This is a genomic window from Clostridium intestinale DSM 6191, assembly GCF_900130055.1.
Taxonomy (GTDB): domain Bacteria; phylum Bacillota; class Clostridia; order Clostridiales; family Clostridiaceae; genus Clostridium_T; species Clostridium_T intestinale.
Map to the genome: position 1 here is coordinate 1 of NZ_FQXU01000008.1, position 115,343 is coordinate 115,343.

108 protein-coding genes, 1 pseudogene, 2 riboswitches and 1 other annotated feature (1 of these 112 running past the window's edge) are annotated in these 115,343 nt (G+C 31.0%); of the genes and pseudogenes, 93 read left to right on the forward strand and 16 right to left on the reverse strand.

From position 1 onward, the window contains the following. Positions 1–391, forward strand: a 391-nt coding sequence (locus BUA92_RS12790; protein ID WP_139259342.1) for a PTS transporter subunit EIIC, incomplete at its 5' end; no start/stop codon positions are given. A 159-nt stretch (positions 392–550) separates the two neighbouring features. Continuing rightward, positions 551–1,447, forward strand: a complete 897-nt coding sequence (locus BUA92_RS12795; protein WP_073020071.1) for an ROK family protein — start codon at positions 551–553, stop codon at positions 1,445–1,447. 88 nt (positions 1,448–1,535) lie between these two features. Here the strand turns inward: BUA92_RS12795 and BUA92_RS12800 are convergent, their stop codons facing one another. Next, the gene (locus tag BUA92_RS12800) at positions 1,536–2,978 is read right to left on the reverse strand and encodes a glycoside hydrolase family 1 protein (RefSeq protein ID WP_073020072.1); all 1,443 of its coding nucleotides are present in this window, start codon (positions 2,976–2,978) and stop codon (positions 1,536–1,538) included. A 131-nt stretch (positions 2,979–3,109) separates the two neighbouring features. Between BUA92_RS12800 and BUA92_RS12805 the strand changes: the two genes are divergently transcribed. Together BUA92_RS12805 and BUA92_RS12810 are read left to right on the forward strand one after the other, a co-directional pair. Further along, on the forward strand, positions 3,110–3,976 hold the full coding sequence (locus BUA92_RS12805; protein WP_073020073.1) for a GNAT family N-acetyltransferase: 867 nt from the start codon (positions 3,110–3,112) through the stop codon (positions 3,974–3,976). 85 nt (positions 3,977–4,061) lie between these two features. Beyond that, positions 4,062–5,297, forward strand: coding sequence for an FprA family A-type flavoprotein (locus BUA92_RS12810; protein WP_073020074.1), 1,236 nt, complete (start codon positions 4,062–4,064; stop codon positions 5,295–5,297). A gap of 47 nt (positions 5,298–5,344) precedes the next feature. Here the strand turns inward: BUA92_RS12810 and BUA92_RS12815 are convergent, their stop codons facing one another. Further along, positions 5,345–6,253 (reverse strand): SDR family oxidoreductase, encoded by a 909-nt coding sequence (locus BUA92_RS12815; RefSeq protein ID WP_423236811.1) that lies wholly within the window; start codon positions 6,251–6,253, stop codon positions 5,345–5,347. A 448-nt stretch (positions 6,254–6,701) separates the two neighbouring features. Between BUA92_RS12815 and BUA92_RS12820 the strand changes: the two genes are divergently transcribed. From BUA92_RS12820 to BUA92_RS12850, 6 genes are all read left to right on the forward strand, one after another. Further along, positions 6,702–8,876 carry a methyl-accepting chemotaxis protein gene (locus BUA92_RS12820; RefSeq protein WP_073020075.1) on the forward strand — a complete coding sequence of 725 codons (2,175 nt, stop codon included), beginning with the start codon at positions 6,702–6,704 and terminating at the stop codon, positions 8,874–8,876. Between the two features lie 36 nt (positions 8,877–8,912). Beyond that, entirely contained in the window at positions 8,913–9,317 is a 405-nt protein-coding gene (locus BUA92_RS12825) for a hypothetical protein (RefSeq protein WP_073020076.1), read from the forward strand. 6 nt (positions 9,318–9,323) lie between these two features. Continuing rightward, entirely contained in the window at positions 9,324–10,538 is a 1,215-nt protein-coding gene (locus BUA92_RS12830) for a methyltransferase domain-containing protein (protein WP_073020077.1), read from the forward strand. Between the two features lie 117 nt (positions 10,539–10,655). Beyond that, positions 10,656–11,924 (forward strand): MFS transporter, encoded by a 1,269-nt coding sequence (locus BUA92_RS12835; RefSeq protein ID WP_073020078.1) that lies wholly within the window; start codon positions 10,656–10,658, stop codon positions 11,922–11,924. A gap of 55 nt (positions 11,925–11,979) precedes the next feature. Continuing rightward, a complete protein-coding gene (locus BUA92_RS12840; protein WP_021804160.1) occupies positions 11,980–12,186 on the forward strand; it encodes a heavy-metal-associated domain-containing protein in 207 nt (68 codons plus the stop codon). Positions 12,187–12,460: 274 nt separating this feature from the next. Next, positions 12,461–14,098, forward strand: coding sequence for an ATP-binding protein (locus tag BUA92_RS12850; protein ID WP_175550906.1), 1,638 nt, complete (start codon positions 12,461–12,463; stop codon positions 14,096–14,098). A 93-nt stretch (positions 14,099–14,191) separates the two neighbouring features. Here the strand turns inward: BUA92_RS12850 and BUA92_RS12855 are convergent, their stop codons facing one another. From BUA92_RS12855 to gloA2, 3 genes are all read right to left on the reverse strand, one after another. Continuing rightward, positions 14,192–14,512, reverse strand: coding sequence for an ACT domain-containing protein (locus BUA92_RS12855; RefSeq protein ID WP_073020079.1), 321 nt, complete (start codon positions 14,510–14,512; stop codon positions 14,192–14,194). After that, positions 14,502–16,178, reverse strand: a complete 1,677-nt coding sequence (gene ilvB, locus BUA92_RS12860) for a biosynthetic-type acetolactate synthase large subunit (protein ID WP_073020080.1) — start codon at positions 16,176–16,178, stop codon at positions 14,502–14,504. The genes BUA92_RS12855 and ilvB overlap by 11 nt, the downstream gene beginning before the upstream one ends. A 53-nt stretch (positions 16,179–16,231) precedes the next feature. Beyond that, positions 16,232–16,488: a binding site (T-box leader), on the reverse strand. Positions 16,489–16,550: 62 nt separating this feature from the next. After that, positions 16,551–16,934: an SMU1112c/YaeR family gloxylase I-like metalloprotein gene (gene gloA2, locus BUA92_RS12870; RefSeq protein WP_073020082.1), complete on the reverse strand. Its 384-nt coding sequence runs from the start codon at positions 16,932–16,934 to the stop codon at positions 16,551–16,553. Positions 16,935–17,067: 133 nt separating this feature from the next. On the opposite strand from gloA2, the gene BUA92_RS12875 reads away from it, so the two are divergent. Next, positions 17,068–18,114, forward strand: a complete 1,047-nt coding sequence (locus BUA92_RS12875; RefSeq protein WP_083553516.1) for an FAD:protein FMN transferase — start codon at positions 17,068–17,070, stop codon at positions 18,112–18,114. Positions 18,115–18,368: 254 nt separating this feature from the next. On the opposite strand, the gene ltrA is transcribed toward BUA92_RS12875, so the two are convergent. After that, positions 18,369–19,637 (reverse strand): group II intron reverse transcriptase/maturase, encoded by a 1,269-nt coding sequence (ltrA, locus tag BUA92_RS12880; RefSeq protein ID WP_073020083.1) that lies wholly within the window; start codon positions 19,635–19,637, stop codon positions 18,369–18,371. Between the two features lie 983 nt (positions 19,638–20,620). On the opposite strand from ltrA, the gene rpsD reads away from it, so the two are divergent. From rpsD to BUA92_RS12915, 7 genes are all read left to right on the forward strand, one after another. Further along, on the forward strand, positions 20,621–21,214 hold the full coding sequence (gene rpsD, locus BUA92_RS12885) for a 30S ribosomal protein S4 (protein ID WP_073020084.1): 594 nt from the start codon (positions 20,621–20,623) through the stop codon (positions 21,212–21,214). A gap of 193 nt (positions 21,215–21,407) precedes the next feature. After that, positions 21,408–22,118: a tetratricopeptide repeat protein gene (locus BUA92_RS12890; protein ID WP_073020085.1), complete on the forward strand. Its 711-nt coding sequence runs from the start codon at positions 21,408–21,410 to the stop codon at positions 22,116–22,118. A gap of 397 nt (positions 22,119–22,515) precedes the next feature. Then, a complete protein-coding gene (locus BUA92_RS12895) occupies positions 22,516–23,595 on the forward strand; it encodes a BMP family lipoprotein (protein ID WP_073020086.1) in 1,080 nt (359 codons plus the stop codon). 84 nt (positions 23,596–23,679) lie between these two features. Next, positions 23,680–25,221 (forward strand): ABC transporter ATP-binding protein, encoded by a 1,542-nt coding sequence (locus BUA92_RS12900; protein ID WP_073020087.1) that lies wholly within the window; start codon positions 23,680–23,682, stop codon positions 25,219–25,221. Further along, complete coding sequence (locus tag BUA92_RS12905) at positions 25,214–26,311, forward strand: ABC transporter permease (protein WP_073020088.1); 1,098 nt, start codon at positions 25,214–25,216, stop codon at positions 26,309–26,311. Before BUA92_RS12900 ends, BUA92_RS12905 begins: the two co-directional genes overlap by 8 nt. Continuing rightward, positions 26,304–27,236 carry an ABC transporter permease gene (locus BUA92_RS12910; RefSeq protein WP_073020089.1) on the forward strand — a complete coding sequence of 311 codons (933 nt, stop codon included), beginning with the start codon at positions 26,304–26,306 and terminating at the stop codon, positions 27,234–27,236. Before BUA92_RS12905 ends, BUA92_RS12910 begins: the two co-directional genes overlap by 8 nt. A 273-nt stretch (positions 27,237–27,509) precedes the next feature. Next, the gene (locus BUA92_RS12915; RefSeq protein ID WP_073020090.1) at positions 27,510–29,351 is read left to right on the forward strand and encodes an APC family permease; all 1,842 of its coding nucleotides are present in this window, start codon (positions 27,510–27,512) and stop codon (positions 29,349–29,351) included. Between the two features lie 39 nt (positions 29,352–29,390). On the opposite strand, the gene BUA92_RS12920 is transcribed toward BUA92_RS12915, so the two are convergent. After that, complete coding sequence (locus BUA92_RS12920; RefSeq protein ID WP_073020091.1) at positions 29,391–31,139, reverse strand: GGDEF domain-containing protein; 1,749 nt, start codon at positions 31,137–31,139, stop codon at positions 29,391–29,393. Between the two features lie 180 nt (positions 31,140–31,319). Between BUA92_RS12920 and BUA92_RS12925 the strand changes: the two genes are divergently transcribed. From BUA92_RS12925 to BUA92_RS13005, 17 genes are all read left to right on the forward strand, one after another. Further along, complete coding sequence (locus BUA92_RS12925) at positions 31,320–32,087, forward strand: formate/nitrite transporter family protein (protein WP_073020092.1); 768 nt, start codon at positions 31,320–31,322, stop codon at positions 32,085–32,087. Between the two features lie 59 nt (positions 32,088–32,146). Beyond that, positions 32,147–32,836: a Crp/Fnr family transcriptional regulator gene (locus BUA92_RS12930; RefSeq protein WP_139259343.1), complete on the forward strand. Its 690-nt coding sequence runs from the start codon at positions 32,147–32,149 to the stop codon at positions 32,834–32,836. A 63-nt stretch (positions 32,837–32,899) separates the two neighbouring features. After that, entirely contained in the window at positions 32,900–33,664 is a 765-nt protein-coding gene (locus tag BUA92_RS12935; RefSeq protein WP_073020093.1) for a formate/nitrite transporter family protein, read from the forward strand. A 21-nt stretch (positions 33,665–33,685) separates the two neighbouring features. Continuing rightward, the gene (gene asrA / locus BUA92_RS12940; protein WP_073020094.1) at positions 33,686–34,693 is read left to right on the forward strand and encodes an anaerobic sulfite reductase subunit AsrA; all 1,008 of its coding nucleotides are present in this window, start codon (positions 33,686–33,688) and stop codon (positions 34,691–34,693) included. Further along, positions 34,694–35,488, forward strand: coding sequence for an anaerobic sulfite reductase subunit AsrB (gene asrB, locus BUA92_RS12945; RefSeq protein WP_073020095.1), 795 nt, complete (start codon positions 34,694–34,696; stop codon positions 35,486–35,488). Positions 35,489–35,503: 15 nt separating this feature from the next. Further along, on the forward strand, positions 35,504–36,466 hold the full coding sequence (asrC, locus tag BUA92_RS12950; RefSeq protein WP_073020543.1) for a sulfite reductase subunit C: 963 nt from the start codon (positions 35,504–35,506) through the stop codon (positions 36,464–36,466). 328 nt (positions 36,467–36,794) lie between these two features. Further along, positions 36,795–37,274 (forward strand): PTS sugar transporter subunit IIA, encoded by a 480-nt coding sequence (locus BUA92_RS12955; RefSeq protein ID WP_073020096.1) that lies wholly within the window; start codon positions 36,795–36,797, stop codon positions 37,272–37,274. 14 nt (positions 37,275–37,288) lie between these two features. Further along, positions 37,289–38,122 carry a PRD domain-containing protein gene (locus tag BUA92_RS12960; RefSeq protein ID WP_073020097.1) on the forward strand — a complete coding sequence of 278 codons (834 nt, stop codon included), beginning with the start codon at positions 37,289–37,291 and terminating at the stop codon, positions 38,120–38,122. 124 nt (positions 38,123–38,246) lie between these two features. Next, positions 38,247–39,626, forward strand: coding sequence for a PTS transporter subunit EIIC (locus BUA92_RS12965; RefSeq protein ID WP_073020098.1), 1,380 nt, complete (start codon positions 38,247–38,249; stop codon positions 39,624–39,626). A gap of 19 nt (positions 39,627–39,645) precedes the next feature. Next, positions 39,646–41,091, forward strand: a complete 1,446-nt coding sequence (locus BUA92_RS12970) for a glycoside hydrolase family 1 protein (RefSeq protein WP_175550907.1) — start codon at positions 39,646–39,648, stop codon at positions 41,089–41,091. Between the two features lie 487 nt (positions 41,092–41,578). Continuing rightward, complete coding sequence (gene hemA / locus BUA92_RS12975; protein WP_073020100.1) at positions 41,579–42,775, forward strand: glutamyl-tRNA reductase; 1,197 nt, start codon at positions 41,579–41,581, stop codon at positions 42,773–42,775. Continuing rightward, positions 42,739–43,395: an NAD(P)-dependent oxidoreductase gene (locus BUA92_RS12980; RefSeq protein ID WP_073020102.1), complete on the forward strand. Its 657-nt coding sequence runs from the start codon at positions 42,739–42,741 to the stop codon at positions 43,393–43,395. The genes hemA and BUA92_RS12980 overlap by 37 nt, the downstream gene beginning before the upstream one ends. 12 nt (positions 43,396–43,407) lie before the next feature. Continuing rightward, entirely contained in the window at positions 43,408–44,280 is an 873-nt protein-coding gene (gene hemC / locus BUA92_RS12985) for a hydroxymethylbilane synthase (RefSeq protein ID WP_073020103.1), read from the forward strand. Positions 44,281–44,290: 10 nt separating this feature from the next. After that, positions 44,291–45,763 (forward strand): uroporphyrinogen-III C-methyltransferase, encoded by a 1,473-nt coding sequence (cobA, locus tag BUA92_RS12990; protein ID WP_073020104.1) that lies wholly within the window; start codon positions 44,291–44,293, stop codon positions 45,761–45,763. Continuing rightward, on the forward strand, positions 45,760–46,728 hold the full coding sequence (gene hemB / locus BUA92_RS12995) for a porphobilinogen synthase (protein WP_073020105.1): 969 nt from the start codon (positions 45,760–45,762) through the stop codon (positions 46,726–46,728). The genes cobA and hemB overlap by 4 nt, the downstream gene beginning before the upstream one ends. A gap of 24 nt (positions 46,729–46,752) precedes the next feature. Next, positions 46,753–48,027 carry a glutamate-1-semialdehyde 2,1-aminomutase gene (hemL, locus tag BUA92_RS13000; protein ID WP_073020106.1) on the forward strand — a complete coding sequence of 425 codons (1,275 nt, stop codon included), beginning with the start codon at positions 46,753–46,755 and terminating at the stop codon, positions 48,025–48,027. A 4-nt stretch (positions 48,028–48,031) separates the two neighbouring features. Further along, positions 48,032–48,772 carry a sirohydrochlorin cobaltochelatase gene (locus tag BUA92_RS13005; protein ID WP_073020108.1) on the forward strand — a complete coding sequence of 247 codons (741 nt, stop codon included), beginning with the start codon at positions 48,032–48,034 and terminating at the stop codon, positions 48,770–48,772. Positions 48,773–48,801: 29 nt separating this feature from the next. Here BUA92_RS13005 and BUA92_RS13010 read toward each other — a convergent pair whose 3' ends face one another. Beyond that, complete coding sequence (locus BUA92_RS13010; protein ID WP_073020110.1) at positions 48,802–49,983, reverse strand: M20 metallopeptidase family protein; 1,182 nt, start codon at positions 49,981–49,983, stop codon at positions 48,802–48,804. A 144-nt stretch (positions 49,984–50,127) separates the two neighbouring features. Here BUA92_RS13010 and BUA92_RS13015 point away from each other — a divergent pair, with 144 nt between their 5' ends. Both BUA92_RS13015 and BUA92_RS13020 read left to right on the forward strand, forming a co-directional pair. Further along, positions 50,128–51,036, forward strand: coding sequence for a M15 family metallopeptidase (locus tag BUA92_RS13015; RefSeq protein WP_073020112.1), 909 nt, complete (start codon positions 50,128–50,130; stop codon positions 51,034–51,036). A 25-nt stretch (positions 51,037–51,061) separates the two neighbouring features. Continuing rightward, complete coding sequence (locus BUA92_RS13020) at positions 51,062–52,171, forward strand: amidase domain-containing protein (protein WP_083553518.1); 1,110 nt, start codon at positions 51,062–51,064, stop codon at positions 52,169–52,171. Between the two features lie 99 nt (positions 52,172–52,270). On the opposite strand, the gene BUA92_RS13025 is transcribed toward BUA92_RS13020, so the two are convergent. Beyond that, positions 52,271–53,455, reverse strand: coding sequence for an L-lactate MFS transporter (locus tag BUA92_RS13025; RefSeq protein WP_073020114.1), 1,185 nt, complete (start codon positions 53,453–53,455; stop codon positions 52,271–52,273). A gap of 157 nt (positions 53,456–53,612) precedes the next feature. Here BUA92_RS13025 and BUA92_RS13030 point away from each other — a divergent pair, with 157 nt between their 5' ends. The 4 genes from BUA92_RS13030 (at position 53,613) to BUA92_RS13045 (ending at position 56,625) form a co-directional block, all read left to right on the forward strand. Next, complete coding sequence (locus tag BUA92_RS13030) at positions 53,613–54,224, forward strand: PH domain-containing protein (RefSeq protein ID WP_073020117.1); 612 nt, start codon at positions 53,613–53,615, stop codon at positions 54,222–54,224. After that, the gene (locus tag BUA92_RS13035) at positions 54,217–55,653 is read left to right on the forward strand and encodes a PH domain-containing protein (protein ID WP_073020119.1); all 1,437 of its coding nucleotides are present in this window, start codon (positions 54,217–54,219) and stop codon (positions 55,651–55,653) included. The genes BUA92_RS13030 and BUA92_RS13035 overlap by 8 nt, the downstream gene beginning before the upstream one ends. Positions 55,654–55,735: 82 nt before the next feature. Then, on the forward strand, positions 55,736–56,047 hold the full coding sequence (locus BUA92_RS13040) for a PadR family transcriptional regulator (protein ID WP_073020121.1): 312 nt from the start codon (positions 55,736–55,738) through the stop codon (positions 56,045–56,047). Positions 56,048–56,118: 71 nt separating this feature from the next. After that, positions 56,119–56,625, forward strand: coding sequence for a hypothetical protein (locus BUA92_RS13045; RefSeq protein WP_139259344.1), 507 nt, complete (start codon positions 56,119–56,121; stop codon positions 56,623–56,625). A gap of 102 nt (positions 56,626–56,727) precedes the next feature. Here the strand turns inward: BUA92_RS13045 and BUA92_RS13050 are convergent, their stop codons facing one another. Together BUA92_RS13050 and BUA92_RS13055 are read right to left on the reverse strand one after the other, a co-directional pair. Continuing rightward, on the reverse strand, positions 56,728–57,714 hold the full coding sequence (locus tag BUA92_RS13050) for an oxidoreductase (protein WP_073020125.1): 987 nt from the start codon (positions 57,712–57,714) through the stop codon (positions 56,728–56,730). A gap of 12 nt (positions 57,715–57,726) precedes the next feature. Next, positions 57,727–58,788 (reverse strand): lactonase family protein, encoded by a 1,062-nt coding sequence (locus BUA92_RS13055; protein WP_073020127.1) that lies wholly within the window; start codon positions 58,786–58,788, stop codon positions 57,727–57,729. Positions 58,789–58,852: 64 nt separating this feature from the next. Between BUA92_RS13055 and BUA92_RS13060 the strand changes: the two genes are divergently transcribed. From BUA92_RS13060 to BUA92_RS23315, 11 genes are all read left to right on the forward strand, one after another. Further along, a complete protein-coding gene (locus BUA92_RS13060; RefSeq protein WP_073020129.1) occupies positions 58,853–59,563 on the forward strand; it encodes a Crp/Fnr family transcriptional regulator in 711 nt (236 codons plus the stop codon). Positions 59,564–59,581: 18 nt separating this feature from the next. Then, on the forward strand, positions 59,582–59,998 hold the full coding sequence (locus BUA92_RS13065) for a hypothetical protein (protein WP_073020130.1): 417 nt from the start codon (positions 59,582–59,584) through the stop codon (positions 59,996–59,998). A gap of 336 nt (positions 59,999–60,334) precedes the next feature. Further along, the gene (gene ric, locus BUA92_RS13070) at positions 60,335–61,033 is read left to right on the forward strand and encodes an iron-sulfur cluster repair di-iron protein (protein ID WP_021804203.1); all 699 of its coding nucleotides are present in this window, start codon (positions 60,335–60,337) and stop codon (positions 61,031–61,033) included. A 16-nt stretch (positions 61,034–61,049) separates the two neighbouring features. Further along, complete coding sequence (locus BUA92_RS13075) at positions 61,050–61,805, forward strand: DUF438 domain-containing protein (protein ID WP_073020131.1); 756 nt, start codon at positions 61,050–61,052, stop codon at positions 61,803–61,805. A 48-nt stretch (positions 61,806–61,853) separates the two neighbouring features. Further along, positions 61,854–61,971, forward strand: a riboswitch (FMN riboswitch). A 188-nt stretch (positions 61,972–62,159) separates the two neighbouring features. Next, positions 62,160–63,248, forward strand: a complete 1,089-nt coding sequence (gene ribD / locus BUA92_RS13080) for a bifunctional diaminohydroxyphosphoribosylaminopyrimidine deaminase/5-amino-6-(5-phosphoribosylamino)uracil reductase RibD (RefSeq protein WP_073020132.1) — start codon at positions 62,160–62,162, stop codon at positions 63,246–63,248. Positions 63,249–63,252: 4 nt separating this feature from the next. Then, complete coding sequence (gene ribE / locus BUA92_RS13085; RefSeq protein WP_073020133.1) at positions 63,253–63,900, forward strand: riboflavin synthase; 648 nt, start codon at positions 63,253–63,255, stop codon at positions 63,898–63,900. Positions 63,901–63,913: 13 nt separating this feature from the next. After that, a complete protein-coding gene (locus BUA92_RS13090; RefSeq protein ID WP_073020134.1) occupies positions 63,914–65,113 on the forward strand; it encodes a bifunctional 3,4-dihydroxy-2-butanone-4-phosphate synthase/GTP cyclohydrolase II in 1,200 nt (399 codons plus the stop codon). A 19-nt stretch (positions 65,114–65,132) separates the two neighbouring features. Next, positions 65,133–65,597, forward strand: a complete 465-nt coding sequence (gene ribH, locus BUA92_RS13095) for a 6,7-dimethyl-8-ribityllumazine synthase (protein WP_073020135.1) — start codon at positions 65,133–65,135, stop codon at positions 65,595–65,597. A gap of 189 nt (positions 65,598–65,786) precedes the next feature. Continuing rightward, complete coding sequence (locus BUA92_RS13100; protein ID WP_139259345.1) at positions 65,787–66,491, forward strand: ABC transporter ATP-binding protein; 705 nt, start codon at positions 65,787–65,789, stop codon at positions 66,489–66,491. Positions 66,492–66,493: 2 nt separating this feature from the next. Then, on the forward strand, positions 66,494–68,929 hold the full coding sequence (locus tag BUA92_RS13105) for an ABC transporter permease (RefSeq protein ID WP_073020548.1): 2,436 nt from the start codon (positions 66,494–66,496) through the stop codon (positions 68,927–68,929). A gap of 103 nt (positions 68,930–69,032) precedes the next feature. Next, complete coding sequence (locus BUA92_RS23315) at positions 69,033–69,188, forward strand: hypothetical protein (RefSeq protein ID WP_175550908.1); 156 nt, start codon at positions 69,033–69,035, stop codon at positions 69,186–69,188. A 47-nt stretch (positions 69,189–69,235) separates the two neighbouring features. Here BUA92_RS23315 and BUA92_RS22860 read toward each other — a convergent pair whose 3' ends face one another. Next, complete coding sequence (locus BUA92_RS22860) at positions 69,236–69,697, reverse strand: hypothetical protein (RefSeq protein ID WP_083553521.1); 462 nt, start codon at positions 69,695–69,697, stop codon at positions 69,236–69,238. A 201-nt stretch (positions 69,698–69,898) separates the two neighbouring features. Here BUA92_RS22860 and BUA92_RS23875 point away from each other — a divergent pair, with 201 nt between their 5' ends. From BUA92_RS23875 to BUA92_RS13225, 23 genes are all read left to right on the forward strand, one after another. Further along, on the forward strand, positions 69,899–69,994 hold the full coding sequence (locus tag BUA92_RS23875; protein ID WP_073020137.1) for a potassium-transporting ATPase subunit F: 96 nt from the start codon (positions 69,899–69,901) through the stop codon (positions 69,992–69,994). Further along, the gene (kdpA, locus tag BUA92_RS13120; RefSeq protein WP_073020138.1) at positions 69,991–71,679 is read left to right on the forward strand and encodes a potassium-transporting ATPase subunit KdpA; all 1,689 of its coding nucleotides are present in this window, start codon (positions 69,991–69,993) and stop codon (positions 71,677–71,679) included. Before BUA92_RS23875 ends, kdpA begins: the two co-directional genes overlap by 4 nt. An 11-nt stretch (positions 71,680–71,690) precedes the next feature. Beyond that, positions 71,691–73,748, forward strand: coding sequence for a potassium-transporting ATPase subunit KdpB (kdpB, locus tag BUA92_RS13125; protein WP_073020139.1), 2,058 nt, complete (start codon positions 71,691–71,693; stop codon positions 73,746–73,748). Positions 73,749–73,758: 10 nt separating this feature from the next. Continuing rightward, positions 73,759–74,319 carry a K(+)-transporting ATPase subunit C gene (kdpC, locus tag BUA92_RS13130; protein WP_073020142.1) on the forward strand — a complete coding sequence of 187 codons (561 nt, stop codon included), beginning with the start codon at positions 73,759–73,761 and terminating at the stop codon, positions 74,317–74,319. A 28-nt stretch (positions 74,320–74,347) separates the two neighbouring features. Beyond that, complete coding sequence (locus BUA92_RS13135; protein ID WP_083553522.1) at positions 74,348–77,032, forward strand: sensor histidine kinase; 2,685 nt, start codon at positions 74,348–74,350, stop codon at positions 77,030–77,032. Between the two features lie 9 nt (positions 77,033–77,041). Beyond that, positions 77,042–77,746 carry a response regulator gene (locus BUA92_RS13140; protein WP_073020144.1) on the forward strand — a complete coding sequence of 235 codons (705 nt, stop codon included), beginning with the start codon at positions 77,042–77,044 and terminating at the stop codon, positions 77,744–77,746. Positions 77,747–77,836: 90 nt separating this feature from the next. Beyond that, complete coding sequence (locus BUA92_RS13145; protein WP_073020146.1) at positions 77,837–78,154, forward strand: tetratricopeptide repeat protein; 318 nt, start codon at positions 77,837–77,839, stop codon at positions 78,152–78,154. An 11-nt stretch (positions 78,155–78,165) separates the two neighbouring features. Continuing rightward, the gene (locus BUA92_RS13150) at positions 78,166–78,813 is read left to right on the forward strand and encodes an HAD family hydrolase (RefSeq protein ID WP_341412794.1); all 648 of its coding nucleotides are present in this window, start codon (positions 78,166–78,168) and stop codon (positions 78,811–78,813) included. A 118-nt stretch (positions 78,814–78,931) separates the two neighbouring features. Next, on the forward strand, positions 78,932–80,032 hold the full coding sequence (locus BUA92_RS13155) for a GerMN domain-containing protein (RefSeq protein WP_073020148.1): 1,101 nt from the start codon (positions 78,932–78,934) through the stop codon (positions 80,030–80,032). 197 nt (positions 80,033–80,229) lie between these two features. Further along, positions 80,230–81,648, forward strand: coding sequence for a glycosyltransferase family 39 protein (locus BUA92_RS13160; RefSeq protein WP_073020150.1), 1,419 nt, complete (start codon positions 80,230–80,232; stop codon positions 81,646–81,648). A 13-nt stretch (positions 81,649–81,661) separates the two neighbouring features. Further along, positions 81,662–82,576: a Gfo/Idh/MocA family protein gene (locus BUA92_RS13165; protein WP_073020153.1), complete on the forward strand. Its 915-nt coding sequence runs from the start codon at positions 81,662–81,664 to the stop codon at positions 82,574–82,576. 98 nt (positions 82,577–82,674) lie between these two features. Beyond that, entirely contained in the window at positions 82,675–84,225 is a 1,551-nt protein-coding gene (locus BUA92_RS13170; protein ID WP_073020155.1) for a nitrite/sulfite reductase, read from the forward strand. 48 nt (positions 84,226–84,273) lie between these two features. Beyond that, a riboswitch (cobalamin riboswitch) is annotated at positions 84,274–84,458 on the forward strand. A 117-nt stretch (positions 84,459–84,575) separates the two neighbouring features. Then, on the forward strand, positions 84,576–85,406 hold the full coding sequence (locus BUA92_RS13175) for a sirohydrochlorin cobaltochelatase (protein ID WP_073020557.1): 831 nt from the start codon (positions 84,576–84,578) through the stop codon (positions 85,404–85,406). Between the two features lie 15 nt (positions 85,407–85,421). After that, positions 85,422–86,753, forward strand: coding sequence for a cobyrinic acid a,c-diamide synthase CobB (locus tag BUA92_RS13180; RefSeq protein ID WP_073020157.1), 1,332 nt, complete (start codon positions 85,422–85,424; stop codon positions 86,751–86,753). Between the two features lie 7 nt (positions 86,754–86,760). Next, on the forward strand, positions 86,761–87,366 hold the full coding sequence (locus BUA92_RS13185; RefSeq protein WP_242950168.1) for a precorrin-8X methylmutase: 606 nt from the start codon (positions 86,761–86,763) through the stop codon (positions 87,364–87,366). Continuing rightward, entirely contained in the window at positions 87,366–88,457 is a 1,092-nt protein-coding gene (gene cbiD / locus BUA92_RS13190; protein WP_073020161.1) for a cobalt-precorrin-5B (C(1))-methyltransferase CbiD, read from the forward strand. The genes BUA92_RS13185 and cbiD overlap by 1 nt, the downstream gene beginning before the upstream one ends. Then, entirely contained in the window at positions 88,454–89,056 is a 603-nt protein-coding gene (gene cbiE / locus BUA92_RS13195) for a precorrin-6y C5,15-methyltransferase (decarboxylating) subunit CbiE (protein ID WP_073020164.1), read from the forward strand. The genes cbiD and cbiE overlap by 4 nt, the downstream gene beginning before the upstream one ends. Further along, entirely contained in the window at positions 89,053–89,625 is a 573-nt protein-coding gene (gene cbiT / locus BUA92_RS13200; RefSeq protein ID WP_021804224.1) for a precorrin-6Y C5,15-methyltransferase (decarboxylating) subunit CbiT, read from the forward strand. The genes cbiE and cbiT overlap by 4 nt, the downstream gene beginning before the upstream one ends. After that, positions 89,618–90,280: a cobalt-factor II C(20)-methyltransferase gene (locus BUA92_RS13205; RefSeq protein WP_073020166.1), complete on the forward strand. Its 663-nt coding sequence runs from the start codon at positions 89,618–89,620 to the stop codon at positions 90,278–90,280. Before cbiT ends, BUA92_RS13205 begins: the two co-directional genes overlap by 8 nt. An 11-nt stretch (positions 90,281–90,291) precedes the next feature. Then, positions 90,292–91,047, forward strand: a complete 756-nt coding sequence (gene cobM, locus BUA92_RS13210) for a precorrin-4 C(11)-methyltransferase (RefSeq protein WP_021804226.1) — start codon at positions 90,292–90,294, stop codon at positions 91,045–91,047. After that, positions 91,048–92,019 carry a cobalt-precorrin 5A hydrolase gene (gene cbiG, locus BUA92_RS13215; protein WP_073020168.1) on the forward strand — a complete coding sequence of 324 codons (972 nt, stop codon included), beginning with the start codon at positions 91,048–91,050 and terminating at the stop codon, positions 92,017–92,019. Between the two features lie 3 nt (positions 92,020–92,022). Then, positions 92,023–92,754, forward strand: coding sequence for a precorrin-3B C(17)-methyltransferase (cobJ, locus tag BUA92_RS13220; protein ID WP_073020170.1), 732 nt, complete (start codon positions 92,023–92,025; stop codon positions 92,752–92,754). Further along, positions 92,751–93,521, forward strand: a complete 771-nt coding sequence (locus BUA92_RS13225; RefSeq protein ID WP_073020172.1) for a cobalt-precorrin-6A reductase — start codon at positions 92,751–92,753, stop codon at positions 93,519–93,521. Before cobJ ends, BUA92_RS13225 begins: the two co-directional genes overlap by 4 nt. Before the next feature lie 142 nt (positions 93,522–93,663). On the opposite strand, the gene proC is transcribed toward BUA92_RS13225, so the two are convergent. Genes proC through BUA92_RS23615 form a run of 3 tightly spaced genes read right to left on the reverse strand, consistent with a single transcriptional unit; the run spans position 93,664 to position 95,317 of the window. Then, a complete protein-coding gene (proC, locus tag BUA92_RS13230; RefSeq protein WP_073020175.1) occupies positions 93,664–94,485 on the reverse strand; it encodes a pyrroline-5-carboxylate reductase in 822 nt (273 codons plus the stop codon). Between the two features lie 51 nt (positions 94,486–94,536). Next, complete coding sequence (locus tag BUA92_RS13235) at positions 94,537–95,133, reverse strand: DODA-type extradiol aromatic ring-opening family dioxygenase (RefSeq protein WP_242950161.1); 597 nt, start codon at positions 95,131–95,133, stop codon at positions 94,537–94,539. Continuing rightward, positions 95,123–95,317, reverse strand: a complete 195-nt coding sequence (locus BUA92_RS23615; RefSeq protein ID WP_242950163.1) for a class III extradiol ring-cleavage dioxygenase family protein — start codon at positions 95,315–95,317, stop codon at positions 95,123–95,125. Before BUA92_RS23615 ends, BUA92_RS13235 begins: the two co-directional genes overlap by 11 nt. A gap of 245 nt (positions 95,318–95,562) precedes the next feature. Here BUA92_RS23615 and BUA92_RS13240 point away from each other — a divergent pair, with 245 nt between their 5' ends. The 13 genes and pseudogenes from BUA92_RS13240 to BUA92_RS13305 all read left to right on the forward strand — a co-directional run bounded on the left by BUA92_RS13240 (position 95,563) and on the right by BUA92_RS13305 (position 110,147). Then, entirely contained in the window at positions 95,563–97,329 is a 1,767-nt protein-coding gene (locus BUA92_RS13240; protein WP_073020177.1) for a methyl-accepting chemotaxis protein, read from the forward strand. 109 nt (positions 97,330–97,438) lie between these two features. Further along, complete coding sequence (locus tag BUA92_RS13245) at positions 97,439–98,110, forward strand: response regulator transcription factor (RefSeq protein WP_073020179.1); 672 nt, start codon at positions 97,439–97,441, stop codon at positions 98,108–98,110. Then, on the forward strand, positions 98,110–99,180 hold the full coding sequence (locus BUA92_RS13250) for a sensor histidine kinase (protein WP_073020182.1): 1,071 nt from the start codon (positions 98,110–98,112) through the stop codon (positions 99,178–99,180). Before BUA92_RS13245 ends, BUA92_RS13250 begins: the two co-directional genes overlap by 1 nt. 362 nt (positions 99,181–99,542) lie before the next feature. Next, positions 99,543–100,013, forward strand: coding sequence for a MarR family winged helix-turn-helix transcriptional regulator (locus BUA92_RS13255; protein ID WP_083553534.1), 471 nt, complete (start codon positions 99,543–99,545; stop codon positions 100,011–100,013). A gap of 30 nt (positions 100,014–100,043) precedes the next feature. Next, on the forward strand, positions 100,044–101,771 hold the full coding sequence (locus BUA92_RS13260; RefSeq protein ID WP_073020185.1) for an ABC transporter ATP-binding protein: 1,728 nt from the start codon (positions 100,044–100,046) through the stop codon (positions 101,769–101,771). After that, a complete protein-coding gene (locus tag BUA92_RS13265) occupies positions 101,768–103,948 on the forward strand; it encodes an ABC transporter ATP-binding protein (protein ID WP_073020188.1) in 2,181 nt (726 codons plus the stop codon). The genes BUA92_RS13260 and BUA92_RS13265 overlap by 4 nt, the downstream gene beginning before the upstream one ends. Before the next feature lie 97 nt (positions 103,949–104,045). Continuing rightward, complete coding sequence (locus BUA92_RS13270) at positions 104,046–104,771, forward strand: lysophospholipid acyltransferase family protein (RefSeq protein WP_073020190.1); 726 nt, start codon at positions 104,046–104,048, stop codon at positions 104,769–104,771. A 196-nt stretch (positions 104,772–104,967) separates the two neighbouring features. Beyond that, positions 104,968–106,935 carry a BglG family transcription antiterminator gene (locus BUA92_RS13275; RefSeq protein ID WP_073020192.1) on the forward strand — a complete coding sequence of 656 codons (1,968 nt, stop codon included), beginning with the start codon at positions 104,968–104,970 and terminating at the stop codon, positions 106,933–106,935. Beyond that, on the forward strand, positions 106,935–107,378 hold the full coding sequence (locus BUA92_RS13280) for a transcriptional regulator GutM (RefSeq protein WP_073020194.1): 444 nt from the start codon (positions 106,935–106,937) through the stop codon (positions 107,376–107,378). The genes BUA92_RS13275 and BUA92_RS13280 overlap by 1 nt, the downstream gene beginning before the upstream one ends. Before the next feature lie 25 nt (positions 107,379–107,403). Continuing rightward, on the forward strand, positions 107,404–107,952 hold the full coding sequence (gene srlA, locus BUA92_RS13285) for a PTS glucitol/sorbitol transporter subunit IIC (protein WP_073020196.1): 549 nt from the start codon (positions 107,404–107,406) through the stop codon (positions 107,950–107,952). 25 nt (positions 107,953–107,977) lie between these two features. Beyond that, positions 107,978–108,931 (forward strand): annotated as a pseudogene (gene srlE, locus BUA92_RS23620) (PTS glucitol/sorbitol transporter subunit IIB). 27 nt (positions 108,932–108,958) lie between these two features. Next, a complete protein-coding gene (locus BUA92_RS13300; RefSeq protein ID WP_021804242.1) occupies positions 108,959–109,324 on the forward strand; it encodes a PTS glucitol/sorbitol transporter subunit IIA in 366 nt (121 codons plus the stop codon). A 16-nt stretch (positions 109,325–109,340) separates the two neighbouring features. Beyond that, on the forward strand, positions 109,341–110,147 hold the full coding sequence (locus BUA92_RS13305) for an SDR family oxidoreductase (protein ID WP_073020202.1): 807 nt from the start codon (positions 109,341–109,343) through the stop codon (positions 110,145–110,147). Between the two features lie 205 nt (positions 110,148–110,352). On the opposite strand, the gene BUA92_RS13310 is transcribed toward BUA92_RS13305, so the two are convergent. Next, positions 110,353–111,939, reverse strand: a complete 1,587-nt coding sequence (locus BUA92_RS13310; protein WP_073020204.1) for an ABC-F family ATP-binding cassette domain-containing protein — start codon at positions 111,937–111,939, stop codon at positions 110,353–110,355. A gap of 179 nt (positions 111,940–112,118) precedes the next feature. Between BUA92_RS13310 and yidA the strand changes: the two genes are divergently transcribed. The 5 genes from yidA to BUA92_RS13335 form a co-directional block, all read left to right on the forward strand. Continuing rightward, positions 112,119–112,928, forward strand: coding sequence for a sugar-phosphatase (gene yidA, locus BUA92_RS13315; protein WP_073020208.1), 810 nt, complete (start codon positions 112,119–112,121; stop codon positions 112,926–112,928). Between the two features lie 89 nt (positions 112,929–113,017). Next, positions 113,018–113,335 carry a DUF1622 domain-containing protein gene (locus BUA92_RS13320; RefSeq protein ID WP_021804246.1) on the forward strand — a complete coding sequence of 106 codons (318 nt, stop codon included), beginning with the start codon at positions 113,018–113,020 and terminating at the stop codon, positions 113,333–113,335. A gap of 247 nt (positions 113,336–113,582) precedes the next feature. Beyond that, complete coding sequence (locus tag BUA92_RS13325) at positions 113,583–113,906, forward strand: PTS sugar transporter subunit IIA (RefSeq protein WP_021804247.1); 324 nt, start codon at positions 113,583–113,585, stop codon at positions 113,904–113,906. 62 nt (positions 113,907–113,968) lie between these two features. Continuing rightward, the gene (locus tag BUA92_RS13330) at positions 113,969–114,280 is read left to right on the forward strand and encodes a PTS sugar transporter subunit IIB (protein ID WP_073020210.1); all 312 of its coding nucleotides are present in this window, start codon (positions 113,969–113,971) and stop codon (positions 114,278–114,280) included. 63 nt (positions 114,281–114,343) lie between these two features. Next, positions 114,344–115,343: the 5' portion of a PTS sugar transporter subunit IIC gene (locus tag BUA92_RS13335; protein ID WP_073020212.1), read on the forward strand. The gene runs 353 nt beyond the window's last position; the window shows 1,000 of its 1,353 coding nt (coding positions 1–1,000); its start codon is at positions 114,344–114,346; the stop codon falls past the right edge of the window.

Genomic DNA, 115,343 nt, shown 5'->3' on the forward strand with positions numbered 1-115,343 from the left:
TGCAATACTAATGATTTGGTTCTCTAAATCTGACCAAAACAAAGCATTAGGTGGATTATCTATAGGGCCTGGAATATTCAACATAAATGAACCGATAATATTTGGTTTCCCAATGGTTATGAACCCATTAATGTTCTTACCATTCGTATTAGCACCAACAATTTCAGCAGTAGTAGCATATTTTGCTATGAGAATAGGATTAGTTCCACTATTTACAGGTGTAACTGTTCCTTGGACTACACCACCAGTAATCGGAGGATTAATAATGGGTGGATGGAGAATGGCTTTACTTCAAGTAGTATGTATAACTATATCTGTATTAGTATACTTCCCATTCTTCAAGAAAGTAGATGCTATGAACCTTAAGAGTGAACAAGAAGCTCAAGCTTAATATAGAATTTAATAAAAATAACAATAAAGACTCAACGGCTGTTGAGTCTTTATTAATTTGCATATAAATGAAGCTGAGTATTTCTAGAATTAATAGAAGTAAGGATAAGGAAATGATATAATAAATAAGAAAATATTAATGTTGAAGGGATGGGTAAAAATGAGCAAATATCAACTAGGAATAGACATAGGAGGAACTTTTATAAAGTATGCTTTAGTAGACGAAGACTATCATATAGTTGAAAAATGGAAAGTGCCAGCCATTAAATTTGATACTAAAGATGAATTTTATGATTACCTATGTTCTAATTGCAAAGAATTACAAAACATTGACTTTATAGGAATAAGTGCACCAGGTCTAATTGATGCTTACTCCAATGTAAAATCCTATGCTGCTCCTAATGTAAGAATTATGTACGGAACAAATGTTAATAATGAAGTTGCTACAAGAACTAATAAAAGAGTTGCGACAATTAATGATGCCAAATCAGCAGGGCTTTGTGAACTTAAAATAGGTAATGCTAAAGGAAGTAAAAGTTCGGCATTTCTTATAATAGGAACAGGTACTGGCGGATGTATATGTAACTCAGAGGATGTTATTTATGGAAAAGATGGATTTGCAGCAGAGTTTCATCATATGCCATTTATAAATTTTAAAACAAATAAAATAGATAGGCAGGGAGATTATTGTTCTATGACTGCTTTAATTAAAATTTATAACGATAAGGTAGAAGAAATAGAAAGCCTGAAGTATGGACATGAAGTTACTGAAAGATACTTAAAGGGAGATAGTATTGCAAAAGAGTCAGTAGATGAATGGATTAATAATATGAGTACTCAACTTGTGACTATAACAACCTTTTATAACCCAGAGGTAATTTGTGTTGGTGGGGGAATATCAGAAGAGGAATGGTTCCTTGAATTGATACAAAAAAACTTTAGAAGAGTACTAGAAGAATTCGGAACTCCATTTTTAACAACAGAAATAAAGAGATGTAAATATAATAATGACGCAAACATATTGGGAGCTATTATTAATGCAAAAATGCATAGCTAATATTTTATAAGAATAATGAGTTTTATAAAGAGTATTAGATGGAAAATAAAGAGAGAGCATTTAGTAGAAATGCTCTCTTAATTTAGAATTACTTTAATTCGTCTTCAAAGGATTTGTATTCAAAGCCGCCTCTATCAATAACTTTTTTAATCCATTCACCTGATTTTTTTACTCTTCTACTTCTATTATTACTTAAATCTATCTCAACAAAACCATATCTATTTCTAAAAGCATTCATAGGAGATACATTATCCGTAAAGTTCCACATATGATAGGCGGTGCAATTAGCATTTTCATCTTTTATAGCTTTAAATAGCCATCTAAGATGGTCAGAAATGTAGTCTATTCTGTAATCATCTTGTATCTGTCCTTTTAAATCTTTATGTTTATATTCATCGTGGACTCCCATTCCGTTCTCCATTATCATCCACTCAATATTTCTATAGTTATTTTTTATATTTATAGCTATATCATAGAAAGCTTTAGCATATATTTCCCATCCTCTAGATTGATTCATAGTAGCTCCAGGCATAGACCAGCTATCAAAATAATATGAAGGATTAAATGGATTTTCATCATTCCATTTTGTAGCTTTTGCTTTAGCTCTATTTGGTCCATAAAAATTTACTCCAAGTATATCCACAGTGTTGTTTTTTATTATTTCTAAGTCTTCATCTGTATAACTAGGTAAACAATTATGTTTTTCTAAAGTTTCAAATAAAAGGGATGGAAACTCCCCCTTTATACAAGGATCTAAGTATGTTTTATCTGCAAACAACTCAGCCATATGTGCAGCTTTAATATCTTCTTCGCTATTACTTCTAGGATAAACTTGAGCAACATTTTGTATTATACCAATTTTACCCCCATCTTTGTTATATCCCTTTTCTTTAAAGAGTTTAACAGTTAGTGCTGTAGCTAATACTTTGTGATAATTCCACTGAACAGATTCTTTAAAGTTAACTTTATAAGGATACCATATGGCTTCAGCTACACCTAGGTTAGGCACTACACCAGGTTCATTGAAAGTAAACCATATCTTTACTCTATCAGAAAAGGCTTCAAAGGCTTTTTCAGCATATCTTAAATAGAGATCAACTACCTTTCTACTTCCCCAACCACCATATTTTTGTATTAAGTAATCAGGAAGTTCCCAATGTTCTAAACAAATAATAGGCTGAACATTGTTTGCGATAAGTTCATTAATCATATCATTATAATAGTTTAAGGCATCTTCACTTACTATTACATTATCATAATCTTCAATAAATCTGGACCAATCTATAGAAGTACGATAACTTTGGAGATTTAAACTATTCATTAATTTAATGTCCTCTTTATACCTGCTATAGAAATCTGTAGCAATGGTTGGTCCATAACTTTCGTACCATTTGCTAGGAGCACTTTTATAAAAAGCATCTGCCCAACTAACTTGATTTTCTTTTTTTCCTTTCCATCCTTCCGATTGCCAAGCAGAAGAGGAGGCTCCTATTTTGAAACCTTCAGGAATTTCATAAAAAATTTTCTTCATAGCTTACCCTCTTTTCATCAATAATTTTTATTTTACCCAACTTTATTATATACTAATAATAAAGTTTAAATAAGTATAATTCGGATAATGGATTAAAAGAATTGTATTGGGGTATTAGGAGCATAAGCGTTATGATAGAAAGAAAATCAGGAATATTAGAAAAAAAACTGATCAAAGAGATAAGAAAAATAGAGAAAGTATGTAAGAAAAATGACAATATAATAAGAGATATAAATCTAGATAGTTCATTGAACTTTAATCAGGAAATGAACCATACTTTTTTATATTACAGTGATGATAAAACACTCATTGGTTTCTTATATATGTTTGTACCAACTTCAGAGGAAGCAGAAATTCAAGGATTTATACTACCTAAATATAGGGGAAAAGGTTACTTTAAGGAACTGCTTAGAGAGGCTGAAAATGAACTTAGACAATATGATGTAGACGAAATATTATTTGTATTAGAGTTTAATCCAGAATCCGCTAAGGATAGTTTGGCTGGAATAGATGCTGAATATGAATTCACAGAGTACAGTATGGAGTATGTAGGAAATTTAAATGAGCTAGAGTCTACAGAACATAGCGATATAAAAATTTTAGAGGCAATAGATGAAGATTTAGAAGAATTAGTTGAAATCAGCAAAAGGTCCTTTGGGGAAAGTGAAGAGGAAGCCAAGGGGTATATAATGAAGTCTTTAAAAGCTGATAATAGAATCCAATACAAGGTTACATATAAAAAAGAATGTATAGGACTAGCTGGAGTATATATTGAAGAAACAGAAGCCACTATATTTGGATTTGGAATATTACCTGAATATAGGGGAAGTGGACTTGGGAAACAAGTTTTAAAACTAATATTAATAGAATTAAGACATAAGAATGTAGATGAAATACTAATAGATGTTGATAGTAATAATGAGGTGGCATTTGAACTTTATAAGAAAATGGGTTTTAATATTGAAGTAGCTTTTGATTATTATAGAAGAAAAATTTAAAATTTGATTTGAATCATATTTTTAAAACCTCCAAGGCTATAAGATTAGTTCATAAGATAAGTAAATGAATATGGAGGAATTAAATATGAATAATAATATTAAACTTAATGAAAATACTTACTGGATAGGAAAAGTAGATGATAGAGATGTTCCATTTCATAGATTAGTATTAACAAAAGGAACAACTTATAATAGTTACTTACTTAAGACTAAAAAACCTACAGTAATAGATACAGTAGATATAAGTTTTGGAAGAGAGTATGTGGAAAACTTAAAGACTTTGATTGATCCTATGGAAATAGAATATATAGTAATAAATCATTCAGAGCCAGATCATTCAGGGGGATTAGGTAGCCTTGCGGCTCAAGCTAAAAATGCAACTATAGTTTGTACAGAGCCAGCAGAATATGAGTTAAAAGAGATGTATAAGCTTCATAAAAGAAATTTCTTGATAGTTAAAGATGGAGATAAACTTGATATAGGTGGAAAAACTCTAAGATTTTTTGAAACACCATATCTTCATACTGAAGAGACTATGATAACTTACTGTGAAGAGGATAAGATATTATATCCATGTGATATATTTAGTACTCACATAGCTAATTATGAGTATTTTAATGATCTAGCAAAAGAAGATATAGATGAAGATTTTTCAGTATATTATTCATTAATAATGCATCCACATAGAACCTATGTACAAAAAATGATAAATAAGATAAAAGATATTGATATAGATATTATAGCTCCTTCACATGGTTATATATTAAGAAAAGATGCTAAAAAGTATATACAAATGTACGATGTTTTAAGTAGAAACACAGACCTAGGCAAAAAAGCCTTAGTGTTATATTCAACAATGACTTCAAATACCAAAAAATTTGCTGGTAAGATTAAAGAATATCTTGAAAATTTAGATATAGCTACTGATATTATGGATACAAGTAAAGTTTCTAAAGAAGAGGCTATAGAAGCTATTAAAGATGCAGATGCAATCTTTCTTGGGTCATCTACAAGATATGGAGATATGATAGGAAATATAGAAGAGGTTCTTAAAGAGCTAAAGAATATAGATTTAGATGGTAAAGTAGGAGTTGCATTTGGCTCTTATGGATGGAGCGGTGAATCTATAGAAATAATTCAAGATTACTTAAAAGCCACTAATATGAAGGTATTAAGTACATCAGATTTAATAAAATCAACAGGAAGAATAGATATTGAGTTTCCTATAAGAGTAAGATTTTCACTAAACAATGAACAAGAAGAAAAAAGAGTAGAAAGATCTATAGAGTATGTAAGTAGTATACTTTTAAAAAATAAATAAATATAAAAAATAAATGCTGAATTAATTTTCAGCATTTATTTTTTTACTTATGTTGCAACAAAACCGCCACCATTTACATGAATTATTTCTCCAGTAACGTAAGTAGAATCTTCAGAAGCAAGATAAACATAGGCAGGTGCTAATTCTACCGGTTGAGCAGCTCTATGCATAGGACTATCCTTACCGAATTTTTCAACTTCCTCAGCTGGATAACTTGAAGGAATAAGTGGAGTCCAAACAGGACCTGGAGCAACCCCGTTTACTCTTATACCTTGGGAAACTAAGTTTATAGCTAAGGCTCTAGTAAAAGATACAATGGCTCCTTTTGTAGAAGAGTAATCTATTAAGTCCTTATTACCTCTATAAGCAGTTACTGAGGCTGTGTTTATTATGGAACTTCCTGGTTTTAAATAAGGTAATGCAGCTTGAGTTACGAAGAAGAGAGGGAAGACATTTGTTCTAAATGTATCTTCAAGCTGTTTTGCTGTAATATCTAATAAATTTGGCTTATAGAATTGAATTGCAGCATTATTTACTAGAATGTCTAGTTTACCAAAGGTTTTAATGGTATCATCAACTATTTTTTTACAGAAGTCTTCCTTTTTTAAATCCCCAGCAATTAAAAGGCAACGCCTTCCCAGAGCTTCTACTAAATTTTTTGTCTCTTCAGCATCTTCATGCTCATAGAGGTAGACTATAACTATATCAGATCCTTCCTTTGCAAATGCTAAAGAAACGGCTCTACCTATACCACTATCTCCTCCAGTTATAATAGCTATCTTATCCTTTAACTTACCACTTCCTTTATAGTTAGGATTATCAAATATAGGTCTTGGGGTCATTAAAGCCTCTATGCCAGGTTGAATGGGTTGATGTTGGGGTGGAAAAGAACTTGGAAAAGAAGTTCCATAAGCACTAGTATCTTGACGCACTTGATATGGATTAGAAAAATTCAAAGCAAATCCTCCCGAAATAAATATAACTATATAAAATTATATGCACATTGAAATAAAGTGTTAAATCATTACACATTGAAATAAAGTGTTAAATCATTACACCTTATTATAAAGTGTTTCAACGGGCTAAAAGTTATAAGGAATTGATGAGACTTGGGAAGAAGTCTCTACAGGGCAGAAGTTAAAAGGAATTGATGGAGCTGAGAAGCGCTCCTACAGTATAAAAGTGCATACTTAATTATCTAATTAGGTAAGGAGGTAATTAGGTAAGTAAGTAATTAGATAATTAGATAAACAAATAATTATCTATGTATTTATGTTTATTTGACGTAAGAAAATAGAGGATTTATAATTAGGTATAAAGTCGAACGGTAAAAAATATTGGGGAGAAAATGTACATATAATAACGAAATTTAATTCGACTTACTTGGGGAATGGGGGCAAAAATATGAAGTTACAATTAGCTTATTTACTAAACAGAAGACTTAAAAATCATTCGGAAAATGTATTTGAGGGAATTTCAAAGGGGAGAAAAAAGGCTTTAGAAAATTGGTTTAAGGACAAATGGGTTCAGCTAGAAATGACAAAAGATCTTGTAAGCACATTTAGAGAAGATGATGGAGCAATATTAGCTACACTTATGGATAAACTATCTCAGGTACAGGATTTTTGTGAAATATTTATTCTAGACGAATATGGAAAGGTAAATATTTCGACCTTTACTAATCATAAGGGAGTGGATATGGGGTACTTACCTAATTATGAATTAGGGCTAGAGGGAAAACCTCTCATGTATGGACCATATATAGATGCTAAAACATTGGAGTTAGATTTATCTAAAAAGAAGTTTGCGGATGAAGTTACCTTGATGTTTTCAGTTCCATATAAAAATTTTATGGGAAACAAGAGAGTGCTTTGTGCAAGAGTACTTAATGATGATATGAGTACAGTTATTCAAGATGAGGATACTCATATTTATAAAGATTCAGGAGATAATTATTTATTTATGATTGAATCAAATAGAGGAATTAAGGCAGGAACTGCTATTTCTAGAAGCAGATTTGAAGATAATACATTTACTTTAGGCGAGAATTTAAAAGATGGTGTTAAAACGGCTAAATGGGGAGCCGTTAAGATAAAAAGTCATACAGAATTTGAGATAATATTTAATGATCCAGCTACAGGAAGGTTACATGATGGTGTTAGAAAAACCATTGAGAATAAAGAAAACTTAGATTGTTGGCCAGGATATCCAGACTATAGACATATAATGGTTGGAGGTAAAGGAACAATAATAAAGCCTCCAAATTGTGAAGAGGTTTGGGGAATGATGTGTGAAGGAGATATAGCTGAGATATATAATTTTAAAAGTATAGGGCTTAAACTTCCACTAATAGTGGCTTTTTCATCAGGGGTACTAATAATATTAGGACATGTAATTTCATTAATGGGGAGTAAACTTGGAATTATAGGTGACTTATTAACATGGATATTTATAACTCTAGTTTCATTAATATTAGTAAGAAAGTTAGTAGTTAGACCATTAGATAATACTATAAAACTTCTTCAAGATATAGCAGAAGGTGAAGGGGATCTTACTAAGAGAGTAAAGAAATTGTCTTCTGATGAAGTAGGAGAATTATCAAGATGGTTCAATAAATTTATAAATAATCAGATGGTAATGGTTAAAAGGATGGGTATGGCATCAGAAGATGCTAAAGAGTCAACAGGAGTAGTATCATCATTAACAAAAAAACTTAAAAAAAGCATGAATGTAATTGAAAATACAGTAGGAACTTTATTGAATAATTCACAACGTCAAAATGAAGTTTTTCAAATGTCAAAAGATCGTTTTACGGTTATATCATCATCAATTCAAGAGATGGATAGCCTGTTAAGTGAAGTAGCAGAAAAGACGGCTAACACAAACAACCACTCATTAGAGGCAAATAAAAATTCACAAGAAGTATTAAAATCTATGAATGAGTTAGAAGAAACTATGAAAAAAACAGTTGATAGTATCAATTTGCTTCAGAATAGTTCTGTGGAAATAAATGAAGTTATAAATGTTATAAGCTCAATAAGCAAACAAACTAGACTTCTTGCTTTAAATGCTACAATAGAGGCAGCAAGAGCAGGAGAAGTAGGCAAAGGGTTTGCAGTAGTAGCAGATGAGATATCAAAGTTAGCGGCAGAAACAGGTGAAGCTACAAGCTCAATTGCTAATTTAATAACTTCTGTTCAAACTGAGACAAAGACTGCCTTCGACAATGTTAATATAATAAACGATAAAGTAAGTAGTTCTACAGAAGGGGTAAGGGAATCTATAGCCACTTTTGATAAAATTCAAAAAGATATAACTTACGTAAATGGAAAAATGAAATCAATAGCAGAAATAACTAACAATCAAAGTATTAGCATAAATGAAGTATTAATAAGTACTAGTGAAATTGCTGACAAGCTAGAGATGGATACTAAAAATAGTGAAAGTAGCAGTGAAAAATCTTTAGAGTTAGTTCAAGAAATACTAAAAGAAATAAAACAATTGGAACAAGCAACAGGAGTATTAGAATATTCTTCAGAAAATTTAAGTGACATGGTTAATGCATTTAAATTGGTTTAAATAATACTTAGGTAATAAATAAAGGGGTGAGAGTTAGTGACAGAAATAATTAAGATACTAATGGAAATGGTAAATAATTTACATGATTTTTTAGAAGTAATAACTGATAAACTAAAATGGGGGTTTAATGATAAACAGTTACATTTTATAATTATAGGAGTGATAGGTATAATTATATTTGCAATAACCCATTCTTTATTTAAATGGATAGCGAAATATAGTATAACAGTTATATCATTTATATATACATTTACAGTATTACTTGTTATAGTATTTGGGATTGAGATAGGACAAAAGATTACTAAAAGAGGTAATATGGAATTTGCAGATGTTGTTGCAGGTGTTTTGGGATTTATATATATTTTTATAATATATATAATAATAAGGCTTATAATATATATGGTTAAGCAAATAATAAAAAATAAAAAATTAGAGAAGTGATTTAGGATGAAAATAGGGAAATTTTCAGAGATAAATAAGTTAAGTATAGATACTATTAGACATTACATGAACTTAGACTTGATATTGCCTAGCAAAAATGGAACTCAATATGAGTTTGATGAAGCCTGTCAAAAGGATTTAGAAGATATACTTATATTTAAGTCTATGGGTTTTGAGCTAAAAGAAATTAAGTCTATATTCTACTATAAGAGGCTTGCAAGTTTAACTCAATATGAAGAAAATGAATATTATAAAGAAATATTTGAGAGTAAATATGAAGAAATTGATTCTGAAATAGAGCTACTTTTGAAAAATAAAGGTATGCTGGAAGAAAAAATATCTGAGATATCTAGCAAAAGCACTATGGCTAAAAGAAAGATAGGTATTGATATAAAAGTGCTATCTAATCTATGCTGTGCAAAGTGTAGGGGAGATCTTTCATTAGTTGATGGAAACATAGAAAATAACCAAGTCATCAATGGAAAGCTTAAATGTGATTGTGGAGAAGAATATGTAATTGACGACGGAATATTAATAGTAGATACAATTCAACAAGAATTTGAAGAGATTAAGCAAACAAGAATTATTGACTATATAAATAACACAAACTCTAATTATTTAGATAATATGTATAAAGGTCATGAAATATTATATAAAAATATAAACCTTGAGACATATGAAAATAGAACAATGTTAGAATTAGGTTCAGGTTTAGGATTTTTTTTAAGAAGAATGTATGAACATATTCCTTCTACATCTATTTATATAGCTGTAGATCATGATATAAATAGACATAGATTTTTAAAATCAGCTTTAGAAAAGGCAGATGAAAAGAAAAATATTGTTTTTATATGTTCAGATTTCTTAAATTTACCTATTAAAGAGAATCAAATAGATGTACTATTTGATATTTCTGGAAGTAGCAACTATGGTTTTGAACATGAGAATTTTTTGCTTAATTCTTTAGAGAGATATATCAAAGAGAAATCTGAACTAATAGGTTCTTATATAGTATTTAAAAATTTTAATAAAAACAGTGATGTTAAGGAGTGCTATAGAAAAAACTTTAGTAAAAGTTTCATTAAAGATAGTATTAACAGCCTTGGATATAAAAAGAGGAATGAATTTGTATCTGACTTAGTTGATGAAGGTGGAATATATGAACCTTACTTCCAAGAAGGAGAAAAAGTTTACTTCTATATATTTCATGGAAAAAGATAGTGTAGACCCAATGGTTTGCACTTTTTTTGTTTATAAACTTAAAAAATACCCTATTGATATGGTGTTAAGGCTACATTATATAATAAAAACATCAAAACAAAGGGGGAAATAATTAAGATGAAAAACAATAAACTTATTAAAATTTATATTGTTAATAGAGTTTTCCATTGGCTCATAATGGGATTAACTATACCAGTAATTACAATGATTCTTTTAGATAAAGGTCTGGATTTTTTAGAAGTAGGACTATTAATCTCTATTCAATCTGCTATGGTAATCATAATGGAACTGCCTTCGGGAGCTATGTCAGATGCCATAGGCAGGAAACGTGTGTATATGATAGCAATGACAGCTTCACTAATATGTAGTTTTCTATTTATGTTTGTAAGCGGATTTACGTTGTTAGCTTTAGTTGCCGCAATTAATGGAGTTGTTCAGGCATTGTCTTCAGGGACAATAGATGCTTGGTTTGTAGATGAATTTAAAGAAAAATATCCTGATGAAAATCTACAAAAGGCATTATCTATAGTTCAAATCTTCACCTTTATATTTTTAGCTCTAAGTTCTATCGTTGGAGGAATATTACCTATGACTTTAGGTAGTATAGTCAATACAAAATGGGGGTTAAGTATATACTCAGGGAATTTTATTGTTCAAATATTACTACTACTAATCCATATACTACTCACAATAGTATTAATAAAAGAAAATGAATATGAAAATAGAAAACAAGATATTTTAAAAAGCTTTAAAACATTTCCTATTATATTAAAAAACTCAGTAAAGGAGGGCGTGAAAAATAAATATATATTTTTACTATTACTAACCGCCATTGCCTGGGGAATAGGTTTTTCAGGACTAGAAGCTTTTTGGCAACCGAAGGTAAAAACTATTGTAGGTTTAGAGAGTGGTGACTTAATATTAGGGGTTTTAAGTAGCGGATATTTTCTAGCGGGAGCTTTAGGAAGCTATGCATCCAGTCATATATGTAAACTTGTAGATAACAATCTAGCAAAGCTTCTTATAATACTAAGAAGTATTTTAGGAATATTATTTATAATTTTGGCATTTCAAAATAATATTATAGGATTTGCCATAGGTTATTTGGTTCTTTATTCAGTGAATGGAATGTCAGAATCTCCTTATTATACGCTTTTTAATAATGAAGTTAAAAGTGATAATAGAGCAACGCTACTATCTTTAGAATCATTATTTATGAAGTTTGGAGGAATGGTAGGTTCTATAGGTATAGGATATATTTCAAGACAATATTCAATATCAATTGGATGGACATTAAGTGGAGTAGTATTATTTATATCAAGTTTAGCATTTTTAAAATTATATAAACTAGAAAAAGAAAAAGTTAACAATAATATACTAGGATAAAAGAAGTTTTTTCTATAATACTATAGATATCAGTATTATAGAAAGGAGAATAGTTATGAAAAAAGTTCACTATGATGTTTCGGGACTTGTAAACTCTGAAAGCAGAACTAAACTTCGCAATTCTTTAGATAAAATAACTGGAGTTCAAGAAGTTGAAGTAGATATTAATAGAGGTACAGTAGAAGTAGAGTTTAATGAACCTGCAACTAGACAACAAATAAAAATATGTATAGAAAATACTGGATATGACATTAAAGGTTAAAACTATTATAATAAACTGTTTTAAAATAGATATAAGAGCTATTTTAAAGCAGTTTTTATATTTCTTAAATTAATTTAAGGATGTAATTAAATTAATATGATAATTATGGTAATATTAGAATAGTTGATTTATTTAATACAATTTTTTACTAAATAGCTGTTATTGGTTTTTGATAAAATCAAATTTGTTTTAATTAAGGATAAAGCATTTTTATCTTAAGCAAGTTGAGTGAAAAACATATATAGAACAATTTATGAGATAGGAGATGTTTATTTTGAATGGTATTTTAAGGGCTAGCAATACAAATTCTCCATATTTGATTACTTACCATAATAATATAATCGGAGGTAATGGTTCTTTCGAAAAATTAACTGGCTATAATATGGATGAATTAATTGGAAACAATATAGAGAGAGTAGCTGAAGTATTAGAGATTTATGAAGAGTATGGTTGCAATGAGGTCAAATTAAAAACTAAAAATAACGAGTTAAAACAAATTGAAATTAGTAAAATTGAATTGCCTAAGGAAGAAATTATTTATTTTTTTAAGGAAATAAATAATTTTGAAGATAAGGCTGATAAAGATAAATTAAATAGATTAACAGGTATCATTAAAGATGTTTCGCAAGGGTTAGTTTTTTTAGATAGCAATAATAATATTACTTTTTTAAATAAGAAAGCAAAAGAGTTTTATAATAATTTTAAATCAATAAGCGAATCAGGAGAGTATTCAGATAGTATATATTACGAAGAGAAATTAAAACAACAAAGAGATAATTTCCTGAATTTGATTGATAATCTTCAGTTACCTATATGGAGAATATCTTATCCATACTATGAGGTAATAGGATATAATAAAACAGCATCAGAGTATTTAGTTAAGACTGGAATAACTCCAGAGGAGATACTAAAAGAACATTTGCTATTAATAGATGATATGAAAGACACAGGAAAAGCAGTGTTTATTAAAAATAGTGAAATTGTTAAGGGAAATAAAACTTACTATGAGAATATTATATATAATCCTATACTTAATGAAGAGGGTGAAATAGAAGAGATAATATTGGTATTAGTAGACGTTACTCCAGAGATAGCTAAGAAAAAGGAGTTAGAGAAGATATTAATTATGCAGAAGGATTTCTTTTCTTTTATATCCCATGAGTTTAGAACTCCACTTACGGTAATAACCTCAGCAATTCAGTTGATAAAAGCTATATGTAAAAATGAGTTAACACCCACTTCTATTAAATATATAAATAAGATAAATAAGTCAGCTTTGCAGCAACTAAGATTAGTTAATAACCTTTTAGATATAACTAAAGCTGATTCGGGCTATCTTAAACTCAATAGAACAAATCTAGATATCGTTTCAGTTACTAAAGTTATTTCTGAGTCTGTAAATTTATTTGCGGAGAAAAAGGGGATAAAACTATCCTTTTCATCAGATTTTAATGAAAAAATAATAGCTCTCGATGACGAAAAATATGAAAGAATACTTCTAAATTTATTATCGAATGCCATTAAGTTTACTGAATCTGGTAAACAAATATATATAAATATATATCAAAAAAAAGATAAGATTGTTTTAGAGGTTAGAGATGAAGGAGTAGGCATAGCGAAGGACAAACAAAAGATAATTTTTGATAGGTTTGGTCAAGCAGATAATAAGTTAACTAGAAGTTCTGAAGGGACAGGAATAGGATTGTGCCTCGTTAAGTTATTGGTTAATGCATTAGGTGGGGATATAAATGTAATAAGTAAAGAAGGTGAAGGCAGTAGATTTATTGTTTCACTTCCTGATATACAAACGGAAGAACAAAATGTAGACGTTGGAAATTTAATGGAGAATAGATTGGTAGAGACGATGAATGTTGAGTTTTCTAACATATACTTTGAGGAAAGTGCAGGTTAAAAAATGGGGAAAATTATGCTTGTATACTAAGCATAAAAAGGTGAACAATTTAGATATTTCTAAATGATTGTTCACCTTTTTATATTTTAATGGTTATTCAATATTTAAAAATCTTTCAGGATTTCTAAAAATACTCTCATCATAATCCTCGTAAACCTCAATATCCAATACATCATGAAGTTTTCTTACCTGCTTAATTATTTGTTCTAAAAATGCATCATTTTTCACTAATAGATACATTTTGCTCTTAGAACCATCGCCAATAGAACCACACAATATCCCTTCTAGGTTAAATGCCCGTCTTGAAAATAAGCCAGTTATATGAGACATCACTCCAGGATGATTATTAACTAGTAATTCTATAGCTATATGGTTATTATTGTGTAAGGATTTAATATCATTATTATTGTGCATAGCTTTCACCTCCAACCATTTTGTCAATTGATTCTCCTGGTGGAACCATAGGATATACATTTGATGTAGGGTCAATTGGGATGTTTATTAAATATGGGCCTGTTTTTAACAATACTTCTTTAAGCTTATCCATAGGATTATCTTCTTTACTTAAATCACAGGAATCTATTCCAAACCCCTTAGCTATTAAAGTAAAATCAGGATTGGATATAAATTTAGAGGCAATATAATGTTCTTTATAAAAAAGTTGTTGCTGTTGTTTTACTAAACCTAATCTTCCATTATTAAGGATTATTATTTTAATATTTAGATTTAAGTCCTTTAAAGTAGCTAACTCTTGAATATTCATAAGTATTGAGCCGTCTCCAGAGAAGCAGATAACTTCATTGTCATCATTAGCTAAAGCAGCACCTATAGCAGCTGGTAACCCAAACCCCATGGTACCTAACCCACCAGAAGTAAGTAAGGTATTTGGTTTGTTAAAAGGATAAGTTTGAGCTACCCACATCTGATGTTGACCTACATCAGTGGATATTATAGCCTCTTTAGTTACTATTGATGAAACATATTTTATTATATTCATGGGATGAAATATATCTTCTTTTTTTGGTAAGGCTAGTGGAAACTTAAGCTTAAAATCCTCAATGGTATTTAACCACTCTTCTCTTGAGTTATTAGGTATAACAGCGGTTAAAGCCCTTATGAAAGAATTTATATCTCCTACTAAAGATAAATCAGCTTGTTTCAATTTATTTATTTCTGATTCATCAATATCGATGTGAATTATTTTAGCATTAGGACAGAATTTAGTTACATTACCAACAGCTCTATCATCAAATCTTACACCTAAGGCTATTATTAAGTCGGCTTGATTTAACAACATATTAGTGTATCTAGCTCCGTGCATTCCAAGCATTCCAAGATAAAGAGGATCATCACAAGGAAAACACCCTAAGGCCATAAGCGTTGAGGTAACAGGTATTGAGTTCTTTTTTGAAAGCTCATATATTTCAGAGCAAGAATTTGAATTAACAATACCACCTCCTATATATAAAATAGGTTTTTTAGAGGCTTGAATTAAATCAACTGCTTCTGAAACACCATGGGTAGTAGCTTTGTCATCTGTTATTTCAACTTCTAAATCAGGAAAACAGTCAATTTCTATTACCTGAGTTTGAATATTTTTAGGTATATCAATAACTATAGGTCCTGGTCTTCCATCCTTAGCAAGTCTGAAGGCCTCTGGTATTATAGAAAATAGTTCATAAATAGATCTTATAAGAAAATTGTGTTTTGTTATAGGAATAGTTAAACCATAGGTATCAACCTCTTGAAATGAATCTGTTCCTATAGCAGAATAGGGAACTTGACCTGTTATTGCAATTATTGGTACAGAATCCAGTTTTGCATCTGCTATAGCAGTTAATAAATTAGTAGCCCCTGGTCCAGAAGTAGCAAAACATACAGCAACTTCTCCTGTAGATCGTGTCATACCTTGAGCTATAAATGCAGCTCCTTGCTCATGTCTTGCAAGTATATGCGTAATATTACTGTCATATAAAGCATCATATAGAGGAAGATTTGCTCCTCCAGGAATTCCTGCTATGGTTTTTATACCATGCAACTCTAAAAGTTTGATAGTTATTTGTGCCCCATTTAATTTCATATCAAAATCTCCTTTATTATAAAATAAAAAATCCCTCGTCCTAATTATTTAATAATAAGGACGAAGGATATATCTCCGCGGTACCACCTTGATTTGTATATAAAAATACACTCTTAATATAGTACAGGTTAATAAAGCTATTACCGATACTACTTCCCTTTTAACAGTGGGACTCCGTTTAATTCTACTCTTTACATTTCCATTAACAACTCCGAGGCTACCTTCTATATATCCTTCATGGGAAATTTTCATCAACATTCCCTTTCTTTGTTTCCAGAGTATATATACTCCTCCTCATCACAGTCTTTAATTATTTTTTATTTATTCTATTGTATAGTTTATAAAAGAAGAAGTCAAGAATATTCAGACAATTTATTTTTCATATAATTCAATAGGAAGTTTATCAGGATCACTAAAGAAGGTAAACCTCTTTCCTGTAAACTCATCAATACGTATAGACTCTACATCTATGTTATGGAATTTAAGTTCAGAAACAACCTCATCAATATTATCAACTTCAAATGCTAAATGTCTTAAACCCAAGGCTTCAGGATAACTTGGTCTATCAGGAGAGGTTGGAAAAGAAAATAGTTCTACTTGACTATCACCAATTGATAAATCTAGTTTATAAGAATCACGAGCCTCTCTATAAACTTCTCGAATAATTTTAAGTCCTAATATTTCAGTATAAAACTTTTTAGACACTTTATAATTTGAACATATTATAGCAATATGATGAATTTTTGTTAAATGCATAATAAATACTCCTCCTGCTAAATTTAATATATTGTAACATATTAATTATAGATAACCAATTCTAAATTTGAATTGGTTGTGTTAAAATAACAAAAGATAAGTAACTAAAGTTATTATTATACGGAGGAATAAAATGATTAAGAATAGAAAAACAAAGTCCTTTTTTATACTTGGATTAAGTTTAATTATGAGCTTGGGTTTAATATCTTGTGGTAATAAAAAAGCAGATTTTCAACCAATATCTAAAAGTGATATATTATTAGATACACCATGTAAGGTAACAATATATGATGATGTTCCAGAAACGGTACTAGATAAAGCCTTTGATGTATTAAAAGAAGTTGATAGCAGGATGAATGCTAGTAGCGAAACAAGTGAGATATCTGAGGTAAATAGAAATTCAGGAAAAGGGTATGTTAAGGTATCAGATGATACTTTTTATGTAATACAAAAAGGTAAGTCTTATGGTGAACTTACGAAAGGCGTATTTGATATAAGCATAGGACCATTAGTAAAGCTTTGGGGAATCAATACAGATCATGCAAGGGTACCTGCAAAGTTAGAGATTGATGGTAAGCGTCCGCTAGTAAATTATGAAAATGTATTATTAAAAGAAGATACAAAAGAAGTTATGCTTAAAAATCCTGGAATGGAATTAGATCTTGGAGGAATAGCTAAAGGTTATGCTGCAGATGCTGTTGCAGATGCTTTAAGAGCAAATGGAGTAGAACATGCAATAATAGATTTAGGTGGAAATATATTAACACTTGGATCAAAGGTGAATGGTGATGACTGGAAGATAGGAATACAAAATCCTAACACCGAAAGAGGCCAATACTTAGCAACCATAGAAGTTGTTAACAAAACAATAGTTACATCTGGTATTTATGAAAGATATTACACTGCACCAGATGGGAAAAGATATCATCATATTTTAGATACTTCAACAGGATATCCAGTGGATAATAATTTAGCTAGTGTTACAATAGTTACAGATAAGTCGATAGATGGAGATGCTTTGGCAAAATCCTTCTGTATGGGAATAGATAAAGGTAAGGAATTTGTTAAGTCACAAGGAGCAGAAGCTATTTTCGTAACTAAAGACTCAAAGGTATACTTAACAGATGGATTAAAAGGTAATTTTAAACTTAATGATAAGAGTTTTACATTAGAAGATTAAATATTAATTAAGTTATCGAGAAAAGATTTAAATAATCTTTTTCTCGATAACTTTTTTTCGGAGAAAAACTTCTAAATATGTTATTTCTAAGACTTTTTCTCAAGCTCATTAGAGTCATTAAAATACTATGTTTAATAAGAAGTTAAGCACTTCTAAATCGAGTAGGTGAACCTCAGGAAAAAAATCCTGAGGTCTTTCCTCTCACAGAACCGTGCATGCGGACCACGCACACGGCTCTTGGCAAATCTCCATCTTTATTCATAATAAAGATGCAAAACTTTGGTTTCTACTTTAGATATGTCAAATAGTTTGATTTCATCAAACCAAGCGTTTGGAAGTGCCTTACTAATTAGCTGACTAGCTGAATTTCTCCATCTTGTCATCCTTATCTTTTTAAGATCATTATTATACCCAGCTCTTCTAAGAATTTTATGAAGAGATTTATAGCTTTTCCACTCTTTCATTTGTTTCATTCTTAGTCTTCTTCTAATCCATCCTGCTAACGCTTTAAATATCCCTGCACAGTTAGCTATCCTGAAATGATTACACCATCCTCTAAGTACTGGATTCAATCTCTTTATGTATGTTTCAAGATTAATTCCACTATTTCTTGGAGTGAGTTCTCTAATTCTATCTTTGAATTTTTTGACTCTATCGGGATGTATACTTAGAGTATTTCTTTTAATTATGAACCCTAGATATGGCACTCCATCATCAACATTGGTTATATGTGTTTTCTTAGAATTAACAGTAAGATGTAGTTCTTCTTGCAATATTCTAGTTGCAGTTTCTCTATATCTTCCAGCTTCCCTTTTAGATTTTGCAAACACCAATATATCATCAGCATATCTTACTATTCGAATGCCTCTCTCCATCATCTTTTTATCAAATTTGTCTAAGTATATGTTCATTAGTAGCGGTGATATCACGCCCCCTTGCGGGCTTCCGATAGGAGTTTCCATAAATGCTCCATCTTCTAATATTCCAGCTTCAAGAAAACTTCTAATTATTTTTAACACTTTTCCATCACTGATTCTCTCATTTACTCCTTTGATTATAAGTTCATGATTAAGGGTATCGAAGCATTTAGACAAATCCATATCCACAACATACTTAAGACCCCATTTATTTAGAAATCTTTCTGCTTTAGCAACTGCTTTTTGGCAGGAGCGATTAGGTCTATAGCCATAACTAGATGGATGAAAGAATGGTTCAAATATAGGCTCTATAATATTTCTTATAGCTTGTTGTACAACTCTATCTTTGACTGTTGGAATTCCTAACGGCCTTTTCGTTCCATCAGCCTTGTCTATGTAAGTTCTTCTTACTGGACTTGGTTTGTAGTTACCTTCTTTGAGTTCACAATGAATTTTATCTATTTTATCCGTTAGTGTTAATTCAAAGCATTCAATAGTTTCTCCATCTATTCCTGGAGCTCCTTTATTTTTCTTTACTAACTTGAACGCCTTTAGTATGTTATTCTTGTCATATATCTTATCTATTAGACTATAATATTTCTTCATTGTGTCCTCCTTTCTTAGTTTTGCTTAGTTTCCTTAAATATAATTCGCATGTAGATAGACCTTTATTTCACTATTTGAAGCGGCTTCTCTAGCTTATAGCAATATACCTGCTTCATTATATAAAATAGTTAGTGTTCACGGCACGGACGTACTATGCAGATGATTTCTTTTACCCCGCATGAGCCGTTCCTTCCAGTATTTCAACTTTCTTTATCTTTGCCTTATCTACATTAAATTTGTATCAAGTATAACTAACTTCGATTTACCTTCATCCCTTCGCAACTAATAGTAACTTTTGATTACAATTAGCCTATTGTAACGATATGTACAATATCTTCTGAGTTTTCTCCTCCAGTATGTTACCATCTTTCATTGGCTCAGAATTAATAACTACTACGGAATCGTCTGCCACCCTACACCACATAGACTATTCTTGTCTCTCGACTTGTTTAGATTTACTCTTCAATGAGATGGTATAGGGCTTCCCCAGTTAAGTTTATCTGCCTCACATGAATCCATCCATCATAACTAATAGAGTTCAACCGAATTTAGGATTTCCCCATACAGAGCAAGGTCATCCACTCTATTAGCCAACATTGGTTTACTTTCGTTATGTTCCATGTGTCCCCTAAAGCTTCCTTCATACACTACCGTTACCCGTAGTGCACTTGCTGTTGGGTTGTCTTCCTATCGGGTCGGCGACACAGACTTCTTTCAGTCTGTCGGCTCGACAAACATGCTGGGCGAACTCTGTAGGAGCCGTTTCTCAGGCTCCATTAAATTCCTTTTGGAAATAAAACTTATCAATGGTTTTATATCAGTACTTTATTAATAAAAGTAATGTAGATAAGAAAACTAAAGGAATCTGAAGATAATGAAAGCTAATTTAACAAACAGAAGCAAAAAGATATTGATATTCATTATCAATATGTGAATTAGTGTGATAAAATAGCTACATATCAAATATATTCTTGGAGGTAACTATGGCAAAAATGATGGGACCTCGTTTTAAAACTTGTAGGAGACTAGGCTTAAACGTAATCGGTCATCCTAAAGCAATGAAGCGAGCAACAAAAGGTACAGGAAGAGCTGACAAAAAGCTCTCAGACTATGGAGTTCAATTACTTGAGAAACAAAGATTAAGAGCCTATTATGGAGTAATGGAAAAACAATTTGCTAGATATGTTGATGAAGCATTCTCTAGTAAAGGAGTTCCAGGTGAAACACTTTTATTTATTCTTGAATCAAGATTAGATAATATGGTTTATAGAATGGGATTTGCCAACTCCATAAGACAAGCAAGACAAATGGTTAATCATGGTCATTTTCTTGTGAATGGCAACAAAGTTGATATACCATCTTACAGATTAAGCCCTGGAGATGAAGTTATATTAAGAGAAAAATCTAGAAAAACAGAAATGTTCACAGATATATTTAGTAGTAATATATTAAATTCATATCCATACATTTCTAAGGAAGAAGAAAACTTCAAAGGAGTTTTTCTAAGACTTCCAAGCAGAACTGAACTTCCAATAGTTATCAACGAACAACTTATAGTTGAATTCTATTCTAAGTAATATATTTTTATTGGCAACTAAGAATATATTATTTAGATAACAGTATATCTTGCTAGTTAAAAAACCTCCAAACCTATATTTAGTATACTACACTCAAAGACTTGGTTATGCAGAAACCGAGTCTCTTCTTTTTTTATAAGGTAAATGATAAAATAATTATGTGAATAAATTATAGATAGATTTTGGAGGAAGTATGTTTAGAATAAATCTGCCGGGAAATAAAAAGGTAAAAATGGTAATATTACTTGTTTTAATACTGATAGCTGTAGGAGTATTAGTTAGTCAAAGCATTGAAAATAAAAAGTTAATAAAAGAACAACAAGAAATCAAAGAACAGGTTGAAAAAGAAGAAAAGGAAAAGCAAGAAAAAATTCAAAAAGAAGAAGAGGAAAAGCTTGCAAAAGAAAAGGAACAAGAACAGAAGTTAGAAGAAAAAGTTCAAAAAGCTAAGGATGAATTTTTTTCTAAAAATTATAAGAATGCTATAGATATAGCTACTGAAGTTATAAATGAAAATCCAAGTATGTATTCGGCCTACAATATAAGGGGAATAACAAAAGCATACAATGGAAGCTTTGATGATGGTATGAAAGATATAGATAAAGCTTTAGAGATAAAACCTGACTTTGGATATGCTAGATTTAATAAGGCTCTAAATTATGAGTTGTATGAGCGTTTTGAAGAAGCATTAGTGTGGTATGATAAAGCACTTGAAGTTGAACAAGGGGCTTGGACTTACTACGGTATAGCTAGTATTTATGGAAGAAGAGGGGATGTAGAAAATACTGTTTTATACCTAAGTAAAGCTATAGAAGTGGATAAGTCTGTTATCGAATATGCTAAGACAGAACACGATTTTAATCCAGTAAGAAATTCTGAAAAATTTAATGAAATAATAAAGTAAAATAGTTGTGAAATATTTAATAAATTTGGAATAAATAATTATTAAATTTTAGGGTATAAATATTAATGGATAAATGAAATTTATATAAAAAAATCTAGAAATTTTTTTGAAAAAATATAGTTTTTTAAAGAATTATTAAAATAATAAAAAGACGTACGTAAATAGCCTATTATATTAATAATAATTGCTTTATGTTAAGATTTAATTAATTTTCATATGAAAATATATGTGAAAACCTAGGTATTTTATTGAAAAATACGAACATTAGGATTAAAGTGTACAATTTTTTTAAATAAAAATTAAAATTAATGGTAATTTACAATAAATTATCATTGACTACAACCAATTACTGTAATATATTTAAGGCGTAAGCGATAACACATTGGAGGTATGGAATATGAATAAAAAACTAATTTCTTCCATTTCAGCGTTAGTTGTAGCGACTACATTATTTGCAGGCTGCGCTAAAACAGATAATGGAGCTGCTAAAGGTGGAGACACTAAAACTATTAAAGTAGGTTTAACAACAGATGAAGGTGGTTTAAACGATAAATCCTTCAACCAATCAGCTGATACAGGTATAAAGAAAGCTGTTGATGAATTTAAGGTTGGATATAAACCAATAGAAGCTAAATCAAAAGATGACTATGAATCAAATCTTGATGCTCTAGTAGCAGATGGATCAGACATAGTGTTTGCAATTGGATATCAAATGGAGCAAGCAATGACAGCTGTTGCAGATAAATATCCAGATACAAAATTTGCTATAATTGATACAGTTGTTGATAAGAAAAACGTTGTTTCTTATAACTTTAAGGAACAAGAAGGATCTTTCTTAATGGGAGTAATCGCAGGAAAGATGACTAAAACAAATAAAATTGGATTTATAGGCGGAAAAGACCAAGTTCTTATAAATAGATTTGAAGTTGGTTTTGCAGCTGGAGTTGAATCTGTTAATCCAGCAGCTGCTGCTGAATTAAAGAGCAGAGGAACTGTAGTTTATGCTGAAAGTTTTGGAGATACTACATTAGGTAAAGAAGCTGCTAAAAACCTTATGAACAAAGGTTGCGATGTTATATATCATGCAGCAGGTGGTGTTGGAGTAGGAATGTTCCAAGCAATCCAAGAAGCTAAAAATGCAGGTAAAGAAGTTTGGGGAATCGGAGTTGACATGGATCAAGCTAAGACTCTTCCAGAGTATGCAAACATAATACTTTCTTCAATGATTAAGAGAGTTGATACAGCAACTTATGAAGGTACTAAGAGTGTTGTAGATGGTAATTTCAAAGGTGGCACTAGTGTTAACTTAGGAATTAAAGAAGGAGCTATTGATATAGCTGAAACTTCAAGCAAAAACACTCCTAAAGATGTTTTAGATTTAGTTGAAAAATATAAAACAGCTATAAAAGATGGAAAAATAACTGTTCCTTCTACATTAGAGGAATTAAAGAGTTTCAAACCAGTAGAAGTTAAATAATTGGTTTATTTTGTAAGAGCTAGATAAGCGGTTGTCTAGCTCTTATGAGCCTCAAAAAGTTTTTATGAATGGGAGAGATTTAAATTGGCAAAAGTGGTAGAGATGAAAAACATTACTAAGATATTCCCAGGTACCGTTGCAAATGATAGTGTTAATTTTGATTTAAATAAGGGCGAAACTCATGTGTTATTGGGAGAGAATGGTGCAGGAAAAACCACTTTAATGAACATTTTATATGGCCTTTATCAACAAGAAAAAGGTGATATTTATGTTAATGGGAATGCTGTAAAAATAAACAACCCTAATGATGCAATAAGCTTAGGTATAGGTATGGTACATCAGCATTTCATGCTTGTTAATAATTTTACAGTTGCAGAAAATATAGTTTTAGGAACTGAACCTAAAAAAGGCTTAAAAATAGATATGAATAAAGCCATAGAAGACGTTAAGGAAGTTTCTAAAAAATATGGATTTAAGATAAATCCTAATGATGTTATAGAAGATATAACTGTTGGTCAACAGCAAAAAGTTGAAATAATAAAAGCTCTTTATAGAGGAGCTGAAATACTAATATTAGATGAGCCTACAGCAGTGCTAACTCCACAGGAAATAGAGGAGTTAGGTGTTATTATAGATAATTTAAAGAAGCAAGGGAAATCGGTAATACTTATAACTCATAAACTTAAAGAAGTTATGAGCATGAGTGATAGGGTAACTATAATAAGAAGAGGAAAAGTTACTGGTACTGTTAATACAAAAGAAACTAATATAGATGAACTTGCAGAATTAATGGTTGGAAGAAAAGTAAATTTGGTAGTTGAAAAGAAAAAAGCAGAAGCAGGAAAAGAAATTTTTAACGTAAAAGATTTAAAAGTTAACGATCATAGAGGAGTACCTGCAGTTAAAAGTTTAAATTTAAGCGTACGTGCAGGGGAAATTGTTGGTGTAGCTGGAGTTGACGGGAATGGACAGTCTGAATTTATAGAAGCTGTTACAGGGTTAAGAAAGGCAACATCAGGTAGTGTTTTAGTTAATGGAAAAGATGTATTTAATAAAAATGCTAAAGCAATTATGGAATCAGGCGTAGGTCATGTTCCAGAAGATAGACATAAAAGAGGACTAATACTAAAGTATTCATTATTTGAGAATTCAATATTAGGACTTCATACAAAAGCACCTTTTTCTAAGGGTATTGTTATGAATTATCCAGAAGTTAAAAAACATTCTAGAAAATTAATTGAGGAATTTGATGTTAGAACACCTAATGAAGAAGTTACAGCTGCATCATTATCTGGTGGAAATCAACAAAAATTAATAGTTGCTAGAGAAATATCTAAGGAACCAGATCTACTAATTGTATGTCAACCTACAAGAGGTCTAGATGTTGGCGCAATAGAATACATACACAAGAGAATAATTCAAGAAAGAGATAACGGAAAAGCTGTTCTTTTAGTTTCTTTAGAGTTAGATGAAATATTATCACTTTCAGATAGAATAGCTGTAATGTACGATGGACATATAGTAGATGTGTTAGATAGAGAAGATGCCACAGAACAGAAGCTAGGAGTACTTATGGCAGGTGGTAGTTTAAAGGATAATAAGAAAGAGGTGGAAACTCTTGAGTAATAAATCAGATAATCAAAATAAAATATTTCAATTTATAAAACCTGTACTTTTCCCTCTTTTTGCTATAGTAGTATCTATGTTTGTGGCTACTCTGTTTGTAATGTGGGCAAAGGGATATTCTATATTAAACTATTTTCAAGCATTTACTGATCTATTCGGAACTGTATGGAAAGGTAGTTTCGGAAGTCAGATGAATACATTAAATACAATATTTTATCTTACTCCTTTAGTTTTTACAGGGGTAGCAAATGCAGTTGCATTTAAAACAGGACTATTTAATATAGGGGTAGAAGGACAATTCTTAGTAGGGATGCTAGCAGCAGCTTTAGTAGGAGTAATTCCAGGATTGCCTGCAATCATACATGTACCTTTAGTAATATTAGCTGGTATTTTAGGTGGAGCCATATGGGGGTCTGTGCCTGGATTCTTAAAAGCTAAAATTGGAACTAATGAAGTAATTAATTCAATTATGATGAACTATATAGGTCTTTATCTTGTTAACTTTGTTATACTTAGAACTCCTTTTGGTGTTCCAGGAAAAAACTCATCACCACTAATTCAAGATAGTGCAAAAATAGCTAGATTTGTTGACAAATATCAAGCTAATTTCGGTATAATAATTGGTATTGTAGTGGCTATATTTATAACTTGGTTTTTATGGAAAACAACTACTGGATATGAGTTAAGAGCCGTTGGTTTAAATCCATCAGGTGCTGAATATGGCGGAATAAGTATATCTAAGAACATGGTGTTAGCTATGGTCATTTCAGGAGCTATAGCTGGACTTGGAGGAGCTACTCATTTGGCTGGTGGAAAGTATTATATGGATGACTTTAGTGTGCTTCCTGGATATGGATTCACAGGAATGGCAGTAGCACTACTTGCAAAGAGTAATCCTATAGGATGTATATTTGCAGCAGTTTTATTTGGAGCTCTTGATGCTAGTTCAAAGACACTTCAATTGAATGGTATTCCAAAAGAAATTGTTTATTTAATACAAGCAATAGTAATAATATTTGTTGCTACAGATTATATAGTTAAATATTATGCAGAAAAGAAAAAGAAGAAGGAGGCAATGACAAATGGCTAGTGTTAATGTTGTTTTAGAACTTTTAGCCTCCACTTTAGCGTTAGGAACTCCACTTATATTTGCTGGACTCGGAGGAGTTTTTTCAGAAAAATCTGGAGTTGTTAACATAGGACTTGAAGGTATGATGATAATAGGAGCTTTTTTTGGTGTATATGGTTCCCATATTACTGGAAGTGCACTTATAGGTGTTGTAATTGCTGTTATAGCAGGTGGCATTGTTGCTCTGATTCATGCGTTTTTAAGTATAACTTTAAAAGCAGATCAGGTTATTTCAGGTACAGCTATAAATTTATTTTCTCAGGCATTAGCAGCATTTTTAATATTTAAGTTGTTTGGCAAAGGTGGTCAAACAGAGTCTGTTAATGGACTAATATACCAAGTCTCTTCCACAGTTAGAGACATACCTATAATAGGAAAGTTTATATCTGAGCTAAACTGGTTTGTTTATTTAGCTATAATTGCAGTTATAGCAACTCATTTTATAATGTATAAAACTCCATGGGGATTAAGAATAAGATCTGTTGGAGAACATCCACAAGCAGCCGATACTTTAGGTATAAATGTATTTAAAGTTAGATATATATGTGTAATGATATCTGGTATGTTAGCAGGTTTAGGAGGAGCAGCTTTATCCTTAGGAAGTACTCCTTTATATAGAGATGGAATGGTTGCAGGAAGAGGGTTTATAGCATTAGCAGCTTTAATCTTTGGTAACTGGAAACCTGTTGGAACTCTATGGGCATGTTTACTATTCAGCTTTGCAAATGCATTACAACTAAAATCACAACTATTAGGATTAAATCTTCCTACTGAACTATACTCTGCTTTCCCATATGTATTAACAATGATAGCTTTAGCAGGATTTGTTGGTAAAACAAGAGCACCAGAAGCAAGTGGTGTTCCATATGAAAAAGGAAAGAGATAATATTTTGTAATTTAATCTGTGAAATAAGGTGTTTATATACCTTGTTTCACAGATTTTTTAATTTATAAAAATATTTGATATATAGATGGTGATTTTAAGGGCTTTTTAGGTTAGTAGGGTGAGGCTAAGGTATTTATAGTTAAAATGCTCAATGATGTATTGATTTTCGTGGGTTTAGATTGATCAGATGATTTTGAAGGAATAAACAATAGGTGCTAAAATTTGATGATCTCATAAATTTAAATATTAACTACTAACGGGGGTTATATTAATATGTTCAAACTAAAAAGATATCTTATCGGTGAACCACTTAAATCATCGCAGCTCCATCATGAAAAGTTCACAGTTTTTAAAGGGTTACCGATATTATCATCTGACGCAATATCATCTGTATCTTATGCCTGTGAAGAAATATTGTGGGTAATGGTTCCTATACTAGGGCTTGCATCCTTTCAATATTTAACTTATGTAGCTTTTGCAATAATAGCTTTGCTTAGCATATTAGTTTTTTCATATAGACAGACTATAGATAGTTATCCTAAAGGTGGAGGATCTTACATTGTTTCAAAAGAAAATCTAGGAGAGATTCCAAGCTTAATAGCGGGAGCGTCCTTAACAATAGATTACATATTGACAGTTGCAGTAAGTGCTACCGCTGGTGTTGCAGCAATTACATCTGCAATTCCAAGTCTACTTCCTATTAAAATTGAACTTACTATAATTATAATAATATTAATGACTGTAGGTAATTTAAGAGGAATAAGAGAATCAGCTAAGATATTTAGTCTACCAGCATACTTATTTATAGGAATGACATTTCTTATGATAGCTGTAGGACTTTTCAAATACTTTATATTACATATAGAACCTAAAAATGTAGATGTTGTAGCATCTCAAATGGGTGATTTAACTTTAATATTATTTTTAAAAGCCTTTTCAGCAGGGTGTACAGCTTTAACAGGTATAGAGGCTGTTAGTGATGGAGTTCCAAACTTTAAAGAGCCTGCAACTAAAAATGCTAAGAAAGTATTATATCTATTATTTATAATAGTTGTACTTATATTTGGTGGAATGTCTTATTTATCAAGTATATATCATGCGGTTCCAAACTTTGATAGGACTGTAATATCTCAGATAGCAGCTCAAGTTTTTGGACAAAATACATTTTTATTTTTTGTTATGCAATTTGCAACAACTTTAATTCTTATTATGGCCGCTAATACTGCTTTTTCAGATTTTCCGCTATTACTTTCTTTTATTGCAAAAGATGGGTATGCACCTAGACAATTTGCTAAAAGAGGAGATAGATTAAGTTATTCTAATGGGATAATACTTCTTGCAGTATCTGCAGCAATATTAGTTATAATATTTAAAGGAGAGAACCATTTATTATTACCATTATATGCGGTAGGTGTATTTGTATCATTTACTTTGTCACAAAGTGGGATGGTTATGAGGTGGTTTAGAACAAAATCAAATGGATGGAGGCATAAAGCTTTTATTAATGGGTTTGGTGCTGCAATAACTTTTATAACTGCTGTCGTAATTTCAGTTAATAAATTCGTCCATGGAGCTTGGCTTATATTTATATTGGTACCGACATTTATACTCTTAATGAAGAGAATAAAGAGGCATTATAGAAAGGTTGCTAAACAGTTAAGTTTAGATAATAATTATTTCCCTGAATTTAATGAAAAAGTTGCAAAAAGATTTATAGTTCCAGTAGGTGCTTTGAATGAAAGTGTTGTAAAGACTGTAAATTTTGCTAAATGTTTATCTAGTGATATAACAGGATTCCATATATCTGTAGATGATTTAGAGACAGAAAAATTAAAAACTAAATGGGAAAAATATTATAAAGATATTCCTTTGGTTATTAAAAAACATGAGTATAGAGAAGTTGTTGAGCCATTAGTTGGCTTTATAGAATCGGATGAATTCTGTACAACAGATAAGGATATAGTAACAGTAGTAATTCCTCAATTTACTTCACAAAATTGGTGGGGAGAAATATTGCATAACCAAACTGCGGTATTTTTAAAGCAAACTCTTCTAAAGAGACCCAATATAGCAGTTATAACTGTTCCATTTATAATAAAAGCAGAGAAGAAATAAAATTAAAGCTATTAATGCTGTAAATAGTATTAATAGCTTTTACATTTGATTTATTATATAAGAACTTCCTTCTATTTTTTTTGCCTCCTTTTTCATCGATGACATAAACATAGCTAGTTCTTCTGTGTTATTGAAATTATTTATATTTCCAAAGAAGCCACCTATAGATATTGATGTAAGAGGAAAGATATCTTTATTACCAGCTCTATTGTAGCATTCTATATATTTATTTTTGGAGTCTTTTTCGTTAAAAAAATTCACTACCCCTAAATCAAATTCTGATATTATATTTTCACATAAAAGGTTACACTCTTCTAAGGAGCTTTCAAACATACAGATAAAATCATCACCGCCAATATGTCCAACAAAGGCTTTATCAGAAAACGATTTATGACTTTCTCTTTCAATCAATTTAGCTGTATATTTTATTATTTTATCTCCATTTTCAAATCCATAACAATCATTATATACTTTGAAATTGTCTAAATCTAGATAAAGAACACAACAAAATAAATTCGACCTCAGTGAATCAGATAATATTTTTTCAATTAAGGCATTACCTGGTAGCTCTGTTAGTGGACTTAAATGTCTAGCATAGTTATATTCTAGCTGAGTAGTAAAATCAAGCAAGGATTGAATTGTAACTACTCCATAATATTTATCATTTTTAGTTATAATTATGTAATCATAGATATTATCACTTTTACGAGTCATAGAGATTCTAGAAACATCATATACAGAGGTGAAATAATCTATGATTAAAGGATTTGTATCCATAATTAAGCGAACAGGTCTTTTTGAAAATACTGCAACACCAAATTGAGTAGCTAATACTGAGTCTAGAGAATATTTCATAACCAAACCTTTGGGTATATTATCTTCAACTATTACAACACCTGATAATAAATTGTTATCACAATAATCCTTAATTGATTTACAGGAACAATTCATAGGAAAAGCTTTATCTATTCTAGCTATTTCCCCTATACAATGTGAATAGATTTTTGTTATATCGATATTTTTATTGTTGTTACAATTAATAATAAAATCTTTCAAGGTTTTAGGAAGAATGGCTAGTTTATTAGAGGGTTTACCTAAATAATAACCTTGCCCAGCAAAAACACCTAAAGAGATTAAGGTTTCTAATTCCTCTTTAGTTTCAATTCCTTCAGCAATGACCTTTATATTAGTTGAGTTAGCGAACTTAACAAAACTTTCAATAAGCTTTTGTTTAAAAGAATCAGTATCAATATTCCGTATAAAGTACATATCAATCTTTATATAGTTTGGTTTTATTTCTGTTAAGGTCTTTAAGCCAGAGTTACCTGTTCCCAGGTCATCAAGAGCTATCTTATATCCGTGATCAATATAATCATTTAATGAAGCATTAAATTCATCATAGTTTGTTATATTTGTATTTTCGTTTATTTCAAAAACTATATTGGATGGCTGTATTTTTTTAGATCTTAAAAAATCATTTAATATATATTGTTTGAATGCTGTATCTTCAAAAACAAGAGGATCAACATTTATAAATAAGAGAGTAGATGAGCCTATATCTTTTAAATTATGACTAGTATTCTTTTTACAAAGAAGTTCTAATTCAGCGGTTTTATTATAATCTTTAGCTACTTCAAAAAGGCTACTTGGAGCATGGAGAGGGGAGTTTACAGGACCTCTACTAAGAATTTCATATCCAACAACATCTCCATCTAAAAGAGAAACTATTGGTTGGTAAAGTGTAAAAATACTATTAGTATTTAATATTGAAGTTAATTCATTTAACATTAAACAGCCTCCAAGATATATATTAAGTAAAATATATCATAAAGGTGTAAAAAGTAATGATATTTAAATTAAATTGAGGTTAAATGTTTCACTAACATATGATACAATATATATGCTTAAATGAAAATGATTATCAAAAATTCCCATTATTAAGAATTAATACTTAGGAGGTAAAGTGATATGTACGGGGAAGAAGTCAACAAGGTAGCAGAGACGTCAATAAAAAAAGCTGAGTTTTTAAAAAAGGGGAAGTTTGGATATCTGCTATTAGCTATGCTTGCAGGCTTATATGTTGGATTAGGAATTATGCTTATATATACTATTGGAGGATATTTAAGTGCTGCAAACTCACCAGCAACTAAAATAGTTATGGGAGTAAGTTTTGGCGTAGCATTAAGTTTAGTGATTATGGCTGGGTCAGAATTATTTACAGGAAACAGCTTTGTTATGATGATAGGGTACTTAAAAAAGAGTACAAGCATCAAAGACGGATTAAAGATATTATTATTTAGTTATTTAGGAAATCTTATGGGATCTATAATTGGAGCTTTTGCTTTTTACTCAGCTGGACTAGCTAAAGGATCTATAGGGGAGTTTATTGTACATACATCAGAAGTTAAGATGTCTCTACCAGTGCATGAATTATTCGTTAGGGGAGTCTTATGTAATATATTAGTTTGCTTAGCTACTTGGTTTACATACAAATTAAAAGAAGAAACTGCAAAATTAATTATGATATTTTGGTGTTTATTTACTTTTATAACAGCAGGATTTGAACATAGTATAGCAAATATGACTTTATTTTCAATAGCTTTATTTATTCCTCACGGAGACATAGTAAGTTTAGGTGGAGCTATATATAATCTTGGATTTGTAACCTTGGGAAATTTTATAGGTGGAGCTATAATATTAGCAGTGCCTTATTACATTGTATCAAAAGAAAAGTAACAACCATAAGATTTAATATGATATAATAAATCTTATTAAATTTGATGGGAATGATTATAGTGAATAAGATAAGTGTGGAAGAACTTAGAGAATTAGAACTATTTAAAAATCTTAAGACAGAAACTCTTTTAAAGCTTAGCACTATAGGAATAAAAGTAGCTGCTAAAAAAGGGCAACATATTTTTAGAGATAAAGAAGAAGTAAATACAGTATACATAGTTTTAAAAGGAAAAATATCTTTATATAAATTATCAGAGAACTCAAATAAAAAGGTAATATTTATTTTAGGTAGAGATAAGATAATAAATGAAGTTATCCTAGATGATTTACCATCTTCAATTAATTGTGAAGTTTTTGAAGAGGGAGAACTTTTAACAATTAATAGACTGGATTTTTTAGAGTTAATGAAAGAAGATTTTGAACTTACAATATCGGTGGTTAATTCACTATCTATAAAGGTAAGAAGACTATACAGACAACTTAAGAATACAACTCCATTAAAGATAGAGAAAAAGGTTGCAGCTAAGTTGTGGAAGTTAGCTAAAGACTATGGAGTAACTACTGAGGATGGAATTTTAATAGATCTAAATATAACAATAACATATTTAGCAGATTTATTTGGAAGCCAGAGAGAAACAATATCTAGAGCATTAGGGCAATTAGAAGATTTAAAACTTATAAAATTTATAAACAAAAAAATAGTTATAATAGATAAAGATAAACTTTCATATTTTTTTAAGGGATTGTGATAAAAATCACAGTCCTTTTTTGTGCTCTCTTTTAAAATTAAAGTTAAGAAGGGGAGATGAAAAATGTTTAGTGAAGAAATTAACAAAGTTGCCCAAGCGGCTAAAGCAAAAAGTAATTTATTGAAAAGTGGAAAGGTGAAGTATTTATTATCATCAATGCTTGCAGGTCTATACGTTGGACTAGGTATTATGCTGATTTTCTCAATTGGAGGAATATTAGCTTCAGCGGAATCACCATTTACTAAAATAGTTATGGGATTAAGTTTTGGAGTAGCACTTAGTTTAGTAATAATGGCAGGTTCAGAACTATTTACTGGAAACAATTTTATTATGATGATTGGAAGTTTAAAGAAGACTGTAACATTAGTAGATACTATTAAAATCTGGATTTTTAGTTTTATAGGAAATCTTTTAGGATCAATTATTGGTGCTTATGCATTTTATGCAGCAGGACTAGCTAGAGGACCTGTAGGACAATTTATACTTAGTGCTTCAGCAACAAAGATGGCTTTGCCTATTCATGAATTAATTTTTAGAGGAATCCTATGTAATATCTTAGTTTGTTTAGCTATTTGGTGTTCTTTTAAGATGAAAGAAGAGACAGGAAAATTAATAATGATATTCTGGTGTTTATTTGCATTTATAACTACAGGATTTGAGCATAGTGTAGCAAATATGACGCTTTTATCAATAGGTCTATTTATTCCACATACAGCAGCAGTTAGTTTAAGTGGATTTATATATAATCTTTCTTTTGTTACTTTAGGAAATATGATAGGTGGTGCACTGGTACTAGCTATACCTTATTATCTAATATCAAAAGAATAAAAGCCTTAGGAGGAGTAACTTATGGGATTTAAAATGAACATCGATGGATTTAATATGTTTTTAGAGAAAATTTCAGGAAAGTATGATGTGTTTGCGCCAACAGTACTTAAAGGGAAAGGAACTTTTTCGGATACTGATATAGTAAGATATGCCCAAGTAACAGATGTCAGAGATGTTGAATTCGAAAAAAAATCAGCTTTTTCTTATAAAGAAACTTTATTACCTATAACTCAAACTATGTTCTACTTCACTGAAGATCAGTGGATAGAACCAAAAGAAGAGGAAAAAGGAGCAATAATTTTCTTAAGAAGCTGTGATATGCACTCAGTAAAAAGAATTGATGACATATATTTAAGAAATGGAGCAGTAGATCCTTACTATAAGAGATTAAGAGATAAAGCTAAATTCGTATTAATAGGATGTGAAAAAAGTTTTGACAACTGCTTTTGTGTAAGTATGAACACTAATAAAACTGATGAACAAGATGCTTACATAAAATTAGATGGAGACATGGTTATATTTGATACAAATGATGGGGAGTTAGAACAGTACTTAGAAAATATAGAGATAGAAGAAGTAGAAGTAACTCCAGACTTTGTAGAAGAAAATGAAACTAAAGTGGATATTCCAGATGATTTAGATCTTAAAGTAATGAATTCATCAGTATGGAAAGAGTATTCAGCTAGATGTATAGCTTGTGGAAGATGTAATTTTGTTTGCCCAACATGTACATGTAACACGACACAAGATATATTTTATAAGGATAATCCAAAGGCAGGTGAAAGAAGAAGAGTTTGGGCTTCTTGTCATGTAGATGGATTTACAAATATGGCTGGTGGACATAGCTTTAGACTAGATAAAGGTCAAAGAATGAGGTTTAAGGTTTTACACAAGGTCTATGACTATAAAAAGAGATGGGGATACCATATGTGCGTAGGCTGTGGAAGATGCGATGATATTTGCCCAGAATATATTTCTTTCTCAAACTGTGTAAACAAACTAGAAAAAGCTATGGAAGAGGTGCGCTAAATGGAAAACAATGTGTATATGCCTTTTAAAACAGAGATATTAGATATAAAACAACATACTGATATAGAATATACTTTTAGATTATCTTTTGCTGGTGATGTTAAACCAGGACAATTTTTTGAATTATCACTTCCAAAATACGGAGAAGCGCCTATATCTGTATCAGGAATTGGGGACGGTTATGTAGAGTTAACCATAAGAAGGGTTGGAGTAGTTACAGACGAAATCTTCAAATACCATGTAGGTCAAAATCTATTTATGAGAGGACCTTATGGTAATGGATTTGAGGTAGAAAACTATGCGCAAAAAGAAATAGTAGTAGTAGCTGGAGGAACTGGACTATCCCCTGTTAAAGGAATAGTAGATTACTTCTCTAAAAATACTAGTGAAGCTAAGAACTTAACCTTAGTATCAGGTTTTAAGTCTCCTAAAGACATTTTATTTAAAGATGATATAAAAGAATGGGAAAAGAATATAAACTTAATCATTACTGTAGATGGAGCAGAAGAAGGTTATGAAGGTAAGGTAGGATTAGTTACAAAATACGTACCTGAACTTGAAATAAAAGATATAGACTCTGTACAAGTTATAGTAGTAGGACCTCCTATGATGATGAAGTTTACCGTAGCAGAATTTTTAAAACTAGGAATTAAAGAAGAAAACATTTGGATTTCTCAAGAAAGAAAAATGTGCTGTGGAGTAGGTAAGTGTGGACACTGTAAAATTGATGACACTTACATATGCCTTGATGGACCAGTATTTAATTATTCAAAAGGTAAATCTTTAATAGATTAAGGAGGGGAAGTTATGATAGATATAAATACAAAAGCTTTAAAAAAGAATGCATTTAGAGTTACTAAAAAAAGAGGATTAACTGCCTCAAGAGTAAGAGTTCCAGGTGGACATTTAAAGGCTGAATACTTAGGCTTAATCCAAGAGATTGCAGATAAATATGGTAACGGAACTGTACATTTAACTACAAGACAAGGTTTCGAAATACCAGATGTAGATATGGAAGATATTCCAGAAGTAAATGAACTTCTTCAACCAATAATTGAAGGTTTAGAAATAAACCAAGAAGTACCAGGAAAGGGATATACAGCAGCTGGAACAAGAAACGTATCCGCATGTATAGGGAATAGAGTTTGCCCTTTTGCTAATTATGATACTTCAGGATTTGCTAAAAGAATAGAAAAAGATATATTCCCAAATGATCTTCACTTTAAAGTTGCTTTAACAGGATGTCCTAATGATTGTATGAAAGTTAGAATGCATGACTTCGGAATAATAGGAATGACAGAGCCTCAATACGAATCTTATAGATGCATAGGCTGCCAAGCTTGCGTAACTAACTGTAAGAAAAGAGCAACAGGAGCCTTGAAATTCGAAAACTTTAAGGTTGTAAGAGACCATGAAAAATGTATTGGTTGCGGAGAATGTGTAGGTAAATGCCCAACAGGAGCATGGACAAGAAGCGAAAGTAAGTATTATAGACTAGCTATCATGGGAAGAACAGGTAAGAAAAATCCTAGATTAGCTGAAGACTTTATAATATGGGCTGATGAAGATAGCATAAGAAAAATAATAATAAATACTTATGCTTATGTTACTGAATATATAGATAAAGATGCTCCAGGTGGAAAAGAGCATATAGGATATATTATCGATAGAACAGGATTTGAAGAATATAAAAAATGGGCTTTAAAAGATGTAGAGCTTAATGAAAAAGCTGTAATGAAAGAGAATATATACTGGAGTGGAATAAGATATTAATTTAAGGTCAGTCTCTAATGAGGCTGACTTTTTAAATGGAAAAGTGAATAATGAGTGAGAAGAAAAAGTAGACTACCTATTGAATAGTTGAATAGCATCCTTGGAATTTAACAGGAATATAATGGATGATATAAATTTAGTAGAATAGTATTGACAAGTTTATTAGTGAATGCTAATATTTATTTAAACGTTTTATTAATACTATTTAGTAATATTATTAAAGTAAATATAAGGATTGTTACTCTCTTAGAGGCATTACCAAAACGACAATTATTTTGTCTTGTTTTGAATACCTAAGAGAGTTTTTTTGTTTGTAAAGGAGAAAAATATGTTTGATATATTTAAAAAGAAAAAAGATAATGATTTATACGCACCAGTAACTGGAGAAATTATTGCACTAGAAAATGTACCAGATAAAATGTTTGCAGATAAGCTTATGGGAGAAGGTATAGGCTTTAGATTTGATGGAAATACAGTGTGTGCACCTTGTGATGGAGAAATTTCAATGATTGCGAGTACTTTACATGCTTTTGGAATTACTACTACAAATGGCGCAGAGATTTTAGTACATATTGGACTTGATACAGTAGAACTAAATGGAAAAGGATTTAAGGTAATATCAGAAGCTGGTAAGAAGGTTAAAAAGGGAACACCTGTTATTGAAATAGATAGAGGGTTTATGGAACAAAATAATATTAACTTAATTACACCTATGATTATAACAAATAGTGACAATTTCAATTTTGATATTGAAGAAGGGGATAAACAAGTTATAGCTGGAGAGAGCAAGGTGATTCACTTTAAATAATAGGAGGATTATTCATGAAGGTTATCAAAAAAATCAATAATAATGTAGCTGTTTGCTTGGATAAGAAAGGTCATGAACTAATTGCCTTTGGAAAAGGAATAGGATTTCCATCAATGCCTTATCATATAACAGATCTCAGCTCTATTTCTATGACATTTTATAAAATGGATAAAAGTTATTATAAGCTACTACAAGAAATACCAGAAGAAATATTTGAAGTGTCAGCTATAATTGCTAAAAAAGCTCAGATGACTCTTGATTGTAATTTAAATCCTAATCTATTACCTGGGCTTGCAGATCACATAAATTTTGCATTAAAGCGTATGGAAAAGTTTAAAGAGATGAAGATGTTATTTTCTTATGATGTAGAAAAACTATATCCATTAGAGACATCTCTAGGAAGATATGCAGTTAAACTAGTCCAAGAAAAATTGTCAGTGAAATTACCTGAGAGTGAAATTACTAATATAGCAATGCATTTTGTAAATGCAGAAGAAGAAAGTGTTAATGAAAAGGCGACTTTAGATGCAGAGCAATTAATTGAAGAGCTTACAGAAATTATTGAAGGTGAATTTGATACCAAGATTAATCGGAAAGGGTTTAATTACAATAGATTTGTAATACATTTAAGATATTATTTAAAACGAATTGAAGAAAAGAAGCAATTTATAGATGATAATGGTGTACTTTTTAGAACTATGAAAGAAGAACTTCCTAAGATATATGAATGTGCAGTTAAGATTAGTGCAGTTATTGATAAAAGGCTGAATTCAAAAATTACTGAAGATGAGACATTGTATTTAATGATGCATATTAATCGTATTCTAAAAAACAATACAATAATTTGAGGATTGTAACTCTAAGGGAGGCATTACCGAATTTGACACGAAAAATAATTGTGTCATTTCGGTTTTTATTTTACGTCAAAATAATTATTGTTTGTAAAATATAAATAAAAAGAGGAGAAGAAACATGGCGAAGAGAGAAAGATATGAAGAACTTGCAACAAAGGTTTTAGAGTTAGTGGGCGGAAAGGATAATATAAGTCATTTGGGTCATTGTATGACACGCTTAAGATTTAGTTTAAAAGATACTAGTGTTGTTGACCTGAACGAGATTCAAAAAATAAACGGGGTAATTGGAGCACAATGGTCTAATGATCAATTACAAATTATTATAGGACAATCGGTTGGAGATGCTTATAAATTAGTCTGCTTAAAAGCTGGAATATCAGCTGAAAAAGCTATAGATGAAAATTTAGATACTAAAAAGAAGTTTGGATTCGGAGCAGTTATAGATGGTATTTCTGGAAGCTTGATGCCATTAATACCAGCGTTAATTGGTGCTGGTATGTTAAAAGTTATTATCATTTTAGGTGAGATGGCTGGATTTTTAACTAAAGATATGCCTACTTATAATGTGCTAGCCTTTGCTGCTGATGCAGGATTTTATTTTCTTCCTATATTTTTAGGAGCAACAGCTGCAAATAAGTTTAAAACTAATATGGGTCTAGGAATGTTATTAGGTGCAATCTTAATACATCCTACGATTGTAGCTAATGTTGCAGGTGGAGTAGGAATGTCTATATTCGGTATTCCTGTTTATGGAGCAACCTATGCAAGTACTATTTTCCCTATAATTATGGCTGTATTTGTAATGTCATATGTTGAAAAATTCTTTCAAAAAATATCACCAGATTCAGTCAAAGCAATAGTAGTACCATTGGGAACTATTTTAATAATGTTACCACTAACACTATGCCTAATTGGACCAGCGGGTGCTTTTTTAGGAACTTATTTAGCAAAAGCAATTATGTGGTTATATAATACAACAGGTTTCTTTGGAGTTGCACTTTTAGCAGCTGTATATCCAGTTTTAGTTATAACAGGTATGCATGGAGCTCTAGTTCCTTATATGTTCCAATCATTTGCAGCATTTGGATATGAGCCGATTGTTTGTGTTGCAGGTGTGCTTTCTAACATTAATCAAGGAGCAGCAGCTGCCGCTGTAGCAGTAAAGTGTAAAAATAAAAGTACAAAATCAACAGCAGCATCTAGTGCCATTACAGCAGTTGTAGGTGGAGTAACAGAGCCTGCAATGTTTGGTATTAATATGAGATTAAAGAAACCATTATATGCAGCAATGATAGGAAATTTCTGTGGAGCAGCTTTTGCAGGGTTAATGAAAGTATACACATATGCATTTGCAGGAAGTGCGGGGATTTTTGGAGTTGCAGGTTTTATAGGACCAACAAAAATGAATGTGATTTATATGGGAATAAGTGTTTTAATTGGATTTGTAGTAACATTTATTGTAACCTTATTTATCTACAAAGGTGAAGATATATATTAAATAGATGGAGGAAAGAAAAATGAGTTTTCCAAAGGAATTTTTTTGGGGTGGAGCTACAGCTGCTAATCAATTTGAAGGTGGATGGAATGAAGATGGAAAGGGAGATAGTGTCTGCGATCATATGACAGGTGGTACTGTAGACAAACATCGTTATTTTACTAATGAAATAAAGAGCGACACACATTATCCATCACATGAAGCGATAGATTTTTATCATAGATATAAAGAGGACATAGCATTATTTGCTGAGATGGGATTTCGTATGTTTCGTATGTCCATAAACTGGACACGAATATTTCCAAATGGAGATGATGAAGTGCCTAATCAAAAAGGGATAGATTTTTATAGATCTGTTTTTGAGGAATGCAAAAAGTATGGAATTGAACCACTAGTAACTATTTCACATTATGAATTACCTTATAATTTAATGAAAAAATATGATGGATGGCTAAATCGTAAGTGTATTGACTTTTATATTAGATATTGTAATACACTATTTACAGAGTATAAAGATTTGGTTAAGTATTGGCTTACTTTTAATGAAATAAATTGTCTTACAATGAGTATAGGAGATATATTATCTGGTGGTTTTAAGTGTGAAGATGGTCCTGCACAGGTAATGGGGCTTCCTGATACAAAAGAGCAGGTTGCAAAAAGATATCAGGCGTTGCATCATCAATTTATAGCTAGTGCAAAGGCAGTAAAGTTAGGTCATGAAATTAATCCTGAATTTAAAATAGGGTGTATGATTGCAGGAGGTTGTATATATCCATATAGTTGTAATCCTGATGATGTATTATTAGCTCAGAAGGAAATGAGGATGAACTATTTTTGTGGAGATGTACAAGTAAGAGGAGAATATCCACATTTTACAAAACGTATGTTTGAGGATTTAGATATTTCAATTCTTGAAGAAGAAGGAGATAGAGATATTCTAAAGAGTGGAAAGGTAGATTTCTATAGTCTTAGTTATTATATGAGTACTTGTAGTACTGTTGATGAAAACACATTAAAAACTTCAGGAAATGTTGTTATGGGAGTTAAAAATCCATATTTAAAATCAAGTGATTGGGGATGGCAAATCGATCCTAAAGGACTAAGATATTTATTAAATGAGTTATATGGTAGATATCAAATACCAATTATGGTAGTAGAAAATGGTCTAGGAGCAATCGATAAAGTTGAATCAGATGGGTCTATTCATGATAGTTACAGAATTGATTACTTACGCGATCATATAAATCAAATGAAGGAAGCAATCAATGATGGAGTGGAATTAGTTGGATTTACTCCTTGGGGATGTATTGATTTAGTTAGTATATCAACAGGGGAAATGAAAAAAAGATATGGGTTTATTTATGTAGATAAAGATAATGAGGGAAATGGAACATTAAATAGACTACGTAAAGATTCATTTTATTGGTATAAAAAAGTGATTTCATCTAATGGAGAAGAGCTTGATTAATTATTTCTAAGAATTAAAAATAATAATTTATATATTAAGGAGTTGTAGCTTTAGGTTAATTAGGGCTCAGCTCCTTTTTGTTTTTTATAAAAGATGAATAATGAGTAGGAAGAAAAAGTAGACTACCCTATGTCAAAGTGTCAAAGTGTCAAAGTGTCAAAGTGTCAAAGTGTCAAAGTGTCAAAGTGTCATTATGTTGTTGTTTTGTACTTAGAAGGAATTTGATGAAACTCTTGAGGCGAAGAGTTTTTAAAAATTATTTTGCGCAATTACGCAATTGCGCAATTGCGCAAAACATCAAAACAACAATTGCGCAAAACCACAATTGATCAAGTTAATTAATTCAGAGAAGAAAATTTTGAGAAGGATGACTTTTTTAATCCCATCTTTCCTAGAGGGATACTTAAACTATGAAAACAAACCTTTAAATATAGAAGAGGTTGGTATAAAATGAGTATAGTGAGTTTCCTTAAAAGGAGAGAAAAGAATGATTCAGCTAATCGGAATATTAAAAGGAACAAGTGTAGATATAAGGGAAAAGTTTGTTATTAGAGATAAATATATATTAGATAAAGTTATTAATATTAAGGAATTCTGTAATGAAGTATTGATAATAAATACATGTAATAGAACAGAAATATACTTTGACTCTGAGGATTCAAGTCATGAGATTTTATATAATATATTTAAAACTTTAGAATGGGATAAAGAATTAAGAGAATACATATTTCATATTAAAGAGGAAAAGGTTGTTAAGCATATAATGGAGCTTGCATGTGGCCTTCACTCTAAAATTTTAGGAGAAGACCAGATTCTTTCTCAGATTAAAGAAGCCTATGATAATTCTCTAAATGTAAAAGGGCTTCATGGAAATCTTCAGCGTTTATTTCAAGAGGCAATAACTTGTGGTAAGGAATTTAGAAATGAGGCTAAGTTATATGAAATACCAGTATCTTATCCATCTATAGCTGTAAACAAAGCACTTAAAGAGGGAATTAAGAACTTCATGGTAATAGGATATGGAGACATGGGAAGCCTAGCTGTGAAATATATATTAACCCATAATATAGATAGTTTATATATAGTAGTCAGAAATAAAAGTTCAGTAAAAAACATAGATGATAAGAGGGTTAAAATTATAACTTTTGAGGAGAAAAATGAAATATTAAAGGATGTTAGGTGTATAATAGGGTGCACATCTGCTCCCCATACAGTATTAAAAAACAGAGAATTACCAAAAGGGGAAAGATATTTAATATTTGACCTTGCTATGCCTAGAGATATTGAAGAGAGTATAGCTTTAAGAGATGATGCTGAAGTTTATGACATAGACAGTATAGCTCTTATAGATGAAGAAAATAAAAAACTTAGAAAAGAAAAAATGAATAAAAATAGATTTATAATAGATAAGTATATAGAAAGTTTTGAAACTTGGAAAGACATTAGGGAAATAACTCCTTACATAAAAAAGATGAAGGAAAATGCTAATAAGATAGCTGAAGAGAGAATAGAGACCTTTAATAATAAGCTTTCATCTAAAGATCCTAAAAGGTTAGCAGATAATCTTATAAAAAGTACTTCACATTACTATGTAAATAGAGCTATTGAAGTTCTTAAAGAAGAGCGTTTAAAGGGAAGTGATGAGGAATGTCTAAGGATAATAGAGAAGATATTTATGAATTAGAGTTTATGTTTCTTTCCCTGATTCCTAAAAAAATTAAAGTAGGGATTATAGGGGGAGGAAGAGCTGCGGCTATAAAGACAGCTAGTTTTTTAGAACGTGGATGTAATGTTGAGGTTTTAGCAAAAGATTTTGTTGATAGTTTTGAAAATTTTAATGAAGTTGAGCTTATAGTAGGTTCATATCAATCTGATTTTATTATAGATAAACATATAATAGTAATAGCTATAGATGATGAGAAGGTTGTTAAGGAAATAATTTCCCAATGCGAAGAGCAGGCTAAAATATTTATAAATGCAGGCAATTACAGACATGGAAATGCTGCCATGTCTATTCAAGATTCCCTGGGAAATATTAACTTTGCTTTAAATACTAAAGGTGGAAATCCTAAAGCTTCTCTTATGATAAAAGAGGAAATAAAAAATAACCTTAAAGAATATGATGAATTTATTGGATTTATAAATAAACTTAGGAGTAAGGCTAAAGAATTTAATGAATATAAACAGGAAATAATAAGCTTTATTGCTACAGAAGATTATAAGTTTATGTGGGAAAAAAGAAAAGAAAAAGAATGTTTACTTTTATTTTTTAAGGAAGAGTTAGTACATAGATTATTTAATTAAGTGGAGGAGATTATGAGTTTAATTATTGCTACTAGAAAAAGTAAACTAGCTCAAGCCCAGACGGAGTTAGTTATGGAATTATTGAATAAAACTCATGGAATTAATAGTGAAAAGCTTCTTATAGTTACAGAAGGAGATAGAAGACTTGATGTAACTTTAGATAAGATTGGTGGAAAAGGCGTTTTTGTTAAGGATATAGAACTGGCTTTATTAGAGGAGAGAGCTCATGGAGCTGTTCATAGTATGAAGGATGTTCCTTATGCTTTAGATGATGCCTTTATGATTGCAGCTGTTCCAGAAAGAGAAGATGTAAGAGATGTATTTATATCAAGAGAAGGAATAGATTTTAAAGAACTTAAAACAGGAGCTAAAATAGGAACTAGCAGTATAAGAAGAGCAGGCCAACTTAAAAAGTTACGTAATGATTTAGATATAGTTCCTATTAGAGGAAATGTTCAGACAAGATTAGAGAAAATGAAGACTCAAAACTTAGATGGAATAATATTAGCAGCAGCTGGATTAAAGAGATTAGGTTTAGAGGATATTATAACTACTTATTTTGACCCTAAGGAGATGTTACCAGCAGTAGGGCAAGGGGCATTAGGAATAGAGGTTCTTAAAAATAGTGATAAGAGAGCCTTGTTTGAAGGTTTAGACAATAAAGAAGTTAGATGTGTTTTAGAGGCTGAAAGAAGCTTTATGAGGACATTAAATGGGGATTGCCACACGTTAATAGGTATATATAGCGAAGTTAAAGGGGATGACCTTTATATGATCGGAACCTACGATATTGATGGACAGATAATTAAAAAAGATATATTAGGAAATAAAGAAGATAATATAGATTTAGGAAAAAGATTGGCTAATCTTATATTAAAAGCTTAAGGAGGAGAAAATGAGTAAAGTTTATTTAATTGGGGCAGGTCCTGGAGATGAGGAACTTATAACTGTGAAAGCTGTAAGAAAGTTAAAAGAATGTACAGCTGTTCTTTATGATAGATTAGTAGGAAATAATGTTTTAAATTATATAAATGATGATTGTGAAGTTTACTATTGTGGCAAAGAGCCAGGTTCACATTATAAAACTCAAGATGAAATAAATCAAACTTTAGTTAAGTTAGCTAAAGAGGGACATATAGTAGGAAGAGTTAAGGGGGGAGACCCTTATGTTTTTGGAAGAGGTGGAGAGGAAGCTTTAGAGTTAGTTAAAGAAAACATAGACTTTGAAGTAATTCCTGGTGTTACCTCTGCTATTTCTGTACTTAATTATGGTGGAATACCTATAACTCAAAGAGCAATGTCTCAAAGTTTTCATGTAGTTACTGGAATGTCAGCAAGTTCACTAAAAGTTAATTGGGAAGCTTTAGCTAAGGAAAATGGAACCTTAGTATTTTTAATGGGGTTAGAAAATCTTGAGGATATAGTAGAAAGATTATTAGCTAATGGAAAGAGCAAGGACTCTAAGGCAGCTATAATTATGAGAGGAACATCTTCTAAACAAAAAAAGGTAGTTGGAACCTTAGAAGATATACACTCTAAAAGTGTAAAAGCTGGATTAAAGTCACCATGTATAATTGTAGTAGGGGATGTTGTAGACCTTAATGAAAGTTTAGATTGGTATGGAAATAAACCTTTATTTGGAGCTAATATTTGTGTTACACGTTCTAGAAATCAAGCTTCTAAGCTTAGAGAAACTCTAAAGGATTTAGGTGCAGAGGTTACTGAAATAAACTCCATAAGATTTAAGGATACTTCAGATAATTTAAATCCGTATATGGATAAATTAGAAGATTACAATCATATAGTTTTTACTTCTGTAAATGGTGTAAACTTCTTTTTTGATTATTTAAGAAATATAAAATTTGATGTTAGAAAACTAAAAGCTAGCTTTAGTGTTGTAGGAAAAGCAACTTCAAAGGCGTTAACAGATAGAGGAATAATTCCAGACCTTATGGCGAGAGAGTTTTTAGGGGAAGGCTTATTTAAGGTTTTAGAGCCTAAATTAAATAAAGGGGAGAAGGTATTAATACCATGTTCTCTTCAAGCTAGGGATTACTTATCAGAAGAAATAAGAAAGCTTGGATTAGAAGTAGATAAAGTTTCTATGTATGAAACAATAAAAGGAGAAATCAAAAATCCAAGAGCCTTTGAAGAAGTTGATATGGTACTATTTACAAGCCCTAGTACAGTAAACAGCATGATAGAAATGGTAGGAATAGAAGCTTTAAAAGATAAAAAGGTTGTAGCTATAGGACCAATAACTTTAAAAACACTTATTGAAAATAAAATAGATGCTGTAGTATGCAAGGAACATAGTGATGACGGACTTATAGAAGAGATAAAAGAAATATGGAGGAAGTTAAAGTGATAAAGAGAGGAAGAAGATTAAGAGTAAATGAAGCTACTAGAGCACTAGTTAGAGAAAACAGCTTAAGCTCAGATGATTTTATATATCCTATATTTGTAGTAGAAGGAGAAAATATAAAAAATGAAATAAGCTCTCTTCCTGGGAATTATCATTACTCGATAGATAGATTAGAAGAGGTAGTTAAAGAAGTTAAGGAAGCTAAAGTAAGAGGATTAATGCTTTTTGGTATACCAGAGCATAAAGATGCTTGTGGTTCAGAAGCTTATAATGAGGAAGGAATTGTTCAAAAAGCTATAAGAAAAATAAAAGAATTAGATAAAGATATACTAGTTATAACAGATGTTTGTATGTGTGAGTATACAGATCATGGACACTGTGGAATAATACATGGAACTGATGTTGATAATGATGAAACTATTGAGTATATAGGAAAGATAGCTTTATCCCATGCTGAAGCTGGTGCTGATATGGTTGCACCTTCTGATATGATGGATGGAAGAATAGGTAAGATAAGAGAGGTATTAGATAAAAATAACTTTAAACATATACCTATAATGGCTTATTCGGCTAAATATTGTTCAGCTTTTTATGGACCATTTAGAGAAGCTGCGAATTCAGCTCCTCAATTTGGAGACAGAAAAACCTATCAAATGGACCCAGCGAATCTAAGAGAAGCTATAAGAGAAATGGAGCAGGATATTGAAGAGGGAGCAGACATAATAATGGTTAAACCTGCTTTATCTTATTTAGATGTTATAAGAAAGGCTAGAGATAATTTTGACTATCCTATAGCTGCCTATAATGTAAGTGGCGAATATGCCATGGTTAAAGCTGGAGCTAAAATGGGCTGGATAGATGAAAAGAAGATAGCTTTAGAAATGCTTTTATCAATGAAAAGAGCAGGAGCAGATATAATAATAACCTATTATTCTCTAGAAGCAGCTAAATGGCTTAAAGAAATGTAATCTTGCTAATAAAGGAGTGGTATTGTGAATAACAAGAAAATATTTGAAACCTCAAAAGAATATATGCCTGGTGGAGTTAACAGTCCAGTTAGAGCTTTTAATAATGTTGGAATGAATCCTCCTATAATAAAAGAGGGAAAAGGTGTTTACATATATGATGAAGATGGAAAAGAGTATGTGGATTTTGTTTTAGCTTGGGGTCCTATGTTTTTAGGACATTGCGATGAAGATGTAGTTGAAGCTATTAATAATACTTCAAAAGGTGCTATAGCTTTTGGCGCACCTACAAAGCTTGAATTAGATTTAGCTAAGTTTATGTGTGAAACCCTAGATAATGTAGAAATGGTGAGAATGGTTAACTCAGGTACAGAAGCAACCATGAGCGCTGTTAAGCTTGCTAGAGGATATACAAAAAGAGATAAGATACTTAAGTTCTCAGGCTGTTATCATGGACATTTTGAAGGCTTTTTAGTGGAAGCTGGCTCTGGAGTACTTACAACTGGCATTGCAGGAAGTGCAGGTATTCCAAGAGAAAATATAGAGAATACTTTGGTAGCTGAGTATAACAATATAGATAGTATAAGAACTGTATTTAAGGAAAAGGGAAAAGATATTGGTGCTGTTATTATAGAACCTGTAGCAGGAAATATGGGAGTTATAAAGGCTAATGATGAGTTTATGGTTGAACTTAGAAGTCTTTGTGATGAATACGGAACTCTATTAATATTTGATGAAGTAATGAGTGGATTTAGAGTAGCTTATAAAGGTGCACAAAGCCTATTTAAGGTAAAGCCTGACCTTGTAACTTACGCAAAGATAATGGGTGGAGGACTTCCTTGTGGTGCTTACACAGGAAGAAAGGAGATAATGGAGATGCTTTCCCCAATGGGACCAGTATATCAGGCAGGAACAATGTCTGGAAATCCTATAGTTATGGCAGCGGGTTTAGCAACTTTAAAGAAACTTCATAATAATCCAGAATACTATAATCATATAAATGCCTTGGGTGAGAGATTAGAAAAAGGAATTAAAGAAGCTTCAAAAGAGAATGGAGTTCCAGTAGTTATAAATAGAGCTGGAGGAATGCTTACTTTGTTTTTCACAGAAGGAGAAAAAGTTGAAACCTATGAAGATGTTAAAAAGTGTGATAAAGAAAGATTTGTAAGATACTTTAAACATATGCTTGAGCACGGAATCTATCTTCCACCATCACAGTTTGAAGCTTTATTTTTATCTGTAAAACATGAAGAAGCTCATATAGATAAGTTTATTGAAGCCTTTAAATCCTTTAGAGGGTAAAATCATGAAAGCTATATTAGTAGTAACTCATGGAACAGCTAATCTAGAGGGAGTAAATTCATCGTTAAAGCCATTGATTAAAGAGATTAAAAAAGAGTTTTCAGGGGATGAAGTTAGACTTGCATTTACTTCGAAATTTATTATTAATAAGCTTTTTAGACAATCAGGGATAAAGGTAAATAATCTTGAGGAAGAGCTTGAAGCTTTAATTGAACTAGGATGCACAGAAGTCTTTATACTTCCACTCCATCTTATACCAGGAAAAGAGTATCTTGATTTATTAGACGTTGTAGAAAGCTATAGAAATAGAATTACAGCAGTAGTAGCTACACCTCTATTAAGTGAGGATGAGGACTATATGAATCTAATAAACTCACTTGATCCATCAAAAGAGCTTAATTACGTCTATATGGCTCATGGAACTAATCATGAAGGAAATAGCAGCTATTTAAAACTTCAACAGGAGTTTATTAATAAAGGTTATGGAAAAGTTCTTATAGGAACCTTAGAAGGTACTCCTACCTTAGAAGACATTATATATATGCTTAAGTCTAGGAATATAAATAAAATAGTCCTACAGCCACTGCTTTTAATGAGAGGTAAACATGGAACTAAGGATTTAGATTCTTGGGAAGAACTCCTTATTAATAATGGTTTTGAAGTTGAAAAAGTTGATAAATCATTAGGTGAAATAGAAGAAGTAAGAAAACTATATATAAATAAGTTAAACAGCCTCTATAATTAATAGGGGCTGTTTTTATTAAAATAAATATCTTAAATTAAATCAAAAAAATCAAAAACACTTTGTATAAATACAGCTGGACCTATCCACAAAACATCTTCATCCACAGTAAATTTAGGGTGATGATGTGGATAAATAATTTTCTTTTGTGGATTATTTGAGCCTAAGAAAAAGAAGGTTCCAGGTATTTCTTTAAGGTAATAGGCCATATCTTCAGAAACCATTGTAGGATGTTCTAATATAATCAAGTTATCTTTTCCAACTACTTTTTCAGAAGATTTAATTAGTACCTCAGTAGTATAAGGGTTATTATTTACAGATGGACAGATTCTTTCGTATCTGGCTTTAACTTCTGCACCATTTGCTTTACCAACTCCTTCACAAATTTCAACTACTCTTTTTTCTAACATATCTCTATCTTCAGGATATATGCTTCTTATAGTACCTTCAAAAGTTACTTTTTCAGGTATGATGTTCCAGCTAGAGCCACCATTTATTGATCCTATAGTTACAACAACAGGATGATGTGGATTTGTCTCTCTACTTACTATTTTTTGTAATGAAGATATTATTTCAGATGCAATTAAGATAGGATCTACAGAAAGGTGAGGCATAGCACCATGACCACCTTTTCCTTTCACAGTTACAGATATTTTATCTACAGCTGAAGTTATATAACCAGATTTAATCCCAATCATACCTAGTTTAACCTCAGGGAATAAGGCTCCTATATGAAGCCCTAATATAAAATCAACTTTAGGGTTTTCTAATACTCCTTCCTTTATCATAGCTTCTGCTCCAGAAGAAATTTCTTCAGCTGGTTGAAATATAAGTTTTACATTTCCTTTTAATAAATTTTTATTTTGAGATAAAATTTTTGCTGTTGCTAAAAGCATGGAAGTATGAGCATCATGACCACAGGCATGCATACAATTATTTTTAGATGAAAAAGGTAATTTAGTTTTTTCTTTAATAGGAAGACCATCCATATCAGCTCTTATTCCTATAGTTGGTCCATCTGAAATTCCTTCTATTATAGCTACAATTCCAGTTTTACTTATGGTTTTGTAGGAAATGTTCATTTTGTTAAGTTCGTCAGTTACATATTTGTGTGTTTTTTCTAACTCTATTCCGAGTTCAGGTATCTCATGAAGATCTCTTCTCCATTTAACTATATCAGTTTGAATACCCATACATATATCAATTACGTTCATAAATATCAGCCCCTTAAATATTTCGCTATTTCGGTAAATTATACTATAAGATAAATTAATTTGTAAATTTAAAAAAATCTATAACACATACTATGCTAAAACTCAGGACAGGATATATTTATATGGATTTAAGAGGTGAAAAAAATGAAAAAAAACTTATGTAGGTTATTATTTTTAATTTTAATAGTTATAAATATTCCTAAAATTACATCAGCTACGGAAGAGCGAGATTATTTAATAACAATGAAACAAGATTTACTTACCTTAAAACTTGCATATCCTGAACATGTAAAGTCAGTAGAAAAAAATGGTGATAAAGTTTATTTAATTATGAAATCAGGAAAAAAGGTCTTATATGATGATAAAAGAAATAAAACCCATGATGACAAACTTCAAGATCCAGATTTACAAGATATGATGGAACAAATATATCCTTTAGAAATGCCTAAAGAAATAATGAAAAAAGATTTTGATCCAGGAAGAGCCAGGTCTTATGAGATTTTTAATGAAGTATATGGAGATTCTAAAAAGGCTATAGAAACTAATTTAATAGCTCTTCAATATGGATATACCAATTATCAATTTAATAGTAAAAATGGTGCAAAAACTTCTTTAGAAACAGCGCTAAAAGAAGTTATGCCCTTAGCAAAAAGCAGAGGAGATATAGGAGGTATACTATATCCTGCAAGTGGAACCTTTAACTATAGAGTTATATCAGGTACAGGAAGATTAAGTCCTCATTCTTATGGAATAGCAATAGATTTAAAAAGTGATAAAAGAGATTATTGGAAATGGAGTTCAGAAAAAGATGGTAACTCTAGGCTTCTACAATATCCTAAAGAGTTAGTTGAAGCTTTTGAAAAAAATAATTTTGTTTGGGGAGGAAAATGGGGACATTTTGATATTTTACATTTTGAATATAGACCTGAAATTATATTAAAAGCTAAATATTTTGGTGGTTGGAGTGGTGAAGAGGAAAGTTGGCATAAGGGAGCTCCAGAAGATGAAGACACTAAGGAATTTATAGAAATTATCAATGATAATTTAAAATAAACAGGTTAAGAAAGGAGAAGTATCTATGAGCTTGCCTATAAAACAATACAGGAAAGCAGTAAATAAGTTTATAGTTTTCACATTATTTCTTTCTCTAATTAAATTAAATATTCCACAGGTAGCAAATGCAGAAAGTGTAGACCAAGAAGTTTTAGACTTTGTGGAAACCATATTTGTAAGTAAAAATAAGGCAGTTTTAGAAAAAGATTTAGAGCTTATAGATACCTTATATGCAACGGATACAAAATACGGTCAATGGGCATATGAGTATGAGGAGAGAAAGGTTAAGTATATAAATAACTGGGCAGAAAAACAAGGAATAAAATTTGTAGATATAATACCTAAAATAGTTATTAGAAGTTCTAAAAAAAATGGAACTGAAAAATGTTATTTTAATATACTTTGTAATACAGAATATAAATATGTGTATGAAGATAAACCCGATGAAGTGAATAGTTCTAGGATAGGAACATATCATTCAATGACATTAACAAATAGGGATGGTCAATGGATAATAACAAAAGAGTGGTATACAGACCCCTTTGCTGATTCATTAAGTTTAGAAAATATAAAAGCTCAAGATATTAAGGAGTATATAGCAGCTCAGCCAGAGAGAGACATGTCAGAAATAAATGAGAGAAGAAAAAATGCAGTAGCTTATGCTATGCAATACTGTGGTGCAGCTACAGCTCCTGAATATGGATTTAAGTATAATAAGAAATACAGAGACTTTAATCCTGAGGGTGGAGACTGCGCAAATTTTGCTTCTCAGATATTAAGTGAAGGTGGAAAATTTAAAAAGAATGGTACTTGGAATTATGATAAAGGAAGTGCTACTGGTCCTTGGGTAAATGCAGATAAATTTACATCTTATATGATAAATAGCGGGAGAGCTTCAATTATAGCTAAAGGTAGTTATGAGAAGGTTTATAAAGCATCTTATAAACTACTGCCAGGAGATTTTGTGGCTTATGAGAAGAAGGGTGATATAACTCATATTTCAACAGTAACTGGAGCAGATTCGAAAGGATATTCCTTAGTTACATGTCATAATACAGATAGAAACAATGTACCATGGGATCTTGGCTGGAGTGATAAAAAAATAAAATTTTGGTTAGTAAGAGTACATTATTAGAGTTAAGTTAATAGTTAAAAGAGAATGGTTAAAAGTTATTGTTGAAATTCAGCTTAGCTGAATTTCTTCATTTACTATTCACTTTTAACTATATAAATATTAACTGTTACCCCTAAAAGGAGATTTTATAAAAAGAGATATAATTAGACCTATTAAAGATAAAATAGCTGAGATAATAAAGGTTAATTTTAAGTTTCCGGCTGCGGCCGATATAAGTGGACCAACTAAGGCTGCTATACCATAAGCTTGATACATTAAGCCATAGTTTGAACCTAGGTTTTTAAGCCCAAAAAAGTCCCCGGTTATAGTAGGATACACAGATAAAAAACCTCCAAAGCAGAAGGTTACTCCTCCCAAAGTTAAAAAGTAACTTATTATATTAAGGGTTAAAACACTCTTAAGTATCATGCATACTGTAGTGATTCCCAATAATATGGTTATTACCTTTATTCTTCCTATCTTATCTGAGAGAGTTCCCCAAAAAAGTCTTCCAGTAGCATTAAATATAGCAACAGCAGATACAGCAGTAGCGGCTGCTTTAGGAGAAAGACCAGCTAATTCAATTCCTATGTCCCTAGCTAAGCCAATTACTAAAAGTCCACTCATAGTTCCAAATAAATAAGCTATCCATAGAAGAGGGAAATTCTTAGTTTTCACCATTTCCATAGGTGTATAGTTTTTATTAATGGCTACAACCTTGTTTTTAATAGTTAATGACTCATCAGGTAAAGATAATAAGTTAGAGCCTATAAAAATCAAAACTAAATTTATTATAGATAAAAACAAAAACGTCTTAGAGATTCCCAGAGAAGCTAATAAAGCTTGAATTAATGGGTTGAAAACTAAACTTCCAAGGCCAAAAGCTCCAACAGAAATTCCAGTAACTAATCCTTTATGATTTGGGAACCATTTTATGCAGGTTGATAAAGGACATACATAAACGAAGCCAATACCTATACCAGCAACAAAGCCGTAGTATATATAGAAATCTAAAAGAGATGTGGATTTTGAACATAAAAACAAACCAATAGAATAAAAAGCTCCACCAATCATTGCTACAGGCTTAGGACCAATTTTGTCTTGAAGTTTTCCAGAAAATATAGTCACAAAAGCAAATACAAATACCGTTATAGAAAAAGTAAGGACAACCTTGCTTTTTGAAATATCAAGATAGGTAGCAATAGGTTCATTAAAAAGACTCCATGAATAAATAGAGCCAATACACAATTGAAGCAAAACAGCTCCAAGTACTACTAAAAAGCCTTTTGTTTTTAATTGTTTCATATAAAACTCCTTATTATTGATAAGATTAGTTAATATATTATCATAAAATTATGGATTGTAATATATTTTTTAATAATTATTTAAGGATAATTATTGTCTATTTTAAGTTATAATAATGAAATATAAGGAAATAAATATAATTCTTAGGGGGATAAAAATGGAAGAAAAAGATTCGTACATAGTTATTAAGAGGAGTGAAATAATCGATATCGTTAAACCAGATGCATTTAAAAACGTAGATAAAAAAGCAGTAAAGTCCTGGAGGACAGCAAGAGTTATAACATTCCTAATATTTTTAGCAATATTTATAGGGGTAAGAATGTTTATAAAAAACTGGGATGAGACTTTTGTTTTAGTAGCTACTATAATTCAAGGGGTTATACTACTCTTGCTTGCTCTAAATGCTTTTTTATATCCTAAAATAGAGTACAGGCAGTGGAAATATAGTATTACAGAAGATAAAATTGAGTTTTATCATGGAATATTTTTTGTACAGCACACTATTATACCAATGCTTAGAATCCAACACATAACCGTTAATCAAGGTCCTATAAATAAGCTATATAAAATAGCTACTGTAAGTATATCAACAGCTGGAGGAGTATTTGGATTAGTAGGACTTCCAAAAGAAACAGCAGATGAAATTTGTGATTACATAAATAATAGGGTAATTAAAAAACTCAAGGATAGAGCAAATGAGCAAGAGCAAGTACTAGAGGAAGAGATACTATTAGAACCCCAGGAAACGGGGGTAGATAATAATGGATAAACCTCAAAGAAATCACCCATCAACCATAATATCTCAGACGTTTAAATACATAAAAGGTAACTTTTTTATTTTTATACCCATGGTTTTAAATAATGAAATTTTAGTTAGCATTGCTATTGGAGCAGGCATATGCATGCTGATGGCAATATACAGTATATTAGTTTGGTATAATAAAAAGTTTTATTTAAAAGAGAACATGCTATATTATCAAACAGGAATAATCAGTAAAAAAGTATTAACATTATCTAAAGATAATATTTCAACAATAGATATAGGACAAAGTTTTCTTCAGAGAATCATAGGTATTTACAGGCTTAAGGTTGATAGTGGAAGTACTACTTTAGGAAAAGCCGAAGTAGATATAGTATTAAATAAAGAACGAATAGATTATATAAAAAGTGTAATAGAAACAACTACAGATCCAAAAATTCAAAAAGCTAACACTGTACAAGACAAAGAGAGATCAAAGGAATTTAAATGCACTAATAGAGAACTATTTATATTAGCTTTAACAAAAAATAAACTTGGCTTAATAGTAACACTTATTGTATCTTCCTTTACTTTTTTAGATGATTTATTAGATACACTAAAACTAGATATAAGCAAATATGTAGATAAGTACTTTAACATAGAAGATGTAATTAAAAAATCTATGGGGGAATTAATTGTATTTTCAATTCAATTATTTACAGTAATTTATATCCTTTCATTTATAGTATCTGTCATAGTAACATTTATTAGATACTACAACTTTATAATATATGAACAAGATAATAAACTAAACATCCAATATGGTTTAATAAGCTTAAAAAAATACACATTACCTATTAAAAATATACAAGCTATAAAATTAAAGCAAACGCTTATAAATCAGTGGTTTAAGCAATATAAGGTTGAAGTAGTTACAGCAGGTTATGGAGATGAAGAAAAGGAAGAAGCAATTTTTTATCCCTTAACTAATAAAGGGAAGTTAAACATATTAATAGATACTTTAATTCCAAATTTTAGTTTTGAAAATATTGAATTAAAATATCCACCTAAAAATGCAATGAAAAGATTCTTTATCTTCCCAGTGATTTTTAGTATTGTGATTTTTTTAGTGATAAGTTTCATTTTCCACAAAGCAGTTTTTATATTTATGTTTATGCCAATAATAATATTTAGCTGTTATGTAGAATATAGAAACAACACAATGGGATATGATGAAAAAATATTTTATGGAAGCTTTGGAGCCTTTAGCAAAACCTCCATAATAATTAAGATGAATAGTGTTCAATCAATAACAGAAACAACAAACTATTTCCAAAGAAAGAAGGATATATGCAACTACAGAATAGATTTTTATTCTAGTAAACTAATAGACATATTACCCATAAAAAATATGCACCGCTATCACTTCAAAGAAATAGAGGAAAATATAGAATTTTAGTGGATAATATTGACATAGAAATAATAAACTGATACTATTACGTTATACGATACAAAGTATAACGTAATAAGGCGGTGAGTTTATGAATTTAGAGGAAATGGGTAAGTTTAAGGATATTTCTTTATTAATTTTAATTAGTTTAGCTGAAGAGGATAAGCATGGCTATGCTATTATGGAAGATTTAAAAAGTAATTTCTCTATAGAACTTGGGGCAGGAACCTTATATGGAGCTATATCAAGATTAGAAAAAAATAATCTTATAAAGCCTGTAATAACTGAAGATAGGAAAATTCCTTATAAGATAACAGAAGAAGGAAAGAAGCTTTTAAGCTTTCAGCTAGAGCATATAAATAAGATAATATCTACTGGAAAAAGTAGATTGAGGTTAACATGAGGCTTATAGACCTCTTAATTCGTCTCTATCCAAAAGAATGGAGAGAGAGGTATGGAGAGGAGATTAAAGAAGTGATTAAAGAGTCAGGAAATATAAATATGGCTTTGATATTTGATATATTAAAAAATGCTATAAGTACTCATCTTCAGCCTGAATCTTATAAAAGGATTAATCCTCAAGGTAGACATCATGATTTAAAGCTTAATATAAGAAAATTAGCGGCATCTTTTGGGTTAGCTTTTATACTAATGACGATAGGAATATTAGTTGCAATGGGTATTTCATCAAAATATCCTTATAGGATACAAGATGTTCTTTTAATAGAGGGACTAATAGTAACTGTAATAGGCTTTTTCTTAATTATGGGAGGTAACTCCTCGGGATTAGATATGACATCCTTAGGATCTCAAGGTTCTCAATACTCATCTTATATGAACTTAAGAACTACAGAAAAAGAACGAAGTACAACTAAGTTTTATGAGAACTTTACTAAACAAGGGATTATTAGCACCACCTTTAATGGACTAACTATTCCGCTTGGAGGAATATTAATTGTAGTCATAAGTTATCTAATTTAAGTATTAGTTAACAGTTAATAGTTAAGAATGAAGAGTTAATGAAGAAATTCAGCAAGGCTGAATTTTAACCTAAACCATTAACTCTTCTCTATTCACTTTTAACTATTTTAAGCTTTCAAATGCTTTTTTAGACCAGTCAGAGTCTTTATATATAGCTCTTCCCACCCCAATAAGATCAGCTTTTTCCTCTTGTAAAAGTTTCTCAGCGGCTTCAGGGGTAACTATACCACCAGTAAGAACTACTGGAATAGATAATGCTTCCTTAAGAGCTTTAGTAAGTGGCCAGAAATAACCTTCTTCATTAGCTCCAGGAACAACAAATCCTCTAACTCCACCTGAAACATCTAGAATGTTTATTCCTGCCTTTTCAAACTCCAATCCAGCTACTAAGCTGTCTTCAATAGTAACTCCACCTTCTGTATAGTCCGAAGCACCTAATCTTAATAATATAGGGAAGTTTTCCCCCACAGCTTTTCTAACAGCCTCAATAACTTCAAGATGAATTCTTATTCTATTTTTTACATCTCCACCATAAGAATCTGTTCTTTTATTAGTTAATGGTGTGAAGAATTGATGTAGTAAATATCCATGAGCTGCATGAATTTCTACCCCATCGAATCCAGCCGATTTTACTCTAGAAGCAGCTTCTCCAAAAGCTTTAACTATACCTTTTATCTCATCTACAGAAAGTTCTTTAGCTACAACACCTTTAGAGTTAGCAACAGCTGAAGGCCCTACTGAAGGGAAGCCAGTAACTTCCTCTGAGGTTTGAATTCCTGCATGGTTAATCTGCATAACAGCCTTTGAACCATTTTTATGGATGATATCAGCTAAGGTTTTTAGTTTATCTATATCAACGCCTTCACTTACCGAAAGTTGATTTTTGTGAGCTTTTCCTTCAGGCATAATATAGCTATGTTCTATTACAATTAGGCCTATATAACCTCCTTGAGATTTATCATCATAGTATTTTAATATATCTTCAGTAACATTTCCATCAGGGGCTTTTCCAGTTGCCATAGGTGGCATAACTAATCTGCTGTTTAAATTTAAAGAGCCTATTTGTATTGAGTTAAATAATTTTGACATATGATACCTCCATTAAAGAAATTTTATGCAAACACCACTTGGAACAGTGTATTCTTGATCAAGTTTAGTCATCTTTCCAGTACTTTTGTCTCTAGAGAATATAGTCATATTATCGCTGCCTTCATGAGGAACAATAACATAATTTCCTGTAGGATCTATGACGAAATCTCTAGGGTATTTACCTTTAGTTTCTGTTATTTCTACTAAAGATAAAAGAGAAGTTTCAGAATCTACAGCAAATACAGCTATAGAATCATATCCACGATTGGAAGTATATAAAAATCTTCCGTCAGATGAAATATGTATAGCAGATGCTTTGCTTTTACCATTAAAGTTTTCAGGTAAAGCAGATATCTTTTGAATAATTTCAAAAACGTTATTAGAAGGATTATATTTTAGTACAAATACTTCAGAAGTTAGCTCACTAAGTAAAAAAGCAAAGTTTTTATTAGGATGGAAGGTCATGTGTCTTGGGCCAGATCCACCTTCAAATTTTACAGTAAGCGAAGAATCCTCAACAAGATTTCCATCTTTATAATCATAAACTACCATTTTATCAATACCTAAATCTATGGCAAGAAGCTTTTCTTCATTAGGAGTAAGACCTACAAAATGAGCATGAGCTTTCTCCTGTCTGTCTTTATTTGGACCAGTTCCTTCATGAAAAACTCTAGATGAAGGATCACATAAAGAACCATCCTCATTTAATGGATAACAGTTTATCTCACCAGTGTGATAATTTGCAGAAAATAAATAAGAATCATCTTTATTAGTAATTAGATGACAAGGTGAAGATCCAGGGAAAAGTTTATAGTTTAGAAGAGATAGGCTTAAATCCTCTTTATTTATTAAATAAGCAGCAACTCCACCCATATCTCCATCTTTCATTACTGAATATAAATATTTTTTATTTGATGATATAGCTATATAAGTTGGATTGCCAAGCTCTCCAGCTACATTTATATTATTTACTTCTCCTAAATTTGTATTAAAAGAAAAATTATAAATACCCTTGCTATCACCTTTAGTATATGTTCCTATAAATCCTTTTAAAATTTCCGTGTTTATTTCCATAGAAAATACCTCCCATAAAATATATAATCTAATTATATCATAGTAAAAATTTGAGGTGACTACAATGAGAGAATGTAATTGTGGAAATTGTAAAAATGAATTATGCGTAAGGAAGGTTCCTATATTTTCATTTCTTTCAGATGAGGAGCTACTTGCCATAAAAAATTTGACAGGACATAGAGAATATAAAAATGGTGAAGCTCTTTGTCATGAAGGGGAAAAATCAGAAACTTTATTTATAATAAATGACGGAAAAGTCAAACTTTCTAAAATAACTAAAGATGGTAAAGAGCAGATAATACATATTTTATCTAGTGGAGACTTCTTTGGTGAATTAAGCCTTTTTAATGAAGGAGAAACCCATAACTTTTCTGCATTTGCTATAAGTAAGGTGAAAATATGCACCTTAACTAAAGAAGATATGCACCAAATTATACTGAAGAATCCTGAGATTTCTTTAAAAATCCTTACTGAGGTTACAAAAAAGCTAGCCCAGACAGAAAATCTAGCACAAACCTTAGCTACAAATGATGCTGAGATAAGAATAGCACACATGCTTTTGGAATTTTCTAAAGACTACGGGACAAAAAAAGAAGATGGTATAGAAATAAAACTTCCGATAAATAGAGAAGAGATGGCAAACTATACAGGACTCACAAGAGAAACTATAAGTAGAAAGCTATCTAAGCTTGAGGAATTAGAAGTAATTAAGATGGTTGGAAACAAAATAATCTTTATAAAGGATGAAGAAGGACTTATGGATTACGTAGAATAATTATTAAGGAGGAGAACAGTGAAGAGAAGGTTTTATTTATTAATGGTTTTAATAATACCTTTAATTTTGACTTCATGTAAATCAGAAGAACCTAAATTATCTATAAAAACGGACATAAAAACCTACATGTTAGAATTATCTTCAGTACAAGGAATTACAATGACTCCAGAGCTAGAGATAAAAGAACAAACTAAAGATATAGAATACACTTGGAGCACCACAGAAGGTGGGTTTATAAATACAATAAAAAATGAATCTAAAAAAGAAGTAACTAATACAGGTGAAGCTGTATTATGGAGTCCAACTTTAGATACAAAAAAAGAAAAATCAAGTTTAATTGAAGTTACTTTAAAAGCAAAGAAAAATGATAAAGTTATAGCTGAAAGTAAAATAACCATCGAAGAAACAAAGGGAGTATATAAGGTAATTGAATAAAATAAATTTTAAATTTAAGTAACCAGCAAAATTTGCTGGTTACTTTTTTATGATTCTAATGAAACTCTTGAGAAGAAGAGTTTCTACACATCTATTCGGTAGACGCTCTTCTCAGCGTCAGTCTAATCATTTTTTTTGAGAGAAGTCAAAAGGAACTTAATGAAGCTGAAGAATGCTCCTACAGGGCAGAAGTGTATAATTGCGCAATTGCGCAAAAGAGCAAAAGAATTTAAATTTTGTAGCTTTTTTAAAAGTGTGACTTGAATCATATTTTAATATTTTAATACAAGTTATTATTAGCTCATAGAAAACAAGAATTTTTGGAGGGTGTTAAAAATGAGTAGAGTTATAAATGCGAATCAAAAACTTGGAGAGGTTGTTTCAATATTTCCTGATTCTAGTAAGATATTTAACGAAGTAAAGATAGATTATTGCTGTGGAGGACATGATAGTTTAGGTGCTGCACTTAAAGATAAAGGATTAAATGTTGATTTGTTTGTTGACAAGTTAAATGATGAATATGAGAAATTTTTAGAAAGCAATAAAGAGTATAAGGATTGGAGAAAAGAAAAACCATTAGACCTAATAAAGCATATAGTAGATACACATCATCAATATACTTATAGAGAAATAAAAGAAATTGATGGACTATTATTAAAAATTTTAAAAGTACACTTTAACCATAATGGAGAAGAACTTCTAAAACTTCATAAGTTATTTGGAAGTTTAAAAACTGAGCTAGAGGAACATTTAATTAAAGAGGAAGAAAACTTATTCCCACTTATGGAAGAGTATTTTTATAGTAAAGATGAAATTAAAAAAGCAGAATTAATTAAATATATTGAAGAAACAGAATCAGAACATGATGGAGCTGGTGACATTCTTAAGGAGATGGAAGAGCTTACAAGAGATTTTACTCCACCAGCAGGTGCCTGCACAACTTTTAAACTTGCATATCATAAGTTACATGAATTAGAAAAAAACCTATTTATGCATATCTACAAAGAAAACAGTGTCTTATTTGAAATGATTTAGCTAGGAGGGGTTTGAGATGAATACAGAGAGGGTAGAAAATTTATCGCATATATTAAAGCGATTAAATACAGAGGGTGCCACAGAAGAAGTTAGAGGGGAAGCTTTAAAGATAGTAAAAGAAATCACTCCTATGGAATTATCTGTAGCAGAACAAAATTTAATAGAGGAAGGCATGAAACCTGAGGATCTAAGAGGACTATGTGAAATCCACATGGAAGTGCTAAAGGATGAACTTGAGAAGTTAAAGACAAAAATATATCCAGGACACGTAGTTAATACTATGGTGGAAGAACATGATGTTATATTAGGATTTTTAACAGAATTAGAAGAGTTAAATAAAGCAATACAAGGTTTTAAGGACTATGATTCTACTAAGGAAGAATTCGCTAAAATTATAACTTTAGCAGATAATATATTAGATGCAGAAAATCATCATCAAAGAGAAGAAAATGTTTTGTTTTTAGAGATGGAGAAGGAAGGCATAACTGGACCTACTAGAATTATGAAGATGGAACATGAGGATTTAAGGGCTAAAAAGAGAAGGTTAAAATCTTTAGGAGAAAATATAAAGTATATAAATTTTGAGGCATTTAAAGCAGATTTAGATGAAACAGCTAAATACATTATATTTAATTTAAGAGATCATATATTTAAAGAAAACTATATATTATATCCATCAGCTTTAGAAGCAATAAAAGATGAAGCAAGATGGACAAATATGAAGGAAAAGTGTGATGAAGTCGGATATTGTGGATTTACTCCTAACTTTTAAAAGGTTGACATGATAAAACTTTAACTATATAATTTACTCATAATTATATAAGGTCTTCAGGGCAGGGTGAAATTCCCTACCGGTGGTAAAGCCCACGAGCTATTTTTTAGCATGATTCGGTGAAATTCCGAGGCCGACAGTAAAGTCTGGATGGAAGAAGATGAGTAAAAGGTATTATTAAGCTTACTTAATAATATGGCTATTTCGCATTTATAAGCTCTGAAATTTTAGGATTTCAGAGCTTTTTTGTTGTAATAGGTTTATTTACCTTTGATTTTTTATGCCCTGAGCGTTTGCTTGGGGTATTTTTTATTTTAACGTACTTGCCTTGAGATTTTTGTTAGGAGGAATGTTATGGATGAAAAGTTTATGAAAAGAGCACTAGAGTTAGCTAAGAAAGGAGAAGGAAAGGTAAATCCTAATCCACTAGTTGGGGCATTAATAGTAAAGAATAACAAAATAATTGGAGAAGGATACCATGAGGTTTATGGTGGAAATCACGCTGAGATAAATGCTATAAAAAATTCTAAGGAATCCTTAGGAGGAGCTACTATCTATGTCACCTTGGAGCCTTGTCACCACTATGGTAAAACACCGCCTTGTGTTGATTCCATTATAAAACATGGATTTTCTAAAGTTGTTATAGGTCAAATAGATCCTAATCCATTAGTTGCAGGAAAAAGTATAGAAAAGCTTAAGAAAGCTGGAATAGAAGTCAAGGTTGGGGTTTTAGAAGAGGACTGTATAAAACTTAATGAGGTGTTTAATAAATACATTTTAAGTAATGAGCCTTACGTGCTACTTAAAGCAGCTATGAGTTTAGATGGAAAGATAGCCACAACTTCTGGGGAATCTATGTGGATAACTGGAGAAATTGCAAGAGAAAATGTGCATAAACTTAGAAATAAATATTCAGCCATTATGGTTGGAGTTAATACAATTATTAGAGATAATCCTGCACTAACATGTAGAGTGCCTAATGGTAGAAATCCAATAAGAATAATAGTTGATAGTAAGCTTAGAATTCCACTAGACAGTAGGGTTTTAGATATTAGTAATGAATCCAGATGTTTGATAGCAACTACAGAAAAAGCTTCAAAAGATAAGATAAAACAATTAAAAGATAGAGGAGTAGAGGTATTAGTATTACAGGATAAAGATGAGCGAGTTGATATAAGGAAACTTATAGAAGAGCTTGGAAAATTAAAAATAGATGGTGTTTTATTGGAGGGGGGAGGAACCTTAAACTTTTCTTTTCTAGAAGCAGGATTAGTAGACAAGGTAGAGTTTTATATAGCTCCTAAAATAATAGGTGGAGATAAGGCTAAAACACCAGTTGAAGGGGTTGGAATTGGAGCCTTAAGTGAAGCTTTTAATATTAAGAACATATCAACAAAGTTTTTAGGAGAAGATTTATTGATTGAGGGATATTTAAGGGGGTGAAGGTATGTTTACAGGAATAGTTGAAGAAATAGGAACTGTTGTAGATTTTGAAGCCTCACAGAATGTTTTGAGAATAAGAGTACAAGCTTCGAAAGTCCTTGAGGAAACTTATTTAGGAGATAGTATTAGTACTAATGGGGTTTGCCTCACTGTTACAGATATAGGGAAAAATTATTTTTATGCAGATGTTATGGGTGAAACTGTTAGAAGAAGTAACTTAGGAACTCTTAAAAAAGGAGATAAAGTTAATCTTGAAAGAGCCATGACTGCAAATAGCAGGTTTGGAGGACACATAGTAAGTGGGCATATAGATGGAAAAGGAAAGATAACATCCTATGAGAAAGAAGGAAATGCTGTTTGGATCACCATAGATACTGATAGAGAAATCTTGAAATATGTTGTTGAGAAAGGTTCGATAGCAATAGATGGAATAAGTTTAACGGTAGCATATGTTGATGATAGGAAGTTTAAGGTATCTATAATACCTCATACAAGTGAGGGAACTACTTTACTTAAAAAGAAAATAGGTGAAGAAGTAAATCTTGAGTGTGATGTTATAGGAAAGTATGTAGAAAAATTACTTGGATTTAATAAAAAGAATGATGAAAAGAAGTCTATAACCATGGATTTTCTAATAAATAACGGATTCTAAGGGAGGGTTAGATATGTACAAATTTAATACTATTGAGGAAGCAATACAGGATATTAAAGATGGCAAGATAATAATAGTTGTTGATGATGAAGATAGGGAAAATGAAGGGGATTTACTTATGGCTGCTGAAAAAGTTGAAGGTGAGCATATTAATTTTATGGCAACCTTCGGCAAAGGACTTATATGTGTGCCAGCAGAAGAAGCTTTATTAAGAAAATTAGATATTAATGAGATGGTTGAAAAAAATACTGATAATCATGAAACTGCTTTTACTGTTTCTATTGACCATAAGGACACAACAACTGGTATTTCTGCATTTGAAAGAGCAGATACTATAAAACATTTATTAAATAAAGAATCAAAGGCAGAGGATTTTAGAAGACCCGGACATATATTTCCATTGATTTCAAAAAAAGGTGGAGTTCTAAAAAGAATAGGACATACAGAGGCAGCGGTGGATTTAGCAAAGTTAGCAGGATTTAAAGGCGCTGGGGTTATATGTGAAATAATGAAGGATGACGGAACAATGGCAAGAGTTCCAGACTTAATGGAATTCTCCTCAAAGCATAATCTAAAAATAATAACTATTGCTAATTTAGTAGAGTATAGAAGACATAGAGAACAACTTATAGATAAAGTAGTGGAAACCTCAATGCCTACAAAGTATGGAGATTTTAAGATAGTAGGATTTATAAATAAGTTAAACGGAGAACACCATGTAGCACTAGTTATGGGAGATGTAAAAGAAGGAGAGCCTGTTTTGGTTAGGGTTCATTCTGAATGTTTAACAGGAGATGCCTTAGGTTCAAAAAGATGTGACTGTGGGGAGCAATACGATGCTGCAATGAAAAAAATAGCTGAGGAGGGTAAGGGAATTCTTCTTTATATGAGACAAGAAGGAAGAGGGATAGGACTTATCAATAAATTAAAAGCGTACAAGCTTCAAGATGAAGGATTAGATACAGTAGAGGCAAACTTAGCTTTAGGCTTTCCTGAAGATATGAGGGACTATGGTATAGGAGCTCAAATACTTAAAGAACTTGGAGCAACAAAGTTAAGATTAATGACTAACAACCCAAGAAAAATATCAGCACTTAACGGCTATGACTTAGAGGTAGTTGAGAGAGTACCAATTCAAATGAACCATAATGAAAAAAATAGATATTACTTAGAAACAAAAAAAGAAAAAATGGGTCATTTATTAAATATTTAAATATAAGGAGAGAATAAAAATGATAAATTATGAAGGCAATTTAGTAGCAGAAGGATTAAAATTTAGTATAGTTGTAGGAAGATTTAATGAGTTTATAGTATCTAAACTTTTAGGTGGAGCTATAGATGGACTTAAAAGACATGGTGTAAAAGAGGAAGATATTGAAATAGCTTGGGTTCCAGGAGCTTTTGAAATACCATTAGTAGCTAAAAAGATGGTTGAAAAAAATAAATATGATGGAGTTATATGTTTAGGAGCTGTAATAAGAGGAGCTACTCCACATTTTGATTATGTATGTGCAGAAACCTCTAAAGGAATTGCTAATGTTTCTTTAAATTCAGGTATTCCTGTAATATTTGGAGTACTTACAACAGATAGTATAGAGCAAGCTATAGAGAGAGCAGGAACTAAGGCTGGAAACAAGGGATATGATTCAGCAGTTTCAGCAATTGAGATGGCTAATTTATTAAAAGAAATAGGTTAGAAATATCATAGGAACCGATGTAATAAATAATTAAGAGTATATGTTTTAATATGAGGGTTAGCTTTAAATAGCTGACCCTTTATTTTATTAAATTTGTATTAAATTAGCGGCTAATATGTTTGCTTAAGAGTATAATATGAATAAAGTGATTACGTATTTATTAATATCTGTCTTATGGGAGGAGTAAAAGTGGAAAAATATATAGAACTAAAAGACGTTAAGAAGAGCTATAAAATGGGAGAAGTAGAGATAAAAGCAGTTGACGGTGTTAACTTTTCTATAGATAAAGGTGAATTTGTAATAGTTGTAGGGCCAAGTGGGGCAGGAAAGACAACAGTGCTTAATATTTTAGGGGGAATGGATTTCCCAACCAGTGGAGAAATAACTGTAGATGGCAGTGAAATAGAAAAATATAATTCTAGGCAGTTAACTACCTATAGAAGACATGATATAGGATTTGTGTTTCAATTTTATAACTTAGTTCAAAACCTTACAGCTATTGAAAATGTGGAATTAGCTTCTCAAATATGTAAAAACCCATTAGATCCAGAAAAAGTATTAGATCAAGTGGGGCTTAAGGAGAGAAAATTTAATTTTCCGGCTCAATTATCAGGTGGAGAGCAGCAAAGAGTTGCTATAGCTAGGGCATTAGCTAAAAATCCTAAACTTTTGTTATGTGATGAGCCTACAGGAGCATTAGATTATAATACTGGAAAATCTATATTAAAACTTCTTCAAGATACTTGTAGAGATCATGGAATGACTGTTATTGTTATTACTCATAACTCAGCTATTGCACCAATGGCTGATAAAGTAATAAAGGTGAGAAATGGAAAAGTTCATAGCGTAACAACAAATGACAATCCAATACCTGTAGAAAGGATTGAATGGTAGGAATGAAAAGAGCATATAGAAAAAATATATTAAAGGATATAACTACGAGTAAATCAAGATTTTTATCTATATTCATTATTGTAGCTATAGGGGTGTCCTTTTTTGCAGGGGTTAGAGCCACTAGCCCTGATATGAAAATTACTGCAGATAAGTATTTAGATGATAGCAATGCATCAGATTTAGATATTTATTCGGCTACTGGTTTCAAGAAGTCTGACATAGAGAAAGTAGAAAATACAGATGGGGTTGAGAAGGTTTATGCAGGTTATACTTTTGATGCTTTAGCTGTTAATGGAGAAAGTGAAATACCTATAAAAGTACATTCCTTAAAAATAGGAGAGGAAACTGTAAATAATCCTATATTAGTAGATGGAAGGCTTCCAGAGAATAATGAGGAAACAGTAACAGAGAAAAGATTTCTTGAAAAAGAAGGTTTAAAAATAGGAAGTTCAATAGAACTTAAAACAAAAAATGAAGTTAAGAAATTTAAAATAGTAGGGACTGTTAATTCATCTTTGTATATGAATAAGAGTCAAAGGGGAAATAATTCTTTAGGAAATGGAACTACTCAAGCTTTTTTTCAGATTGGTGAAGAGGCAGCCTATGAATTAGCTATTCCTAAGATGCCTAATATTCCAGGATTAGAAGTAGAAAAAATATATAATGAGCTATCAGTAATAGTTAAAGATGCTAAAGCCGAAAATTATTTTACTGATAAATATACGAATACAGTAGATCCTATAAAAGAAAAAATTAAGGATATAAATAAGGATTGGTACGTACTTGGAAGAGATACCAATATAGGAATAAGAGGCTTTAGCGATGATTCAGAAAGAATAGGAGCAATAGGTAATGTATTTCCATTAATTTTCTTTTTAGTTGCAACTCTTGTCTGTTTAACTAGTATGACCAGAATGGTTGAGGAGCAAAGAACCCAAATAGGAACCTTTAAAGCCTTAGGTTATGGAAAAGGATCTATAATCTTTCATTACTTCATATATTCTTTTCTAGCAAGTATAGGAGGGAGTGTTTTAGGAGTATTAGTAGGCTTTAGACTTTTCCCTAATGTAATTTTTAATGCTTATAGAATTATGTATGAGATTCCTGACATTATATCACCTTTTAATGTAGAGTTAGCTGTTACTTCAACAATAGTTGCAGTTTTATGTACTACACTTGCGGCTATTTTTGCCTGTGCCAAGGAGTTAATAGCAGTTCCAGCAGTACTTATGAGACCTAGAACCCCTAAGGCTGGGAAAAGAATATTATTAGAGCGAGTGGGTTTTATATGGGGAAGAATGTCTTTCACCAGTAAGGTTACAGCGAGAAATATACTTAGATATAAGAAAAGATTTTTTATGACAATAATAGGCATATCAGGATGTACTGCATTATTAGTAACAGGTTTTGGACTTAAAAATTCAATTATGTCAATAACAGATAAACAATTTAATGAGATATATAAATATGACATGATTGTTCAGTTAAAATCGGAGATTGAGGAAAGCAAGTTCCTTGATTTTAAAGAAGACTTAAAGGATTATAAAACCTTAGATAATACTTTGATGATTTTTCAGAAAAACATCGAAACAACTAATGAAAAAGATAAGGAAATAGACAGCTATTTATTTATACCAGAAAATAAGAGTGAAATTCAGAACTTCATTAAGTTAGCTTTTAATAATGAAGATATTGAACTTCCTTCAGACGGAGTAATAATTACTGAAAAACTCTCTAAACTTTTAGATGTGTCTAAAGGGGATAATATCGAGATAAAGTTAAATGATAAAAGGGTTAAGGTAAAGATAAGTGGAATTACGGAGCACTATGTCATGAACTATATATACATGTCTCCGGATTATTATAAGGAGCTATTTAATGTCCCAGTTAAATATAATGGATTTGTAGGAACAACTACAGATAAGAGTAAAGATGGAGAAGAACTTTTATCTAAAGACCTTATGAAAAATACTGATATAGGTTCTGTTAGTTTCATTACAAATACCAGTGAACATTTTAAGCAGACTATGGGAAGCATAGATTCAGTGGTGGTAGTTTTAATAGTATCTGCTGCTGCATTAGCATTTGTAGTTATGTATAATTTAACTAATATAAACATAAGTGAAAGAATAAGAGAATTAGCAACCATAAAGGTTTTAGGATTTTATGATAGTGAGGTAGCTGCTTACGTTTATAGAGAAAATGTGGTTTTATCTATAATAGGAACCATCTTAGGATTATTTTTAGGTATAGGTCTACATAGGTATGTTGTAGTAACTGCAGAGATAGATATGGTAATGTTTGTCCGTACAATTAAAGCTATAGATTTTATTTACTCAGCCATACTAACAATAGTATTTTCAGGTTTAGTAAATATAGTAATGTACAGAAGACTAAAGAAAATAGACATGGTGGAATCTCTAAAGAGTGCAGAATAATCTTAAAATATTATTAAATCCCTAGACTTATAGTATTTGATATTGTATAAGATGGTATAATAGGTAAAAAGAAACGAAAATTATGCAAAAGGGGAGCGATTTTATGAAAAGAAGTATATGGTCTAAACTGTTAATGATTTTATATGTTCCATTCATATTAGTTTTTGCATTATTTAGTGGGGTATCAGACTGGGGCTTACTAATTAATGATATATTCAAAAAGGATAAAGAGATAGATATAAATAAACTTACTAGATAAGTTAAAGAGCTGTTTTATAATGGCTCTTTTAAATTTATATTAAATAATTACGCAGGCTGGGAGCATTCAATAATGTACCAAGAATTATTTTTTTCTTGTACAGTAAATGTAATTGGAGCCCTAGACCCACCAGCAAGATTATCTTTGGAATCTTTTATAATAATAGAATGGGAGACTTTTATTGATATCAGTTCATTAGAATAACTTTGGGAAACTTCATCAAGATCTAAATCTATTTGAAAAGGGCCATCATAATACTCTAAGGCATAAGTATGGTATATATTTGTTTTTCTAAATACTTCATAAGGCATATATTGAGACAAGGTTTCTGAATATCCCTTATCTGTAAGGAAAGCTTCTTTTATTATAGAATTAAAGCAGCTTGAATCTATATATTTAGCATTAATAGTTGAGTTGTTAATTTTAGAGTATCTAGCATAAACAAATAATATAGAAAAGATAATAGCAATTATAAATAGGGGAATTTTAACTTCTTTATGCTTAAACATAATAACCTCCTCAATACATTCCATTTATTAACTAATATTATAGCATATTAATAAATTTGAGCACTCACTTTTGAGTGCTTTTTATTATATGCCTTTTTCTTAACGAAATCTTTATACCCATGCATAAATTCTAAACACTATATTAATAATATTGAATGATACTATCTTAATACAAGATAGGTAAAAGATTTTCTAGGAGGGATGGAGTTGGAAATAATTATTGCTATTTCAGGTTTTTGCGCACTTGCTTTATTTATTTATCTATTTTATGTGCTATTTAGGGGTGAAGAGTTATGAAGTATATAATTTTACAAGATTTATTTTATTTATTGGTATTAATTGCTCTTTCAATACCTTTAGGAATCTATATTTACAAGGTAATGACTGGGGAAAAGGTATTTATTTCAAAATTACTGAAACCTATAGAAAATTTAATATATAGATTTTCTGGAATCAGAAGCGATGAAGAAATGACCGGAAAAAAATATGCATTTTCAGTTATGGGGTTTAGTATTATAGGAATAGTTTTTGTTTTTTTATTGCAGGTTCTTCAAAAAGTATTTCCACTTAATCCTGAGAATATTGAGGGAACTAGTTGGCATCTTGCTTTTAATACTGCGGTTAGTTTTGTTACAAATACAAATTGGCAAGCTTACGCTGGAGAGACAACATTGTCTTATTTAACACAGTTTTTAGGACTTACTGTTCAGAACTTTGTATCAGCAGCAACTGGTATAGCAGTAGTGTTTGCTTTAATAAGAGGTTTCATTATTAAAAAACAGAAAACTATAGGTAACTTTTGGGTAGACTTAACAAGAATAACTATATATGTATTGATACCTATTTCCTTTGTTGTTGCAATTTTATTGGTATCACAGGGAGTTGTACAAACCTTTAATCCATATAAAGAAGTAACATCATTACAGGGAGGTATTTCACAATTAATACCATTAGGACCAGCAGCCAGCCAAATAGCAATTAAGCAGCTTGGAACAAATGGAGGAGGATTCTTTGGAGTAAATTCAGCATTTCCTCTAGAAAATCCTACTATAATATCGAATTTCATTCAATCTATATTAATACTATTGATTCCAGCAGCCCTTTGTGTATCTTTTGGAAAAGCGGTTAAAGATATGAAACAAGGAACTGCTATCTATATAGCCATGGGAGTGTTATTTATTCTTGCGTTAGTAGGGGTTACATTAAGTGAACAATTCTTAGCGCCAACATTTAATGGAGTTATAAGTAGTGGAAATATGGAGGGTAAAGAAATTATCCATGGAGTAGGGCAATCGGCACTTTGGGGAACTGCAACTACAGCGGCATCTAATGGGTCAGTAAATTCTATGCATGACAGCTTTACACCACTGGGTGGAATGATATTAATGTTTTTAATGCAACTTGGAGAAATAGTATTTGGCGGAGTTGGAAGCGGATTATATGGAATGCTTGCTTTTGTGATTCTAACTGTATTTATAGCAGGACTTATGGTTGGAAGAACTCCTGAATATTTAGGCAAAAAGGTGGAACCTTTTGATATGAAAATGGTGTGCCTTATAGTTTTAGCGCCACCATTATTAACTCTTATTGGTACAGCTACAGCTGTGGCTATGCCTAATGCAGGAGGTTGGCTCACAAACACAGGGGCTCATGGTTTCTCAGAGATACTTTATGCTTTTTCTTCAATGGGAAACAATAATGGTAGTGCATTTGGAGGATTTACTGCAGATACGGTGTTTACAAATGTGGCAGGTGGAGTAATTATGTTCTTGGTTAGATTCGTACCAATGGTAGCTACTATTTTTTTGGCTGAAAACTTAGCAAAGAAAAAGAGTGTTGCAACAAGCGAGGGAACTCTTTCAACTAGTAATACCATGTTTGTAGGGTTATTAATAGGCGTAATATTTATAATAGCTGCTTTAAGTTTCTTACCAGCTTTAGCACTTGGTCCAATAGCAGACTATTTCACAACATTTAAATAGAGGTGAGAATTATGAAGGAAAAGAGTACAAATAAAGATATATTTAATGATTCATTAAAGCAGTCATTTCTAAAGCTTTCACCTAAAATACAGGTTAAGAATCCTGTCATGCTGGTGGTTTATATAGGGGCAATATTTACAACAGTTTTATATTTTTTATCATTTACTGGAGTTAAAGACGAAAGTAGCGGATATACTCTTACTATATCTTTAATACTTTGGATTACTGTATTATTTGCAAATTTTGCAGAAGCAATAGCTGAAGGTAGAGGAAGAGCTCAAGCTGATAGTTTACGTAGCAGTAGAAAAGACGTAAAGGCTAAAAAACTAAAATCTAAAAATAACTTACAAGACTATACTGAAGTACTATCAAACACTTTAAAAAAGGGTGATATAGTTTTAGTAAAAGTCGGAGAGCAGATTCCTATGGATGGTGAGGTCATAGAAGGGGCAGCATCAGTAGATGAGAGTGCAATCACTGGAGAATCTGCACCAGTAATACGTGAATCAGGTGGAGATAGAAGTGCAGTTACAGGTGGGACCACCCTAGTATCAGACTGGCTAGTCATTAGAATTACTGCAGAACCAGGGCAAGGATTTTTGGATAAGATGATAGCTATGGTTGAAGGAGCGTCTAGGAAGAAGACCCCTAATGAGATAGCTCTTCAAATTTTACTTGTAACTTTAACAATAATATTCCTAGTAGTTACAGCAACCTTATTACCATTTTCAAGTTTTTCTAGTAAACAAGCAGGAGCTGGAGAGGCAATTTCTATTACTAATATAATTGCTTTACTTGTGTGTTTAGCGCCAACAACTATAGGGGCTCTACTTTCTTCAATAGGTATAGCAGGCATGAGCAGACTTAATCAAGCTAATGTATTAGCTATGAGTGGTCGTGCTATAGAGGCTGCTGGAGATGTGGATGTGCTTTTATTAGACAAGACAGGAACAATAACATTAGGAAACAGGCAGGCTAGCGAGTTTTTGCCAGTACAGGGGGTTACAGAAGAGGAGTTAGCAGATGCGGCACAATTATCTTCTATCGCAGATGAAACTGCGGAAGGAAGAAGCATAGTGGTTTTGGCTAAAGAGAGATTTGGAATTAGAGGAAGAGATATTTCAAGTATAAATGCTACCTTTATAGAATTCACAGCTAAAACTAGAATGAGTGGAATTGATTTTAAAGGTACTGACATTCGTAAAGGAGCTGCAGATGCAGTTAAAAAATATATATTGGAGAATGATGGAGATTATCCGGAAGAGTGCGATAAAATCGTTAAACGTGTTGCTGAGGCTGGAGGCACTCCGCTAGTAGTTGAAAAGAATAAAAAAGTTTTAGGGGTGGTGTATCTTAAGGATATAGTAAAAAATGGAGTTAAAGAACGTTTTGAAGATTTAAGAAAGATGGGAATAAAATCTATAATGATTACTGGAGATAATCCTATGACAGCAGCAGCCATTGCTGCTGAAGCTGGAGTAGATGATTTTTTAGCGGAAGCTACACCAGAAGCTAAACTTAAACTTATTCGTGATTATCAGGCAAGCGGACATTTAGTTGCAATGACTGGGGATGGAACTAATGACGCACCAGCTCTAGCACAAGCAGATGTAGCAGTTGCAATGAACACAGGAACTCAAGCGGCTAAAGAAGCGGGTAATATGGTGGATTTAGACTCTAGCCCTACTAAACTTATTGATATAGTTAGGATAGGAAAACAGTTATTAATGACAAGAGGTGCTCTTACAACATTTAGTGTTGCAAATGATGTTGCAAAGTATTTTGCAATAATCCCAGTACTTTTCTTTGGTATTTATCCTCAGCTTACAGCACTTAATATAATGGGATTAACAAGTTCAAAAAGTGCCATATTATCAGCCATAATATATAATGCTTTGATAATAGTAGCGCTTATACCATTATCTTTAAAAGGGGTAAAGTACGTTGAGCTGCCAGCTGGAAAGTTATTAAGGAAAAATATATTGATTTATGGACTAGGAGGAATAATTGCACCTTTTATTGCAATTAAATTTATTGATGTTATATTGACCGTATTAGGTCTTGCGTGAGGTGAGAGGTATGAGTAGTTTTATTAAGTCTTTAAAACCTGCATTTTTGTGTTTCGTTGCTATGACATTAATATGCGGAGTTATATATACAGGAGCTGTAACTGGAGTAGCAAAATTATTGTTTTCTAATAAGTCAAATGGAAGTATTATAACAGTTACCCTCAAGGATGGAACAAAGGTAGATTATGGATCTGAATTAATAGCCCAAGAGTTTACAAGTGAAGAATATTTAATAGGTAGACCAATGGGTAACACTAATCTTTCACCTACAAGTAAAGAGCAACAAAAGTTAGTAGAAGAAAGAGTAAAATGGTGGAGAGATTTTGATAGTAAGAATGAAGAAGATATTCCTATAGACTTAGTTACTTCATCAGGTAGTGGAGTAGATCCATATATATCTAAGGAAGCTGCAGCGTTTCAGGTTAAAAGAATAGCTGAAGCTAGAGGCATAGATGAAAGCAGAGTTGAAAATATTATAAGTAAGTATACCAAAGAACGAGTTCTTGGTTTTATGGGGCAGCCAGGTGTAAATGTGTTAAAGGTTAACTTAGCTCTTGATAATCTCCTATAAATGGTATATTTTAAAGGTGGTGATGTAAATGATGGAGGAAAATAACCGCCCAGATCCTGAGATACTTTTAGAAGAAATTTTAACTAGTGAAAATAATAAAAAAGGTAAACTTAAAATATTTTTTGGTTATGCAGCAGGCGTAGGTAAAACCTACGCTATGCTTGATGATGCGCAAGAGCAAATAAAGTGCGGGGTAGATGTACTTGTAGGGTATGTTGAGCCTCATGCAAGACCTGATACTATGGAATTAATAGAAGGATTGCCTATATTGCCGTGTAAAAATATAGCTTATAAAAATATAAACTTAAAAGAATTTGATTTAGATGGAGCTCTTAAGAGGAAACCAGAACTTATTCTAGTTGATGAGCTAGCTCACTCTAATGCTTTTGGGGTAAGAAATAAAAAAAGATATCAAGATATAGAAGAACTTTTAAATGCAGGGATAGATGTTTACACAACAGTTAATGTTCAGCATATAGAGAGTCTAAATGATGTAGTGCGAGATATAACTAAGATTACTGTCCAAGAAACTGTTCCTGATTATTTTTTTGACCAGGCGCATAAAGTTAATCTTATAGATATTGATCCAGAAGAACTACTTGAAAGATTTAAAGAAGGGAAAATATACAAAGCTGATAGAGCTAAGAAAGCTATGTATAATTTTTTTACTAAAGAAAATTTAAGACTTTTAAGAGAAATATCTATGAGAAAGGTAGCAGATAGAATTAGCAATGAGAATCATGGGAAGAGAAGCTTTTTGGAAAAGGTCTCAAACACCAAGTTTCTTGTATGTATAAGTCCGTCACCTTCATCTTCTAAATGCATTAGGTGGACAGCAAGAGCAGCTGAAGCATTTCATGCTCCATGGATAGCTGTTTATGTTGAAAATACAGATGGTGATAATTTGAATGATAGCCAGAGGAAAGACTTAATATCAAATGTAAGACTGGCAGAAAAGTTAGGAGCTGAAGTGGTTAATTTAAGTGGATATGATATAGCTGCTGTAATAACAGAGTATGCCAAACTTTCAGGTATAACAAATATAGTAATCGGTAAAAGTAGAAACAAAAAGACCTTGAGAAATTTATTTGATATGGACTTTGAAGATAAATTAGTTTCATTATTGCCCAATACTGAAGTGCATATTATACCGGGGAATACAGCTGGAAAGCCGTTCAAAAAAAGTAGAAAGAAATACTGGGACAATAGATTATACTTTTCATGGAAAGATTCATTATTAACTTTAGGATTAATTATAATTGCTACATTCATATCATTAGCCCTTAGAAAAATAGATATTGGTGACCAAAATATAATAATGGTATATATCCTGTTTGTTCTTATCATATCCCGTGTAACTAGAGGATATATGTATGGAGTAATAGCTTCCTTGATAAGCGTATTAACATTTAATTTCTTTTTCACTGTACCATTTTATACTTTTAATGCAATTCAAGCTGGATATCCAATAACATTTATTATAATGCTTATAGTAGCACTCATAACAAGTGCATTAACAGTAAGAATTAAAACCCAGGCAAGTCAAGCAGTTGCAAGAGAAAGACGTACAGAAGTACTATACGAAATAAATAAAAGACTTTTAGTGACAAGAGGGCTTAAGAATATAATAGAGTTAACAAATGAGTATATTACAAAGCTATTTTCCAGATCAGTTATTTTCTACACAAATGATTTAGAAAATAAATTTGATTATAGTTTTGCTAAAGTAAATAATACAGATGAAGATACTTTTATGATATCAGAAGACGAGAAGGCTGTAGCAAACTGGGTATTTATAAATGGAAAGCGAGCTGGAGCGGGAACTGATACACTTATGGGAGCAGGTGCATTTTATATGCCAGTAGCTTCACAAAACAGAGTTTTAGGTGTAATTGGAATATCATGTAGAGCAGGTGTGTTAAGTCAAGATAATAGGCAGTTTTTACGTATGATAATATCTCAAGTGGCTATGGCTTTAGAAAGGCAGTATTTATCTGATGAACAAGGAAAGATATTAGTGGAATCAGAAAAAGAAAAGATGAGAAGTAATCTTCTTAGAGCTATAGCGCATGATCTAAGAACTCCTCTTACAGGGATTTTAGGAGCTAGTTCTGCCATACTTGAAAATGGAGATACTATAGATAAAGATACTCAAAAAAAACTTCTTTATAATATAAAGGAGGATTCACAATGGCTTATAAGAATGGTAGAAAATCTTCTATCAGTTACAAGGATTAACGAAGGAACTATGAATGTAACTAAAACTCCAGAAGCGGTAGAAGAAATAGTTGCGGAAGCTATAGGGCGTATAAGGCAGAGATTTTCAGTTGCTAATATAGAGGCTAAGGTACCAGATGAACTTTTATTAGTGCCAATGGATGGAACATTGATAGTACAGGTACTAATTAACCTTTTAGAAAATGCAATTAAACATACTATAGATAATGGTAAAATTGAAGTTGTTGTAAAGAAAAAGGGAGGTTTGGGACTATTTGAAGTAATAGATAATGGAATGGGTATATCTGAAGAGGATTTTCCTTATTTATTTGAGAGTTATGTTCCAAATGGTAAAAAAAGTTCGGATTCATCTAGGGGTATGGGAATAGGACTTTCTATATGCAAGTCCATAATTAAAGCTCATGGTGGAAAGATAGAAGCTGCCAATAAAAAGACAAATGGAGCAGTGTTTAGATTTACACTGCCATTAGAGTGAGGTGAAAGGATGGATAATAAAGTTTTAATCTTAATTATTGAAGATGATGAGGGAATAAGTAATTTTATGACAGCTATATTAAATTCTCATAATTATAGTGTTATAAAAGCAAGCAGAGGAAAAGAGGGGATATCTATGGTCACATCTCATGTTCCAGATTTAATTATTTTAGATTTAGGTTTACCTGATATAGATGGAATAGACGTTCTTAAAAACATAAGAAGTTGGAGTAAGCTTCCAATAATAGTTGTATCAGCAAGAGGGCACGAAAGAGAAAAAGTTGAGGCCCTTGATTTAGGAGCAGATGATTATATAACAAAACCTTTTGGAACATCTGAACTTTTAGCAAGAATAAGAACCGCTATGAGACATGTAGAGCACAGCAGAGATTCCTCCACCATAGAAAAAGAAAGCTTTGAAGTTGGAAATCTTCATATTAATTATGCTAAAAGACTTGTAACTGTATTTGATAAGGATGTGCATTTAACCCCTATAGAATATAAAATAGTAACTATTTTATCTAAAAATGCAGGGAAAGTCCTTACTCATGATTTTATAATAAGGGAAATATGGGGACCATATACAAATGAAAATCAGACTCTTAGAGTTAATATGGCTAATATAAGAAGAAAATTAGAGATAAATCCAGCAGAACCTAAATATATTTTAACTGAAGTTGGAGTTGGATATAGAATGGTAGAAGAAGTAGTGTAACGTTTCTTTATAGAAATTTTATATACTAGAAGAAATCTAAACACCGTCTTTATAAGTTCTTATGTTATAAAGATAGTAGGGGGTGTTAATATGAATTCATATGATAAATCAAATGTCTATAATGAATATATAATTAATGCTAGAGAATATATAAAGAATCATAAATATACTGAAGGAAAAAAAGAATTAATAAAAGCAATTTCTGAAGATGTAGAAAACCCAATTGCTTACAATCTTTTAGGCGTTATATATGAATATTTAATGGATAAGAGCAGGGCAATAAAGTTTTATAGAGTTTCATATTATTTTGATCAGTTATATGAACCTGCTAACAATAATTTAAATAGAATGTCACAGTTTTGGGATTATAAAGGAAGACAAGTAGACCTAGGAGAAGGTAGTAGATAGGAGGAGAAAACTTGCAACAAATAGATAGTATTATTTTCGATTTAGACGGTACTTTATGGGATTCACTAGAAACCTGCCTAAAGGCATGGGAAAAAGCTTTAAATGATTTTGGGTATATTAAGGAACCTATAACAGCAGAGGATCTAAGAGGAGTATTTGGATTGCAGCATGATTTGATAGGAGAAAAATTATTTCCTTATTTAGCAAAAGAGCAGAGAGAAGAAGTCATAGAGTTATGTTATAAAGAGGAGATAAAATTAATAGCAAAACAAGGTGGAGCTTTATATGAGGATTTAGAAGAAACTTTAAATAAACTAAAAAGTGAATATAAGCTATTTATAGTTAGCAACTGCCAAGCTGGATATATAGAAGCTTTTCTTGAATATCATAACTTAAAGGATTTATTTTTAGATTTTGAGTGTTCAGGAGCTACAGGTAAATCTAAAGCTGAAAATATAAAATTAGTAATACAAAGAAACTCCTTAAAAAATCCAATTTACGTAGGAGATATCTTAGGAGATTACAAGGCTGCTGAAAAAAATAAAATCCCATTTATTTATGCAGAATACGGATTTGGAAATATAGAAAAAGTTGAATACAGAATAGAAAGTTTAAAAAGATTGCAAAATTTAAAAGAAGTATTGATAGGTCATAACTAGATAGTTATGACCTATTTTGGTGTAAATGATTACTAAGAAAATTTGACCAAAATCCCCCTATATATTAATATTATAGTATAGTGTAATTTACTAAAATTAAAGAAAAGAGGGATGAAAGATGAAAAAGATTATTTGTGCCATTATGTTATCTCTTTCTGTATTATTTATGTTTGGATGTAATAACATAAGTGCAGCTGATAAAGATAATAGTAGCAAAAATGACACTGTTAAACCTGATACTGAGAATCCCGATAATGAAGAAACAAAGGACAATGGGGGTACTGCTTATAGCATAAAGGATATTTATCCTTTTAATGATAATGTGGTATATGAGTATGCAGGAAGTGGAAATGAATATGCTAAATATACAGTATGGGTAGATTATATAGATAATAATAGAGCTCAAATCAGAAAAAATAATGGAGGGACAGAGCTTGTAACTGTATTAGAAAATAAAGATGGAGAGCTTAGATCAGTATTATCTAGAGAAGAAACTTACTTCAGAGAAAACTTTACAACAAAACAAGGCAAAGTAGAGGAGATTTTCTTAAAGGAGCCTTTAGTAAAGGGTACTTCTTGGACAGCACAAGATGGAAGTAAAAGATATATATCTAACACAGAAGTTGAGATAACAACTAATGCAGGTAAGTTCAAAGCGTTGGAAGTAACAACTGAAGGTAAAAACTACAAGAAGTTAGACTATTATGCAGCTAAAAATGGATTAGTTAAAACTGTATATACTTCACAAGGTTCAGAGGTAACTTCAACTTTAGATGAGATTAAAAAGGATACTCCATTAGTTCAAAATGTTAGAATATATTATCCTAGCGGAGATGAAATGAAGCTGTATTATGTGGAGAAGCAATTAAGCTTCAAAACAAATGACATAACAAGATTAACTTTAGAGAAACTGTTTAAAGAAGTACCTAAAGACAATGTGGGAAGCTTAATAGGCCCAAATGTAAATATAAAGAGTTTATATTTAAATAATGGAGTTGTTTATGTTGATTTTTCAGAAAATCTTGTTAAAGAAATGAATGCAGGGTCAAGTTATGAACTAAATATACTTCAAGGGATAACCAATACTTTAGGAGCGTATTATGGAGTAGATAAAGTTTATATAACAATAGAAGATAAACCTTACAGTTCAGGTCACATATTAATGAAAAATGGTGAAACTTTCAGTGTGAGTTTAGGTAATTCAGAGAAATTAAAATAATTAATATAGAGCCATCTCAAAAATAAATTGAGATGGTTCTTTTATAAATTGGAATTAAATTGAAATTAATATATAATGTATATATCAAATTAACATAATAACAGCAATAATTTAGGATAAGGGGGACTAGGTAGTGAAATATATTACTTCAAAAGTATCTCTTTGGGTTCTTACTTTCTTATAGGAGAAGATTTAAGATGAAGATAAAATCTATGGTAAGTAAATTAAACTTTTTATTTGCGATTTTTGGGATAATAGTACTCCTAATATCAGGACATGCATATTACGAATTAACTAAAGAAAAGTTAAGCATTAATACAACAGTAATTATATTATTTATAACTTTAGCTTCTGTTATAACAGCTGTTAGAGTAAATAGAAAAAACACAAAATACTTTTTGATAGGTTTGTCAGTAATTTCATTAATTATATATGCACTATGGAATCTGTATGCAAAGACTACTCCTATTAGTGATTATCAAATACTTTTGGAAGGTGCAAATAAGATTATTGATGGGACTTTTAAACAGGAAAGTTTCGATAAAACCAATTATTTTTATTTTTATAATTTTCAAATAGGCTATACTTCCTATCTTGCATTAATAACCAAAATATTTGGAGACAAACTTATATTTTTTAAAATATTAGAATGGATATATCTTATAGTAACTTCTGTAATGATTTATAAGATTTGCGAAGATAGGTATACAAAAGATATTGGAGCTATAGCGGCTACAATGTATTCTTTATATATTCCTAATATAATGGGGTCTTCGGTTATAAACAACCAGCATATAAGTGGAGCATTAATGGTAACATCTTTATATTTTATTCTAAAAAATGATAAAAAGTCAGCAGCAATTGGAGGAGTATTTTTAGGATTAATGCAGATATTTAGGCCAATAGCTATAATTGTTATCATTGGAGTGGCTATTACCTATTTATGCAAAGTATTTAGTAAAACTATGTATTTAGAAATACTAGGTATTTTGGTAACCTATATACTTTGCTTTACTATGGTGGTTAAATTAGTTGATTTTGCTTTTGTTAAGACAGAGATAGCACCAAAGGCTATAAGTCAAAGTAATGCAAAGTATTTTAAATTTGTATTAGGGCTTACAGATGAAGGTGTTTATAAGATTCCTACAGAAAGTGCGAGGAAAACACAAGTTTACTTTGATTTAGAGAGATTAAATTTTGATTATGATGCTTATAATAAGGAATGTCTTAAGGTAATAAAAAATTCTATAACAAATTATAAAGAAACTTTTCCATTCATTAAAACTAAAATGTATGACTTCTTAGGAAAGAGGGACAATCAGTATTCTTTTTCTCTCTCTGAAGAAAAAATTACTGATAATACCTTTAAGCTTTCAGAAATAGGTAATCTACAATATTTATTTCTGATAATAGGTGCACTTGGAGCTCTTTTAGGTAAATTTAAAAGAAATAATAAAGAAATAGATATTATATGTCTTTTATTTATTGGATTTATATTAGTGCATATTTTTATAGAAACTCAAACTAGATATAGATACGAGATGTATATATTATTAGCTATTTTGGCAGGTGAATTTATATCTAGGTTTATGAAGAAAACTAAATCTGTGTTGTAAGGAGAGAAGATTTATGAGGATTGGAATTGTTGGATTAGGAGATATAGCTAAAAAAGCATATCTACCAGTACTTAGTGAAAAAGAGGATATAGAATTAGTTCTTTGTACTAGAAACAAAGCTACTTTAGAAAATCTTTCAACTAAATATAGAATAAATGAGTATGTACTGACCGTTGATGAACTTATAAATAAAAAGGTTCAAGCTGTTTTTGTTAGCACTGCTACGGAAGCTCATTTTGAAGTAGCTAAAAAGCTTATTGAAAATGGAATAAATGTGTATATAGATAAACCTATTTCATTAAACTTTAAAGAAACAGAAGAGATAGCTAAGTTAGCTGAGAAAAATAATGTTATAGCTATGGTAGGCTTTAATAGAAGATTTTCCCCTATGTTTAGTAAGTTAAAGGAACATGGCAAAGCAGATATAATAATAATTCAAAAGAATAGATTTTGTCTTCCTGATGATACAAGAAGATTTATTGTGGAGGATTTTGTTCACGTTGTGGATACTTTAAGGTTTTTATTAGATAGAGAAGTTAAGGAACTAGAGGTTAGATATTTAAGGAAAGAAGGAATGCTTCACAATGTAGTAATTCAATTGATTGGTGAAGGATGTACAGCTATAGGAATAATGAATAGAAACAATGGAATTACTGAAGAAATAGTAGAATACATGACTGCTGGGAATAAATATATAGTAGATAATTTTGTAGAGACTTGGCATTTACATGATAGGAATAAAAGCCTATCTAAGTTTGGTGATTGGGAACCAACGTTATATAAAAGAGGATTTTATCAAATAGCAGATCATTTTATAGATTGTGTGAAAAATAATAAGATCCCGAGTCCATCTATACAAGATTCGTTAATAACTCATGAGATATGTGAAAAGATTGTGATGAAAATAGAAGAGGAAAATAAGCATTAGAAATTTTTATCCACATCATTAATAAAACCTATTTTACTTATAAAAAGGTAAAGAGTATACTTTGTTTGTATTGTAAACAGTATTAAGAGGTGGAGTATATGGATAAATTAAATAGTGAATTATTAGAAGAAATTAAGGATTTTAAAGAGGCAGGATATAAGTTTTTAAATGGAGAAATGAATAAAGCAGATTTTAAGAAGGCTTCAGGTGGTATGGGGGTTTACGCCCATAGAAGTGGAAAGGAATTTATGATTAGGCTTAGAATTATGTCAGGTATAGCTTCTAAAGAGCAGCTTAAGTTAGTTTATGATTTTGCAAACAGATATGATTTAGAAGGGATTCACCTTACAACTAGGCAGGCTATACAATTACATGGACTTGATATAGATGGTATATGTGAAGTAATGGTTGAGGCTTTAGAAAATGGAATTTATACAAGAGGAGCAGGGGGAAGTTTTCCAAGAAATGTAGCGATTTCTCCTTTATCTGGTGTAGATGTAGATGAAACTTTTGATGTAACTCCTTATGCTATGGCTGTTAATAGACATTTTATGAAGAAAATTACTAGCTATAAATTACCTAGAAAGCTTAAGGTTGCTTTTTCTAGCAGTGATAAAGATGCTTCACATGCAACAGTTACAGATCAAGGTTTTTTGGCAGTTAAAGTAGAGGGTAAGGAATATTTTAAAGTGTATATAGGTGGAGGATTAGGAAGAAATCCAAAGCTTGGAGTAGAACTTGGAGAACTAATAGAACCAAAAGATGTTTTATATCATGTTGAGGCTATAACTAATTTATTTATGGCTGAAGGAGATTATAAAAATCATGGAAAAGCTCGTATCAGATATATTTTAGACAGAATGGGTAAAGATGATTTTATAAAATGTTATAAAAAACATTTAGAAGAAGTTAAGAAAGCTGAGAACTTGCCTTTAGACTTGGAGATAAAAGATATAACAAAAGAAGGTAAGGAAATTACAATAAATAATAAAAGAATTATAGCTCAAAAACAAAAAGGCTTATATAGCGTATACTTCCATCCAGTAGGAGGGCAACTAAAATTATCTGTGTTAAAAACTCTTATAGATGAAATAGAAAATATGGATGATGTTGAAATAAGACTTACCATGGAGGAAGGTTTATATATAAGAAACCTAAATGGAGAAGAAGCTAAAAAAATAGTTAGCCTTACAGAGGGGTTAGGTGGAGAAACAAGATTAGAACAATCGGTTGCTTGCATTGGTACACCTATCTGCCAAATGGGAGTTTTAAATGGACAAAAAACTCTAAACGAGATAATAGATATGTTTAGGGCTGAAGGTATAAAGGAAGATTTACTTCCAAGAGTACATATTTCAGGATGCCCTAATTCTTGTGGAGTTCATGAAGTTGGGAATATAGGTTTTTGTGGAAAGATGAAAAGAGTTGGAGATGGACCTAAAAATGTTTTTGAACTTCATATTAAAGGTGATCTAGGTGAAGGAAAAACTAGAATAGGTGACTATTATGGGGACATACTTCAAGATAAGGTGCCGGAATTTTTATTAGAATTAGCTAAGGCTGTTAAGCTTAATGGAAGAGAATTTGAAGCTTTTATTACAGAAAGTGAAGATGAGTTTAAGCAAGTGTTAAATAAGTTTTTAGTGTAGGAAAGTATTTGTATAAGTTTGCTTTTTGAGATATAATTTCATTAACAGAATAACAAGAGAAGTTATGGTATTTATTTCCTGGGAAATAAATTTAAAAGGGAAAGAGGTTAAAAGCCTCTACAGCCCCCGCTACTGTAAAGGGTGACGAATTCTAATGATCCACTGGTTTTACTGGGAAGGAAGAAGGAGGATGAACCCTAAGTCAGGAGACCTGCCTAATTTTTTATAGCTAATCCTTCGGAGGGAAGGAAAGTGATATAAGAATAGGTGGAATTATATTACCATTATATTTGTCTTGCACTTTTACCTCTATCCAAATGGATAGAGGTTTTTTTATAGGAGTTGAAGGAATGAAAAAAGCAATATTGATCACAAGTTTTGGAACATCTCACTTAGATACCTTAGATAAAACCATAGTGGTTATCGAAAAAGAAGTAGAGGAAAAATATAAAAATGAATATGATGTTTTTAGGGCGTTTACCTCACATATGATAATAAAAAGTTTAAAAGATAAGTATGATATGAATGTAATGACACCAGAGGAAGCTTTAAAAAATCTTAAGTTATGTGGATATGATGAAGTTGTTGTGCAACCTCTTCATATAATTCCAGGAGAAGAATATGACTATATAAAGAGAGTTGTAAATAGCTATAAAGAAAGCTTTAAGAGTTTGATTATAGGACGACCTTTATTATACTTCCAATCAGAAGAGGTTAATTTAGATTACGATGATTTAATTGATGAGCTTAAAAAAGTTATGCCAAAGGGAGAAAATGTTCTATTAGTAGGACATGGAACCAATCATCCAGCAAGCTCTTGTTATGGTTGTCTTCAAAATAGGTTTAGAGAACTAGATTATGATAATGCATTTGTAGGAACGGTTGAAGGTTACCCATCTATAGAAGGGGTAATTAAAACCTTGAAAAAATATAATGTTAAAGAAATAAATTTAACGCCATTCCTTTTAGTGGCAGGAGACCATGCTAAAAATGATATATTTTCTGAGGAAGAAGAATCTTGGTATCTAAGACTTAAAGAGGAAGATATAGAGGTTAAAAAGATATTTAAAGGTTTAGGAGAATATAAAGAAATTAGAAATATATATTTAAGACATCTAGAAGAAGCTATAAGTGGTAAATATGAAGGAATGGGTGAAAGTAAAAAGGGAATTATGAATTAAAATAAGGAGGTCCTTATGAAATCAATAATAATTGCATCTAACTGTTCAGGTGGAGGAAAAACCACATTTACTTTAGGTCTTATGAGATTACTTAAAGATAAAGGATATGATATTGCACCTTACAAAATTGGACCAGACTATATAGACCCAGCTTTTCATGAAAAGGTAACAGGAAATCCTTCTAGAAATCTTGATTATTTTTTGCAAGGAGAAGATGGGCTTAAAGCAGTTTATTCAAGAGGTAGAGGCGAAATTGGAATAATAGAAGGTGTAATGGGGGTATATGATGGTATGGGATGCACCTCAGAAGCCTCTACAGCACATGTATCTCAGCTTTTAGATATACCTGTGATTTTAGTACTTACCCCAAGAGCTTCAAGTGTTACCTTTGTTTCTGAAGTTAGTGGAATATTAGAGTTTTCAGGAACAGATTTTGCAGGAATAATACTCAATAATATAACTGAAAGTCATTATTCATTATTAAAAACTATATTTGATAAAAAGATAGATGTACCTCTTTTAGGATATGTACCTAAAGATGAAAGAATATCATTAAAATCAAGGCATCTAGGATTAGTTCAAAGTTCAGAAGTAGATGATTTAGATGAAAAAATATCTACAATAGCAGAGCTTATAGAGGATAATGTTGATGTTGATAGATTACTTAACTGCTTAGTAGAAACAGAAAGATTTAATGATAATTTTCACCTAAGGAAAAGGGGACTAAAAATAGGAATAGCTAGGGATAAGGCTTTTTCATTTTATTATAAGGAAAATATAGAGCTTTTAGAGGAAATAGGAGAGATTAAGTATTTTTCGCCTTTAGAGGATGAAAAGCTACCTGATAAACTTGACTTCATATATATAGGTGGAGGTTACCCAGAGGTTTTTAGAGAAGAGTTATCTAAAAATACAAGCTTCATACAAAGTCTTAAAGATAATCTTGAAGACGGTTTGCCTTGTTATGCAGAGTGTGGAGGCCTCATGTACCTTATGGAAGAAATAGAAGGGGAGAAAATGGTTGGCGTATTTAAAGGAGAATCAGTTATGACTGATAAACTAAATAACTTTGGATACACCTTTATAGATGTTAAAGAAAATTCCTTAATAAGAAGATCATTAAAAGTAAGAGCACATGAGTTTCATAAATCAACTATAAATTCTGATGAAGAGAAGGTTTATACTTTAGAGAAAAGAGCTTATGATGGAAGCTTGAAAAGTTGGAAATGTGGATATATTAAGAAAAATACTTTAGGAGCATATGCTCATATTCATTTTTTCTCAAATATAGAGTTTCTTAAAGAAATAATTAACAGTTGTAAGGAGAAGAGCCGTGGAGTACATTAAGAATCCAATGGAAATAGAGCAAAGAAGTTTTGAAATAATAGGGAGTGAGATGGGAGCTCATAACTTTACTGAGGAAGAACTTTCTATAGTAAAAAGAGTTATCCATACATCAGCAGATTTTGAATATAAAGATTTAGTTTATATAAGAGACGGTGCCATAGAGGAAGCTAAAAAGCTTCTTAAAAGTGGAGTAAAGATATACACAGATACAAACATGATTGCAGCTGGTATAAATAAAAAAGCTCTAAAACAGTTAGGGTGTGAAGTCATAACTTATGTATCTCTTGAAGAAGTAGCTAAAAAAGCTAAGGAAGAAAAAATAACTCGTTCAATGGCAGCTGTAGCTAAGGCATCAGAGGAAGGTGTAGAGTTTTTTGTATTTGGAAATGCACCTACAGCATTGTTTAATCTAAAGAGCTTATATGAAGTGGGAAAAGCTAATCCTAAGTTTATAATTGGAGCGCCTGTAGGATTTGTAGGGGCTAGGGAGTCTAAAGAAGAAATAGAACAACTTGATATTCCTATGATAACTATAAGGGGGAGAAAAGGTGGAAGTAATATAGCTGCAGCTATAGTAAATGCTCTTATGTATATGCTGGTGGAGAGAGAATAATGTTAGACATGTATGTTAATGCTGGAGGGAAAAAGCTAAGATGTGGTTATACCACAGGTTCTTGTGCAACTGGAGCTGCGAAGGCTGCTACCTTAATGCTTTATAAAGATCTTAATTTAGAGTTTATAGATATTGATACTCCAGCAGGAATACCACTTAAGCTTCCTATAAAAACTATAGAAAGAGGAGAAAACTTTGTTTCTTGTTGTGTAGTAAAGGATGGGGGAGATGACCCAGATGTAACCCACGGAATAGAAATATGGGCAACTGCTAAGAAATCAAAAGACAGATATTCTCTAAAAGGTGGAAAAGGTGTAGGGGTAGTTTGTGGAGAAGGTCTTTATATAAAAAAGGGAGAGGCCGCAATAAACCCAGTTCCAAGACTTATGATAGAAAAAGAAGTAACTAAAGTTCTTCCAGAAGATAAAGGAGTCGCGATAACTATTTTTGTTCCTGAAGGAGAAGAAGTAGCGAAAAGAACCTTTAATCCTAGGCTTAATATATTAGGTGGAATAAGTATACTTGGAACTTCAGGAATAGTTTATCCTATGTCAGAGGAAGCCTTAAAAGAAACTATTGAAATAGAAATGAAAGCTAAAGCTGCCTATTATGATGAGTTAATATTTATATTTGGAAATATGGGAGAGAAGTTTGGAGAGACATTAGGTTATGATAAAAATAAGATGGTAACTATATCTAATTATGTTGGATTTGCTTTAGAAGCAGCGAGATACTATTCTGTTAAGAAAGTTACTATAATAGGACATATAGGGAAACTTGGAAAAGTAGCAGCTGGTGCCTTTAATACACATTCAAAAGTTTGTGATATGAGACTTGAAGTTATAGCATTAGAACTAGCTTTAATAGGAGCTCCACTAGAATTAGTGACAGCTGTTTATAATGAAAAAACTACAGAAGGTGCTGTTAGGATAATTCCAGATGAATATAAGTCTATATATAAAACTATAGCTCTAAAAGCAAAAGCAAAAATGGAGCAGTATGTGATGAATGAGTTAACCTCAGAGGTTGTTTTATACTGGGGAGGAAAAGAAGCTAAACTTCTATTTAATAGTGAGGAGGAAAGAACTTGATTACTTTAGTTGGACTCGGGCCAGGAAGTAAAGAATACATGTTACTTAAAGCTATTGAGACCTTAAATAATAGCTCAATAATTATAGGATTTTCTAGAGCAGTGGAAAGTTTGGATTTTATATCTGCATCTAAGGTAGCGGTGAATAATTTAAAAGGTATAATAGAGTTTATAGAAAATAATCCTTCTGAAAATATAAGTATAGTAGCTTCTGGAGATCCGTGTTTTTATGGAGTACTTAATTATCTTAAAAGAAATATTAATGAAGAAATTACTGTAATTCCTGGAATAAGTTCTTTTCAGTATCTTATGAGTAAACTAGGGAAGCCTTGGCAAGAAGCAAAATTATCTTCTCTCCATGGACGAGAGGGAGATTTTATAAAAGAAGTTAGAGAGGTCAACTTATCTATATGGCTGACGGATAAGATAAATAACCCAACCAAGCTTGCAAAACAACTACATGATGAAAATATAGAATGTACCATTTATGTAGGAGAAAATCTTTCTTATGAGGATGAGAAAATTACTATAGGAAGTCCAAAAGAAGTAGCGTTAAAAGAGTTTAGTGAATTAAACATAATGGTGGTGGAGAGAACGTGAAATTTATAAAAGATGAAGAGTTCATAAGAGGAAAGGTTCCTATGACTAAAGAAGAAGTAAGAATTCTTTCCATAGCTAAATTAGAGTTAGAAAAAGATGATAAGATGTTAGATGTTGGAGCTGGAACAGGCTCAATATCTATTCAAATGAGTAAATTCTGTAAAGAAGTAACTGCTATTGAAAGAGATGAGGAAGCGTACGAATTAATTCTTCAAAATAAAGCTAAGTTTAGTTGTATCAACTTAGATATAATTAAAGGAGAAGCTTTAGAAGAATTGCAAAAGCTTTCTGGTGAAAGTTTTGATGGGATATTTATAGGTGGAACAGGTGGCAATTTAGAGAAAATAATTGAAGAAGGTCATAGAATATTAAAGCAAGATGGAAGAGTAGTTTTAAATTTTATTACTTTGGATAACTGCTATAAAGCTTGCGAAACCCTAAGAAAACTTAATTATAAAGTTGACATAACAGAGGTTCATATAAGTAAAAATAGAAATAATAGTTACATGATGATGAGCAATAATGGAATATATATTGTGAGTGGAAGAAAGGAAAAAATACATGAGTAAACTATATGGAATAGGGGTAGGACCTGGAGATTCAGAACTATTAACTTTAAAAGCAGTAAGAGCTATAGGAGAATCACAAGTAATAGTAGCACCATCTTCAGAAGAAGAGGGAGATAGCATAGCCTACGAAACTACAAAGGAATTTATAAAAGAAGGAACTGAAGTTATAATAGCTCATTTTCCAATGGGTAAAAAAAATACTGATGGAAAGGTACTAGAAGCTTATGAAATTATAAAAAATAGGCTTCAAGAAGGGAAAATAGTAAGTTTTTTAACTATAGGTGACCCTTTAGTATATTCCACTTATGTTCATTTATTAAGATATATACAAGAAAGCGGATTTAAGGTTGAAACTGTACCGGGAATAACTTCTTTCTGCGCATCTGCTGCACTAACTGGAAGGCCAGTAGTTATGGGAAATGAACCTCTTTTAGTACTTCCAGCAAGAAGAATTAATGATATAAAAGATGAAAAGTATGTTGTAATAATGAAGGTTTATAAAAGAGAAAAAGAAGTATTAGATGTACTTGAAGAAAAGGGATTTAACTATGTTATGGTTAGAAAAGCAGGGAGAGAAGGTCAAGTAATTACATCTAGCAGAGAAGAAATATTATCAGAATGTGAGTATATGTCTTTAATAATAGCTAATAGATAGGAGGAAGTAGCATGGTTTACTTTGTAGGGGCAGGCCCTGGGGATGTAGATTTAATAACAGTAAAGGGAAGAGAACTTATAAAAACTTGTGATGTGATTATTTATGCAGGTTCTTTAGTTAGTCCTAAGCACTTGGACTTCTGCAAAGAAGGTTGTAAGATATATGATTCTGCTAGCATGACCTTAGAAGAGGTTATAGAAGTGATGAAAGAAAATTCTCAAGGAGATTCTATAATAGTAAGACTTCATACAGGTGATCCTTCTATTTATGGGGCTATAAAAGAACAGATGGATGAACTTGAAAAGTTGAATATAGAATATACAGTTGTTCCGGGAGTGAGCTCATTTACAGCAGCGGCTTCTAGTATTAAAAGAGAGTTTACTCTTCCATCAGTAAGTCAAACTGTTATATTAACAAGAGTAGAAGGTAGAACGCCAGTACCAGAAAATGAATCTTTAGAAAGCTTAGCTTCACATAAGGCATCTATGGCATTGTTTCTTTCGGTAGGAATGATTGATAAAGTTGTCGAAAAACTTAAAAAAGGTTATGGAAGAGAAGATGTTCCTGTAGCTGTTATAGAGAGAGCTACTTGGGAAGATGAGAGAATAATTATAGGCACACTAGAGGATATAGCAGTAAAAGTAAAAGAAGCTGGAATTAAGAAGTTTGCTCAAATATTAGTTGGAGATTTTATAGACAGTGAGTATGAAAAATCTCTACTATATGATAAGACATTTACTCACGAATTTAGAAAGGGAGTAAAATAGATGATTTATATCCTTAGTGTTTCGAGCCTAGGCGATATTTTGGGAGAAAAGCTAAGTAAGAATTTCAGCAGCGTATATTTCTCTAAAGATAAGATTAAAGCAGTTGGTCTAAATGAAATAACAAAAGAAGCTATGGAAAAAGCAAAAGGAATAATATTTATCTCATCTACAGGAATAGCTGTAAGGGCTATTGCGACCTATTTAAAAGGAAAAACAATAGATCCTGGAGTTGTTGTTGTAGATGCTAAAGGAGAATATGCTATATCTCTTTTAAGTGGACATTTAGGTGGAGGAAATGAACTTGCAGTAAAAGTTAGTGAAATTCTAAAGGCTATGCCAATTATAACCACAGCAACAGATTCTTTAGGTGTAAAAGCTCCTGATATGATATCAAAGGAAAATAATTTATTAATATCTGATATGAAAAAAGCTAAGGATATATCAGCTTTTTTAATAGAAGGGAAAAAAGTTGTATTTGAAGATGAAGATAAAATTATAGATATTCCTAAAGGATATATTGAATGTACTGAAGGTAGTGAGAACTTACCTAAAGTTAAAGTCACTAATAAAATAAGTGGTTCAGAAGCTTTAGTTTTAGTAAGGAAAAATCTCATCTTAGGAATCGGTTGTAGGAAAGATGTACCTAAAGAAAAAATGTTAAATTTTATAAGAGAAAGTTTAAAAGAGTACGGATATAGAGAAGATTCCGTATTAAAAATATCCACCATAGATTTAAAGTCTAAGGAAGAGGCTATCTTAAATATTTCTCAAGTTTTTAGCGTTCCTTTAGAAATTCATTCTAGGGGTGAGGTTAGGAAAATAGAGCATTTATTTAAGTGTAGCGATTTTGTTAGAAAATCTATAGGTGTTGGAGCAGTTGCAGAACCCTGTGTTTATTTAAGCGGGGGAGAAATTGTTGTTGAGAGAATATCAAAAGAAGGAATGACTCTTTGCATAGGAGAAGGGAGATAATAGATGGGTAAATTATATGTAATAGGTATAGGACCTGGTGGATTAGATCAAATGTCTATAAAAGCAAAAGAGGTTTTGGAAAAGATTGACGTAATAGTAGGATATGTTAAATACATAGATATGGTAAAACCCTTAATAAAGGATAAAGAAATATATTCAAATGGAATGAAAGGTGAAGAAGCTAGATGTATAGAGGCTTTGAAACTTTCAGAGGATAAGGATGTAGCAGTTATAAGTACTGGAGATTCAGGGATTTATGGAATGGCTGGACTTATATTAGAACTTAAAGAAAAAAATCATGATGTTGAAGTTATTCCCGGAATAACAGCATCTTCAGCAGCGGGATCAGTACTTGGAGCACCACTTATGCATGATAACTGTAACATTTCACTTTCTGACCTTATGACAGATTATGAGCTTATTAAAAAGAGAATAAAATTGGCTGCAGAAGGTGATTTTATTATTTCTTTATATAATCCTAAATCTAAAGGAAGACCAGACTATTTAAAAGAATCTATAGAAATAATAAAAGAATTTAGAGATGATTCTACACCTATTGGGATAGTTAAAAATGCTTTAAGAGATGGACAAGAAGCTTATCTAACAACTATAGGTGAGTTTACTGATGAAAATGTAGATATGATGAGTATAGTTATCATAGGAAATTCTCAAAGTTATATAAAAGATGGTTTCTTTATTACCCCTAGAGGCTATAAACTGGAGCAAAAGAAATGATTGGAATAATTGTTGGAACTTCAGAAGGAAGAGAATTACTTAAGGGACTAAACGAGTTTACTGAGGATATATTTGTATCTACAGCTACTAGCTATGGAGGAGACTTATTAAAAGAATATAGGTATAAAATTCTTAATACAAAACCTTTAAACAAGGAAGAACTTGAAGAGAAGTTTAAAGAGTTAGATATTAATTTGCTGATAGATGCCTCACATCCTTATGCTGTAGAAGTTTCTAAAAATGTAATAGAGGTATGTAATAAGCTTAGGATTGTCTATTTAAGATATGAAAGAAAAGGTATATTAGAAGAGTTCAAAGAATGCTCACAGGTAAATATAGTTTCTAATTTTGAAGAACTAGAAGAAAAACTAAAAGTATTTGATGGTACTATCTTAAATACCACAGGAAGTAAAAGCGTTGAAAAAATACTCAAAATGAACTTAAAAAATAGATTTATGCATAGGGTACTGCCATCTATAGAGGTCATGAAAAAGATGATAGAACTTGGAGTTAGCCCTGATGATATAATAGCTCTAAAAGGATCTCACTCAGAGGAATTTAATAGAGCGTGCCTAAAGGAATTTAATTGCAAGGGAATATTGATGAAAGATTCAGGAAAAGAAGGCGGAACTAGAGAAAAGATAATGGCAGCACTTAAAGAAGAGGTAGAGGTCTTTGTAATGGATAAAGAAAGAATTAAGTATCCTAAGGTATTTTATGAGATTTCAGAACTAGTGAGTTTTGTAAAAATCTATGTGAGTACATAAATTCGTAAATATATATTTAAATATTTATATATTTAAATGCGCAAATGCTTATCTGCATATCTGAACATTTAATCATTTGCACATTTGAGCAAAAAAAAGCAACTGCAATAGTAGCTAAAAACTACTGGTGCAATTGCCTTTTTTATTTTGAATTTTGACTATTCATTTTTATAGCTTTTTTAGTGCAGCTATCTACTGCCTCTATGACAGAACCTCTAAAATTATTTTTCTCGAGAGTATAAACAGCTTCTATAGTTGTTCCACCAGGAGAACATACCATATCCTTTAAGGCTCCAGGATGAAGATTTGTTTCTAAAACCATTTTAGCTGAACCTAAAACTGCTTGAGCTGCTATTTTATAGGCTTTGTCCCTTGGAACACCTTGAAGTACCGCGCCATCTGCCATAGCTTCAATAAACATATAAACAAGTGCAGGAGAAGAACCTCCTATGGCAAGAGTTTTATCTATCATTGCTTCAGGAATAATCTCTGTTTTACCTATACTATTAAACATATCTGTTATTAAGGCAAATTCATCATGGCTAACAGCTGAATTTTTACATAATAAAGTTATGCTTTCATTAACAAGTGCAGCCGTATTTGGCATAGTTCTAATTACTTTTATGTTTGAAAAGAAATTTTTCTCAACGAAATCTATGCTTACTCCAGCTGCTATGGTTACTATTAAAACATCTTCTTTTATATAGTCCTTAATTTCTTTAATTACATCACTATAAAAGTGTGGTTTAACAGCTAAAACTAATATATCTGACTTTTTAGCAACTGATATATTATCCCCAGGATAGATTTCTATTCCGTATTTATCACGGCAAATATCAAGTTTATTTTTAGATGGGTTTGATGCAATAACATTTTCTTTAGAAATAAAGTTAGATGTTATTATACCTCCTATAATGGCTTGAGCCATATTTCCACACCCAATAAATCCAATAGTTTTATTCATAAAATAGCCTCCTTTTTCTAAATATATTTTATCATAAAGGAGGCCTCATAATTAACTAAATCTGAATAAATCTAAGGCTAAATTACCATATTGGAAGGTGCTTATCAAAGATTCACCATCTTTAGAGTGATCACCTGCACCCATAGCAATGAGTAGAGGGATAAAATGTTCATTTCTAGGAACCGCTAAAGATGCACTTGGAGCTAAACTTTCATATTTAAAAAGTTTATCAGTATCCCATTCTTCTATAGCTTTCTTAATCCAATTATTGAAATCTAAAGCCCAAGAATCTATAGAATTTTCTTTATAGAAATCAACCATTCCAAGATTGTGAACTATACCACCACTAGCAATAATTAATATGTCTTCATCTTTTAGTGGGGATAGAGCTTTACCTATTTCATATTGAGATTTATTAGACAGCTTTGGATTAACAGACATTGTTATTACGGGAATATCTATATTAGGAAACATAAGCTTTAGTACTGACCAAGCCCCGTGGTCAATACCCCTAGAAAAATCTAACTTACTATCAATATTATTTTGAGTTAGAATACTTTGAATTTTTTTTGCTAATATTGAATCAGAGCTAGCTGGATAGTTTACCTCATATAATTCTCTTGGAAATCCATAAAAATCATATATCATATATCATATCATAAGGTTTCATTGCACCTATTAATTGTATATCTGATTCCCAGTGAGCTGAGAAAATTATTATGGCTTTAGGTTTATTTATAGTTTTAGCATATTGCTTTAAATATTCAGTATATTTATTATTTTCGAATACTAGAGTTGGAGCCCCGTGGGCTACAAAAATACTTTGATTCATAGGAACACATCCTTATAAAAAATTATTGACTTACTATTTGTTAGTTAATATTATAAGATAATAAATTGAGGTTTGCAATAGTTAAATTAAAGAAAAAAATTAGTTGAGGAAAAATAAAGAAAGAAGTAAATTAATTTGGTATAATAGGAAATATATGTTGACAATAGAATTTGAGATTGTTATTCTTTAAACTAAGCATAGAGATAATGAATTTCAATTGAATTAAAATACAGGGAGAGGTTAGAGTGAGCAGTAGTAAACAAGGTAGTATATTTAGTCTTAATTCTATAAAGAAAAAAATGATTTTAGGCTTTTTGTCGGTGATATTAATAAACCTTATAGCTTTTTTAGGACTTGAAATTTTCAATTCCTATAAGCAAATGAAGGAAGAAGCATTAGATAAAAGTTATGCTTATGCAGAACATATTGAAAAGGTAGTATCACCTATAGGAATAGAGCAAACTGAAAAATTGCAAGAGAAAATAAAAGAATTACTTGAGCAATATCCATTAGTAGATTCTATAGGAATAGTTAATGATAAATTAGGATATGTTGCAAATACTAATAAGGGATTAGTGGGACAATCATTTAATAATGAATATACTAAAGATTTAATTTCAAATAATAAAGCATTAAGTTTTTCATTAGAAGAAAACTCAGAAGCCAATTACTATTCGGCAGTTCCTCTATACAAAACAGGTTCTTCAACAAGTTTTGCAGGGACAACGGATGCAGTATCATCAGCTACGACTTCACAAGAAAGTGGGACTGATGGAGTAGCAGCAGCAAGTGCAAAGGTTAATATATCTGGATTAGTTATTGTGAAGATGGATAATGAAGCAATGCTTCAAGGGCTAAAAGAAAAGATAGTTGATATATCAATAATATCGATTATAGTATTTTTAGTATCTATAGGTATAGCTGTAATCATATCTTTAAGTATAACGAAACCTTTAGTAAAGATACGAGATTACTTAAAGGAAATGGCATTAGGAGATTTAACCCAAGAAATAAATATAAAGTCAAAAGATGAGCTTAAAGATTTAAGTTTAAACATAAGTAGTACAAATGGAAGTTTGAGAAAAATGATTTCTGATATAAAGGTGGTTTCTAAGGACATAGAGGAATATTCAAAAGAACTTAAATTATCTTCAGAAGGGGTAGCTAGTGCTAGTGAAGAAATAAGCAGTACAATGAATAGCGTAGCTGATAGTACTTCAGTACAAAATGATAATCTATCTGAAGCCATGAATAAGCTTAAAGAATTAGCTTATTCATTAGAGGAAATTAGTTTAGAAATTCATACAATGGAGAAAGAAAGCACATCAATTAGGTCCATGGCTGATGATGGAACAGAAAAAATTAATTATGTAGTAAAAAGCATGGAGGATATGCGAGAATCTTTTGAAGAAATGTCAAGTGGAATAAAGGTTCTAGATGATAACATAATTGAAATTAATTCAATAAGTGAAACTATAAATAATGTTGCAAAGCAAACCAACTTACTTTCTTTAAATGCAGCAATTGAAGCATCAAGAGCAAATGAAGCTGGAAATGGTTTTGCAGTTGTTGCAAACGAAGTTAAAAAATTAGCAGAGCAAACATTAGAATCTTCAGAAATTATAGCAAAACTTATAAAAAATATATCAAATAATTCAAAAATGGTATCAGATACAGCCATGAAATCTATAGATAAATTTGAAGAACAGTCAGAAATAATATCTAATACAATTGTTGCATTTGATACTATCGTTAATCAAATAAATGTAGTAATTCCTAAAATAAATAATGTATCAACGATAATAAAAAATACTAATACAATAAAAGATAAAGTGATGAATAATGTTCAGAATATAAGTTCGGAATCAGAAGAACTGTCAGCTTCTGTAGAAGAGGTTACTCAATCAGTAGAAGAACAGTCAGCTACAATTGTAGACTTATCAGGACTATCTGATAGGCTTCATGAAACGGCTAGAGATATGATTGAGGCAGTAAAACATTTTAAAATTTAATAATAAAAATAAGGTTGTTTTCAATTAATGGAAATAACCTTATTTTTATTTAAATTCAGTTTAAAAAAGTTGTGTAGAATTATAATAAATAAAGAGAGGTGAAATCAATATGAGCAAAATACTTATAGTTGATGATGATCCATATATTAGAGAGTTAGTAAAGGTACTTTTGAAAAATGAGGGATTTGATATACTAGAGGCTTCTGATGGAGTAGAGGCACTTGTAGAAATTCAAAAAGAAAAGGTTAATATTGCGGTTATTGATATAATGATGCCTAATATGGATGGTTGGGATTTATGTAAGGAAATTAGAAAATACTATGATATGCCTATACTTATGCTTACAGCTAAGGGGGACATAACACAGAAAGTAAAGGGCTTTGAGCTAGGAACTGATGACTATATGGTTAAACCTTTTGAACCATTAGAATTAGTAGCTAGAGTAAAAGCTTTGCTTAAAAGATATCTTATAACTGCTTCTGAAATAATAGAGGTTGGAGAGTTATCAATTAATCACAAAACTTATGAGGTAACAGATAGAGGTGAAAATTTAAACTTACCTTTAAAAGAATTTGAACTTTTGTTTAAGCTTGGAAGTTATCCAGGAAGAACTTTTTCAAGGGATGAATTAATTGAAGATATATGGGGTTATGATTTTGAAGGCAATGAAAGAACTCTAGATGTTCATGTTAATAGGCTTAGAGAAAGATTTCCAGAAAACAAATATTCCTTTAAGATAAAGACAATTAGAGGCCTTGGATATAGGATAGAGGTGAAATAATGAGATTTAGAAAAGGTAAAATTCATAATATCGTTGGAGTTCTCTTAGGATTAATTGTATTAAGTGCATTTATTATGTTAGCTTTCTTTATCACTAGTTTTATTTATAAGACTATAGGGAAAACTCCTAATATACTGATTACTCAGATGATAAATTCCCTTTTAGGAATATTTTTTCTAGTTACAACAATATTTTCAACAATTAATTTTGGCAGCAAAAACTATAGGGAGTATCAAATCAACATGTTTAAATCTATAGTAGAAGCAATGGAAAAAATGTCAAAAGGAGATTTTAATGTAAAACTAGAGTATGATCATAACAAAATTAAACCATTTGTGGCCTTAGTAAAAGGGGTTAATAGCATGGCTTTAGAGCTAAGTACAATGGAAAAAATGAGGCAAGAATTTGTTTCTAATGTTTCCCACGAGATTCAATCTCCTCTAACTTCCATAAAAGGTTTTGCACAAGTATTGAGAAATAATAATTTGAGTGAAGAAGAGAGGGTTCATTACTTAAATATTATTGAAACTGAAAGTACTAGATTATCCAAACTAGGGGATAATTTGCTTAAACTAGCGACTTTAGATTCAGATCAAGTTGAGCTTCAACTTAAAAGCTATAGATTAGATAAACAGATAAGGAGCACTATATTATCTCTTGAGCCTCATTGGGAAAGAAAAAATATTAAATTTGAAATATTTATGGAGGAAGTAGAGATAATAGGAGATGAAGGAATGCTTAATCAAGTGTGGACTAATTTAATTCATAATAGTATAAAGTTCACAGAAGAAAATGGACAAATAAAAATATATTTAAGCCAAGTTCAAGATAAAGTTGAGTTTAAGATAATAGATACTGGAATAGGAATTGATGAAGAGGAGCAACTGCATATTTTTGAACGTTTTTATAAAGCTGATAAAGCTAGAGCTAGATCAATTGGGGGTAATGGATTGGGTCTTTCAATAGTAAAAAGAATTATTGAAGTTCACAAAGGTTCAATAGAGGTTCAAAGTGAGTTAGGTAATGGAAGTACATTTACTATTTATTTATCTAGTAAGTTTATTAAGTAGTTTAAATTCAGTTTATAAATATGATATATACTGTTGACCTTGACCTTAGGTTATGAATTATTATAGTAAATATAAATTGTTATTGTAGCAATAAACAATTAGTAAGAATATAATTTTAGGGTGAAAATTAATTAGGTAGCTAACTAAAATTTTTGTGAACAAAACGATGTGAAAATATTTACATTAGTTAATTTAAACACAACAAACTATAAATATTATATAGATAAAGCAAGTAAATACCCTATTTGCATAATCTGAAATGATATTAATGTTTTATTAATAAATTGGAATTATAAAGATATTGACTAAAAATATTTATGGTGGTAATATAATAAATAGTTTAGTTGCCTAACTAATTGGAGGTGAGAGAAATAGAACAGAATTATGGAGAATCATTATATGGAATTTTTCATCAAGTTATAAAACTCAACTTTCATAGAGCCCATCAATTGTTGGAAAAGATAGGTCTTCATCCTGGTCAAGCTCATTTGTTAGGGGTAATAGGGCATGAAGAAGGAATTAGTCAAAATCAACTTGCAAAAGTTCTTAATATAAAACCTGCTACAGTTACAGGGATGATAAAGAAATTAGAAAAGGCAGGATTTATTAAAAGAAAAGTTGATGAAGCAGATCAAAGAGTTATGAGAGTTTACACAACAGAAATTGGCAAGGAATTAAGTTTAGAGCTTAAAAGTTATTATAATGGAATCAAAAAGGAATGTTTTAAAAATTTTACTGAAGATGAGCTAGTAATTTTCAGAAGATTATTAATGCAGATGAAAAGTAATTTAGAAGAAATTACAAATAAAAATTTAGATAACTGCAATGATTAATGTAAGACTATGTGAATGGAGATGAAATGAATGATCAAATTATTTAGGTTTTTGAAAAAGTATTGGATTTCGGTCGTAGTTATATTAGTATTAATATATTTTCAAGTTATGGCAGAATTAAATTTACCCAATTTGATGTCTGATATAGTTGATACTGGAATAGTAAATAGTGATGTTGATTATATATTACAAACGGGTGGAAAGATGTTACTTGTGGCTTTAGGAGGAACTTTATGCTCAGTTGTAGCAGCATTGTTTGCGTCCAAAGTTGCTATGGCATTTTCAAGAGATGTTAGAAGAGAAGTATTTACTCATGTAGAAGGATTTTCTCTTAATGAGTTTAACAAAATCCCAACATCTTCTCTTATTACAAGAACAACAAATGATATAACACAAGTTCAAACAGTAATGGTAATGGGACTTAGAATATTAGTTATGGCACCTATAATGTTTGTTGGTGCGCTTATAATGGCTCTTTCTAAAGATACGTATCTAGCTAGAGTTATTGCAGCAGCTATTCCTTTAGTTTTAGGTATGATGATATTTGTAGCTGTAAAAGGAATGCCACTATTTAAAAGCATGCAAACAAAGGTTGATAAACTAAATCTAGTAGTTAGAGAAGGATTAACAGGAATAAGGGTTATACGTGCTTTTAATAGAACTGATTTTGAAAAAGATAGATTTAAAGCAGCAAATAAAGATTTAACTGACACAGCTATTAAAGTTAATAAATTATTAGCAACTTTAATGCCACTTATGATGTTTATATTTAACTTATTGACTATAGGTATCCTTTGGTTTGGAGCAAATCGTATAGATTTAGGAGAAATGGCAGTTGGTGATTTGATGGCATTTATTCAATATGCTATGCAAATAATGATGTCTGTTATCATGGTTGCCATGATGTTTATATTAATACCAAGAGCATCAGCATCAGCAGTAAGAATAAATGAAGTTTTAGATTTAAAGCCAGAAATACTAGACCCTAAGAACCCTAATAATAAAAAAGTTGAAAGTGGGCATGTAGAATTTAAGAATGTATATTTTAGATACCCAGGAGCAGAAGAACCTGTACTTAGCAATATTTCGTTTGATGCAAAACCAGGTGAAACTACAGCTATAATTGGTAGTACTGGTTCAGGTAAATCAGCACTTATTAATTTAATACCACGTTTTTATGATGTGGAAAAAGGAAGTATATTAGTAGATGGCGTAGATATAAAAGATATGCTTCAAGAAGATTTAAGAAATAAAGTTGGAATAGTTCCTCAAAAGGCAGTATTATTTTCAGGAAGTGTTTCAGATAATATAAGATATGGTAAAGAAGATGCTTCAGATGAGGAAGTTAAGCATGCAGCTGAGGTTGCTCAAGCATTGGATTTTGTAACCAATATGAAAGATGGGTTTGATTCTTTTATTGCTCAAGGTGGTAATAACGTATCAGGTGGACAAAAACAACGTTTGGCTATAGCAAGAGCTTTGATTAGAAGACCTGAAATATATGTTTTTGATGATAGTTTCTCGGCATTAGATTTAAAGACAGATGCTAAGTTAAGAGCTGCTCTTAAGAAAGAAACAGGAGACTCTACAGTAATAATAGTTGCACAAAGAGTAAGTACAGTAATGGATGCAGATAGAATAATAGTATTAGAACAAGGTGAGATTGCAGGAATGGGAACTCATAAAGAGCTTCTAAATAACTGTGAAATATATCGTGAGATTGTATCTTCACAACTTTCAGAGGAGGAGATATCATGAGTGAAATGAAAAACAATGCGCCAAAAAGAGGCGGTGGTCCAATGGGTGGAGGCCCAATGGGCGGAGTGGTAATGTCTGGGGAAAAAGCAAAGGACTTTAAAGGAACCTTAAGGAGATTAATAGGATATTTAAAACCAAGAGCCGTTCATATAATATCAGTATTTTTAGTAGCAATATTAGCTACAATATTTTCTATAGTTAGTCCTAAGATAATGGGAAAGGCTACTACAAGATTATTTGAAGGTATAGTAGCAAAATATGAATATAGCGCAGTGAGTAAAGGGGTTACTGAAGCAGTAACTACTATGAAGGAGCAAATGGATGCTCAAAAGAAGCAAATTGAAGAGCAGATAAAAGCTAATCCTAAATTAGCTCCTCAAATACAAGCACAAGCAGCAGAACAAATGAAGAAGGCTTTAGATGCTCAGCAAACTCCTGAAGCAAAAGAACAGTCAGAAAAAGTTCAAGAAATATTAGAAAAATATCTTTCAGATGAGGATATCTCAAAAATTAATACCGCTATGCAATCTGGGGATGTAGATACAATAAAAGCTGTATTTGGAAGTTATAAACCAGAAATAGACTTTGAGTATGTTAGAAATATATTATTATTACTTATTCTCTTTTATGCTATAAGTTCAGTATTTACATTTATTCAAGGTTGGATAATGTCAGGAGTAGCTCAAAATACTGTTTATGATATGAGAAATGATTTAAATAATAAGTTAGAAAGATTACCTTTAAAATATTTTGATGCTAGAACAAAGGGAGACGTATTAAGCCGTTTTACAAATGACTTAGATACTGTAGCGGCAACACTTCAACAATCATTAACTCAACTTATAACATCTATAGTTACTATAGTAGGTATACTTGGTATGATGCTCTCAATAAGTTGGAAAATGACACTTATAGCTATAGTTGTGCTTCCAGTGAGTATTTTTGTTATAAGACCTATATTAGGAAGATCTCAAAAATATTTTGCAGCTCAACAAAAGCATTTAGGCGAGTTAAATGGTCATATAGAAGAAATGTATTCAGGTCATAATATAGTTAAAGCATTCGGAAGAGAAAAAGCATCTCTAAAGAAATTTAATGATGTAAATGAAGATTTATATAAATCAGGTTGGAAAGCTCAATTTATATCTGGATTAATAATGCCTTTGATGGGTTTTGTTAATAACATTGGTTACGTTGCAGTATCAGTAACAGGTGGATATTTAGCTACTAAAGGTTCAATAAGCGTAGGAGATATTCAAGCTTTCATACAATATATGAGACAGTTCTCTCAACCTATAAACCAAACTGCAAATATAGCTAATATAATTCAATCTACAGTTGCAGCAGCAGAACGTGTATTTGAAGTTTTAGATGAAGCTGAAGAAATACCAGATTCAAAAGACGCAGTTACTTTAGATAATGTAAAAGGTGAAGTTAAATTCGAAAATGTTGACTTTAGCTACAAAGAAGATTCTAAGCTTATAGAAAATATGAATATCGATGTTAAGAAAGGTCAAACCATAGCTATAGTAGGACCTACTGGAGCAGGTAAAACTACATTGGTAAATCTTCTTATGAGATTCTATGAAATAAATGGTGGTAAGATAACTGTTGATGGAGTAGATTTAAGAGATTTAAGACGTGAAAATTTAAGAAATATATTTGGTATGGTACTTCAAGATACTTGGTCCTTCCAAGGAACTATAAAAGAAAATATAGCTTATGGTAGAAAGGGTGCTACTGATGAAGAAGTAATAGAAGCAGCTAAAGCAGCCCACGCAGACCACTTCATAAGAACTCTTACAGAGGGTTATGATACAGTATTAAATGAAGAAGCTTCAAATATATCTCAAGGACAAAAACAATTATTAACAATTGCTAGAGCAATATTAGCAGATCCATCAATATTAATACTTGATGAAGCAACAAGTAGTGTAGATACAAGAACAGAAGTATATATCCAAAAAGCTATGAATAAGCTTATGGAAGGAAGAACAAGCTTCGTTATAGCTCATAGATTATCTACAATTAAAGATGCAGATTTAATACTTGTTATGAATCAAGGAACTGTTATAGAACAAGGAAATCATAAACAATTATTAGAACAAAATGGTTTCTATGCAGATCTTTATAACAGCCAATTTAAAGATGGCAATTTTGACGAAGAAGCAATGTAATATTTTATTAAAAAGGCTATTGGTTAATCCAATAGCTTTTTCTTTATGCGCAAAAAATGTATAATAGATATAATACACTAAGTATGGAGGAATATTTATGTTAAGAACAATAGCTTGGTATACTCATTTTGCAGTAAGCTTGTTATTAAAAACCCCAGAGATGTTTAGGGTTAAAAAAATGATAAAGGATGGAAAAAATCCAGAAGCAATAGAGTATATTGAAAAAACTACTAGAAGATGGGCATTATCTCAAATGAAATTAAGTGGAGCAAGAGTAAAGATATATGGTGAAGAGAATATACCTAAAGATGTACCTGTATTATTTATAGGTAATCATCAAAGTAACTTTGATATAGCATTATTTTTAAGTTATATAAAAAAGCCGAAAGGATACATAGCAAAGGCAGAAATGAAATCATGGCCACTTGTACACACTTGGATGGAATTTATAGATTGCGTATTTATGGATAGAAGTAATATAAGAAAATCAGCAGAAGCAATAGTTCAGGGTGTTAATATATTAAAATCAGGACACTCTTTAGTAATATTTCCAGAAGGAACTAGAAGTAAAGGGGATAAATTAGGAGACTTCAAAGCAGGAAGTTTTAAATTAGCTACTAAGGCAAAGGTTGCTATTATACCAGTTACAATAAGTGGTTCTTATAAATTAATGGAGCAGAACGGAAATAAAATCAAACCAGCTGATGTAGAGTTACACATACATCCGATGATAGAGACAAAAGACTTGTCAAAGGAAGAACTAGATGGATTGCCTAAAAAGGTTAAAAATATAATAGAGAGTAAACTACCAAATATAAGTTAAACACTTAAATACAAAGACTATGTAGGTACTAACAAAACCTATATAGTCTTTAAATTTATATAAAAATAAACTTGATTAATTTAAGAAATTAGATTAGTAAATAATTTTCACATGTTAAATGAAAAAGTATGTATTAATTTATTTGAGAAAATATTCTAAGATTAAATTATCAGGTGAGGGAGAAAGGAAGAGAATAATGAATCTAGTAACTATAGATAGTAAACTAATGATTCTTCTTATGAAATTGGAGGATAAAGAATATTTTAAACTAGAAGAACTTGCCCAATATCTTGAAGTAAGCACAAGAACTATAAGAAATTATATAAAGCAATTAAATGAAATATTGGCAGAAGATATTGCTCAGGTTGAGAATAATAAGTATAGGGGGTATAGGTTATTAAAATATGATAAAGAGAAATTTGAGGAAATTAGAAAAAAGCATATAAACGATAAAATCAACTGTAAGTTCTTAATTACATCCACAGATAGAAGTTCATACATTATCAAAAAGTTTATAAGCGAGGAAAATACTTTTAAAACAGATGATTTAGCTGAAGAGTTAAATGTGAGTAGAACTACGTTAATAAATGATTTGAAGAAAATAGCTCACATACTAACTAATTTTAATATACAAATAAAAGGTAAAACTAATGATGGAATTTCTCTTCAAGGAAATGAAATAAATAAGAGATTGTTTTTTATTTATTTCTTGTGTAAAGGTTTTGAAAAAGAATCTATGCATAGTAATAATTGGACTTTTATATCTGAAGATATTTATAAGGACTTAGAAAGTCAATTAATAGACCTATTCAAAAATAATAATTATAAAATCTCAGATGAGGTATTAAGAAATATACTAAGTTTTATAATGATTCTTTTAGTTAGAATTAAACAACAAAAATATATAAAAAAACTAGATGAAAAACATAAGGAATTAATATACACAGATGACTTTAAGCTAGCTCAAAAAATTGGAGATTTAATCTCTAAAAAGATGAGTATAGGTTTGTCTGAAAATGAAGTCATATATTTAACACTACCACTAATGGGAAGGTATTCTCCAGTAAAAAATGCTGATTCTGAAATAAAAATAACACCAGCAATCAAGAGACTTGTAGATGAAATAAGAGATGAAATATATAATCAAATGGGCCTAGATATAAGTGAAGATAAGGATATGTGTGAAAATCTAAAATACCATTTAAACTTTGCAATAAACAGAATTATCTTTAATTTACCAATCCATAACCCATTAATAGAAGATATAAAGAGATATTACCCATTCCCCTATACCTTGGCTAAAGTAGCAGCAAAAATAATAGAAGGTTTTTATGGTGTTAAGGTAATAGAAGATGAAGTTGGGTATATAGCTCTCCATTTTGGAAGCTATGTAGAAAGAAGAAATAATAAGTATTATTCAATTAAAAATATAGCCTTAATATGTGGGACAGGCATTGGTACTGCAAAATTATTGGATATTAAGTTAAGAAAATTACTAGGAGACAATAAGAAAATAGATACCTATTCTGATTTAGAAGTATCGGAAGAGCTTTTAAATAATTATGATATTATTTTTACCACTGTTGATATTCATTATGAACTAAAACCTATAGTTATAAAGCTAAATGCAATATTTAGTGACTCTCAGATAGTGAAAGAAATAGAGAGAAAATATAATTTGAAAAATAGTAATACAAGCTATGAAGGTTACGACAAACCATTTATACATCTGAGTATACCACAAGAGCAGTTTTTTATAATTAAAAGAAAAGATTATGTAGGTGCTATAGATTACATGGTTACTAATTTATCAGAAGTATTGACTTTAGATAAAGATTTTAAGAAGAGGCTTATTGAGAGAGAAAATAAATCACCAACAGCTTTCGATAATTACGTGGGATTACCTCATGCAGTAAACTACGGAAGTGATAAATTCAGTATTTCCATGGGAATATTAGAAGAGCCTATAGTTTGGGGGAAAAATGAAGTAAGGTTGATAATAATGCTTATAGTCCCAGATGAAAATAGCATAGATCCAGATATGGTCATAAGTGTGTATGAAGAAATTTTAAAGATATGCCAAAACAAAAAGTTTATAGAAGAACTCTGTAAAGTAAGAAGTTATAAGGAATTCTTAGATTTAAACAGAAAGGAGAGATTTTAATGAATAATGTAGTTATGTTAATTTTTATAGGAATAATATGTTGGATACTAAATTTTGCTTTCGGGTTTATGCAAATTAAAAATTTTAATCAAAGTTATATAGATATGAGAAGAAAAGGAAGGGTAGCTATAGGAAGAAAAAGAGGATATCTTCAAGCTGGAACCATAGTTCTTCTTAATATAGATGAAGAAGATAGGATCTTTGACTGCAAAATAATGCAAGGAATTTCTGTTCTAGCCAAAGTAAAAGGGTTTACTGGACTAGAAGGAAAGAAAATAGGAGATTTAGCAGAAGTAGATTTGAAGCAGTACAAAAAATTAATAAGGGTAGCTATTTTAAATGCTATAGATAACTTTAATCAGTTTAAGAAAGGAGGGGAGGAAAAAGAAATTCAAACAGAGGTAAAAGAAGAAAACATAGAACTAATTGAAAAAACTATTTAATAAAAATTTTAGGGAGGTATTATAAATGCAAGCATTAGCGCAATTTGCTGATAAGTTTATGGGATTATTTAGGGCAGGGGGAGAGACTTTTGTAAGTTTTGTTACAGGTATAGTTCCAGTGCTAGTATCTTTATTACTAATTATGAATGCTTTAATAAAATTAATAGGTACTGAAAGAATAGATAGGTTGGCGAGCAAATCATCTGCAAACCCAATAACAAGATATCTGATATTACCTGTACTTGGAACTTTTATTTTTGCAAATCCTATGACATTATCATTAGGAAAGTTTTTACCTGAAAAATATAAGCCAAGCTATTATGCAGCAGCATCTTTTTCTTGTCATTCAATGAATGGATTATTCCCACATATAAATCCAGGTGAATTATTCATTTTCTTAGGAATAGCAAATGGAATAACAACCTTAGGATTATCCTCAACAGACTTGGCCGTTAGATACTTCTTGGTTGGAATGGTTACTAACTTCTTTAGAGGATGGGTTACAGATTTTACAACTAAGTTTGTTCAAAAGCAACAAGGAGTTCAGTTATCTGAAACAGTTGAGTTAGCATAATAATTAATCGAAAGGGGAAAGAACAATGACTTATAACAAATTGAAAATAACAAAAGGCTCTGCTGGATGGGGTGGACCTATATATGTTGAACCTAATGAGACAAGAAATAAGGTTGTATATATAACTGGGGGATCGAGACCAAAAGAAGCTGTTAAAATAGCAGAGTTGTCTGGCTGTGAATTAGTAGATGGATTTAAAACAGGAGTTAAGGATAAAGAAATTGCTTGTGTTGTAATAAATTGTGGTGGAACTTTAAGATGTGGAATATATCCCCAAAAAAAGATTCCTACAGTAAACATTATGGCAACAGGTAAAAGTGGTCCTTTGGCAATGTTTATAAAAGAAGACATATATGTTTCTGACGTTAAGGAAAAAAATATAGAAGTATTATAAAGGGAGGCAAATAAAATGGGTTTTGATACTGACAAAAAGATAAGTGAACAGAGTGATGGACTTGTAGCTAAAATAGGAATAGGGATAGGAAAGATAACATCAATATTCTTTCAAGCTGGAAGAGATACAATAGATACAGTTATTCATACAATATTACCTTTCATGGCCTTTGTTGCTACATTGATAGGAATAATTAACGCATCTGGATTAGGAAATGCTTTTGCTTCATTACTTACTCCATTAGCAGGAACTATTTGGGGGTTAATAATATTATCACTTATATGCTCATTTCCGCTACTTTCTCCATTTTTAGGACCAGGAGCTGTTATAGCACAAATAATAGGAGTTTTAATAGGGGTTGAAATAGGTAAAGGAAATATACCACCTCATTTAGCATTGCCAGCGTTATTTGCAATAAATGCACAATGTGCAGCTGACTTTATACCAGTAGGTTTAGGCTTAGCAGAAGCAGAACCAGAGACAGTTCAAGTAGGTGTTCCTTCTGTGTTATACTCAAGATTTTTAACTGGTGCACCTACAGTTATAATAGCGTGGTTAGCAAGTTTTGGATTATATTCTGCATAAATTACAAAATCGAAAGGAATTAATATTATGGAGTTAGTATATAAAACAGTTATAACAAATATCGGAAAAAATGCTAAGGAATTTTTCTCTCATAATATGTTCATTACTTTTAAAGGAGATGCTCCAGAGGAGCTTATAGATTATTGTTTTATTCATGATGAAAATGTGCTATACACTGATATTCATGAAAAAGATATTTTAAAGATTGATGGAAAAGCTTTTAAGATAACTGCAGTAGGAGAGGCTGTTAATCCTAATTTAAAAGAGTTAGGGCATATTACTCTCAAATTCACTGGTGAAGATGAAGCAAATGTTGCAGGTACGTTGTTTATTGAAAGTAGTGATATTCCTTCTATAGAGATAGGATCAGTTATAGAAATAGTAAGAGCATAATAAGGGGGAATTATAGATGGAAAATAACAGAACATGGTTAGGTATTGAAAATAATGTAGTAATAGTAACTGGAGGAGCATCAGGCATAGGCAAGCATATTGCGAAACAGCTTATAGATGCAGGAGCAAAAGTTGTTGTAAGTGACTTAAGTGTAGAGACAGGAGAAGGTGAAGATAGAGTCTTTAATGTAAAATGTGATATAACTAAAAAAGAGAGTGTAGAAAAAATGGTTAAAACCATCCTTGATAAATACGGGAAAATAGATGCTCTCGTAAATAACGCAGGAGTTAATTTGCCAAGACTATTGGTAGATTTGAAGGGGCAAAAACCAGAATATGAATTAAATGAAAAAGATTTTGATTTTATGGTTGCAGTTAATCAAAAAGGATTATTTTTCTGTACTCAAGCTGTTGTAAAACAAATGCTTAAACAGAACAAAGGAACAATAATAAATATAACATCAGAAGCTGGTATGGAAGGGTCAGCAGGGCAAAGTTGTTATTCAGCTACAAAGGGAGCCGTAAATGGATTTACTAGATCATGGGCAAAAGAGCTTGGAGCATATAACATCAGAGTAGTTGGTGTTGCACCGGGAATTAATGAACCTACAGGGCTTACTTCACCAGCATATAATGAAGCCTTAGCATATACAAGAGGAGTAAAACCAGATCAGTTAAATACTGATTACAGTAAAGTAATTCCACTAGGAAGAGCGGGAAAGTTAGATGATATAGGTAATTTAGTTACTTATCTAATATCAGATAGAGCTGATTATATCACAGGTACAACTGTAAATATATCAGGTGGAAAATCAAGAGGATAATTTTAAATGATTAGTTATTAAATCATTTAAAAGGGAAAAGAAAATGTTCAAGTTTAAACTTTATATAAATAACCTTCGGCAAAAGGTTAAAAAGAAACGGCAAATTTCTTAAACAATACAAATTAATCAAAACAAATCTTTCCCCAATTAGATTATAGCATAAAATTAAGCGAGCAGGTTATTGCTCGCTTATCTTTATGTTATATTATTTTTTCCACTCTAAGTATTCATCGTAAGACATTTGCTTATCTATGATAGTTCCTTCAGGAGTTACTTCAATGATTCTGTTTGCTATAGTTTCTATAAATTGATGGTCATGAGATGTGAATAATAAATTACTCTTGTAATCTCTTAAACCATTATTTACAGCAGTTATAGATTCAAGGTCTAAGTGGTTTGTAGGCTGGTCTAAAATAAGTACATTAGCACTTGATAGCATCATTTTAGATAACATACATCTAACCTTTTCTCCTCCAGATAAAACTTTAGCTTCTTTAAGAGCTTCATCTCCAGAGAATAACATTCTTCCTAAAAATCCTCTTAAATAACTTTCAGATTTTTCATCAGAATATTGTCTTAACCAATCAACTAAGTTTAGATTTACATCATTAAAGAACTGCGAGTTATCTTTAGGGAAATATGATTTAGTTATAGTTACTCCCCATTTGAAATCTCCAGCATCTGCTTCTAATTCATCCATAAGGATTTTAAATAAGGTTGTTATACCTATTTCATCACCTACGAAAGCTATTTTGTCTCCTTTGTTTACAAAGAAGTTTACATTATCTAATACTTTAACTCCATCTATAGATTTAGTTAGTCCTTCAATTCTAAGAATATCATTACCAACTTCTCTTTCTGGTTTAAAACCAACGAAAGGATATCTTCTGCTAGATGGTTGAATGTCATCTAAAGTTATTTTATCAAGAAGTTTCTTACGAGAAGTAGCTTGTTTAGATTTAGAAGCATTAGCACTAAATCTGGCTATAAATTCTTGTAATTCTTTTATCTTTTCTTCTTTCTTCTTGTTTTGATCCTTAGACATTTGTAATGCAAGTTGGCTTGATTCATACCAGAAATCATAGTTACCTACATATAATTTAATCTTACCAAAGTCAACGTCAGCCATGTGAGTACATACTTTGTTTAAGAAGTGTCTATCATGGGATACAACTATAACTGTTCCTTCAAAGTTTATTAAGAACTCTTCTAACCAGTTAATTGATTTAATATCTAAGTGGTTAGTAGGCTCATCTAGGATAAGTATACCTGGGTTTCCGAATAAAGCTTGAGCTAATAAAACTTTAATTTTATCTCCACCAGTAAGTTCTGAAACTTTCTTATCGTGAAGATCTGTAGTAATTCCTAAACCTTGTAATAAAGATGAAGCATCAGATTCTGCTTCCCAACCATTTAGGTCAGCAAATTCACCTTCAAGTTCAGAGGCTTTTATACCATCTTCGTCTGAGAAATCTGGTTTTGCATAAAGCTCATCCTTTTCTCTCATTATTTCATAAAGTCTTTCATTTCCTCTTATAACAGTTTCAAGAACAAGGTATTCATCATATTCATAATGGTCCTGTTTTAAAACGGACATTCTAATATCCTTTGGAATAGATACATCTCCTGTATTAGGTTGAACATCACCAGATAAAACCTTTAAAAAGGTACTTTTACCTGCTCCGTTAGCACCTATAACTCCATAACAGTTTCCAGGAGTAAATTTGATATTTACATCTTCAAATAGTTTTTTGTCGCCATATCTTAAGCTTACATTAGTTACTGTAATCAATACTTCTCATTCCTTTTCATTTATATTTACGCTATCCGCAATAGTATAACATAATAATTGAAAATTTTCATCAAATAATTAATGGTAGAATTAAATTTCATCATATGAAAACTACTTGGTATTTTTAAAGAGCTATGTGATAATAAAACTAGTTTCTATAGTATATGGGGAGGTAATTTATGTATAAATTAATAGCGATGGATATGGATGGAACTCTTCTAAAAGATGATAAAAGCATATCTGAAAGAACAAAAAATGCAATAAAAAAAGCCAAGGCAAAAGGTGTAAAAGTAGTTTTGGCCTCAGGTAGATCTATAGATGGAATATATGGATACCTTAAGGATTTAGATTTAATATCTGATGGAGATTATGTATTAAGTTATAACGGAGCATTAATTCAAAATACTGAGACAAAAGAAATAATAAACTTTAAAGCTCTATCAGGAAAAGATGGAAAGATACTTCGTAAGGTTAGTAAAGATGTGGGAGTTAACATATTAGGAATATCATTGAAAAATGGTTTATTTACGCCTAAAAATACAAGATATACTCAGCAAGTAGCTGATAGAAATTGTCTAAAGCTAACAGTAAAAGAGTTAGATGAAGTAGACGAGGATGATGAAATAGGAAAGTTTATGATGATTGATGAGCCAGAAGTTTTAAACAAGGCTATAGAGTTACTTCCTAAAGAATTATATGAACAATATAGTATACTTAGAAGTAATGTTGCTTTTTTAGAATTTGTGCACAAAGATTGTAATAAAGGTGCTGGAGTAAAAGCTTTAGCAGATTATCTAGGAATAGATAAAAGCGAGGTTATCTGTGTTGGAGATGAAGGTAATGATAAACATATGATTGAGTTTGCTGGATTAGGGGTAGCTATGGGGAATGCAACAGAAGAAATTAAATCTATAGCTCAGTATGTTACATTATCTAATGAAGAAGATGGAGTAGCACAATTAATAGAAAAGTTTATATTAGAAGATTAATATTTTTAGGATTGGAGCAATAATTGTTCCAATCTTTTTAATTTATATTATAATGGTAGTTAATAAAATATTCATATTTGGAGGAGTACATGGAACATTTTGTATCTTTACTTATAAACTATACTATACATTTACTAGAAGCAATGGGAACTCTGGTAATTATTGTAGCAGCTATTAAAGCATTCTACCAATTTATACTAAGTTTGTTTAAAGAGAGAGATACACCTATAAAGGTGGACTTAGCTAAAGCTCTAACTTTGGCACTTGAATTCAAGTTAGCAAGTGAAATATTAAAGACTGTAATAGTTAGAACTCTAGATGAGATGTACATATTAGCAGCGATTATTATACTTAGAGCAATATTAACATTTGTAATACATTGGGAAATAAAAACTGATGGTCATTAAGTGAGTAAGAGAGACTTCTATTAAGAAGTCTTTTTTTCATTTTCAACAATTATGCATTAATTAAACAAAACTTAAGAGTAAAATATGATTTTGGATTGAATTTTCAAGTTTTACTATAAAAAATTGAATAATCTGAAACTTCAAGCCTAAAGCTGGTGAAAAGGTTGTCATAAGATGAAAGATTTATTAGAATGATGTTGATGAATTGAATTAATGTAAATTTGAAAAGAAATGGAGGAAGCAATTAATGACTGAATTAGAAATGGTAGTAATGAATTTAATAATAAATGCTGGAGATGCAAAAGCAAGTGCATATGAAGCTCTTGAAAAAGTAAATGAAGGTAAATACGAAGAAGCAAATGAACTAATGGAAAAAGCAGATGAGGCTCTAGAGGTTGCACATAATGCTCAGACAAGCTTATTACAAAAAGAAGCTGCTGGAGAGAAAACAGAGATAGGCGTATTATTTGTACATGCTCAAGATCATTTGATGACAGCTATAAGTGAAAAAAATCTTATTGGGCAGATCATTGAATTAAGAAAGATTGTTAACACATTAGTTAAAAACTAATTTTTATTAGTTTATATATAAGTATTTATCTAAAATAATTTTTGGAAGGTGAGGTGATAGATATGATTAAAATAACATTATTTTGCGCTGCAGGAATGTCAACAAGCGTTTTAGTTTCAAAAATGCAAGAAGCAGCAAAAGTAAAAGGTGTCGAAGCAAGGATAGAAGCATTTCCAGAATCAACTATGTCTAAGAAATTAGAAGAAGGTATAGATGTGGCTTTGTTAGGTCCGCAGGTTAGATATAAATTACCAGCAGCTAAGAAACTTTGCGCTGCAAAAGGAGTTCCAATCGATGTGATTAATTCTGTTGATTATGGAATGATGAAAGGGGACAAGGTCTTAGATTTCGCATTAAAAATGTTAGGAAAATAAAAATCAGCAATTATAGAAACTTAATTATTTTAAAAAATTTATTTACTCAAGGAGGATTTAAAAATGGACAAATCTTCAAATTTCTCAGAAAAGATAATAGAAGGTGTAATGAAATTTGTTAGTTTAAAAGGTGTAGTAGCAGTAAAAGACGGTATAATGTATACGTTACCTCTTACTTTAATAGGATCAGTTTTCTTATTACTTGCTCAACTTCCTATACCAGCATTCAATAATTGGATGGCAGCTCAATTCGGAAAGAATTGGACAGCTCCATTATTACAAGCATATAATTCAAGCTTTAATATTTTAGCAGTCTTTGCTGTATTTGGTATAGCATATATATATGTTAAAAATGAAGATTACGAACCTGTAGCAGCAGGAATAATAGCAGAAGTTGTATTTTTCTTAACTTTAGATCAATTTTCAAGTGTAACAGATCCTACTACTAAGGCTGTAACAACAGTTACAGGGGTTATACCTAGAACTTGGCTAGGTGGTAAGGGTATGGTTGCAGCTATCATAATTGGTTTAATCGTAGGTTGGGTATATACTTGGTTCTTAAGAAAGAAGATAACAATAAAACTACCAGATGGTGTTCCAGCAGGGGTTTCAAACCAATTTGCAGCTTTAATACCAGGATTAGTTATAATTGTTGGAGCAACTGTAGTTTATCAATTCTTTAAAGTTGCTTTAAATACTACTTTAATCGAATGGATATATAAAGTGCTTCAAACTCCACTTCAAGGTTTCTCAGACTCATTTGTAGGAGCTCTTGTATTAGGATTCCTTGTGCCATTCTTCTGGTGGTTTGGAGTTCATGGATCACAAATAGTTGGAAGCGTATTTACAGCATTAACAACTGCTAATATGGCAACTAACCAATCAATAATAGAAGCAGGACAAGAATTAACAATAGCAAATGGAGCAACAGTAGTTACTGAGCAATTTAGATCGTTATTCTTACAGTTTGGTGGTTCAGGATTAACTTTAGGATTAGTGTTTGCAATGTTAATTGCAGGAAAATCAGCACAATCTAAATCATTAGGTAAAATAGCTCTAGTAC

Coding starts and splice junctions, on each gene's coding strand:
- BUA92_RS12795 (WP_073020071.1), top strand. CDS start 551: ATGAGCAAATATCAACTAGGAATAGACATAGGAGGAACTTTTATAAAG.
- BUA92_RS12800 (WP_073020072.1), bottom strand. CDS start 2,978: ATGAAGAAAATTTTTTATGAAATTCCTGAAGGTTTCAAAATAGGAGCC.
- BUA92_RS12805 (WP_073020073.1), top strand. CDS start 3,110: ATGATAGAAAGAAAATCAGGAATATTAGAAAAAAAACTGATCAAAGAG.
- BUA92_RS12810 (WP_073020074.1), top strand. CDS start 4,062: ATGAATAATAATATTAAACTTAATGAAAATACTTACTGGATAGGAAAA.
- BUA92_RS12820 (WP_073020075.1), top strand. CDS start 6,702: ATGAAGTTACAATTAGCTTATTTACTAAACAGAAGACTTAAAAATCAT.
- BUA92_RS12830 (WP_073020077.1), top strand. CDS start 9,324: ATGAAAATAGGGAAATTTTCAGAGATAAATAAGTTAAGTATAGATACT.
- BUA92_RS12835 (WP_073020078.1), top strand. CDS start 10,656: ATGAAAAACAATAAACTTATTAAAATTTATATTGTTAATAGAGTTTTC.
- BUA92_RS12840 (WP_021804160.1), top strand. CDS start 11,980: ATGAAAAAAGTTCACTATGATGTTTCGGGACTTGTAAACTCTGAAAGC.
- BUA92_RS12855 (WP_073020079.1), bottom strand. CDS start 14,512: ATGCACAATAATAATGATATTAAATCCTTACACAATAATAACCATATA.
- ilvB (WP_073020080.1), bottom strand. CDS start 16,178: ATGAAATTAAATGGGGCACAAATAACTATCAAACTTTTAGAGTTGCAT.
- gloA2 (WP_073020082.1), bottom strand. CDS start 16,934: ATGCATTTAACAAAAATTCATCATATTGCTATAATATGTTCAAATTAT.
- BUA92_RS12875 (WP_083553516.1), top strand. CDS start 17,068: ATGATTAAGAATAGAAAAACAAAGTCCTTTTTTATACTTGGATTAAGT.
- ltrA (WP_073020083.1), bottom strand. CDS start 19,637: ATGAAGAAATATTATAGTCTAATAGATAAGATATATGACAAGAATAAC.
- rpsD (WP_073020084.1), top strand. CDS start 20,621: ATGGCAAAAATGATGGGACCTCGTTTTAAAACTTGTAGGAGACTAGGC.
- BUA92_RS12890 (WP_073020085.1), top strand. CDS start 21,408: ATGTTTAGAATAAATCTGCCGGGAAATAAAAAGGTAAAAATGGTAATA.
- BUA92_RS12895 (WP_073020086.1), top strand. CDS start 22,516: ATGAATAAAAAACTAATTTCTTCCATTTCAGCGTTAGTTGTAGCGACT.
- BUA92_RS12910 (WP_073020089.1), top strand. CDS start 26,304: ATGGCTAGTGTTAATGTTGTTTTAGAACTTTTAGCCTCCACTTTAGCG.
- BUA92_RS12915 (WP_073020090.1), top strand. CDS start 27,510: ATGTTCAAACTAAAAAGATATCTTATCGGTGAACCACTTAAATCATCG.
- BUA92_RS12920 (WP_073020091.1), bottom strand. CDS start 31,139: ATGTTAAATGAATTAACTTCAATATTAAATACTAATAGTATTTTTACA.
- BUA92_RS12925 (WP_073020092.1), top strand. CDS start 31,320: ATGTACGGGGAAGAAGTCAACAAGGTAGCAGAGACGTCAATAAAAAAA.
- BUA92_RS12935 (WP_073020093.1), top strand. CDS start 32,900: ATGTTTAGTGAAGAAATTAACAAAGTTGCCCAAGCGGCTAAAGCAAAA.
- asrA (WP_073020094.1), top strand. CDS start 33,686: ATGGGATTTAAAATGAACATCGATGGATTTAATATGTTTTTAGAGAAA.
- asrB (WP_073020095.1), top strand. CDS start 34,694: ATGGAAAACAATGTGTATATGCCTTTTAAAACAGAGATATTAGATATA.
- BUA92_RS12955 (WP_073020096.1), top strand. CDS start 36,795: ATGTTTGATATATTTAAAAAGAAAAAAGATAATGATTTATACGCACCA.
- BUA92_RS12960 (WP_073020097.1), top strand. CDS start 37,289: ATGAAGGTTATCAAAAAAATCAATAATAATGTAGCTGTTTGCTTGGAT.
- BUA92_RS12965 (WP_073020098.1), top strand. CDS start 38,247: ATGGCGAAGAGAGAAAGATATGAAGAACTTGCAACAAAGGTTTTAGAG.
- BUA92_RS12970 (WP_175550907.1), top strand. CDS start 39,646: ATGAGTTTTCCAAAGGAATTTTTTTGGGGTGGAGCTACAGCTGCTAAT.
- hemA (WP_073020100.1), top strand. CDS start 41,579: ATGATTCAGCTAATCGGAATATTAAAAGGAACAAGTGTAGATATAAGG.
- BUA92_RS12980 (WP_073020102.1), top strand. CDS start 42,739: ATGTCTAAGGATAATAGAGAAGATATTTATGAATTAGAGTTTATGTTT.
- hemC (WP_073020103.1), top strand. CDS start 43,408: ATGAGTTTAATTATTGCTACTAGAAAAAGTAAACTAGCTCAAGCCCAG.
- cobA (WP_073020104.1), top strand. CDS start 44,291: ATGAGTAAAGTTTATTTAATTGGGGCAGGTCCTGGAGATGAGGAACTT.
- BUA92_RS13005 (WP_073020108.1), top strand. CDS start 48,032: ATGAAAGCTATATTAGTAGTAACTCATGGAACAGCTAATCTAGAGGGA.
- BUA92_RS13010 (WP_073020110.1), bottom strand. CDS start 49,983: ATGAACGTAATTGATATATGTATGGGTATTCAAACTGATATAGTTAAA.
- BUA92_RS13015 (WP_073020112.1), top strand. CDS start 50,128: ATGAAAAAAAACTTATGTAGGTTATTATTTTTAATTTTAATAGTTATA.
- BUA92_RS13020 (WP_083553518.1), top strand. CDS start 51,062: ATGAGCTTGCCTATAAAACAATACAGGAAAGCAGTAAATAAGTTTATA.
- BUA92_RS13025 (WP_073020114.1), bottom strand. CDS start 53,455: ATGAAACAATTAAAAACAAAAGGCTTTTTAGTAGTACTTGGAGCTGTT.
- BUA92_RS13030 (WP_073020117.1), top strand. CDS start 53,613: ATGGAAGAAAAAGATTCGTACATAGTTATTAAGAGGAGTGAAATAATC.
- BUA92_RS13035 (WP_073020119.1), top strand. CDS start 54,217: ATGGATAAACCTCAAAGAAATCACCCATCAACCATAATATCTCAGACG.
- BUA92_RS13040 (WP_073020121.1), top strand. CDS start 55,736: ATGAATTTAGAGGAAATGGGTAAGTTTAAGGATATTTCTTTATTAATT.
- BUA92_RS13050 (WP_073020125.1), bottom strand. CDS start 57,714: ATGTCAAAATTATTTAACTCAATACAAATAGGCTCTTTAAATTTAAAC.
- BUA92_RS13055 (WP_073020127.1), bottom strand. CDS start 58,788: ATGGAAATAAACACGGAAATTTTAAAAGGATTTATAGGAACATATACT.
- BUA92_RS13060 (WP_073020129.1), top strand. CDS start 58,853: ATGAGAGAATGTAATTGTGGAAATTGTAAAAATGAATTATGCGTAAGG.
- ric (WP_021804203.1), top strand. CDS start 60,335: ATGAGTAGAGTTATAAATGCGAATCAAAAACTTGGAGAGGTTGTTTCA.
- BUA92_RS13075 (WP_073020131.1), top strand. CDS start 61,050: ATGAATACAGAGAGGGTAGAAAATTTATCGCATATATTAAAGCGATTA.
- ribD (WP_073020132.1), top strand. CDS start 62,160: ATGGATGAAAAGTTTATGAAAAGAGCACTAGAGTTAGCTAAGAAAGGA.
- ribE (WP_073020133.1), top strand. CDS start 63,253: ATGTTTACAGGAATAGTTGAAGAAATAGGAACTGTTGTAGATTTTGAA.
- BUA92_RS13090 (WP_073020134.1), top strand. CDS start 63,914: ATGTACAAATTTAATACTATTGAGGAAGCAATACAGGATATTAAAGAT.
- ribH (WP_073020135.1), top strand. CDS start 65,133: ATGATAAATTATGAAGGCAATTTAGTAGCAGAAGGATTAAAATTTAGT.
- BUA92_RS13105 (WP_073020548.1), top strand. CDS start 66,494: ATGAAAAGAGCATATAGAAAAAATATATTAAAGGATATAACTACGAGT.
- BUA92_RS23315 (WP_175550908.1), top strand. CDS start 69,033: ATGAAAAGAAGTATATGGTCTAAACTGTTAATGATTTTATATGTTCCA.
- BUA92_RS22860 (WP_083553521.1), bottom strand. CDS start 69,697: ATGTTTAAGCATAAAGAAGTTAAAATTCCCCTATTTATAATTGCTATT.
- BUA92_RS23875 (WP_073020137.1), top strand. CDS start 69,899: ATGGAGTTGGAAATAATTATTGCTATTTCAGGTTTTTGCGCACTTGCT.
- kdpA (WP_073020138.1), top strand. CDS start 69,991: ATGAAGTATATAATTTTACAAGATTTATTTTATTTATTGGTATTAATT.
- kdpB (WP_073020139.1), top strand. CDS start 71,691: ATGAAGGAAAAGAGTACAAATAAAGATATATTTAATGATTCATTAAAG.
- kdpC (WP_073020142.1), top strand. CDS start 73,759: ATGAGTAGTTTTATTAAGTCTTTAAAACCTGCATTTTTGTGTTTCGTT.
- BUA92_RS13135 (WP_083553522.1), top strand. CDS start 74,348: ATGATGGAGGAAAATAACCGCCCAGATCCTGAGATACTTTTAGAAGAA.
- BUA92_RS13140 (WP_073020144.1), top strand. CDS start 77,042: ATGGATAATAAAGTTTTAATCTTAATTATTGAAGATGATGAGGGAATA.
- BUA92_RS13145 (WP_073020146.1), top strand. CDS start 77,837: ATGAATTCATATGATAAATCAAATGTCTATAATGAATATATAATTAAT.
- BUA92_RS13155 (WP_073020148.1), top strand. CDS start 78,932: ATGAAAAAGATTATTTGTGCCATTATGTTATCTCTTTCTGTATTATTT.
- BUA92_RS13160 (WP_073020150.1), top strand. CDS start 80,230: ATGAAGATAAAATCTATGGTAAGTAAATTAAACTTTTTATTTGCGATT.
- BUA92_RS13165 (WP_073020153.1), top strand. CDS start 81,662: ATGAGGATTGGAATTGTTGGATTAGGAGATATAGCTAAAAAAGCATAT.
- BUA92_RS13170 (WP_073020155.1), top strand. CDS start 82,675: ATGGATAAATTAAATAGTGAATTATTAGAAGAAATTAAGGATTTTAAA.
- BUA92_RS13175 (WP_073020557.1), top strand. CDS start 84,576: ATGAAAAAAGCAATATTGATCACAAGTTTTGGAACATCTCACTTAGAT.
- BUA92_RS13180 (WP_073020157.1), top strand. CDS start 85,422: ATGAAATCAATAATAATTGCATCTAACTGTTCAGGTGGAGGAAAAACC.
- BUA92_RS13185 (WP_242950168.1), top strand. CDS start 86,761: ATGGAAATAGAGCAAAGAAGTTTTGAAATAATAGGGAGTGAGATGGGA.
- cbiD (WP_073020161.1), top strand. CDS start 87,366: ATGTTAGACATGTATGTTAATGCTGGAGGGAAAAAGCTAAGATGTGGT.
- BUA92_RS13205 (WP_073020166.1), top strand. CDS start 89,618: ATGAGTAAACTATATGGAATAGGGGTAGGACCTGGAGATTCAGAACTA.
- cobM (WP_021804226.1), top strand. CDS start 90,292: ATGGTTTACTTTGTAGGGGCAGGCCCTGGGGATGTAGATTTAATAACA.
- cbiG (WP_073020168.1), top strand. CDS start 91,048: ATGATTTATATCCTTAGTGTTTCGAGCCTAGGCGATATTTTGGGAGAA.
- cobJ (WP_073020170.1), top strand. CDS start 92,023: ATGGGTAAATTATATGTAATAGGTATAGGACCTGGTGGATTAGATCAA.
- BUA92_RS13225 (WP_073020172.1), top strand. CDS start 92,751: ATGATTGGAATAATTGTTGGAACTTCAGAAGGAAGAGAATTACTTAAG.
- proC (WP_073020175.1), bottom strand. CDS start 94,485: ATGAATAAAACTATTGGATTTATTGGGTGTGGAAATATGGCTCAAGCC.
- BUA92_RS13235 (WP_242950161.1), bottom strand. CDS start 95,133: ATGATATATGATTTTTATGGATTTCCAAGAGAATTATATGAGGTAAAC.
- BUA92_RS23615 (WP_242950163.1), bottom strand. CDS start 95,317: ATGAATCAAAGTATTTTTGTAGCCCACGGGGCTCCAACTCTAGTATTC.
- BUA92_RS13245 (WP_073020179.1), top strand. CDS start 97,439: ATGAGCAAAATACTTATAGTTGATGATGATCCATATATTAGAGAGTTA.
- BUA92_RS13250 (WP_073020182.1), top strand. CDS start 98,110: ATGAGATTTAGAAAAGGTAAAATTCATAATATCGTTGGAGTTCTCTTA.
- BUA92_RS13260 (WP_073020185.1), top strand. CDS start 100,044: ATGATCAAATTATTTAGGTTTTTGAAAAAGTATTGGATTTCGGTCGTA.
- BUA92_RS13265 (WP_073020188.1), top strand. CDS start 101,768: ATGAGTGAAATGAAAAACAATGCGCCAAAAAGAGGCGGTGGTCCAATG.
- BUA92_RS13270 (WP_073020190.1), top strand. CDS start 104,046: ATGTTAAGAACAATAGCTTGGTATACTCATTTTGCAGTAAGCTTGTTA.
- BUA92_RS13275 (WP_073020192.1), top strand. CDS start 104,968: ATGAATCTAGTAACTATAGATAGTAAACTAATGATTCTTCTTATGAAA.
- BUA92_RS13280 (WP_073020194.1), top strand. CDS start 106,935: ATGAATAATGTAGTTATGTTAATTTTTATAGGAATAATATGTTGGATA.
- srlA (WP_073020196.1), top strand. CDS start 107,404: ATGCAAGCATTAGCGCAATTTGCTGATAAGTTTATGGGATTATTTAGG.
- BUA92_RS13300 (WP_021804242.1), top strand. CDS start 108,959: ATGGAGTTAGTATATAAAACAGTTATAACAAATATCGGAAAAAATGCT.
- BUA92_RS13305 (WP_073020202.1), top strand. CDS start 109,341: ATGGAAAATAACAGAACATGGTTAGGTATTGAAAATAATGTAGTAATA.
- yidA (WP_073020208.1), top strand. CDS start 112,119: ATGTATAAATTAATAGCGATGGATATGGATGGAACTCTTCTAAAAGAT.
- BUA92_RS13320 (WP_021804246.1), top strand. CDS start 113,018: ATGGAACATTTTGTATCTTTACTTATAAACTATACTATACATTTACTA.
- BUA92_RS13325 (WP_021804247.1), top strand. CDS start 113,583: ATGACTGAATTAGAAATGGTAGTAATGAATTTAATAATAAATGCTGGA.
- BUA92_RS13330 (WP_073020210.1), top strand. CDS start 113,969: ATGATTAAAATAACATTATTTTGCGCTGCAGGAATGTCAACAAGCGTT.